The following is a 115,343-nucleotide window of genomic DNA, read 5'->3' as shown; positions in this document are numbered from 1 at the left end:
CGTAGGCCGCATCGTCGCCGCCGCACATGATCGCGAGCTGGCCGTTCTCGGCGCCGGCCTGGCCGCCTGAGACGGGCGCGTCGACGAACCCTTCGAGGCCGGCCGCGCTCGCCTGCTCGGCCAGCCGCCGCGCCAGATCGGCCGAGGCCGTCGTGTGATCGACCAGCACCGCGCCTTTGCGCATCGCCGCGATCGCCGGGCCTGCGACGGCCTCCACGTCTGGATCGTCGCCCAGGCACATCAGCACGATGTCGCGGTCGGCGACGGCGTCCTCTACCGTGTCGCAGGCCGTCCCGCCGTGCTCGTCGGCCCATTCGCGCGCCTTGCGCGCGGTGCGGTTCCAGACCTTCACGTCATGGCCGGCGGAGACGAGATGGCCCGCCATCGGGTAGCCCATCACGCCGAGCCCGAGAAACACCGCCTTGGTCATCGCAGTCCTTTCCGGCGTCAGTCCGCCTGTGAGTATTCCGATTTGTGGAAAACCAGCGCCGGCGCGTCGCGCGGCGCGTCGAAGCCGAGCACTTCGCCGACGATGATGTCGTGATCGCCCGCCTCATGCACGGCGATGGTCCGGCATTCGAACCGCGCCACGGCGTCGGCGGTGAGCGGCGTTCCGTGCGCGCCGGTCGACCAGGCCGCCCCGGTCTCGTCGAGATCGTCCAGCCGCGCGCCATCCGTCGCAAGCGATTCCTGGTCCGCGGCCAGCACGTTGACGGCGAATCGTTCGGCGTCGCGGAATGTGCGGTAGCGGTCGCTGTCATGGGCCAGCGACCACAGCACGAGCGGCGGTTCGAGCGAGACCGAGGCGAACGAATTCACCGTCATGACCCGGGCGCGGCCGGCCTCGGCGACCGTCACCAACGCGACGCCGGTGGGATAGCGAGCCAGAGCGTCGCGATAGGCGCGAGTCTGCTTCAAAGCGGAAACCTCCTGATCGGCCGCGCAAACGCGGGCTTAACCCGGATGTCGTCTAATCACCGTCCAACACTGCGAAGAGTGGGCGGGTATGGCGTCGGATCAACCGATCATCATCAAGAAAGTCAAGAAAAGCGGCGGGCACGGCCACCATGGCGGCGCGTGGAAGGTCGCCTACGCCGACTTCGTGACCGCGATGATGGCCTTCTTCCTGCTCATGTGGCTGATCAACGCCGTGGACGAGCAGACCAAGCGGGGCATCGCCGACTATTTTGCGCCCGCCAGCGTCAGCCCGTCGAACTCCGGCTCCGGCGGCCTCCTCGCCGGTACGGTCTTCGGCGACGAGGGCGTGCGCTCCTCCGGCTCCTCGTCGGTCGTGGAGCAGCTCGCCCCGCAAACCCCCGAGGTCAACGCCGACCGCCAGCGCTCGTCGGGGCCGGAAGCCTCCGAGCAGCCCGAGCTTTCGCGCGACGCGCTCGCCAACGCGCTCGCTCGCCGGGAGGCCGCCGAGTTCGAGAGCGCAGAGGTCAGCCTGCGCCAGGCGCTGCGGGAGATGCCCGAGCTCGCCGAGCTGTCCCGCCACGTCCTGATCGAGGAGACGCCCGAAGGCCTGCGCATCCAGCTCGTCGACGAGGAAGGCCGGCCGATGTTCGACCCCGGCTCCGTGCAGCCGAACGAACGCGCCGTCCTGCTGCTGCGCGCCGTCGCCGACGTCGCCGAGAACCTGCCCAACCGCATCGCGATCGCGGGCCACACGGACGCGTCGACGCCGCCGGCCGGCGCGCCGTCGAACTGGCAGCTTTCAGCCGACCGCGCCAGCGCCGCGCTCACCACCCTGCGCGAGAACGGGGTGCCCGATCATCGCATCGCCGAGGTGCGCGGCAAGGGCGGCTCGGAGCCGCTGTTCCCGGACGATCCCTACATGGCGGGCAATCGCAGGCTCTCCATCACCTTGCTGCGCGAGGCGCCGGTCGTCCCGCCGGATCACCGCCTCTAGAACGCCGCCCGCCTCAAATCAGGCCTTCCACCGCGGGGCGAAGCCCGTCTAGGTTTGGCGCTTCCTGCGCGAGCCCCTCGCGCGCCGGGATGTTCACGCATGACCGAACTGGAAGCTGTCGGCGACTGGCGGATGTGGGCGGTGCTGGCGTTCGTCGCCGGCGCCATCGTCTTCTATGCGTGGGAGCGCTTCGCCCTCGAGCTTGTCTCCGGCGCGATCGTCGCCGCGCTGCTGCTTTTCTTCGAGGTGTTCGGCGGTCCGGACGCCCCCGGCGCGGCCGCGCTCCTGTCGGGATTCGCCAATCCGGCGCTGATCACGATCCTGGCGCTGCTCATCGTGGGACAGGGAATATTCCAGACCGGGGCGCTCGAAGGCCCGACCCGGAACATGCTGGCGCTGTTCGACGTGCGCCCGATGCTGACGATCGCGCTGCTGTTCGCGTTCGTCTTCGTGGTCTCGGCCTTCATCAACAACACGCCCGTCGTGGTGATGTTCGTGCCGATCCTCGCCGCAATCGCCGCACGAACGAAGGACTCGCCGTCCAAGTACATGATGCCGCTGAGCTTCGCGTGCATCCTGGCCGGCATGACGACGCTGATCGGCTCGTCCACCAACCTGCTCGTCGCAGACTCGCTTCGTACGACGGCGGATATCGAAATCGGGTTCTTCACGCCCACCGTGCCGGGCCTCGTCCTGGCCGCGGCCGGGCTCGTCTATGTCGCCTTCATTCTGCCTCGGACATTGCCCGAACGCGGCACGATGGAGACCGAGCTCGCCGGCGCCAGCGGCAAGCAGTACATCGCCCAGATCGAGGTCGCGCCGGGCCACCCGCTCGTCGGGTCGAAGCCGGTTGCCGGCATGTTCCCGGACCTGCCCGACATCACCGTGCGCATGATCCAGCGCGGCGAGACCGCCCTGCTTCCGCCGTTCGACGATATCGAACTGCAGCCGGGGGACGTCATCATCATCGCCGCGACGCGCAAGAAGCTCACCGAGCTGCTGTCGCGGCGGGCCGATTTCCTCAAGGGCATGCTGCGCGCGGCCGGTCCCGGCGAGGCGCCCACGCCCGGCGAACGCCTGACCGTAACCGAGGCGGTGGTCTCGCCCGGTTCACGGCTGATCGGGCGGACCATCCGCCAGATCGGCTTCCGTCACGCCATGGGCGCGATCGTGCTCGGCGTGCAGCGGCGCTCGCGGATGTTCCGCGCCGGCATGGGCGAAATCCGGCTCGAGGCGGGCGACGTGCTTCTCCTGTTCGGCAGCGGCGACGCCATGCGCCGCCTGCGCGCCGACCGCGACCTGCTGCTCATGGAGTGGGCGACGAGCGACCTGCCCGACCCGCGGCGCGCCAGCGCCGCGCGCCTGATCTTCCTGTTCGTGGTGGCGACGGCGGCGACCAACCTGTTGCCGATCGTCGTCGCGTCCATGCTGGGCGCGGTTGGCATGCTCGCGGCGGGCTGCCTCAACGTGCGCCAGGCCGCGCGCGCCGTCGACATGAAGGTCTACATGCTCATCGGCTCGGCCTTCGCGCTGGGAACAGCCCTGCAGGCGACCGGCGGAGCGGACGTCCTCGCCTTCTCGGTGGTCGCCCTGTTCCAGCCCTACGGCACGGTCGTGCTCCTGTCGGCGATGTTCTTCCTGGTGATGCTGCTCACCAACGTGCTGTCGAACAACGCCACGGCCATCCTGTTCACGCCGATCGCGGTGGGCGCCGCCCAGCAGACCGGGGCGGATCCGCTCGTGTTCGCGCTGACCGTGCTCTACGCGGCCAACACCTGCTTCGCCACCCCGATCGGATACCAGACGAACCTGCTCGTCATGGGCCCGGGCAAGTACCGCTTCATGGATTTCGTACGCGCCGGGGTCCCGCTCTCGATCGTGATCTGGATCGTCTTCACCATTTACATCACGGTGAGTTTCGGGATCTCCGACAGCGCGCTAGGATGACGAAAACACACCGAATCCCGGCGCAGGCTCGAGCCATACGACCGTGACGCATCCGTTCGCGACCAAGCAACTGCCCTTCTTCCTGACGGCGCCTTCGCCGTGCCCCTACCTGCCCGGGCGGCTCGAGCGGAAGGTCTTCACCAAGCTCGAACCCGGCGAAGGGCCTCAGCTCAACGACGCGCTCACCCACGCCGGCTTCCGGCGCTCCCAGTCCATCCTCTACCGGCCCGCCTGCGAGCAGTGCGCGGCGTGCAAGTCGGCGCGCATCCCGGTCGAACGGTTTGAGTGGACGCGCTCGATGCGGCGCACCTTGCGCAGGGCGAACGACCTCGTCCGCAGCGTCCGCCCGGCCGAGGCCACGCCCGAGCAGTACAGCCTGCTCTCGCGCTATCTCGATACGCGCCACGCCGAAGGCGACATGGCGGGCATGGATTTCTTCGAGTTCGCCGGCATGATCGAGGACGGCGCTCAGCGCACCGATCTGGTCGAGTACCGCGACGCCGACGGCGCGCTGGTCGCCGCCGCCCTCGTCGACGAGCTTTCGGACGGCTACTCGCTTGTCTACAGCTTCTTCGAGCCGGAGCGGGAGCGCGACAGCCTCGGCTCCTTCATCATTCTCGATCATGTCCTCCGCGCCGCCGAGGCCGGACACGCCCACGTCTATCTCGGCTATTGGGTGCAGGGCAGCCCGAAGATGGAGTACAAGGCGCGCTACAAGCCGCTGGAGATTCTCGAGCCGACCGGCTGGCGGCCGCTCACCGCGGAGGAACGGGAGACGTCCGGCTAGCCCGCCCGAGACGCCGACGAAACGGCCGGGGCCATAAACCTGTTTGGGGGAGGAATTCATGGATCGCAGGAGATTCCTGAGCGGAGCCGCCGTGGCGGCCGCCGGCGCGGCCGCGGCCTGCTCGCCCGAGGGCGCGGGCGCCGGCAGCGAGACCGCGGCGTCGGGCGCGCCGTCGGTCAATCGCAACCGGACGCGCCGCCTGCGCATGGTGACGACCTGGCCGCCCGGCTTTCCCGGGCTGGGCACCGCCGCCGAACGCACGGCCGAACTGATCAACGCCATGTCGGGCGGAAGCCTCGAAGTGGAGGTTTTCGGCGCGGGCGAGATCGTCGGCGCGTTCGAGGTGTTCGACGCCGTCTCCAACGGCGTCGCCGACATGTATCACGCCGCCGACTATTACTGGCAGGGCCGCTCGCCGGCCTACAACTTCTTCTGCGCCGTGCCGATGGGCATGACCGCCTACGAGATCATGGCCTGGGTCGAGTATGGCGGCGGTCAGGAGCTCTGGGAGGACCTCTCGCACCAGTTCAACATCCAGCCTTTCCAGGCCGGCAATACCGGCCACCAGATGGGCGGCTGGTTCAAGCAGGAGATCAACTCGCTCGAGGATTTCCGCGGGCTCAGGATGCGCATTCCCGGCCTGGGCGGCACGGTGATCCGAGAGCTCGGCGGCGCGGCCGTCGCGCTGTCGGGCGGGGAGATCTACCAGTCGCTGCAGTCCGGCGCGATCGACGCCACCGAATGGGTCGGACCCTGGAACGATCTGGCCTTCGGTTTCTACCGCGAGGCGCCCTTCTATTACGGTCCCGGCTTCCACGAGCCCGGATCGGCGCTCGCCGTCGGGATCAATCTCGAGGTCTGGGAATCGCTGTCGTCGGAGCACCAGGCCATCGTGCGCTCGGCCTGCCGGGCGGCGAACAATCAGAGCCTCGCCGAGTTCACCCATCAGAACGGGCTCGCCCTGCGCACGCTCACCGAAGAGCACGGCGTGCAGCTGCGCTCCTTCTCCGACGAGATCTGGCGCGAGGTCGGCCGGATCGCCGAGCAGGTCGTCGCCGACACGGCGAACGCCGATCCGCTCTCGCGGCGCGTCTATGACAGCTACGTCCAGGCCCGCCGCCTCGGCCGCGACTGGGCCAACATCTCCGAGGCGCCCTATTACGAGAAGCGCGAACTCGTGCTCGGTCGTTAGGCGATGCGCGCGGGCGACCGTCTCCTGATCGGCCTGATCGCGGCGTCGCTGGCCGGCGTCGTCGCCGACGGCGCCACGGGCGGCGCGGTCCAGTCCTGGATCCAGGCCAATCTGGCGAGCTATGGCGGAACCGCCGGAGAGGCGCTCGGCTGGCTGGGGCTCGCGCTGTCTCCGTTCGCCCTGATCCCGCTCGCCGCCGCCCTCTGGGGCCGCATTGCGGGATTGCCCGACGGCGCGGCGAGGCTGCTGACCCGCGCCGCCCGGGCCATCGACAAGATTTCCGTGACCATCGCCGACCTGGCCCGCTGGTTCGCGCTCGGCCTGGTTCTCGTAACCGTGTTCGTCGTCGTTCAGCGTTATGTTTTCGGAGCTTCCTCGACGAAGCTCCAGGAAAGCGTGATCTACATGCACGCTGGACTCTTCCTGCTGTCGAGCGGCGCGGCGCTGCTCTCGGGCGCGCATGTCCGCGTCGACATCCTGTTCACGAAACTCGGCGAGCGCGGACGCGCCTGGACCGACCTTCTTGGGACCTATCTCGCGCTGCTGCCGATGTGCTGGCTCATCCTGCAGACTTCACAGTCCTATGTCGGCGGCGCGTGGCGGATCCTCGAGCGCTCGCGCGAGAGCGACGGCCTGCCGCTGGTCTTCCTGTTGAAGACGGCGATACCCGTCTTCGCCGTCCTGATGATCCTGCAGGGCCTGGCCATGGCTGCGCGCGCGGCGCTCGTCCTGTCCGATCGTCCCGCGCCGCCCGCAGGCGCGACGACCGAGCACGAGCTTTAGGGGGCGGGATTGGCGCTGTTTCTCGAGATCCTGCCTTTCCTGATGTTCCTCGGCGCGTTCGTCGCGCTGCTGCGCGGCTATCCCGTCGCCTTCACGCTGGCGGGCGTCGCCATCGCCTTCGCCGTCCTCGGCGTGGCGATGGGGATTTTCGACCCGATCCATCTGCGCGCCTTCCCGCAGCGCATCTACGGCAACATCATGGAGATGGACAAATTCATCCTGGTGGCCGTGCCGCTCTTCGTCTTCATGGGCGTCATGCTCGAAAAGTCGAAGGTAGCCGAGGAGCTGCTCGACGCGATGGGCGCGCTGTTCGGATCGCTGCGCGGCGGACTCGGAATCTCGGTGGTCGTGGTCGGCGCGCTTCTGGCCGCCTCGACGGGCATCGTCGGCGCGACGGTGGTGACGATGGGCCTGCTCTCGCTGCCGACCATGCTCAAGCGCGGCTACGACCCCGGCCTCGCCTCCGGTTCGATCGCGGCGGCGGGCACGCTCGGCCAGATCATCCCGCCCTCGATCGTGCTCGTGCTGCTCGGCGACCAGCTCTCCTCGGCCTACGCCGAGGCGCAGCGCGCCCAGGGCGTGTTCTCGCCCGACGTCGTTTCGGTCGGCGACCTCTTCGCCGGCGCGCTCGTGCCCGGATTGCTGCTCGTCGGCGTCTACATCGCCTACCAGGTCTTCGTCGCCATCACGCGGCCGACGAGCTCGCCGGCGATCCCGCCCGGCGAGGTGAAGGTCGATCTGCGCACGGTCTTCAACGCCCTGCTGCCGCCGCTCGCGCTGATCATCGCGGTCTTGGGCTCGATCCTGTCAGGCCTCGCCACGCCGACCGAGGCCGCCGGCGTCGGCGCGCTCGGGGCGACGCTGCTGGCGGGTTTTCGCAACGCCGGCGGCGAGACCAATCCGCGGCTGGGCCGTAATTTCGTGGCGCTCGGCGCGCTGGCGCTGATCGCATTGATCGCCTCGACGTTCTTCGTCGACCTCCGGTCCGGCGCGTCCGGGCCGGCGCTCAACATCGCCTACGGCCTGGCGGGCCTCGCCGGGCTCGGTTCGCTCGCCGCGCTGGTGCGGCTGAAGCGCTCCGGCGTGCTCGACGACGTCATGACCTCGACGGCGCAGATCTCGGCGATGGTGTTCGTGATCCTGATCGGCGCCTCGCTGTTCTCGCTGGTCTTCCGCGAGCTCGGCGGCGACGAGAGCGTGCGCGACGCCTTGAACGCCGTGCCCGGGGGCGTGTTCGGCGCGCTCGCGGTGATCATGATCGTGATGTTCCTGCTCGGCTTCTTCCTCGACTTCATCGAGATCACCTTCGTCGTGGTGCCGATCGTCGCGCCGGTGCTGTTCATGATGGGCGTCGACCCGGTCTGGCTCGGCGTGCTGATGGCGATGAACCTGCAGACGAGCTTCCTCACGCCGCCCTTCGGCTTCGCGCTGTTCTACCTGCGCGGGGTGGCGCCGCCGGAGGTGAAGACGTCGGCCATCTATCGCGGCGCCGCGCCCTTCGTCATCATACAGCTCGTCGCCATCGCGGCGGTGATCGCCGCGCCCTGGCTCGCGACCGCCCTGCCCGGCCTGCTCTATGACTGACGGACCGAACCCGCACGACGCCAACCACGCCCAGCGCCAGGCGCTGCAGCGCAGCTTCATCCTCATCCTCGCGCTCGTCGTCTCGGCGGTCTTCCTGTGGATGATCCGCAGCTTTCTCGGCGCGCTCTTCCTCGCCGCGGTTCTCACCATCTTCCTGATGCCGCTGCAGGACCGGCTGGCGCGCCTGTTCCGCGGCGGACGCAAGGCCGCCGCCGCGGTCGTGCTGCTGATCGCGGTGCTGATCGCGGGTCTGCCGCTGCTGGCGGTGTTCGCGCTCGTGGTCGACCAGGCCGTCGAGGTGAGCCAGATCCTCATCCCGTGGATACAGGACCAGGTCGCCGCCGTCCGCGCCGAAGGCCTCGAGGGCCTGCCCGACTGGCTGCCCTTCCGCGAGGCGCTCGCGCCCTACCAGGCCGAGCTGACCTCCCAGATCGGCCAGTTCGCCTCCAATCTCGGCGGGCTGCTGGTGAGCGGGCTCAGGCGCGCGACCGGCGGCACGCTCGGCTTCGTGCTCAACACCGTTGTCGTGCTGTTCGCGCTGTTTCTCTTCCTCACCCGCGGCGAGCAGATGAGTCGGCGCGCGATCAACCTGCTGCCCATGACCGCGGACGACCGCGAGATGCTGGCCGAGCGCACGCTGTCGACCATCCGCGCCACGGTGAAGGGCACGTTCGTGATCGCGCTTATCCAGGGCGTGCTTACCGGCGCTGCGCTGGCGATCGCCGGCGTGCCGGGTTCGGCCTTCTGGGGCACGCTGGCGGGCCTGCTCGCCATCATCCCCGGCGTCGGACCGCCGCTGGTCTGGGCGCCGGCCGGGATCTGGCTGATCGCCGAGGGCCAGACCGTCGCCGGCGTCGCCGTACTGGTCTGGGGCGCGGCGGTCGTCGGCGTGCTCGACAACATCCTGCGCCCCGTCCTCGTCGGCAAGGACGCCAAGATGTCCGACCTGATGGTCCTGCTCTCGACGCTGGGCGGGCTGATGCTGTTCGGCGCGATCGGCATCGTCATCGGCCCGGTGATCGCCGCGCTGTTCACCTCGGTCTGGTACATCTACGCCCAGTCCTACGCCCCGCTCTTGGCGGAGCCCGGGAAACGCGCGGACGAGGACGGCGACTCCTAGACGGCGGGGACCGCGCCGGCCGGCGGCTCGCCGCGGCCGCCGCCATACTCGATCAGCGCGGCGATGCGCTTCTCGATCGGGGGATGGGTGGCGAACATGCCGGTGAAGCCCGCCTCGGCGGGCCGGTCGTGCAGGAACATCTGCCTGAGCTCCGGCGTCGCCTTCTCTACTCGCGGACCGGCGGCGACCTTCCTCAGCGCTGAGATCATCGCATCCGGATTCTTGGTGAGTTCGACCGAACCCGCGTCGGCCATGAACTCGCGCTTGCGCGAGACCGCGAAGCGGATGGCGACGGCGAGCACCCACGCCACGGCGACGATGATCGCGGCGATCGCGATGACGGCGATCATGTTGCCGCCGCGGCCGCGGCGCGCGCCGCCCGCGCGGAAAAGCACGCCGCGGAACAGGCCCCGCGCGATAAGCTCGCCGACGAAGGAGATGATGCCCACGAAGATGATCCCGATCACCAGGAGCCGCACGTCGTGATGGCGGATATGGCTGAGCTCGTGGGCGAGCACGGCCTCCAGCTCGTCGGTGTCGAGTTCGTCCATCAGCCCGCGCGTGACGGTGACGGAATACTGGCCCTCATGGAGCCCCGAGGCGTAGGCGTTCAGCGCATCAGTCTCGATCACGCGCAGGCGCGGCATCGTCAGCCCGCGCGAGATGCAGAGATTTTCCAGCAGGTTGTAGAGTTCAGGCTCGTCGGCCCGAGAGACCGGCCGCGCGCCGGTGGCCAGGTCGATGATGCGCTGATGGGCGAACCAGGCGATCGTGAACCAGACCGCGACCGCGATCGCCACCCAGGGGATGACGCCGGGCAGGACCCTGAGCGCCTCGCGCGCCTGCGCGCCGAGCGTCTGCGCCTCGCCGCCGGCGAAGACCTGCGTCTCGTCGAACCCCCAGGCGGCGACGAAAACCAGCGTGCCCGCATAGGCGAGCATCAGGAGCAGCAGCGGAAACCCGGCCAGCAACACGGCCGACTTCAGGTCGTTGTTCCAGATATAGCTGCGCAGGCCGGTCGCCGGGGTCATGGATCAAAGCTCCATCCGGCGCTCGCCCTTCAGAGAGGGCGGGCTGAATTCCCGGACGCGCCGAAGGCGCGATCCGGGACCTCTTCGCAAGCGGTCGCCGGGAGGCCCCGGCGCTCCCTGCGGTCGGCCGGGGTTTCAGGCGCAGCATCCCCGCCCCGGCCGTCCCTCGCGAGGGGGAGGGAGGGCGCGGCGGCGGCTGCGAACATCAGAACTTCACCTCGGGCGCGGTCTCGACGCGGGCGCGCTCGCTGGCGGCGACCTCGAAGAACTCCCGCTTCTCGAAGCCGAACGGGTTGGCGAGGATCACCGCGGGGAACTGCTCGATGGCGGTGTTGTACTCGGCCACGGCGTTGTTGAAGAAGCGCCGGGCCGCGGCGATCTTGTTCTCAAGATCGGCGAGTTCGGTCTGAAGCGACAGGAAGTTCTGGTTCGCCTTGAGATCGGGATAGCTCTCGGCGACGGCGAAGAGCTGGCGCAGCGCGCCGGTGAGCATGTTCTCCGCCTCGGCGAGGCCTTTCAGCGAGTCGGCGTCGATCGCCTGCTGGCGCGCCTTGGTGACGTTCTCCAGCGTTTCCTTCTCGTGGGTGGCGTAGCCCTTCACCGTCTCCACGAGATTGGGCACGAGATCGTGGCGCTGCTTGAGCTGGACATCGATATCGCCCCAGGCCTGGTGCGTGGTCTGCCGGAGCGCCACCAGCCGGTTGTAAACGAGCACGACCGCCAAGCCGATGACGCCGAGAATGATCAGGATGACGAGAAATTCCATGACCGGTCCGTCCTTCGCCGGGGCGCAGGGTTGCGCCGCTTGCGTCTAACTAACCCGGTTCGCCGCGCCGCGCCAAGAAATCCCGGGCTCAGCGCGCCCCGAAACTCTTCGCCGAGAAGCCTTTCGGCGCGAGGCGCCCGGCCTGGGCGCGCTTGGCCTCGAACAGCTTCCAGTTCTCGATCTCGTGGCGCCGGCCGGCGCTGTCGATGCGCGCCAGGCCGTCGGAGGCGGCGAACACGGTGAGATCGGCGATCTTGCCCTTCTTGCCGCCGAAGAGCTTCACCCCCTTGCCGCGCTGCATCTCGGGGATCTCGTCGAGCCGGAAGATCAGGAGCTTCTTGTTCTCGCCGATGATCGCCACCCGGTCGCCGGCGGCGGGGATGGCGGCCATCGCCTCCTCGCCTTCCATGACGTTGAGCACCTGGCGGCCGCCGCGCTTGGCCGACAGCACCTCGGCCTCGCTCACGACGAAGCCGTGGCCCGACGTCGAGGCGATCAGGAGCTTGCGCTCCGGGTCGTGGCGATAGAGCGCGACCGGGGCGGCGTCCTCGTCGAGATCGATCATCAATCGCACCGGCTCGCCGAAGCCCCGCCCGCCGGGCAGTTTCGCCGCATCCAGCGTGAAGAAGCGCCCGTCGCTGGTGAACAGGATCAGCTTGTCGGTGGTCTCGGCCTTCACGGAGAACGCCGTGTCGTCGCCCTCCTTGTGCTTGAGCGTCGAGAGATCGTCGACATGGCCCTTGAGCGCGCGGATCCAGCCCTTCTCCGAAAGCACGACCGTGATCGGCTCCTTCGGCGTGAGCGCCTCCTCGACGGCCTCGGCGATGTCCTCGGCGGGCGCGTCGGCGAACCGGGTGCGCCGGCGGCCGATCTCGGTGTCGGGACCGAAGCGCTTCTTCACCTCGGCGATCTCGCCGTCGACCGTCTTCCACTGCAGGTCTTCGCTGGCGAGCAGCGCCTTGAATTCGTCGCGCTCCTCCTGCAGCCGGCCCTCCTCGGCGCGGATCTCGATCTCCTCGAGCTTGCGCAGGCTGCGAAGGCGCATGTTGAGGATGGCCTCGGCCTGGCGCTCGGAGAGCTTGAACGCCTTCATCAGCTCGGGCCTGGGCTCGTCGGTCTCGCGGATGATGCGGATCACCTCGTCGAGATTGAGGAAGGCGACGAGATAGCCCGCCAGAACCTCGAGCCGGTCCTCGACCTGCTCCAGCCGCCGCGTCGATCGGCGCACCACCACCTCGCGGCGATGGTCGAGCCAGATCTGCAGCGCCTCCTTGAGGCCCATCACGCGCGGCGCGCCCTTGGGATCGAGCACGTTGAGGTTCAGCGCGAAGCGCACCTCCAGGTCGGTCGTGCGGTAGAGCGACTCCATCAGCAGCGCGGGATCGACCGTCCGGCTCTTCGGCTCGAGCACGAGGCGGACGTCCTCGGCGCTCTCGTCCATGACGTCGCCGAGCAGCGGCAGTTTCTTGCTCTCCATGAGCACGGCGATGCGCTCGACCAGCTTGGCCTTCTGGACGAGATAGGGAATCTCGGTGATCACGATGCGCCACTGGCCGCGGCCGAGATCCTCGGTCTCCCACTTCGCGCGCAGGCGGAAGCCGCCGCGGCCGGTCTCGTAGGCTTCGAGCATGGATTCGCGCGATTCCACGCACACCCCGCCGGTGGGGAAGTCCGGGCCCTGGACGTAGTTCATCAGGGTCTCGGTGCGCGCGTTCGGCGTCTTGATCAGATGGCGGGCCGCGTCGCACAGCTCGGCGGCGTTGTGGGGCGGGATGTTGGTGGCCATGCCCACCGCGATGCCCGACGCGCCGTTGGCCAGCAGGTTGGGAAACGCCGCGGGCAGCACGACCGGCTCGTCGTCCTCGCCGTCATAGGTTTCGCGGAAATCGACCGTGCCCTCGGTGATGTCCCGCAGCATGAGCTGCGCGGCTTCCGTCAGGCGCGCCTCGGTGTAGCGCATCGCCGCGGCGGTATCGCCGTCGATATTGCCGAAATTGCCCTGCCCCTCGACGAGCGGATAGCGCGCGGCGAAGTCCTGGGCGAGCCGGACCAGCGCCTCGTAGACGGCCTGGTCGCCATGGGGGTGGAAGCGGCCGATGACGTCGCCGACGACGCGGGCGCTCTTCTTGAACGCCGTGTCGGGATCGAGCTTCAGGAGCCGCATGGCGTGCATCAGCCGGCGATGGACCGGCTTCAGCCCGTCGCGCGCGTCCGGCAGCGCGCGCTGCGTGATCGTCGACAGCGCATAGGCCAGGTAGCGCGAGGACAGCGCCTCGTCGAACGGCTCGTCGAAGATGCGGCCGGCGTCGTCCGGCGAGACATGTTCGCCCATGGGGCTGCTCCGCGATTCGCTTTGGGGAGAGTATAGGAAGGCTGAGGTTGGAACGCTTGGATGCGACGCACTCGTTGCTTCCGACGCGGTGTCATCCCGGGCGACCCTCGACTTGATCGAGGGGAGACCCGGGACCTACCGACAGCGCCTCCCGACGTCGGTTCGCGATTCCGGTAGGTCCCGGATAGCCCTGCAGGCTTCCGGGATGACACTCCCTACAACCGCCCCGCCGTCTCCAGCCGCTCGATCATGCGGGCGCGGGAGTCCGGCAGGACGCGATCGGCGGGCCAGAGCACGCGGCGCTCGATGAAATGGGCGGTGAGCCTCAGCCCCGCCGCGACGTCGCCCGGCCGGAGATCCCCCGCCCCGGTCATGAAGCCCGGCAGGGCGAGCATCTTCTGCTGGTAGGGCTCGCCGGCCTCGGCGCTGACGGCCCGGCCGGTGCGCGGGCTGACATAGACGAGGTTATCGGTCTCGCCGGTGGCGGCGCATTTCCTCAGGTCCAGCCCGTATCCCAGGTCGGCGAGCACGCCGGCCTCCCACTGCACGTAGATCGCCGGCCAGACCTCGTCCGCGCCGAGCGCGCCCACGAGCACCTCGAAGGCGTCGGCGACCCGGGGATGGGCCTCGCGTTCGGGCAGGCAGGCCGTCGCCATGGCGCAGGCCGCGTTGAGGCCCGACAGCGCGAGCGGGTCCTCCATCAGCGCGCCGGCGTCGAGCTGGTCGGGCTCGATCTGGAAATTGCCGAGATGGTCCTCCAGGCGCGCCCGCCACGTCGCAATGACCGCATTGCCCGGCTGCAGGACGGGCCGCATGGAGCGCGAGCGCCCGCCCCGGACCAGCCCGGCGTGGCGGCCGTGCGAGGCGGTGAGGATCTCGACGATCGCGCTGGTCTCGCCGTGAGGGCGGACGGCGACGATCCGGCCGCGTTCGGTCCATTCCATGGGGATGTTCGTATCGCCTCGCCGGCCCGCTGGCCATGACGGGGCGCGGCGCCATATTTCTTCATCGTCATCCCCGAGGCCGAAGGCCGTCGGGGACCCAGGAAGCGTCGGTCGCGACGCGGCCTCTCTGGGTTCCCGCTTTCGCGGGAATGACGCCGCGGCGTGTTCGAAAGCTCGCGGCGCGCCGCTAGTGACCCTCACACGTCGAAGTCCAGGCCCATCGCGGCGTAGCGCGCCCGCTCCTCGCCCCAGCCCGGACGGACCTTCACGTGCAGGAAGAGATGGACCTTGCGGCCGAGATCGGCCTCGAGCTCCTTGCGCGCCGCCGAGCCCACATCCTTGATCGTGCGCCCGTTCTTGCCGAGCACGATTGGCTTGTGGCCCTCGCGCTCGACATAGACGGTCTGCTCGATGCGCACAGAGCCGTCCTTGCGCTCCTGCCAGCTTTCGGTCTCGACGGTGAGCGAATACGGAAGCTCCTCGTGGACGCGCAGATAGAGCTTCTCGCGCGTGACCTCGGCGGCGAGCAGACGCTCGGGCAGGTCGGCGATCTGGTCTTCCGGATAGAGATACGGGCTTTCGGGCATCGCCGCGGCGAGCGCCTTGGCGAGGTCGTCGACGCCGTCGCCCTTTTCCGCCGAGATCATCAAAACCTCATCGTAGGCGCCCGATTCGTGGAGGGTTTGCGCGATCGCCAGCAGCTCCTCGCGGCGAATCTCGTCGATCTTGTTGAGCGCCAGGATGGCTTTCCGCCCGGCCTGCTTCAGCCCTTCGACGACGCGCGCGACGTCTTCGTGGGCGCGGACGTCCTGACCCTTCGCCTGATCGCGGGCGCAGCGCGCCTCGGCGGCGGCGTCGACGACATGGACGATCGCGTCGGCGTCCTCGGCCCCGGCCCACGCCGCGGCCACCATGGCGCGGTCGAGCCGGCGGCGCGGCGCGAACACGCCCGGCGTGTCGACGAGCACGACCTGCGCCTTGTCGCGCATCATCACCCCGCGCACGGGAAAGCGCGTGGTCTGGACCTTGTGGGTGACGATCGAGACCTTGCGGCCCACGAGCCGGTTGACCAGCGTCGACTTGCCGGCGTTCGGCGCGCCGATGATCGCGGCGAAGCCGGCCCGTGTTTTCGCCTCAGCGTTCATCGACGTGTTCCTTCTCCAGCAGGGCCGCGGCGGCGGCGCGCTGGGCGTCCTGCTTGGAGGCCCCCTCGCCCGTCGCCTCGCCGGCGCCTGGCAGGCTCACCGAGACGGTGAAGACCGGGCGGTGGTCCGGCCCCTTGCGCCCGACGGTCTCGTAGGCCGGCGTCCCAAGCCCGCGCTGCGCGGCCCATTCCTGCAGGCGCGACTTGGGATCCTTCGGCCGGCGGAGGAGCCCGTCGAGGTCCTCGCCCCAGTAGCGCTCGAAGAAGTCCCGCGCCGCCTCCAGGCCCCCGTCGAGATAGAGCGCGCCGATGACCGCCTCGCAGGCGTCGGCGAGGATGGACGGCTTTTCGCGGCCGCCCAGCCGCTCCTCGGCCGGCGACAGGCGCAGCGCAGCGCCGAGATTGCAGCGCTCGGCGGCCCGCGCGCAGGCGTCCTTGTTGACGATCGCGTTCAGGCGATGGGCGAGCCCGCCCTCGTCCATCTCGCCGAACGCTTCGTAGAGGCGCTCGGCGGCGAGCAGGCCGAGCACGCGGTCGCCGAGAAACTCCAGCCGCTCGTTGGACTGGCTGCGCGCCCGCCCGTCGCCGTGGCTGGCGTGCGTCAGCGCGAGTTCGAGCAGGCCGGCGCCGCCGAACCGGTATCCGATCTCGTCCTGGAAGAGATCCAGCGTGTCCGCCATGGATGAGCCGTCCCGAGTTTCGATCCGCGCCGCGAGTCGCTCCGCGCGCGCCTTCATAGCCCGTCCGCGGCGCCGGGTTCGAGCGCCTGGATGATGACGAAGGCCTGCGCCCAGGGGTGATCGTCGGTGAGCGTCAGCTGGATGTGCGGCGCGAGGCCCGTCGGGGTGAGCAATTGCATCCGTTCGAGCGCCGCGCCGGAAAGCTTCAGGCTCGGCTGGCCGCCCGGCCGGTTGATCACCTCCATGTGCCGCCAGGCCACGCCGCGATAGATGCCCGTGCCGAGCGCCTTGGCGCAGGCTTCCTTGGCGGCGAAACGCTTGGCGTAGGTCTCGGCGCGGCGGCGCCGCGCATCGGCCTTGGCGCGTTCGCCCTCGGTGAAGACGCGGTTGGTGAAACGCTCGCCGAAGCGGTCGATGGAGCGCTCGATGCGGCGGATGTCGATGATGTCCGTGCCGACGCCGATAATCACGCCGCGGCTCCTTCGCGCGCTTCGGCGATCAGCCCGCGCATCGTGGACACCGCATCCTTCAACCCGCGGAATATCGCCTCGCCGATCAGGAAATGACCGATATTGAGCTCGACGACCTGCGGGATCGCCGCGACGGGCTTCACCGTGTCGTAGGTCAGGCCGTGGCCGGCGTGGATCTCGAGCCCGCGCGCGGCGCCCTCGGCGGCGGCGCTGCGCAGCCGGTCGAGCTCGCGCTCGGCCGCCTCGGTCTCGCCGGCGAAGACATGCTCGACATAGCGTCCGGTGTGAAGCTCGACGACGGCGGCGCCGAGCGCCTCGGCGACGGCGACCTGGACCGGGTCGGGCTCGATGAACAGCGATACCCGCACGCCGGCGTCGGCGAGTTTCGCAACATACGGCTTGAGATGCGCATGGCCGGCGGCGACGTCGAGCCCGCCTTCGGTGGTGCGCTCCTCGCGCTTCTCCGGAACGATGCAGCAGGCGCGCGGCGCGTGTCTCAGCGCGATCGCCAGCATCTCCTCGGTCGCGGCCATCTCGAGATTGAGCGGCAGGCGCAGCTCCTCGACGAGCCGGTTGATGTCGTTATCGCCGATATGGCGGCGATCCTCGCGCAGGTGCGCGGTGATCCCGTCGGCGCCGGCCTCCTCGGCCATGTGCGCCGCCCGCACCGGGTCGGGATGGAGACCGCCGCGCGCGTTCCGGATGGTCGCGACGTGGTCGATGTTCACGCCGAGGCGGACCGGACCGGGAGCCTTGGACGCGTCAGGCATCGGCGCGGCGCTCCTCTGCGCCCTCGCCGGCGGCGTGGTCCTGGTCGGCGCGGGCCCGCTCGGCGGTGACGACGCGGTCGCAGGTCTTCAGCGCCGCGAGGATGTTCGACAGGTGGCGCGCGTCGAACACCTCGATGTCGAAGGCCATGTCGAAGAAGTCGCGGGTGCGGTGCAGCGTCTTGACGTTGGCGATGTTGCCGCGCGCCTCGCCCACCGCGCTGGCGATCTCGGCGAGCGCGCCGGGTTCGTTCCGCACTGTCGCGATGATCCGGCCGATGGAGACCGATTCGGCCTCGGCCTCCGGCGTCCAGCGCAGGTCGATCCAGTTCACGAGCTCGGCGTCGTCGTCGAGACCGCCGAGCTGCTCGCAGTCGATGACATGGATGTCGACGCCGCGGCCCGGCCGCAGCACGCCGACGATACGGTCGCCCGGCAGCGGCGAACAGCAGCGCGCGAAATGCAGCGTCACGCCGGGCGTCAGGCCGCGGCCGTGCACGTAGAGCCGCGCCTTCTCGTCATTGATCAGCTCGCGATCGCTGGGCGTGTCGCCGCGCTGGTCGCGCTGGCCGGGATAGACCGCGTCGAACAGCTCCGTCGAACTGATACGGCCCTTGCCGAGCGCGAGATAGAGATTATCGGCGTCGTCCACCTCGAGGCGCTTGAGCGCGTCGGCGAGCGCCTTCTCCTTGAACACCTTGCCCTCGCGCATGAAGGCGTGCTCGGCGATCACCTTGCCGATGCGGATGAACTCCTCCTGCTCGGAGGCGCGCACCTGGCGACGAATGGCGGCGCGCGCCCGGCCGGTGACGACCATGTCCTCCCAGCCCGGCTGGAGATGGCGCGTGCCGCCCTTGATGATGTCGACCACGTCGCCGTTGCGCACGCGGCTGCGCAGCGGCCGCTCGCGGCTGTTGATGCGCGCGCTGACCGCGTGCGCCCCGAGCTCGGTGTGGACGGCGAAGGCGAAATCGAGCGCCGTCGCGCCCTGCGGCAGGGCGATCAGCTCGCCCTTCGGCGTGAAGGCGTAGACCTGGTCGGAGAACATCTCGAGCTTGGCGTGCTCGAGGAATTCGTCCGGGTCGCCGCCCTGCTCCAGGATCTCCACGAACGGGCGCAGCCGGTCGAGTGGATCGCCGCCGGCGGCCTCGGCGGCCTGGGGGTCGTAGGCGTAGCCGCCGGACTTGTAGCGCCAGTGGGCGGCCACGCCCGTCTCCGCGACCGCCTCCATCTCCTCGGTGCGGATCTGCAGCTCGAGGCGCGTGTTGCGCGGCCCGATGATGGTGGTGTGCAGGGAGCGGTAATTGTTCGGCTTGGGCGTAGAGATGTAGTCGCGGAAGCGCTCCGGTACGCACCGCCAAGTCTGGTGGACGACGCCAAGCGCTCGATAGCAGTCTTCGACAGAGTCAACGAGCACGCGGAAGGCGTAGATATCGGCGATCTCGTCAAAGGAGACGCCCTTGCGTTCGAGCTTGCGCCAGATCGAGTAGGGCCGCTTCTTGCGGCCGAACACCCGGCACTCGACCCCGGATTCGTTCAGCTTCTCGGTGATGGCTTCCGACGCCGCCGAGACCGAGTCGACCCGGCTTTCGCTCAGTTCGGCGAGCCGTCGGGTGATCGATTCGTAGCCCGACGGGTTCAGGTACTGGAACGCCAGGTCCTCGAGCTGGACGCAGATCCGGTTGACGCCGATGCGCCGGGCGAGCGGCGCATAGATCTCGAGCGTCTCGCGGGCGGTCTGGCGTCGCTTCTCCGGCTTCGGCACCGCGTCCAGCGTGCGCATGTTGTGAAGCCGGTCGCACAGCTTCACCAGCAGAACGCGGACGTCGCGGGTGATGGCGACGACGAGCTTCTGGAGGTTTTCGGCCTGCTTGGTGCGCTTCGAGCCGAGCTCCATCTGGGTGAGCTTGGTGACGCCGTCGACGAGGCCGGCGATGTCATCGCCGAACAGCTCGGAGAGCTCTTCCAGCGTCGCGTCGGTGTCCTCGACCGTATCGTGAAGCAGCCCGGTGCAGACGGTCGCCACGTCGAGGCGAAGATCCGCCAGCAGCATCGCCACGGCGACGGTGTGCCCGTAATAGGGGTCGCCGGAATAGCGCGTCTGGCCGGCGTGCTTGTCGCGCGCATACTCGTAGGCCCGCCGGATCAGACCGGCGTCGGCGTTCTTGTGATAGGCCTGAACGCGCGCGACCAGATCGTCGGCGCTCGGGATGGCGTCGGCGGTGGAGAGGGCGTCCGGGCTCGCCAGCGCGCTCAAGGCCTAAAGACGGCCGTCTGGCGGCCCGTCCCGATCGCTCTGCAGGGCGCGCAGCATCGCCTGCTCGTCCATCTCCGGCTGCGGCAGCGCGGCCGGCTCGGGCTTGGCGGCCTCCTCGGCGGCGGCCTCCTCGTCCTCTTCCGGCGGGAGCACGCGCTCGAGACCGGTCACGAGGCTCTCGGCGAGGCTGTCGAGATCGAGCTTGTCCTCGGCGATCTCGCGCAGCGACACGACCGGGTTCTTGTCGTTGTCGCGATCGAGCTGCAGCGGCGCGCCCGCCGCGATGTTGCGCGAACGATGCGCGGACAGCAGAACCAGCCGGAACCGGTTCGGGACCTTTTCGATGCAGTCTTCGACGGTGACGCGAGCCATGCGAGGGGCGCTCCTTCAGTCTTACGCCGTAAACGGCGTCACATAGACTAGCACGATCAAGCCTTCAAGCGAGACGGTGCAGCGCACAACGTCCCGCCGTGAGGCCGCGCCGCGCGCCGGTCGGCCGCGGGCAGGCGTCCGATGAGCTGATCGAGCGACCGGCCGGTGGCGGGATGGCGCCAGTGCGGGGCGATGTCGCGCAGCGGCAGCAGGACGAAGGCCCGCTCGGCCATGCGCGGATGCGGCAGGATCGGCGAGCCCGCCTCGGCGACCTTCCCGCGATAATCGATAAGGTCGAGATCGATCGGCCGGGGCGCGTTGCGCTCTCGCCGCGTCCGGCCGAATTCGGCCTCCACGGCGTGCAGCGCCTCCATCAACGCCGGGGCCGGCAGGTCGGTTGAAACCTCGACCACGCCGTTGACGTAGGGCGGATCGGAGGGGTCGGGCCAGGCCGGCGTCCGCCACGGACGCGAGCACGCAGCGATCTCGATCCCCTGCGATTGCAGCCGGTTCAGCGCCCGCCGGAGGTTTTCAAGCGGGGTGCGACGCCTGTAGGCTTGGTTCGCGCCGAGCGCGACATAGATGCGATTCCCGGCTCGATTTTCAGATTCCGTTCTGCAGGAAGGCATTTCCGATGACATTCTACCCCAATGAGCGCCTCGGCATGTTCATCGACGGCGCCAATCTCTACTCGGCTGCGAAATCCCTAGATTTCGACATAGATTACCGGAAACTCCTCGAGGAGTTTCGCAAGCGCGGCCGGCTGATCCGCGCCAACTACTACACCGCCCTGCTGGAGAACGACGAATACACGCCGATCCGGCCGCTGATCGACTGGCTGGACTATAACGGCTTCAAGGTCGTGACCAAGCCGGCCAAGGAATACAGCGACGACACCGGCCGGCGCCGCATCAAGGGCGACATGGACGTCGAGATCACCGTCGACATCATGGAGGCGGCCAACTATCTCGATCATGTCATCCTGTTTTCCGGCGACGGCGATTTCCGCCGCGTCGTCGAGGCGGTCCAGCGCCGCGGCGTCCGCGTCTCCGTGGTTTCCACGCTGAAATCCTCCCCGCCGATGGCGTCCGACGATCTGCGCCGCCAGGCCGACGCCTTCATCGAGCTGGTCGAGCTCGGCAAGCTCGTCGGCCGCGAGCGTCGCCAGCGCGAGAGCTACGACAACAACGACGAAGACGAATAGTGCGCGACGGGGTCGAATTTCCGCCCGAACCGCCGCTCGACTGCGCGCTCTGCCCGCGGCTCGTCGCCTATCGCGAGGCCAACGCAGCGGCTGAACCCGACTGGCACAACGCGCCGGTGGTAAGCTTCGGCGACGCGGCCGCGCGCCTTCTGGTGGTCGGGCTGGCGCCCGGCCGAACCGGCGCCAACCGCACCGCCCGGCCCTTCACCGGCGACTGGGCGGGCGACCTGCTCTACCCGACGCTTGAAAAATTCGGGTTTGCGCGAGGCCGCTATGACAAGGACGGCGACGACGATCTGCGCCTCGTCGGCGCGATGATCACCAACGCGGTGCGCTGCGTCCCGCCGGAGAACAAGCCCGTCGGGGCCGAATGCAATAGATGCCGGCCCTACCTGGCGTCCCGGATCGACGCCCTGCCGCGTCTGCGCGTGCTGCTCACCCTCGGCAAGATCGCCCACGACAACACGGTGCGCGCGCTCGGACTGAAGTTGAAGGACCATCCCTTCGGCCACGCCGCGAGCTACGCCGTCGCCGGTCCGGCCGGGCCGCTGACCCTTCTCAGCAGCTATCATTGCTCGCGCTACAACACGAACACCGGCCGGCTCACCGAGGCCATGTTCCACGACGTGTTCGCCGAGGCGAAGGCGCGGGTGGGTTAGGCCCCTCTCCGTCCCGCCGGCTTGTCCCCGCAATGGCGGGAAGGGCCGACGCACGGAGATCATAAAGCGCCCTCCCTCCGACCCTTCGAGGCCCGGCTGGCGCCGGGCGCCTCAGGGTGAGGCTGCAGTATCGGATTTCGCAAAGAGCCGTGAACACTCCCCTCATCCTGAGGTGCGAGCCAAAGGCGAGCCTCGAAGGATGGGGAAACAGCACCCCCCTACCCGTAATTCTTCATCAGGCGCTGCTTCTGGCGCTGCCAGTCGCGCTCCTTCTTGGTCTCGCGCTTGTCGATCGTCTTCTTGCCCTTGGCGAGCCCGATCTGGAGCTTCGCGATCCCGCGATTGTTGAAGTAGAGCCGCAGCGGCACGATCGTACGGCCCTGGCGCGTCACCGCGCCGGCGAGCTTTTCGATCTCGCGTTTGTGCATAAGCAGCTTCCGGTGCCGGCGCGGCTCGTGATTGAAGCGGTTGCCGGCCTCGTAAAGCGGGATGTCGGAATTGATGAGGTACAGCGCGCCCTTCTCGGGACTCACATAAGCCTCGGCGATATTGGCCTTGCCCTGGCGCAGCGACTTCACCTCGGTGCCCACCAGCTGCAGGCCCGCCTCGAACGTCTCCTCGATCTCGTAGTCGAAGCGCGCGCGGCGATTGACCGCGACGAGCCCGTCCCCGCCTTTCTTGTCGGCCTTGCTCATAGCAGCCCGCAGCCTTCCATCGCCTCGCGGACGCGAGTCTTCACGTCCTCGGGACATTCGACCAGCGGCAGGCGCACCTCGGCTTCGCACAGCCCCAGCAAGGAGAGCGCATATTTCGTCGGCGCCGGGCTGGGCGCGGCGAACAGCGCATCGTGCAGCGGCGTGAGCATGTCGTTGAACGCGCGCGCCTCGTCCCAACGCCCCTCGAGCGTAGCTTCCTGGAACTTCGCGCACAGCTCCGGGGCGACGTTCGAGGTCACCGAGATCGCCCCGACCCCGCCATGGGCGTTGAAACCGAGCGCGCTGGCGTCCTCGCCCGACATCTGGATGAAGGCCTCGCCGACGAGATTGCGCTGGCGCGTCACGCGCTCGACCTCGCCGGTGGCGTCCTTCACGCCGATCACGTTGGGATGCTCGGCGATGCGCGCCATCGTCTCGGGCTGAATATCGACGATCGAGCGGCCGGGAATGTTGTAGACGAAGATCGGCATCTCGACGGCGTCGGCGACCGCGCAAAAATGAGCCGCCAGCCCGTCCTGGGACGGTTTGTTGTAATATGGCGAGACGACGAGCCCCGCATCGGCGCCGATCGTCTTGGCGAAGGCCTGCCATTCGATCGTCGAGGCCGTCGCGTTCGTCCCCGTGCCCGCGATCACCGGCACGCGGCCGGCGGCGATCTCGACGGCGCGTTCGAGCACGGTCCGGCGCTCCTCGGCGGTGAGCGTCGGCGTCTCGCCGGTGGTCCCGCCGGGCACGAGGCCGTGCGTTCCGGCCGCGATCTGGCGCTCGATCAGATCGGCGAAGGCGGACTCGTCGACGGCGCCGTTCTTGAATGGCGTGACGAGCGCGGTGAAGGATCCCCGGAACATGGCGTTTGCGTCTTTCGTCCGATCAGCAATTCAAGCGCTTCGCCGCCGGCGACCGCCGGCGGAGGGTAAAGCCTGCTTTAGCCCTATGGACACCTCCCCGTCCATGCCTCAACCTTCCTCGTCAGGCTCCTTCGGAGGCTCCGTCCGCGACATGCTGCACCGCGCCGCCGCCCTCCTGGCCGCCTTCGCCGCACTGACATCGGCGGCGCTCGCCCAGGCGCCCACGCCGCGCATCAAGCCGCCGGTTCCCAACCATTCCGAGATCCTCGACGACGCCGATTTCCGTGTGTTCCGTCACGGCATGCGCGCGGCCGAGGACGGCGAGTGGAGCACCGTGCGCGGCGCCATGGATTCGCTCACCCACCCCGTCGCGCGCAAGGTGCTGCAATGGCGGATGGCGACGTCGGATCCGCGCGCGACCTTTTCGGAGCTGGACCGCGCCGTCGCCGCGCTCGAGGGCTGGCCGCGCGCCTCCGCCGTCCAGCGCGAAGCGGAGTGGAAGATCGACGAATCCGGAATGGGTCCCGCGATGATCGTGGCCTGGTTCGAGGACCGCGAGCCCGTCACCGGCGAAGGCCGCGTCGAGCTCGGCGAGGCCCTGATCGCGCTCGATCGCGTCGAGGAGGGCCACGCCGAGATCCGCGAAGCCTGGCGCAGCCAGTCCATGCGTCTGAGCGTGCAGCGCGACGTGTTGCGCCGCCACGGCGACCTTTTCAGCCGCGCCGACCACGCCGAGCGGGTCGATTTCCTGATCTGGTCGGGACAGCGCGCCGCGGCGAGCCGCCTATTGCCGCAACTCGACCGGGGTGACCGCGACCTGGCCGAGGCACGCATCCAGCTCGCCGCGCGCGGGCCGGGGGTCGACCGGGCCGTCAACCAGGTGCCCGACCACCTGGCCGCCCATCCCGGCCTCGTCTACGAGCGCGCCCGCTGGCGCCGCCGAGCGGGACTCGACACCGCCCTGCCCTTGCTGCTCGAGCTGCCGTCCGGGCACCAGAGCGAAGGCGTGCTCGAGGCGATGTGGACCGAGCGCAAGCTGATGATCCTCGATCTGCTGCGCGACCGCGACTACCAGACCGCCTACGAACTCGCCGCGGCCAACGGCATGTCGTCGGGCGTCGATTTCGCCGATGCGGAGTTTCTCGCCGGCTGGCTCGCGCTGACCCATCTCGGCCTGCCCGAGGAGGCGCTCGATCATTTCGCCCGGCTCGAGGCCGGGGTGAGCACGCCGGTTTCGCTGGCGCGCGCCAAGTACTGGCAAGGCCGCGCCGCCGAGGCGATGGGCGATCTCGACCACGCCCGCGACCGCTTCGCCGCCGCGGCTCAGCACGCCACCGCCTATTACGGCCAGCTCGCCATGCTCGCCCTCGGCCCCGACTCCGCGGAACTCGAGCTGCCGCCGGAACCCGAAATCTCCGACGAGCAGCGCGCCGCGTTCAACGCGCGCGAGCGCATCCAGGCGCTGCGCCTTATCGGCGAGCTCGACGAGGACTATTACTTCCGCGTCTTCATCTATCACCTCGACGACGAGATGGAGACCGAGACCGACCAGGCCATGCTCGCCGACATCGCGACGGAATACCTGCGCACGCGCCAGGCCGTCCGCGCGGCGAAGACCGCCCGCATGCAGGGCGTCACGCTGGCCGAGCGCGCCTATCCCGTGATCGAGCTTCCCGACAATGCGCCGGTCTTCCCCGAAGCCGCGCTCACGCACTCGGTGATCCGCCAGGAGACCGAATTCGATCCCCAGGCGGTGAGCCCGGCGGGCGCGCGCGGACTGATGCAGATGATGCCGTGGACGGCCCGCGACACGGCTCGCGACATCGGCGCGCCGTACAATTTCCGCTGGCTGACCGACGATCCCGACTACAATCTCACGCTCGGCATGGCCCATCTCGACGAGGTGGTCGAGGAGTATGACGGCGCGCTGGTGATCGCGCTGGCCGCCTACAACGCCGGCCCGACCAGGGCGCGCCGCTGGATCCGCGTCTACGGCGACCCGCGCACCGGCGAGGTCGACCCGATCGATTGGGTGGAGAGCATCCCGTTCAGCGAGACGCGCAACTATGTACAGCGCGTCATCGAAAACCTTCAGGTCTATCGCGCGCGCATGAATGACGGCGCCAGCCCGGGCCCGCTGCAGATGGATCGCGACATGGCCGGCGCCTCGCCGTTCGCCCGCGACCTGCCGGGCCTGCCCGAGGACTTCCTCGCCGCCGTGCGCGAGGCCGAGGCCGCCGCCCGCGCCGGCGAAGCCGGCGACGGGATGAACGGGATGGGCGGGCCCCTCGAGGCGCCGGCGGCCGGAGGCGATGGCGCGTCCGAGGCCGAGCCCAACGCCACCGAAGGCGCCCCGCTGCTCAGCGCTCCGCTGGATGACGAGGCCGCATCGGCGTCGCGCCCGGAAGGCGCGCAGCAGGCCGCCGCCGACGACGCCGCCCGGGACTAACCGGCGATCACCCGTCCGAACAGGGCCGGATCGACATTGGCGCCGGTGGCGACGACGACCGTCGTGCGATCCCGCGCCTCGATCTTGCCGCTCAGCACGGCGGCGAGCGCCGCCGCCCCGCCGGGCTCGATAACGAGCTTCAGGCGGGCAAACGCGAACGCCACCGCGTCGAGCGCCTCGGCGTCGCTGACCACGCCGACTCCGCTGAGCCGGCGGCGGTTGAGTTCGAAGGTCAGCCGCCCCGGGGCTTCGGAAAGCAGCGCGTCGCAGATCGAGCCGCCGCGGCGTTCATTGGTCTCGATGCGTCCGCTCTCCAGCGAGCGGCGATGATCGTCGAACCCCTCCGGTTCGGCGCCGTAGAGCTGCGTGTCGGCGGACAGCTCGGCCGCGGCGATCCCGATGCCCGCGATCAGCCCGCCGCCGCCGACGCAGCAGACAAGCTGGTCGGCGGTCTCGCCGAGACCGGTCAGCGTCTCGAAGATCTCGAGCCCGCACGTCCCCTGCCCCGCGATGACGTCGCGATGGTCGAAAGACGGAATCACCGTCGCGCCGGATTCGTCGGCGAATTTCGCGGCGATCGCCTCGCGGCTATCGCGCTCCCGGTCATAGGTGATGAGCTCGGCGCCGCGGCGACGCACGCCGTCGGCCTTCACGGCGGGCGCGTCCGAGGGCATCACGATCGTCGCCTTCACGCCGAGCAGCCGGGCCGCCTCGGCCACGCCCTGGGCGTGATTGCCCGACGAGAAGGCCACGACGCCGCGCTCCCGCGCGTCGGGCGGCAGCTGCGCGATGGCGTTGTAGGCGCCGCGGAACTTGAATGAGCCGGTCCGCTGCAGCGTCTCGGCCTTCAGGAATACGCGGCCGCCGATAGCGGCGTCGAGCTCGGGGTGATGGATGAGCGGCGTGCGGACCGCCAGCCCCTCGAGGCGGGCTGCGGCGGAGGCGACGTCGTCGAAGGTCGGCGGCGAATCCGTATCGGTCATGAATCGATCTCTAGCGCGAATTCCATATGAAGGCGCGGTTTTCTGACGTTGAAGGATTGCGCCGCCGCGCGGAGACGACTTTGATGTCGGTGAACAGCAATCACGCGACGCGGCCGCGCCGAAAGACGGCCGCGCGCGACAAGGGGAGGCTTCCAATATGCTGCGTGGCCAGATGATGAACCGTCAGCTGATGATCGCTGACATTCTCAAGCACGCCGCCCAGAACCACGGAAAGCGCGAGATCGTCTCGCGCCTGCCGGATTCGGGCGAGATCCACCGCTATGGCTGGAAGGATTGTCACGATCGCGCGATGCAGCTCGCAAACGCGCTCGAGGACATGAAGACCAAGCCGGGCGACCGGGTGGCGACGATCGCCTGGAACACGCACCGGCATCTCGAACTCTACTACGCCGTTTCGGGCATGGGCGCGGTGATCCACACGGTCAATCCGAGGCTCGGGCCCGAGCAGATCGCGTGGATCCTCAATCACGCCAAGGCCAAGCACGTCTTCTTCGACGTCACCTTCGCGCCGATCGTCGACGCCGTCGCCAAGAGCTGCAAGACCGTCAAGCGCTGGGTCGCGATGACCGACGAGGGCCACAAGCCCCAGATGAAGACGAAGTCCGAGGCCTACGAGACGCTGCTCGCCAACGCCGAGGACGACTATGACTGGCCGGAGTTCGACGAGAACGCCGCCGCCGGGCTCTGCTACACCTCGGGCACGACGGGAGAGCCCAAGGGCGCGCTCTATTCGCACCGCTCAACGGTGCTGCACGCGCTGATGAGCCTGTCCACCGACACGATCGGCGTCGGCGCGGAAGGCGTCATCATGCCGGTGGTGCCGATGTTCCACGTCAACGCCTGGGGCGTGCCCTACGCCGCGGCGATGGCCGGGGCCAAGCTCGTCATGCCGGGCGCCCAGCTCGACGGCGAGAGCTTGCACAGCCTGATCGATCGCGAACAGGTCAACCAGGTGCTCGGCGTCCCCACCGTCTGGCTCGGCCTGCTGCAGTATCTGCGCGACAGCGGAAACCGCATCGACAGCGTCGACAAGGTGCTGATGGGCGGCTCGGCGATGCCCGAAGCGCTCCTTCGCGCCTATCAGGACGAGTACGGCGTCGACATGCAGCAGGGCTGGGGCATGACCGAGATGAGCCCGCTCGGTACGGTCGGCAATCTGCTGCCCAAGCACGCCGATCTCTCCGAGGACGAGAAGATCAAGATCAAGCTCAAGCAGGGCCGGCTCGTGTTCGGCGTCGAGATGCGCACCGTCGACGACGAGGGCAATGTGCTCCCCCGCGACGGCCAGTCGGCCGGCCATGTCCAGGTCCGCGGGCCCTGGATCATCGAGAGCTACTATCGCGGCGCCGGACCGGAGGCCTTCACCGAGGACGGCTGGTTCCGCACCGGCGATGTCGGCCATATCGACGAAGACGGCTACATGACGATCACCGATCGCTCGAAGGACGTCATCAAGTCGGGCGGCGAGTGGATCAGCTCGATCGATCTCGAGAACGTCGCGATGGGTCATCCCGACGTCGCGATCGCCGCGGCGATCGGCATGCCGCACCCGAAATGGCAGGAACGCCCCCTGCTCGTCGTGCAGGCCAAGCCGAACACGAGCCCGACGGCCGACGACATCCGCGGCTATCTCGCCGAGCGCGTGCCGAAATGGTGGATCCCCGACGGCATCGAGTTCATCGAGGAGATGCCGCTGGGCGCGACCGGCAAGGTGCTCAAGACCAAGCTCCGCGAGATATTCGCCGACTACGAGTTCCCGGACGCGGACGGCGGAAGTTAGGCGAACCGGCCAGGTCTTGCGTCGGGCCGCGACCTCCGCTACGTTTATCGAAATTCGATAAGAACGGAGGTTGGTCCCGATGGAAGTCCTGGTTCTCCTCGCCCTGCTGCATTTCCTGCCGACGGTGATCGCGCTGGCGCGCGGCCATCACAACGCGTTCGCGATCTTCCTGACCAATCTGCTTCTGGGCTGGACGGTCATCGGCTGGTTCGTCGCGCTCATCTGGTCGACGACGGCGAGCGAACGCCGCGCGCGCGTCGCCAGCAGCTAGTCGAGCGGCGTTCCGTCGCCAGCGGGCCCGTCGATGAACTCGGCGACCTGGTGGAAGGACTTGCGCGGCGTGAGTGCGGCGGGCTGGCGCGTCGCCCGGGCCGGATAGCCCGCGAGCACCAGCAGAAACAGGCGATCCGCCTCGTCCGCGCCGCAGACTTCCGCGAGATAGTCTTCGGCCACCGGCGCGTGGACGAGGCTCGAGACGCCCGCGACATGCAGCGCCGTCACCAGCATTCCCGTCGCGATCCCCAGCGACTCGCGGGTAAAGAACGGATCGACGGCCTGCGGGTCCTTCAACGCCCCGAAAACCGCGATCAGCCACGGCGCGTCGCTGAAGCAGGCCTTGTCGGGATCCGGGGAGACCGGCGCGACATTGCGGGCGAATGCGGCGCGCGCGGCCTCCCCGCCGTCCTCGGCTTCCTGCTCGCAGGCGAGCTCGCGCACCATCGATCGCGCCTGGGCGTCGCCGATGGCGTAAAAGCGCCACGGTTGCCGGTTGACGCCGCTCGGCGCCTGGGCGGCCGTCTCGATGGCGCAGCGGATCAGTTCCCGATCGACCGCCTCGCCGCTGAAATCCCGAACCGAGCGTCGCCGCGCCATGGTCGCGCGAAAGTCGTTCGCCCGCTCCAGGTCCGTGTCCGTCGCCGCGCCGCTCCAGGCCGTCTGCATGGTTCACCCCCACCAGTTGTGACATTTATCAGCGTGGCGGGAGCGGGGTTTATTTTTCGTCAGCAGGCCGGGCCCGGCTGCAGCGGGATTCAGTCGAGGAAGTCGGCGATCTGGTCCAACGGCTTCTTCTTCAGCGCGTGAACCGGCACGGTCGCACCCTCGGCGGGGTAGCCCGCGACGATCAGCATGTAGGGTTTCTCGCTCGCCGGCCGACCACAGATATCGGAGAGAAACCCCATCGGGTTGGGCGTGTGGGTCAGCGTCGCCAGTCCGGCGTGGTGGAGCGCGGCGAGCAGAAGTCCGCAGGCGATGCCCACGGACTCGTTGACGTAATAGTTCTTCCGGTCATCGCCGGGCTCCGGACCGCCGCGACGCTGGGCGAACACCGCGATGAGCCAGGGCGCGATCTCGAGAAACGGCTTGCTTTCGTCGGTGCCGAGAGGTTCGAGCGCCTCCAGCCACTCCGCGCTCGCCTTCGATTGATAGAAGGCGCGCTCCTCCGCCTCGGCGGCTTCGCGCAGCCTGGCGCGGATCGGGCCCTTGCCGATGACGCTGAAATGCCAAGGCTGGTGATTGGCGCCGGACGGCGCGGTTCCGGCCGCAAGGATCGCGTGCTCGATGAGCTCGCGCGGAACCGGACGATCGGAGAAATCGCGCACGGTCCGGCGGGTCCGCATCTCCTCGTAGAAGGCCTTGGCCCGCGCGCGCATCTCGGATTCGGGGCGCGTCTCGAATTCAAGCGGAACCCGCGGTTCGTCGCCCATGCTTGATCCCTTCGGCGTTCGCGCGGGGCTTACGTCTCGATCAGGCCCGCATAGTCGCTGTCGAGCAACGCTTCCCTCACCTCGTCGAGATTGGCCACCGCCTCGGCGAGATCGTCGGGCGTGTTCTTCCGCGGACGAAAGTCGTCGCGTTCGGCGATCTCGACCCCCAGGAAATCCGCGACCCGGTCCAGCGCAGCGTGCCGGTCCCGGAGCAGGGTCTCGTAGGTCAGCGTCAGCCGCGGACTGCTGGCCAGGCCGGCGACCAGTTTCGCGTCGTTGCGCGCGGTGTCGTCCCGGCGCAGCTGGCGCAGCAGCTCGGCGGGGTTGATCGTGCTCGGCGGCGGCCGGTCGAGCCCGTCCACGAGATTCTGGACCGCCTTGCCGGTCGCGTTCTTCGCCTGCTCGGCCAGCTCGCCGCGGCGGATCTGCGAAATGGACGTTTTCAGCAAGTCGTCGCGCGTGATCTCGATCACCCTCAGGCCCAGTCGGGAGACCTGCTCGACGAAGGCCGGCTTGTCGATGATCTGGTGAGGTCCCGCCTTGAAGCCGACGGCCTCGATCCCGTTCTTGCGCGGCTTCGTGTAGAACGCGTCCATGAAGGCGCGCTGGCGATCCGCCGATTGCTTGTCGGCCAGCAGTTCGGCGCCCGCCTCGAGATTGGCGTTCGCCGCGAGCATCGAGCGCAGCCAGCTGCTGCCGCATCGGGGATGAAACACGATGAGGAAGCGCACGTAATCGTCGCGCTCGCCGCCGGACCCGCCGTTCATCACACCTCGCTCCAATCCAGCACGACCTTGCCCGACTTGCCCGAACGCATGGCGTCGAACCCGGTCTGGAACTCCCGGGCCGGCAGGCGGTGGGTGATCAGCTTCGACAGATCGAGACCCGACTGCAGCATGGCGATCATCTTGTACCAGGTCTCGAACATCTCGCGGCCGTAGACGCCCTTGAAGGTGATCGCCTTCATGATGAGCGCGTCCATCGACAGCGTGAACGGCTTCGACGGCAGGCCGAGCATGGCGATGCGACCGCCCATGATCATGTGGTCGACCATCTGGTTGAAGGCGGGCTCGGCGCCGGACATCTCCATGCCGACATCGAAGCCCTCGGTCATCTTCAACTCGGCGCGCACGTCGTGGAGGTCCTCCTTGGTCGTGTCGACGCCGCGCGCGCTCGGGCAGACCTGGGCGAGCAGCTTCAGCCGGTCGGGATTGATGTCGGTGACGACGATGTGCCGGGCGCCGCAATGGCGCGCCACGGCGGCGGCCATGATGCCGATCGGGCCGGCCCCGGTGATCAGCACGTCCTCGCCGACGAGATCGTAGGCGGTCGCGGTGTGCACCGCATTGCCCAGCGGATCGAGGATGGCGGCGATCTCCATCGGAATCTCGTCGGGCAAAGGCACGACGTTGAAGGCGGGGATCTTGAGATACTCCGCGAACGCGCCGGGCATGTTCACCCCGACGCCCTTCGTCTCGGGATCGAGATGGAAGCGGCCGGCCCGCACCGCACGCGATTTGACGCCCACGACATGGCCTTCGCCGGAGACCCGCTGGCCCGGCTTCACGCGGGTGACGTCGTCGCCGACCTTCTCGATGACGCCGCCGAACTCATGGCCGACGACCATCGGCACCGGCACGTTGGCCCGCGCCCAGTCATCGTAATTGTAGATATGCACGTCGGTGCCGCAGATCGCGGTCTTCTCGACGCGGATGAGCACGTCGTCCGGCCCGATCTCGGGAACCGGCGCGTCCTGCATCCAGATGCCCTCTTCGGGCTTGGCTTTGACGAGGGCTTTCATGGGTTCGGGCTTCCGGCGGCGAATGGCGCTGATCTAGCGCGACCCGCCCCTTCAAGACAATCGACGCCGGTGCGATCGCGCCCGCGACTATCCTTCGGCGCCCGCGCGCGCCGGCGGAAACAGCCGCGCCAGAGGGCCCGTGTCGGGAAACGGCGCTAGCAGGACGCGCCGCACCGGATTCCATGCCGCGCCGAGGAGCACGACGACGCCCCCGAGCGCGAGCAAGGTGATCGCCACGACCGCGCCGACGCCGAGCCCGACCTGGCTGACAAGCACCCCGATCGACACGCCCGCCGTCAGCAGCCCGGCGACGATCAGGGCGCGCCGGTTGATCAGGAGCGAAACCAGCGCGAAGCCCGCGATGACGGCAAGCGTGACGGCCGCCGCCTCCACGGCCTGGCTGGCGTCGCCGGTCGCTGCGGCCGTCACGGGATCGCGCGCGGCCACCAGCTCGAAATCGCTCTCGTCGAGAGTCCAGCCCGTGTAGGTGGCGTTGACCGCCGCGCCGAGCAGCGTCGGCGCCGCGAAGAAATGCAGCCAGAACCCCGTGCCCGACAGACGCGTCGCGCGCTCCGGGTCGCGCATGTCGAAGACCAGGCCGGCGACGAACAGCGCCAGCCCGGCGATCACGTTGATGAGCGGCGAATAGACGATGAACTCGTAAGGCTTCGCGACGAGATACGCGCTGATCGCCAGCCCCACCAGACCGGCGCCGACCAGACCGCCGGCGAACGGAAGCCGGAAGCTGCGATAATAGGCCAGCACCGGCGCCAGGAAGGCGAGCGCGATCACGATCGGGAACGCCCGCACCTGCAGGGGCAGGTTGGCCGCGACGGAATCGACCTGCTCGCGCAACGCCTCCATGCCCGTCGCGGCGTCGAACGCGGTCGAGAAGGCTTCCTCGTCGACCCCGGCGAGCTGGATCGAGACCAGCACGTAGAGCCAGATCAACGCGGCGGCGGCCGCGCCGGCGAATCCGAGACTGAGAACGATGCCCGGCAGGATGCGGCGCTGGGACCCGACCAGGATTGTGGACAGCCCCCACAGCACGATGGCGGTCGCGGCGATCAGGGTGATCGCGCACACCTGCCACGCCACTGTCCCGGCGGCGAAGCCGATCACGCCCAGCAACTGCCCCACGCCCAGGCCGAGGCCGCCTAGAAGGATCAGGATGCCAATGGTCGTGAAGATGTCGTGGAAGTTGTTCAGGAACGGCAGCATCTCATCGGACGGCCGCGCGCTCGAACGCGGCGCGACGCCTTCTTCATGCGTCGCGTCGGCATCGCCCGCTGACATCTCGTCGCCGGTCGGAGTCGTGGTGTCTGTCATGGTTATTCCCCCTCCGGGGGAACGCTAGCCGCCCAGCTCGCGCAGGCCAAGCCCCGCACCCTGGATGCGCGGCTCTCACACCACGCCCAGCTCCTTGCCCACCTTCGTGAAGGCGGCCACCGCGCGGTCGATCATGTCCGGGGTGTGGGCGGCGCTCATCTGCGTGCGGATGCGCGCCTTTCCCTTGGGCACGACCGGATAGAAGAAGCCGATCACGTAGACGCCCTCCTCCATCAGCCGGTCGGCCATCTTCTGAGACAGCGCCGCGTCGCCCAGCATGACCGGGATGATCGGATGCTCGCCGGGCAGAAGCTCGAAACCCGCCTCGGTCATGCCCGCCCGGAAGCGCTTCGCGTTGTCGAACAGCCGCGCGCGCAGATCGTCGCCGGCCTCGACCATGTCGAGGGCGGTAAGGCTCGCGCCCACGATCGCCGGCGCCAAAGAGTTCGAGAACAGGTAGGGCCGCGAGCGCTGGCGCAGCATGTCGATGACGGGCTGCTTCGCCGCGGTGAAGCCGCCCATCGCGCCGCCGAGCGCCTTGCCGAGCGTGCCGGTGATGATGTCGATGCGGTCCATGACGCCGCAATGCTCCGGCGTGCCGCGGCCCTTGGCGCCCATGAAGCCGTGGGCGTGGCAGTCGTCGACCATGGTCAGCGCATCATACTTATCGGCCAGATCGCAGATTTCATTGAGCTTCGCGATATAGCCGTCCATCGAGAACACGCCGTCGGTGGCGATCAGGATGTTGCGCGAGCCGTCGGCGCGGGCCTCTTTCAGCTTCGCCTCCAGATCGTCCATGTCGGAATTGGCGTAGCGATAGCGCTTCGCCTTGCACAGCCGGATCCCGTCGATGATCGAGGCGTGGTTGAGCGCGTCCGAGATGATGGCGTCGTCGGGGCCCAGCAGCGGCTCGAACAGCCCGCCGTTTGCGTCGAAGGCGGCGGCGTAGAGGATCGCATCCTCCTGGCCCGTCCATTGCGCCAGCCGCTGCTCGAGTTCGCGATGAACATCCTGGGCGCCGCAGATGAAGCGCACCGAGGCCACGCCGTAGCCGTAGCGGTCGAGCGCGGTCTTCGCCGCCTCGATCAGCTCGGGCCGGTTGGCCAGGCCCAGATAGTTGTTGGCGCAGAAATTCAGCACGTGCTTCGAGCCGCCGTTCGAGCGCACGTCGATCTCGGAGAATTGCTGCGAGGTGATGATGCGCTCGCGCTTGTAGAGGCCCTCGGCCTCGATCTCCTTCAGCGTCTCGCGGAGCTGATCGTAGAAGGACTCGGACATGGAGGGCTTCCCGGTGCGGCGGAACGATGTGCGCCCGGAGATAGCCGAGACGCCGGGCGCGGGCAAACGGTGATGGGGGCGGGTGTCGTCCAGGATGTTGAAATCCCGGACGCGCCGCAGGCGCGATTCGGGACCTCCCAGCGATTGCTCTCCCAGAGGCCCCGGCTCTCCCTCCGGTCGGCCGGGGTTTCAGGCACATGCGCCCCACTACTCGGGCCACTGCGCGCCCCTCCCTCCCCCCTCGTGGGGAGGGTGGGCCGGCCGGTGCGCCGTCCGATCCCCGTCCTTCGAGACGCCCTGTTCCCTCATGCTGAGGGCGACCCCGGACTTGATCCGGGGGAGCGTCTCGAAGCACGAGGGAACAGGCCTCCTCAGGATGAGGGGATCGGACAGTTATCGCAGGCGGCGACCGCCCTACCCCCGGCCCATCTCGCTCAGGCGCCGGCCCGGCGCGATGGCCTCGCTGTCGCCCCTGATGACGATGACGGCGGGCCGGCGCGCGCGCTTCGCCTTGGCGAACGCTTCGGGAAACTCGTCCTCGTGCTCGACGGAAAGCCCGAGCGCGCCGAAGCTCTTCGCGTACTGGACGAAGTCGGGATTGCTGAGATCCGTGCCCGAGACGCGGCCGGGATAGTCGCGCTCCTGGTGCATGCGGATCGTGCCGTAGACGCCGTTGTCAACGATCAGGAAGATGACGCGGGCGTCGTAGCGCGCCGCCGTCGCCAGCTCCTGGCCGCACATCAGGAAGCAGCCGTCGCCATTGACCGAGACCACGGTCCGGCGGGGCGCGGCGAGCTTGGCCGCGATCGCGGCGGGCACTCCGTAACCCATCGCGCCCGAGGTGGGCGCGAGCTGGGTGCGCCAGGCCTTGTGCTTGTAGAAGCGGTGCAGCCAGGCGGCGTAATTGCCCGCCCCGTTGGTGACGATCGCGTCTTTTGGCAGATTCTCCGAAAGCCAGGCGAAGACCTTGGAAAGATTGGCGCCTGCCGGAGCGTCGACCGGAGTCGTGAAGCGCTCGAACTCGGCGTGGGCGGCTTCCGCCTCGCCCGCCCAGGCGGTCGCGTCGACCTTCACCGACTTGAGCGCGCGGGCGGCTTCCGGGATCGAGGCGTTGATCGCCAGCGCGGGCTGATAGACCCGGCCGAGCTCCTCGGCGCCGGGATGGATATGGACAAGCGCCTGCTTCGGGACGGGCGGCTCGAACAGCGTGTAGCCGCTGGTGGTCATCTCGCCGAGACGCGGCCCAAGCGCGATCACCAGGTCGGCGTCACGAATGCGCTCCGCCAGTTTCGGGTTGGGCGCGATGCCCACATCGCCGGCGTAGTTCGGCCGGGTGTTGTCGTAATAGTCCTTCGCCCGAAACGAGCAGCCCACGGGCAGGTCGTTGGCCTCGACGAAGGCTTGGGCGTCCCTCACCGCCTGCGCCGTCCAGCCTCCGCCGCCGAGCAGGACGAAGGGGCGCTTCGCGGACGAGAGAAGGGTCTTGAGCTGCGCGATGTCGCGCCGCGCCGGGGCGGCGCGAGCCGGCTCCGCCCCGCCAATCGCGGCGGCCTCGGCGGCCTCGACCAGCATGTCCTCGGGCAGCGCCAGCACGACCGGGCCCGGCCGGCCGTTCATCGCGGTGGCGTAGGCGCGCGCCATGTATTCGGGGACGCGGGCGGGGTCGTCGATCTCGGCGACCCACTTGCACTGGTCGGCGAAGAAGCGCCGGTAGTCGACTTCCTGGAAGGCCTCGCGGTCGCGCATCGAGCGGGCGACCTGGCCCACCAGCAGGATCATCGGCGTCGAATCCTGCATCGCGGTGTGGACGCCCACCGAAGCGTGCGTCGCGCCGGGTCCGCGCGTGACCATGCACACGCCCGGCCGGCCGGTGAGCTTGCCGTGCGCCTCGGCCATGTTCGCCGCGCCCGCCTCGTGCCGGCAGGTGATGAAGCGGACCTGCGGCGCGTCGACGAGCGCGTCGAGGACGGCGAGATAGCTCTCGCCGGGCACGCCGAAAACGAGATCGGTCTGGTTGGCGGCGAGCGCGTCGACGAGATGCTGGGCTCCGGTGCGTTTGGGCATGACAAGGCCTCTGTGGCGGAAGAGGCCGCAGCTAGCCCGGGCGCGGCGCGGCTGGCAAGCCCGCCTACTCCTCCACCGCCGCCATCAGGCGCTCGATGAAGCCGTTGCGCTCGCCGGAATCGATCCAGCGGACGACGGCGACAATGTCGTGCTCGGGATCGATGAAGACCACGTTCGATCCCGCGCCGAGATAGGCGAAGGCGCTGTCCGGCGCCGAGGGCGCGGCGATCGCGGCGCGCTCGTCGTCCGCCCGGTTGAGGAAGAAATTCATGTAGCCGTAGCTCGGAAACACCTCGGTCGGCGTCAGCGAGGCGTCGTACCAGGCGTCGCTCAGCAGCCGTTCGCCGTCCCATTCGCCGCGATTGAGTCCCAGCAGGCCGAAGCGCGCCTGGTCGTAGGCGGTGAGCCACATGCCCCCGCCCCAGTGGCCGCCGCCGGAGACCGACTGAATCTCCTCGCCGTCGATCGTGACGTAGGAGTTTTCATAGCCGTGCCAGACCCAGTCTTCCGACGCGCCGATCGGATCCATGATCCGTTCGCGTAGCACCTCGGGCAGCGGCCGCCGCCAGACATGAAGCGCGGCCAGCGCCAGCGCGTTGACGCGCACGTCGTTGTATTCCCACTCCGCGCCCGGCTCCGGCGGTCCGGCGACGAGATCCGAGGCCGGATCGTCGCGCGAGGGCCGGTCGGCCCAGGCGGGCTTGTCGAACAGGGTTCCCCACCAGCCGCTCGTCTGGCGCAGCATCTGGTCCCAGGTGATCGGCGCGTTGTGGTCGGTATGGAAGCGGTCGTCGTCGACATAGCCCGCGACCGGGTCGGCGACGCTGTCGATCAGACCGTCGTCGACGGCGAGCCCGACGACATGGCTGAGAAAGCTCTTGGAGACCGAGAACGTCATGTCGACGCGTTCGGGCTCGCCCCACTCGGCGACGATATAGCCGTCGCGGAGGATGATCCCCGTCGGCGCGCCGCGTTCCTTGAGCGGGCCTACGGGGCTGGAGAACGGTTCGAACGACCAGGTCAGGGGCACGGTGACGGGCAGATTGCTGGCCGGCGAGACCGCCTCGAGCGCGGGATCGTCGTGGCGCGTCTCGTTGGCGACGGCGAAGTCGATCGCCGCCTGCAGCGCCTCGGGGTCGAACCCGGCGTCTTCCGGCGCGCGCCGTTCCCAGGCCGCGTCGTCGGCCGGCGGGAAATAGTCCTGCGCGGCGGCGGTCGCCGTCAGCGCCAGCGCGCCGCAGATCGAAATGGTGAGCTTGTCCAGCATCCTGTCTCTCCTTTTCGCGACGGCGCGTCAGCCCGTCAGGCGCACGCCGATCGACACGCTGCGCGGCTCGCCGGGGAAGTAGCGATAGCCGCCGAAGGCGAAGTCGGCGCGTTCGGCGTAGCGCACGTCGCCGGCGTTGCGGATCGCGGCGAACACCTCGAGCCCGTCGCGCAGCGCGTAGCGGCCGCGCACATTGATGACGTCATGCCCCTCATAGCTCGCCGAATTCGCCGCATCGAGAAAGTACTCGCCGACATGGACCCACTCCAGTTCGGCCGTCGCCGTCTCGACCGGCGTCCAGATCAGCCGCGCATTCCAGAGCCATTCCGGCGCGGTGTCGACCTGAGCGCCGTCGGAGATGCTTTCCGAGCTTCGCCCCACCGGTCGGTCGAAAGCGTATTCGTGATCGGCCCAGGTCAATGACCCCCGCACGGCGAGCGTGTCGGTGATCGGCGCATGCAGGTCGACCTCCACGCCGACATGATCGGTCGCGCCGTCGGTGACGTTGAAGCCGTCGGCGTCGCGGAAGAAGACGTTCTCCTTCTCCATCACGAAGCCGGTGACCTCGATGCGGCCGTCGCGGGGCAGGCCGACGCGGACGCCGGCCTCGAGGCTGTCGAGGGTTTCGGGGTCGATGCCCTCGATGACCTGTCCGGGCTGGAGCCGGTAGAGTTCGGCGGTCTGCGGCGCGCGCACGCCGCGGGCGGCGCGGCCGAAGAGCTGAATGTTTTCGGAAGCATCGTAGGTGAAGCCGAGATGCGGGGCGACGGTCGTGTAGTCATCCGACCGGTCGGCCGGGCGCAGATACCGTCCGACCGCGCCGTCTGCCGTCAGGTTGTCGTAGTCGTAGGCTGTCGTCTCCAGCCGCGCCCCGCCCTCGATCGCGAGGCTGTCGCCGACGTCGAGACGCCCCTGCACGAAGCCCGCGACGACGAGCGCATCGATCTCGTAGTCGTAGTGGACGCCCTGGATGAACGGGCCCAGCGTCGGCCGCGTCTGGTCCTCGAAGAGGTAGCCGCGCGTCCAGTCGAGATCGACGCCGGCCATGAGCCGGCCCCGATCCGTCTCGCGCACGAGCGCCGACTGGAGGCCGAGGCTGTCGTGGCCCGACAGTTCGAGCGCCTCCGACGGCAGAAAGTGGAGGCGGAAGGCGAGATCGTTCGACCGGCCGTAGACGACGCCCGTCGCGCGCCAGTCCTCGGAAAGCCGCCGGCCGAGATGTAGCGACAGCCGCGCCGAGCGGGCATTTCGGAACGCCTCGGGATCGGCGTTCGCCCGCGACAGCGCCTCGTCCTCGTAGGCCTTGAACCCGCCGACATAGGTCGCCGTCTCCTGGTCGATGTCGAGAAAGGTTCCGCGCAGGCTGAGCTCGGTCGCGCCCAGCTCGGTGTCGGCGCGGAACTGGAGCGTTCCCCGATCGAGCGAGGCGTCGTCGCGCCAGCCGTCCTCGTGACGCACGCTCGCGCCAATGAAGCCGGCGCCGAAGCGGGTCTCGCCGCCGGCGAAGGCGCGCGCACGGAGGCGTCCGAACGAGCCGGCCTCAATCTCGGCGAGCCGGCCGGCCTCGCGCGGATCCTGCGTGATCACGTTGACCAGGCCGTGGAGCGCGTTGGAGCCGTAGACCGCCGCGCCCGGGCCCCGGATCACCTCGACGCGCGCGGCCAGCGCGTCGGCGGCCTCGAACAGTCCGTTGACGTTGGCGAAGCCCGGCGCGCGCAGCGCCACGCCGTCCTCGAGAAAGAGGAAGGAGCCCGCGCCGGCCCCGCCGGTGAGCACCGGCGAGCGGATCGCCGTGAGGTGCTCGACCCCGTTGCCCCGATTGATGAACACGCCCGGCGCGCGGTTGAGCGCCTCGGCGATGTGGTGGCTTCCGAGGCGCGTCAGCTCCGCCTCGCCCAGCACCGCGACCGGCGTCGCGCCGGCGTCGCGCGCTTCGGCGATCCGCGCCGCGGTCACGACGATGACGTCGCCGTCCTCCTGGGCGGCGGCCCCGGCCGTCGCCGTCAGCGCCGCCGCCAGGGTGATGCAGAGATGTCGTTTCAAGTCGGTCTCCTTCGCCGCGCAGCGAAGCGGAACTCGCCGGCGCTGTCCAACGCCGCGCGCCGCGCTTGACCCCCTCGACCGGCGCAATACCGTGCGTTCCCGAACCGTTCGAGGGGAAGATCAAAGATGCCGCGCATTCTCGCCGCCCTGCTCGCCTGTCTCGCCGTTTCGTTCGCGGCGCATGCTTACGAGCCGAAACCGATCACGGAACTGCTCGATCAGGACGTCGGCTACGACGAGACGATCCCGACCCCGGAAGATGTGCTGGGACGGCGCTCGGGCGAGATAATTTTCACGCCCGAGATGCTTCACGAATACGTCAGGGCCGTCGCGGCGGCCTCCGACCGGGTGAGCGTCGAGACCATAGGGCGGTCGCATTTCGGCCGGCCGATCCTGCGCGTGACGACGACTTCGCCGGAGAATCAGGCCCGCCTCGAGGAGATCCGCGCCGCGCACCTGGCCGCCCTCGATCCGGACGCCGGACCGCGCGACGCCGACGCGCCGACGATCGTGCAGATCACGCACGGCGTCCACGGCGCGGAGGCGTCCGGCTACGACGCCTCGGCGCCCCTGCTCTACTTCCTCGCCGCCGCGCAGGGAGAGGAGATCGACGCCCTGCTCGACCGCGTCGTGGTGCACCAGGTCGTGCTGATAAACCCGGACGGCGCCAATCGTTTCGCCGAATGGACCAACATGCACCGCGCGCAGGTCCCGGTCGCCGATCCCCAGCATCGCGAGCATTTCTTCGAGTGGCCCTGGGGCCGGACCAATCACTACTGGTTCGACCTCAACCGGCAATGGCTCCCCGTCACCCAGCCCGAGGCCGAGGCGCTGGTGAACTCGACCCATCACTGGGCGCCGAACGTGGCGCTCGACATGCACGAGATGGGCTCGAACTCGACCTTCTTCTTCTCGCCCGGCCCGGTGGACGGGCTGCACCCGCTGCTCAGCCAGGCGGGGCTCGAACTCAATCTCGAAATGAACGAATTCCTCGCCGATCAGCTCGATTCCGAGGGCGCGCTCTATGTCAGCGAGGAGTTCTTCGACGATTTCTATCTCGGCTACGGCTCCAGCTATCCGGGCCTGCTCGGCTCGGTGCCCTACCTGTTCGAGCAGAGCTCGGTGCGCGGCATCATCCAGGAGACCGAGCGCGGCGTGCTTCGCTATGACGACAAGGTCGGCCAGCAGGCCCGCGTCGCCATCGCGCTCATCCGCGCCGCCGACGCCAATCGCGAAGCGCTGCTCGACCACCAGCAGACATTCTTCGCCGAGAGCCTGAGACTGGCGGACGCCGACCCCGTGCGGGCCTACGTGTTCACGTCGAACGATCGCGGGCGGCTCGCCGACTTCCTCGAGCTGATGGCGGTCCACCGCATCGAGGTGCGCGAACTGTCCCAGCAGATCCGGCTCGACGGGATCACGTTCGAGCCGGGCGAGGCCTTCGTCGTCCCGACGCGGCAGCGCAACTACCGGGTTCTGAAGGGAATCTTCGAGACTCGCGTGATCACGGACGAGACCGAGTTCTACGACGTCTCCGGCTGGACCCAGCCGCTGGCCTACGACCTCGACTACGCCGAGGTGCGCGCCGGCCTGTTCGCGCCGAACATCACCGGCGAGCCGGTCACGGGCTTCGAGGCGGCCGCGGCCGCGCCGGCGCAATCGGATCTGGCCTACGTGATGGAGTGGGACCATTTCCACGCCCCGCGCGCGCTCTACCGGGCGCTTGACGCCGGCCTCCACGCCCGCGTGATCCCCGACGCGATCACGCTCGACACGCCGGCCGGCCAGGTCAGCCCGGGCCGCGGCGCGGTCGTCATTCCCGTGATCGGCCAGGAGATCGACGCCGGGGAGATCCACGCGCTGATGACCCGGGCCGCCGAGGACGGCGTCACCGTCCACGCCGCGACGAGCGCCCTCACCCCGGCCGGCTCCGATCTCGGCGGATTCGACCTCTCGAATGTCGAAAAGCCCGAAATCCTCCTGGTCACCGGCCGCGTCACCAGCTCATACGACGCCGGCGAGATGTGGCACCTGCTCGATTTCGAGATGCGCATGCCGGTGTCCATGATCGACGCCCGCGAACTCGGCGGCGCCGATCTCGACCGCTACACCCACATCATCCTGCCGAACGGGCGTTACGACTCCGCGCTCGGCGAATCCGGCGCCGAACGCCTGGGCGAGTGGGCGAGCGATGGCGGCGTGCTGATCGCGATGCGCGGCGGCGCGCGCTTCGTCGTCGAGCACGAGCTGGCCGACGTGCGCTTCACATCGGATGCATCCGACGAAGAGGCCGAGGCCGTGACCGCCGAGCCCCGCCCCTACGACGACTTCGCGCTCTGGGAGACCGAGCACGGCGTCTCCGGCGCGATCCTCGAGACCGAGATCGACGTCACCCACCCGCTGGGCTTCGGCTATCGCGATCCGGTCCTGCCCGTTCACAAGATCGGAACCGACGCCTTCGCCGCCGGGGACAACCCCTTCGCGCTGCCGGCGCGCTACGCAGACGAGCCGCTGCTCTCGGGCTACGCTTCCCAGCGCAATCGCGAGGCGCTCGCCGGCGCGGGCTCGGTGTTCGCCGAGCGCCGGGGCGAAGGCTCGGTGATCCTGTTCGCCGACGACCCCTATTTCCGCGCCTATTTCCGCGGTACGGCGAAGATGGTCATGAACGCGATCTTCTTCGGGAACGACTTCCGCAACCCGTCGCGGCGCGGCGACTAGGAGTCCCGATGACGCGCGCGGAGCCGCTCGGCGACGACGTCGAGCGACAGCCCGCGCGCCTTCAGCAGCACCATCAGGTGGAAGACGAGATCGGCGCTCTCGTCGATCAGCGCGTCGTCGTCCTCCGCTGCGCCGGCGAGCGCGGTCTCGACGCCTTCCTCGCCCACCTTCTGCGCGGCCTTGAGCGCGCCGCGCTCAAGGAGTCGCGCCGTGTAGCTATCGTCGGGATCGGCGCCGGCGCGCGCCTCGACGATGCGGGCCAGTTCGCCGAGAAAGGCGAGCGTCGGCCCCTGCGTCTCGCCGAAGCAGGACCGCGTCCCGAGATGGCAGACCGGTCCGGCGGGGCGCGCGCGCACCAGCAGCGCGTCGCGATCGCAATCGGCCTCGATCGAAACCAGAGCCAGCGTGTTCCCGGACGTTTCGCCCTTGCGCCAGAGGCGCTGTTTCGAGCGGCTGAAGAAGGTGACCAGGCCGCTCTCGCGCGTCTCCGCGAGCGCTTCGGCGTTCATGTAGCCGAGCATCAGCACTTCGCCGGTGTCGGCGTCCTGGACGATGGCGGGCAGAAGCCCGCCGGCCTTGTCCCAGTCGAGCGTCTCGTCGGTCATGTCCGCATCTCCACGCCGCGATCGGCGAGCCAGGCCTTCAGCTCGGGAATGGCGATCAGCCCCTTGTGGAAGACGCTGGCCGCCAGCGCGCCGTCGACGTCGGCCTGCGCGAAGACGTCGGCGAAGTGTTCGCGCGCGCCGGCGCCGCCCGAGGCGATCAGCGGAACCGGACAGGCCGCCCGCGCCGCGGCGAGCTGCTCGATGTCATAGCCCTCGCGCACGCCGTCCTGGTCCATGCAGTTGAGCACGATCTCGCCGACGCCGCGATCGGTCGCCTCGGCGATCCAGTCTAGCGTGCGCCGGTGCGAGGTCTCGGTCTTGTCCGGATCGCCGGTGTTCTGGTGGACCCGCCATTCGCCGTCGATCACGCGGGAATCGATCCCGCAGACGACGCACTGGGTTCCGAACTCGCCAGCGAGCCGGTCGATCAGGCCGGGATCGCGCAGCGCCGGCGTGTTCACCGAGATCTTGTCGGCGCCGGCGAACAGGCGCGCGCGGGCGTCATCGACGCTGCGGATGCCCCCGGCCACGCAGAAGGGAATGTCGATCGCGCGCGCAACCCGGGAGACCCATTCGGGCTCGACGGTGCGGTCGGCCGGACTCGCGGCGATATCGTAGAAGACGAGCTCGTCGGCGTTCTCCGCGGCGTAACGCGTCGCCAGCTCGACGATGTCGCCGACATCGACATGGTCGCGAAAGCGCACGCCCTTGACCACGCGGCCGTCGCGCACGTCGAGGCAGGGGATGATGCGCTTGGCTAGCACTTGAGCGCCTCCTCGAGCGTGAACCGGCCCTCGAACAGCGCCTTGCCCACGACCGCCCCGGCGGCGCCGGATTGCTTCAGCGCCGCCAGATCCTCGAGGCTCGAGACCCCGCCGGAGGCCTGCCAGGCGATGTCCGGGCGGGCGCGAACGAGATCGGCGTAGAGGTCGGTGTTCGGCCCCTCGAGCAAGCCGTCGCGACCCGTGTCGGTGACGAGCGCGTGGACGAGCCCCGCCTGCTCGTAATCGCCCAGCAGGTCGGTGAGCGGGCGCTCGGCCCGTTCACGCCAGCCCTTGAGCGTCGGCCAGGCCGCGCCGCCGGCGATCTGCACGTCGAAGGCCGTCGCGATCACCTCCGGCCCGAACTCGCCGAGCCAGGCGGCGACGGTTTCGGGATCGCTCACGGCGAGGCTGCCGATCACGACGCGGCGCGCGCCAGCTTCGAGCAGGGCCTCGACGTCGGCGCGGCGACGCACCCCGCCTCCGGTCTGGACCTTCAGACCCGAGCGCGCGACGGCTCCGACGATCTCCGGCTGGCGCCGGGTCTCGTCCCGCGCGCCGGACAGGTCGACGAGATGGATCCACTCCGCGCCGGCCGCAGCGTAGCCTTCGGCCACCGCGCCGGGGTCGTCGCCGTATTCGGTGACGGCGGCGAAATCGCCCTTCGCGAGCCGGACGACACGTCCGTCGAGCACGTCGATCGCTGGATAAAGAATCATGCGGAAGCCTCGATGAAATTTCGGAGAATGCGCGCACCGACCGCGCCTGACCGCTCCGGGTGGAACTGGCAGCCGGCGACATTGTCCTTGCGCGCGACAGCAGTGATCGCCGCGCCATATTCGGTCGTCGCCCGTGCGTACGGCCCCGCCGGGACGTGAAAGCCGTGGACGAAATAGACGCGATCGCCCGTCGCGACGCCGGCCAGCAGCGGCTCGTCCGGCTCGATGTCCGCTAGGCTGTTCCAGCCCATGTGCGGCCACGGCCCCGCCGCGCCCGGGTCGAGCCTCATCACCCGGCCCGGGATCAGCCCCAGCAGATCGCAATGGCTCTCCTCCGACTGCGCGAACAGCAGCTGCATGCCCAGGCACAGGCCGAGCACCGGCCGCGCCTCGCCTTGCAGCGCCTCCGCCCAGCCGCGCGCGGCGAGCGTGCGCATCGCCGGGCCGGCCGCGCCGACGCCGGGGAGGATCAGCCGGTCGCAATCCGCCGCCTCATCGGGATCGCGCGCCAGCGCGTAATCGGCGTCGAGCCGTTCGAGCGCGAAGCGCACCGAGGCGATGTTCGCCGTGGCGGTGTCGATGATGGCGACGGTCATTGCGCGCGGCTTTCCAACTCCGGGGGACACGCGCGCAATCGGCCTCCCTCCCCCTCGGGGGAGGGTCGGGGTGGGGGGAAGCGATGGTCGACGCCAATGCGGCCACCCCACCCTGGCCCTCCCCTCAAGGGGAGGGAAAAAACCGCCATGCCAGCGCAGAAAGCCATCACAGCACCCCCTTGGTCGTGGGCAGCGCGTCGCCCTCGACCCGCACGGCCTGGCGCAGCGCCCGGCCGAACGCCTTGAAACAGCTCTCGATCATGTGGTGGGCGTTCTCGCCGTCGACCTCGACATGGATGGCCACCTGCAGCGACTCCGAAAGCGAGCGGAAGGCGTGCGGCGCCATCTCGACGGGAAAGTCGCCCACGCGCTCGCCGGGGATCGTTCCGTCGAAGCGGCAGTAGGGCCGGCCGGAGAGATCGATCCAGACCCCGGCGCGAGTCTCGTCCATCGGCAGCGCGAAGCCGAACCGGCCGAGCCCGCGCTTGTCGCCGAGCGCCTCTTTCAGCGCCGCGCCGAGCGCAAGACACACATCCTCGATGGTGTGGTGGGCGTCGACCTCGACATCGCCCTCGCAGCTCACATCGAGGGCGATCCCGGCGTGGCGGGCGATCTGCTCGAGCATATGGTCGAAGAAGTTCACGCCCGTGGCGATGCGCGCGCCCTCGCCGTCAAGATCGACGCGCACCGCGATATCGGTCTCCTTCGTCGAGCGCCGGATCAGCGCCGTCCGGCTCGCGTTCAGTCCGAGCCAGCCGGCGAGCGCGCGCGCGGTCACCAGGTCGGGAACGGACGCGACGAAGCGATCGCCCTTTCGCGCCAGGCTCAGGCCCAGCCGGTCGAGCACGGCTTCCATCTCGGCCGGGTCGCCGGCCGGCTCCAGGACGAGGCCCTCGGCGTCGGCGCGCGCGGCGGCGACAGAGTCGTCCGCGGCCAGCCAGGCGCTGGCGGCGTCGAGCAGCGCCTGGCGCTCCGCCGCCTCGGCGGCGGCCTGATCGCGCGCGGCGGGCGCGAGCGCGCCGAGGCCCGCCTTGATGAGCGCCCCGGCGGGCTCGAACAAGCGTTCGGAGAGACGGTTCGCTTCCTCCTCATCGCGACACAGGACGACGGTCAGCGGCGCGGCGTCCGGTCCCAGCCGGATCAGCGCCGGGGCGGCGTCAGGCGCATCGACGAGCGCGGCGGGCCCGAGAGCCGTGAGATCGACAATGCGATCCGCGCCGGCCGAGGCGAGGACGGCGCGAGCTTCCGCCGGCGAGGCGGCGAGCGCGAGCCGCTCGGCGTCGCAATCGAGAAACGCCGCCGCCCGCGCGCGCAGCGCTTCGGCGTCCGCACGCCGACGGTCCGCGGGCGAACGGGAGAGATCAAGCCGCGCCGTCATTCCTCAGCCTCCGATTTCCGGCGGCGCAGCGCCATGGCGCGCCCATGCGCGTCGAGCCCCTCCAGCGCGGCCAGCCGCTCCACCGTCGGTCCCATGGCACGCGCGCCCTCCGGCGACATCTCGAGCACGGTGGTGGTCTTCTGGAACATCTCCACGGTGACCCCGCCATGGACGCGCGCCGCCCCCGCCGTCGGCAGGGCGTGATTGGGGCCGGCGGCGTAATCACCGGCCGCCTCCGGAGTCCACGGACCGAGGAAGATCGAGCCCGCATTGCGCACCTTGTCCGAGAGCGCGCGGGGATCGCCGGTCTGTATGATCAGGTGCTCGGGCGCATACGCGTCGGCGACTTCGGCGGCCTCTGCGTCACCAGACACGAGGATCGCGCAAGACGTCGCCAGCGCGGCGCGCGCGACCTGCGCCCGCGGCAAACCGGCGAGTCCGCGTTCGACGGCGTCGCGGACCAGTGAGACGAACGGCTTCGACCAGGCGACCAGCACGACCTGGGCGAGGACGTCGTGTTCGGCCTGGCTCAGGAGATCGGCCGCCACCAGCTCCGGGTCGGCGCCGTCATCGGCGATAACCATCACCTCGCTCGGCCCGGCGGGCAGGTCCACCGCAGGCCCGCCCGGCTCGCGGGCGAGCGCGGCCTTGGCCGCGGCGACCCAGGCGTTGCCCGGACCGAAGATCTTGTCGGCCTTCGGCAAACCGGCGATCCCGTAACCCAGCGCAGCGATCCCGTGGGCCCCGCCGATCGCGTAGACCTCGTCGAGTCCGAGGAGGCGCGCCGCAGCGAGCACGGTGGGCTCGACGCCGGCGCCCTTGCGCGGCGGCGCGATCGCGGCGATGCGCGGCACGCCGGCCAGCTGCGCGGGGACGGCGAGCATGATCACCGTCGAGACCAGCGGCGCCGTGCCGGCGGGAATGTAAAGCCCCGCCGTTTCGATCGGCGTCACCCGGCGCTCCGCCGTGGTCCCCGGCCATGTCTGGGACGAATATGCCCGATACCCCTGCTCGGCGTGGAAACGCCTGACGGCGTCGGCGGCGTCCAGGATCGCCCGCCGGTCAGTGTCGGAAAGCGCGCGTTCGGCCGCATCCATCTCCTCGACCGGCACACGGAATCCGTCCGCCGGCGCCCAGCCGTCGAAGCGTTCGGCGTACTCGCGCACCGCCGCCTCTCCGCGTTCGCGAACAGCGGCGAGGATGCGCGCGACGGTCGCCTCGGCGTCCTCGCGCGCGCTCGGCCGGGCGAGCGCGTCGGCGCGCCGCCGGGCGTCCGCGGTTTTCCAGACCACTGAGTGCAGCATCGTTTCAGGCCATCATCTTTTCGATCGGCATGACGAGGATCGAGCGCGCCCCGACCGCCTTGAGCTTTTCCAGCGTCGACCAGAACACCTCCTCGGTGCACACGGCGTGGACGGCGACGACGTCGTCGCGGCCGACCACCGGCGCGACCGTCGGCGCGTCCGAGCCGGGCAGCACGGCGCGCACGTCCTCCAGCCGGTCCTTCGGCGCGTTCAGGAGGATGTATTTCGTCTGCCGCGAGGCGATCACGCCCTTGAACCGCTCGACGAGCAATTCGGCGGTGGACTCGATCTCGGCGGATTTCGACCGCGGCGCGCGGATCAGCACCGCCTCGCTCTCGAGCACGGTCTCGAACGCGGCGAGGCCGTTGGCCTCCAGCGTCGCGCCGCTCGAGACGAGATCGCAGATCGCGTCGGCGATGCCCATCCGCGGCGCGATCTCGACCGAGCCGCTCATCTCGACGATCTCGGCGTCGACGCCGCGTTCGTTCAGGAAGCGCTCCGTCAGACTGGGATAGCTGGTGGCCACAGTGCGCCCGGCGAGATCGTCCACGGCGCGGACCTCGCCGTCCTTCGGCGAGGCGAGCTTCAACCGGCAACGGGCGTAGCCGAGCTTCATGACTGTCTCGAGCCCGGCTATGCGCGGCGATCGCGCCTGGGCCTCGTACAGCACGTTCTCGCCGACAATCCCGTAATCGCACGCCCCGCTGGCGACGAAGTTCGGGATGTCGTCGTCGCGGATAAGCATGAGATCCAGCGGCAGGTTCTCCGCCCGGCGCATCAGTTCGTCACGCCCCCAGGCGAGCTTCACCCCGGCGCGGCGGACAAGCTCCATGCCGCCTTCGGCGAGGCGGCCCTTCTTCTGCACACCGAGCGTCAGTCGCGAACCGGTCATTACGCCGTCTCCCTCAGCCGGTCGAGCACGAGGCGATAGCCCTGGTGGGGCTCCTGGGAGAGAAACCGCGCCACGCGCGTCACAGTCGTCGTGCTGACCCCGGTCTCGGCGCTGATCTCGCGATAGGACTTCTCGCCGGCGTCGAGCATCAGCGCCACCCGCCAGCGCTCGGCGAGCGCGGCGAGTTCGCCCGGCGTGGCGAGGTCCATCAGGAAACGCTTCGCCTCGTCGGCCGTGCGCAGCACGAGCAGCGCCTCGCAAAGCGCGTCGATATCGGCCGGACCGCCGGCCGGCCCCCTGGGGGTGTTCTGTCGCGCATTCATCGGCGCCTCCTCATTCGAGAAGGCCGATATAGCGTGTTATCGCACTGATACAAGCGGACGCTGCAGATAGCCGCAAACTCTTTCTGTCGTAGCCATGAATTCGCGTATTACCCGGCATTAACCGCTGATAAACCGAGACCCTCCCTGAAATAGAAAATTCGCGCTCGAGGCCTCCGACGATTCCTCGTCGGCGACGCGGGCGCTCTTAGGATCGAATCTGGAAGGCCATCTTTATGTTGAATCGATTCACGCTTCGCACATTGCTGTTCGCCGTCATCACCGCGCTGACGGTGATGCTCGTCGGGGTCACGCTTAGCCTCAGCTTCTCTGCGCTGCAGGACCGGTCGCGGGCGCAACTCACCAGCGACGCCAACGCCACCGCCGACCTGCTGCTCGTCGCCGCCGGCAACTGGGCGGTCGAACGCGGCCTCACCAACACCGCGCTCAACAACGACGCGCCCGCCGGCGACACGCAGCGGAGCAGCATCGATCAACGCCGGCGCGACGGCGACGCGGCCCTCGCGCGCGCCTTGGAGCGGCTCCGCACGAGCGGCGGCGCCGAGCTGGCCGAGTTCCGCGACGTCGTCGAGGCGCGCGACTCGCTGGCGGCCGTCCGTCGGCGCGTCGATGATGGCCTTGAGCGCTTCGGCAGCCAGCGCGACCCGTCGCTCGGCGGTGAAGCCGTCGCCGCGCTCACCGGGCTCATCGAAGCCAGCCAGGATCTTCGGGTCGCCGCCCAATACCGGATCGAGGACGAACAGGCCCAGATCGCGGAGCTGCAGTCGATCAAGCATTTCGTCTGGGTCATGAGCGAATTCGCCGGACGCGAACGGGCCGCCCTCGGCGCCCGGATCGCATCGGGGGAGCCGCTGGACGCCGACGCGCTTCAGCAGCTGGCAGAGTACCGGGGACGCGTCGAGCTGGCGTGGGCCGTGGTCGAGGCCTACGGCGCCCAGGACAACACGCCCGAAGAGGTCCAGCAGGCCATTCGCGGCGTGCGGCAGGGTTTCATGCAGGAGTTCCAGTCGGTTCGCGAGCGAGTCTACGCGGCGGGCGCGGCTGGTGACTCCTATCCTCTCACAGGCTCGGAATGGATCGAGGAAGCGACAGGCGCCATCGACACGATCCTCGCCCTTAGCGATGCCGTCGGCGATGCGACCGCCGATCTGGCCGACCGGACCAGCGCCACGGCGACGCGGACGCTGATCGGCCAGTTCGCCCTGCTGCTGGTCGGCGTCGCGATCGCCGGATTCTCGTTCTGGATCGCCGGCGCCCGCATCGCCGGTCCGCTGCGCCGGATGGCCGACACCACCGGGCGGTTGGCGGAAGGCGATACGGACCTCACCGTCCCGGCGCTCGATCGGACCGACGAGGTCGGCGCCCTGGCCCGCGCCGTCGAGGTGTTCCGCCAGAACCTGATCGAGAACCGCCGCATGGCCGCCGAGCAGGAGGCCGAGAACGAAGCCAAGATGCAACGGGCGCAGAAGATCAACGATCTGACCACGAAATTCGAAGACGCCGTGGGCGCGCTCGTGCGCAATCTCTCGACGGCGGCCGAAGAGCTCGAGACAAGCGCGACATCGATGACCGAAACCGCCGACGAGACGAATCAGAACTCGGCGTCGGTGGCGAGCGCGGCGGGCCAGACTTCGTCTAACGTTCAGACGGTAGCCACCGCGACGGAGGAACTCGCCGCCTCGATCCGGGAAATCTCGACGCAGGCCGCACAGTCGTCCGACATCGCCGGGCGCGCCGTCACGAGCGCCCAGAAAACCGACGAAGTCGTCCAGGGGCTTGCCACGGACGCCAAGCGGATCGGCGAAATCGTCACCCTGATCGAGCAGGTGGCCGAACAGACCAACCTGCTCGCGCTCAACGCCACCATCGAGGCCGCCCGCGCCGGCGAAGCCGGCAAGGGCTTCGCCGTCGTCGCCAGCGAGGTGAAGTCGCTGGCCGAGCAGACCACCAAGGCGACCGAAGAGATCGCCTCCCAGATCAACGGGATCCAGGATTCGACCACCGAAGCCGTCTCGGCGATCGACGAAATCTCGAAGGTCATCGAGGAGATGGCCGGCATCGCCAGCGCCATCGCCGGCGCCATGGAGGAGCAGGACGCGACGACCAACGAAATCTCTCGGAATGTCCACGAGGCCGCCCAGGGCACCGAACAGGTGACCGGCAGCATCGTCGATGTCGAAAAAGGCGCGGGCAAGACAGGCGCGGCGGCCGAACAGGTCCTCGCCGCCGCCAAGGGCCTCGCGCAGCATTCGAACGAGCTGAGCGAGGAAGTCGAGAAGTTCACCAAGGGCGTGAAAGCGGCCTGAGCCGACGCCCGGCCTATTCAGCCTGGGGCGGCTCCGGCGGCTCGTCGCGGCCGTCCCAGCTGGTCTCCTCGGCGGGCTCCATGGGCTGGTCGGTGAAGCCGCTGATCGAGGAGAGCTCCTCCTTGTCGCGCGGGATTTCGACGTCGGAATGGGCGTAGGCGTGGATGAGCCGCGCCACCGAATGCAGCGCATGCATGTGGATGCGCTCATAGCCATGCGAGGCGTCGATGCCGAAGGTCAGCAGCGCGGTTCGGACATCCTCGCCGGACTCGATGGCGCTCGCCGAATCCGAGCGGTAGTAGCGGAAGATGTCGCGCTGGTGGTCGATATTCTCGTCCTCGCACAGGCGCAGCAGCTTCTGGGTCAGGTGATAGTCGAACGGGCCGGTCTGGTCGGCCATGGCGATCGTGGCGCCGAACTCGCGGCTGTTCTGCCCCGGCGCCTGGGTGCCGTTGTCGATGGTCACCATCGCGGTGATGTCCTTGGTGAGGATGCCGCTCGCGCCGTGGCCGATCTCCTCGGAGATCGTCAGCAGGAAATAGGTGTCGACCGGGACCTTGCCATCGCCTTCGACGAGCGCCTTGAGCGCGGCGAACATCGCCGCCACGCCGCCCTTGTCGTCCAGGTGGCGGGAGACGACGAACCCGTTGTCGAGCATCTCCGGCTGCGGATCGATCGCGACGAAGTCGCCGATGTGAAACCCGAGCGCCTCCAGGTCGGCCTTGCTTTCCGCCACCACGTCGGGCCGCACCTCGAGATTGGTCCAGGCGACCGGCTGGGTGTCGATTTCCTCGTTGAAGGTGTGTCCCGACGCCTTCAGCGGCAGGATCGTCCCGCGAAACGCGCCGTGATCGATGCTGAACACCGTGCAGCGCGCGCCCTCGGCGAAGCGCGCCGACCAGTGCCCGATCGGAACGACCTCGAGTCGCCCGTTCTCCTTGAGCGCCTTCACCTGCGCGCCAAGCGTGTCGACATGGGCGATGACCGCGCGCGCGGGCATCTGCTCCTCGCCGGGGATGCGCGCCCGGATGGCGCCCCGGCGGGTCAATTCGTACTCGACGCCGAGATCGGCCAGCTCCTTGCAGCACAGGCGTACGATTTCGTCGGTATACCCGGTCGGGCTCGGCGTCTCGAGCAAGCGCTGGAGAATGTCCTTGAGATATCGGTCGTCGATCACGGTCAAGCAGTGGCCTCTGAAGCGTCGTGGCGAATGGCGGAAAGCGGAAACAGAAGGTCGATGAAGCGCTCGGCGGTCGGCTGCGGCTCGTGATTGGCCAGCCCCGGCCGCTCGTTCGCCTCGATGAAGACATGGTCGGGACGATCGGGCGCGTCGACGATGAAATCCACCCCGACGACGGGAATGTCGATCGCGCGCGCGACGGCCACCGCGCTTGTCGCGATCTCGGGGTGCAGCGTGTCGGTGACGTCGTGGAGCGCGCCGCCCGTGTGGAGATTGGCGGTCTTGCGCACGCGGATGCGCTCGCCCTTCTTCGGCACGTCCTCCCAGCTCCAGCCGGCCGCGGTGAGGCAGCGCTCGGTCTCGGCGTCGAGCGGGATGACGGACTCGCCCTGGGTCGCAGCCGCTCGGCGCCGGCTCAGGCTTTCGACCAGCTCCTTCAGCGAGCGCCGGCCGTCGCCGGTGACCACCGGCGGCTTTCGCAGCGCCGCGGCGACGACCTCGTTGTTGATCACCACGACGCGCAGGTCCTCGCCTTCGACGAACTCCTCGACGATCACCTGGGAGTCGAGCTCGAAAGCCGCCTCGATGGCTTCTCGCAGTTCGTCCTCGGTCTCGACGCCGACCACGACGCCGCGGCCCTGCTCGCCTCGGGCCGGCTTGACCACGACCGTCCCGCACGCCTCGAGAAATTCGACCGGCGCAGCGTCGCCCTGCGTCAGCGAGGTCTGCCGCGGCGCGGCCACGCCGGCGTTCTCGATCAGGCGGCGCGTGGCGGCCTTGTCGTCGCACCAGCTCATCGCCACCGCGCTCGTCAGTTCGCTCAGCGACTCCCGGCACACGATCGAGCGCCCCCCGTAGGTGAGCTTGAAGAAGCCGCCCTCGGCGTCGATCACCTGGCAGCCGATCCCGCGACGGCGCGCCTCGTCGACGATGATCCGGGCGTAGGCATTGAGCTGCTCCTCCGGCGGCGGGCCGATGAAGAGCGGTTCATTGATGACGTTCTTCCGCTTGAGCGTGAAGAAGGGCAGCCGCTTGAAACCCAGCTTCTCGTAGAGCGCGATGGCGGACTCGTTGTCGTGCAGCACCGACAGGTCCATGAACGAGCAACCGCGCGCCTTGAACAACTCGATCAGGCGGCGCACCAGCGCTTCGCCGATGCCCGGATGGGCCGCCGTCGGCGAAACGGCGAGACACCAGAGCGAGGAGCCGTGCTGGGGATCGCCGAAGGCGCGCTCGTGATCGACCCCGGTGACCGAGCCCAGAATCTCCCCGGTCTGCTCGTCCTCGCAGACGAGAAAGGTCAGCGTGCGATTGTCGCGCTGCCGCCAGAAGAAGGAGGGATCGACCTGAACCATGCCGCGCGCGGCGTAGATCGCATTGACCGCGACCGCGTCAGCCTCGGAGCAGAGACGGCGGACGAAATAGCCGGTCTGGCGCTGCCGCGACGCCCGGTAGGTCGCCAGGTCGATGCGATAGGTGTGCGACGGGTCGAGAAAGACTTCCTGCGGTCCTGCGGCGAGGACGACGTGCGGGTCGCGGACATAGAAGGCGATGTCGCGCTTTTCGGACTCCTCGTTCTGCAAAACCTCGACGAGATCGTCCGCGTTCTCGAACGTCTGGGCGAAGATCAGCCGGCCCCAGCCGACATCGATCCAGGCGTTCTTCCTGGGCGCGTCCCCGCCGTCCCGATCGTCGATCGGGTCCTTGAGGCCCTCGTCGCGCAGTCGCTTCAGCCGGTGGCGGAGCGCCTTGCGCGGTTGGTCGCTGCTCTTCAATCCGTTCGCCTTCTCAAACGCCGTGAGCTTCCATCCACATCGCCAGCAATCCGATCTGGTAGAGCTTCGAGCCGCGCAGCGGCGTGATGTGCGCCCCGGGATCCTCGAACAGCCGCTCAAGATAGTCCGGCTGGACGATCCCCTTCTCGGAGAACCGCTTCGAGGTAACCGCGTCGCGCACCCGCTCGAGATACGGCCCGCGAAGATATTTCAGCGCCGGCACCGGGAAGTATCCCTTCGGCCGGTCGATCACCTCGTGCGGGATCACATCGCGGGCCACCTGCTTGAGTATGCCCTTTCCGCCCTCGGCGGTCTTCAGCTCGGCGGGCACGCGCGCCGCCGTCTCGACGACCTCATGGTCGAGGAAGGGCACCCGCGCCTCAAGCCCCCAGGCCATGGTCATGTTGTCGACGCGCTTGACCGGATCATCGACGAGCATGACCTCGGTGTCGAGGCGGAGCGCCTTGTCGATGGGCCGCTCGGCCCCGGGCCGGCCGAAATGCTCGGCGACGAACTCGCGCGGCAGGTCGCCGTCCAGCCAGCGTTCCTGGAGAAGCTCGCCCATCTCGGCGCGATCGCGATCGAAGAAGGCCTGAGCGTACGCCGCCAGCGGATCGTTGGCGTCCAGCATCGGCGGATACCAGTGATACCCCGCGAAGATCTCGTCGGCGCCCTGGCCGGACTGGACGACCTTCACCTGCTTCGAGACCTCCGCCGACAGCAGGTAGAAGCCGACGCAGTCATGGCTCGTCATCGGCTCGGACATCGCCGCGACGGCGTCCTCGAGCGCGGGCAGCGCGCGGGCGGTGTCGATCTCGATCTTGTGGTGATCCGTGGCGAAGCGTTCGGCGACGATGTCGGAGTACTGGAACTCGTCGCCGCGCTCCTCGCCGACGCTCTCGAAACCGATCGAGAAGGTCTTGAGCCCCGTCTGTCCCGCCTCGGCGAGCAGGCCCACGATCAGCGAGGAATCCAGCCCGCCCGACAGCAGGACGCCCACCGGCACGTCCGCGACGAGGCGGCGCTTGACCGCCAGGCGCAGGCTGTCGGCGACGCGCTCTTTCCAGTCGTCGGCCGACAGGCCCTGCTCGTCGTCACGCGGGCCGAACGCGACGTCCCAGTAGCGCCGCGCCTGCGTCCGCCCGTCGGGCTCGATGCGCATCAGCGTGGCCGGCGGCAGCTTTCGCACGCCCTTCACCAGCGTCCAGGGCGGCGGGACGACCGCATGGAAGGTGAAGTAGAATGCGAGCGCGTCCGCGTCGAGGCTGCGATCGACGTCGGAAAAGGCCAGCAGCGCCGGCAGGGTCGACGCGAAGCGGAAGGCGTTCCCGTCGGCGGCGTAATAGAAGGGCTTGATGCCCAGCCGGTCGCGGCCGATCAGCACCCGGCCGCTGTCGCGCTCGACGATGGCGAAGACGAACATGCCGTTGAGGCGCTGGACGAAATCCTCGCCCCAGCAGTGATAGGCCTTGAGGATCACCTCGCTGTCGCCGTGCGAGAAGAAGCGGTATCCCTTCGCCTCCAGCTCGGCGCGCAGCTCCTTGTGATTATAGATGCAGCCGTTGAACACCAGCGACAGGCCGAGCTCGGCGTCGACCATCGGCTGCTGGGCGGCGTCGGAAAGATCGATGATCTTCAGACGCCGATGGGCGAGCGCGGCCGCGCCCTGCGCGTGCAGCCCGGCCGCATCCGGCCCGCGGCGCACCATCGTTCCGGCGACGGCGTCGAGCGCGCCGAGGTCCGGCGATCGGCCGTCAAAGCGGATTTCACCCGCTATGCCGCACATGCGATTGTCCTTTCTGGCGAAGGCCTTGCGATCCTGGGAAATTCGCCCGCAGGGCGCCGGCGAACCATTCGGGAAAGTCGGTCGCACAGCGCCAAAAATCAAGTTCAACCGATGGATTCGTCCAATGGATTCGGCGCGTTTTGCTGCGAAAAAACTTGGGAACGGTTGACTGGACAGCGCGGTTTCCTAGGTTGTTGCGCATCGCAACAAACGTCAATTTCAGCCGCCCGGCCGGGCGAATGGAGGAGCAGTGGCCGTACAGAACCGACACCCCCGACAGAAGCGCATCGATCTCGAACAGGTCGGCGAGTCCGGCGAGATCGCCGCGCTGGTCGCCGAAGGATTCGATGTCGACCATTTCAATCTCGTCGCCCACGCCGCCGAGCGCGGCGGCTTCCGCACCATGATCGTGAGCCCGCAGCGTTCGCTGGTTTCCGGCCGCTCCGGTCAGCGCGAGGAGATGAATTTCGTCGTCGACAAGCATCCCGGGGATGTCGGACCGAGCACCTATGACGGCCTGCTCGTGCCCGGCGGCGTGACCAGCGTGAAAGCGCTGATGAAGGACCAGGACGCCCGCCTCCTCGTGCTCGACTACATCAAGGCCAACAAGCCGGTCTTCGCGCTCGGCGACGCCGTCGAGCTGCTCGCCGAGGTCTCCGAGAAGGAAGGCGTCGCCGGCGTCGCCGCGCTCGCGCTCAACGGCGAGATCTTCGCCGGCGACGGCGAGACCGCCCAGGAAGACGCCGCGAGCGCCTTCGTCGACGCCCTGACGGTCAAGGCCGACGACGCGGCCTAATCGGCGGCGATCTCAACCTGGAAACTGAATTCAGCGAGCGCGTCGGAAACGGCGCGCTCGTTTTCTTTGTCCGGAAGGCGGGCCGTGACCACCAGCCCCCTCGCCTTTTCGGTATGCGCCGACAGCTCGACGTCGCGGATCCCTGCGTTCTCCAGCACGGCGCGGGCGGCGCGGATCGCGGCGTCCTCGCGCAGGGCCGGCTTGAAGATCTTTCCCACGGCGGTGACCGGCATGGTCTCGATCACGCGCACCGCCTTCGGCGCGGCCGGGCGCTCGGCGACATGGGCGCGCGCATGCTCCAGCAGCGCCGCCTCGTCGACCGTCGCGCCGTCGCGCAGCACGACATAGGCGACGGGGACTTCGCCGGCATAGGCGTCGGGCTGGCCGATCGCCGCGGCGAGCTCCACGTCGGGATGGGCGTGGAGCGCGTCCTCGATCATGCCGGGATCGATATTGTGGCCGCCCCGGATGATGAGGTCCTTCGCCCGGCCAGTGAGCCAGAAATAGCCGTCCGCGTCCTGGCGCGCGAGATCGCCGGAATTGAGCCAGCCGTCGGGCAGGAAAAGCCCCGCGTTCCGCTCGGCCTGCTTGTAGCCGGAGATGACCGTGACGCCCTTCAGCGCCAGCACGCCGGTTTCGCCGGGCTCCGCATCCCGTTCGAACGCGCCCGCCTCGTCGACGACGGCGACCTTCACATCGTGATACGGCATCCTGAGCCCGATCGAACCCACGCGGCGCTCGCCGTCGCGCGGGTTGCAGGTCGACACGCAGGTCGATTCCGTCATGCCGTAGAGTTCGAGAATGGTGATCCCCGTGCGTTCCTCGAACGCCTTGAACACGCTCACCGGCATGGGCGCGGCGCCGACAACGCCGTAGCGCAGCGACGAGACGTCCGCCTCGCCGACGGGATGATCGAGCAAGCTCGCATAGATCGTCGGCACGCCGGAGAACATCGTCACGCCGTAGCGCTCGACGATCCGCCAGAAATTCGCCAGCAGCGCCTTGTTCCGGAACCCGTCCGGTCCCGCGAGCAGGAGCGTCGATCCGGCGGTCAGCGGCGCCAGACCGGTGAGATGGGCGGCGTTGGCGTGGAAGAGCGGCAGACCCGTCAGCGCGACGTCGTCGGCCCCCAGGTCCAGCGCGAACCGCAGCATCCAGCTCATGGCCGCCTGGTTCATCTGCGTCTGGCAGGCCAGCTTCGGCGCGCCCGTCGTGCCGCCGGTGTGGAAATAGGCCGCCGGCCGGTCGGGATCGGCGCCGGGGTCGAACTGCAGCGCCTCGCCCGGCGCGGAGGCCGCCAGCGCGTCGAGGGCGTCGTCATCACCCGACAGCGGAATGATCGCCATCGGCGACGAGAGATGGCGGCGGACCGCCTGGGCCTTGTCGTAGAGCTCGGTCCCCGGCGCGGTCGTGACCAGCGCGCCGGCCCCGGCGGCCTCGACGATTTCGGCGACCACCTCGGCCGAAAGCATCGGATTGACAGGCGCCGCGCCGGCGCCGGCGGCCGCGCCCCATAGCGTGAAATGCGTCTCGGCCAGGTTGGGGAGCATGTAGGCGACGGGCCGGCCGCCGCCGATCGCCCACAGCGCATTGGCCGTCCGCATGATCGCCTCGAAGGCCTCGGCGTAGGTCCAGCACCGCGCCGCCTCGGGATCGGCCGGATCGGCCAAGTCGATGATCGCCGTGCGATCGCCATGCCGCGCGGCCGCGGTCTTCAGGCATCCGTGGACGTCCGGCGCATCGAGACGGTCGGCGAGCGGCGTCTGCTCGATCGCCTCGAGATCGGCGAGGCGCCGGAACGGATCGAAGCCGCCGCCCATCGACGTCCTTCCTATCTCTCCCAGTCGCGATCGATCGTGCGGGACGCGAGCAGGAACAGCAGCCCCGCGACCAGGTACAGGCCGGCGCCGATCACGATCGAATAGCGCAGGGCCTCGTTGCCGAAGGCCGGCGTCAGCAGGGTCGACATCTCGCCCAGCACGTAGATCCCCACGCCGATGCCCAGCAGATTGTTGATCAGCAGGAACACCGACGACGCCATGGCGCGCATGTTCGGCGGGGCCAGGTGCTGGAAGGCCGACAGCGTCGGCCCAAGCCACGCCAGGCCGAGACCCGTCGGGATCAGGAAGATGATGGACGCTATGAGCGGCGTGGGCGCGAGCGTGCCCGCGACGTACATGGGGAAGGCGAGCAGGAACGCGGCCGCGGGCACGATCGCATACATGCGTTTCGAGGCCTTGCCCATCAGGTCGCCGAGCACGCCGCCCATGATGATGCCGAGGCTGCCGCCGACGAAGACCACGCCGCCGAAGAGCCAGCCGGTCTCGATGATCCCCATCTCATAGCTGCGCCGGAAGAAGGTCGGGAGCCAGGCGAACGTGCCGTAGCCCATCATCGACGAACACGACGCGCCCAGCACCAGCAGCCAGAAGCTCGGCTTCTTCGCGAGCACCTTCAGGACCTCGCCGAATCCCGGCTTGGCCGGCGCCTCGGTCGGCTCGCCGCCGGTCGCTTCGGCTTCCGCGGCGACGCCGTCGCCGGGATCGGCCGCGAGCGCGTCCAGCCCGCCGCGCTTGGGTTCGCGCAGCGTCAGCTTGAAGATGGGCGCGATGATCACGCCCGCGAGCCCGACGATGATGAAGGCCGCGCGCCAGTCGAGATTCTCGTTGAGATTACCCCCGGCGATCTGCGAGCCGGCGATGACGCCGAAGGCCGACCCGACCGGAATTCCCAGCGAGTAGATCGCGAGCGCGCGGGCGCGGCTGTTGGGCGGGAAATAATCCGAGATGAGCGAATAGGACGGCGCGACGCCCCCCGCCTCGCCGATGCCGACCCCGACCCGGGCGAGCGCGAGCTGCCAGAAATTCTGCGCCACGCCGCACACCGCGGTGAAGCCCGACCAGAGCGTCAGCGAAACGGTGATGATCCAGGTCCGGTTCGTCCGGTCCGCCAGCCAGGCGATCGGCACGCCGAGCGTCGAGTAGAGCACGGCGAACGCCATGCCCATCAGCAGGCCGAGCTGGCGATCGGAAAGGCCGAGCTCTTCCTGGATCGGCACGGCGAGGATCGAGATGATCTGCCGGTCCAGGAAGTTGAACGCATAGACGATGAAGAGCATCGCCAGCGCCCAGACCCGGTAGCCCGCGCTGGGCGGTTTGGCGGCGTGCGCGGCCGTCTGCGAAGCGCTCACGGTCATGGGTCCTCCCCCGGATTCTTGTTCTTGTCATGCGCCGGCGATCGCAGCGCCTCGCCGGCATCTTGGAGGCGAGACGCCTGCAATGGCAAAGAAAAACGCCGCCGGCCCGGGGAGACGGAGCCGGCGGCGCATGTCTCGCGACGATCAGTAACGGTAGGAGATCGTCGCCGTCACCGTACGGGGGTCGCCGTAGAATCCCGTCAAAGTGCCTTCAAGGCCGAGAGTCGGCGTGAAGGTTCCGCCGGGTCCTTCATCGACAAAGTCGTAGCCCGCGACGCGGTAGCGCTCGTCGGTGAGGTTGCGGCCATGCACGCCGACCTGCCAGCGGCCGTCGTCGTTCGTCCAGACCGCGCTCAGGTTCCAGAGCGTGTAGGCTTCCTGATCGATCGGGCTGGGCAGCTCGAACTGCTGCGTGTCGCCGCGATAGATCACCGTGTTGATGATCGACAGGTCGCCGCCGCGAACCGGCACGGTGTAGTTCAGCGTCGCGCTGCCGGTGATGTCCGGCGTGTTCTGGATGCCCACCTCGTCGGAGATGTCATCGCCGAAGGCGTCGATGAACTCTTTGTATTCGCCGTCCAGGAAGCCGAGCGACCAGTTCGCCGTGAAGGTGTCTCCGCGCCTGAGGGCGTCCTCGCCGATCAGGGCGTAGCCTTCATATTCGATGCCGGAGATCTCGGCTTCGCCCGCGTTGGTGGTCACGCCGGTGAAGGTGTCGGCGACGCCGTCGTCATCGGTGTCCACGCCCACCGAGCCGGGCACCTGAACGTCGGTGTAGTCGGTGTAGAAATAGGCCAGCGAGTGACGGTAGCGGCCGACATCGACCTTCCAGCCGATCTCGTAGCTGTCGACCTCTTCGGGATCGAACCGCATGAACTCGAAGATCTCGTCCTCGCTGACCGTGCCGTCGCCGTCAAAATCCGGCGCAGCGCTGGTCTGGCCCCGCGGGTCGAAGCTGCCGCCTTTGAAGCCCTGCGAGTAGGTGAAGTAGAAATTGTGCGTGTCGTTCGGCGCCCACGAGATCGACGCGCGCGGCGAGAAGTCGGTCCAGCTTTCGCTGCCCTCGAAGTCCGACGTGATCGCGATCGGGATCGCGCCGCCCCCGAAGAAGTCGCTGGGCCCGTTGATGAAGGTCGTGCGCAGCACGCGCGAAGAGCGCTCGTCCTCGGTGTAGCGGCCGCCGAGCGAGACCTCGATCTCGGGCGTCAGCGAGTAGGTGAAGTCGCCGAAGATCGACCAGGTCTCGGTCGCGACGTCGCCGAAGGTCTGCGCGGTGAGGCCCGGCAGGCTGATGATGTCGCCGGTCGTGTCGAGGATGACGTCGAAGGCCGTCGAGGCGTTGGCGTCGAGGTAGTAGAAGCCGACCACGCCGCTGGTGCGCTCGCCGTTGTAGAGCAGCTGAAGCTCCTCGGAGAACTGGTCGTTCTCGTAGATGGCGGGCACGTCGAGATCCGCTTCGGGCAGGCTGTCGAAGTCGATCGGCGTCGTGCTCTCATCCTCGCGATAGGCGACGATGTTCTTGAGCGTGACGTTCTCGTTGATCGTCCACTCGGCCGTCATCTGGCCGCCGTAGGCCTCGACCTCCTGCTCGGGGAAGTTCAGCCCGGCGAGCGTGTGGTAGACGTCGTCGAGGACCGGATACTCGAACGGCGGGAACTGGTCGGGGATGAGCCGGTGGCCCTGCCGGGCGTTCGAGTTGTCCTGCGTGTAGTCGCCCGAGACCCGGATCTGGAAATCCGGCGTCACGTCGAGTTCCGCCGAGAGGCGGCCCGCCCAGACATCCTTGTTGTAGTTCTCGCGCCCGAGCGTGAAGTTCTGGCCGAAGCCGTCGCGCGAGAAGCGCGCAATGGCGCCGCCGACGCGGAACCGGTCGTCGAGCGGGATGGAGCCGTGCACGATCGCGTCGAACTGGTTGTAGGTGCCGAAATTGAGCCGGGTGGTCAGCTCGGGCTCGTCGGACAGCCCGGCGGTGACGTATTTCACCGCGCCGCCGACCGTATTGCGTCCGTACAGCGTGCCCTGCGGTCCGCGCAGCACCTCGACCCGCTCGACGTCGTAGATGTCGAGCACGGCGGCCTGGGGCCGGTTGAGATAGACGTCGTCGAGATAGATGCCGACTCCGGCCTCGAAACCGGCGACGGGGTCCTGCTGGCCGATGCCGCGGATGAAGGCGGTGAGCGTCGTGTTCGTGCCGCGCGACACCTCGAGCGTCACGTTCGGCGACACATTGCCGACATAGGTGATGTCCTGGGCGCCGAGCTCGAGCAGGTCCTCGCCGGAGAAGGCCGACACGGACAGCGGAACGTCCTGCAGGCTTTCCTCGCGGCGACGGGCGGTGACGAGAATCACCTCGCCCTGGGACGAATCGGAAGCCTCGGCCTCCTGGGCGATCGCCGGCGCGGCGAGCGGAGCGGCGGACAGACCGGCGAGAATCGCGGTCGCCCCGAGCAGGCGTTTACGGAATGACATGGGTACCCCCTCCCTGAGATACGGACGCATCGTTCGCGTTTTACGTGAGGCAAAGTTTTTTCAACGTTGAATGAAATGTCAATGAAAATTAGGCTCGCATGATCCGATGCGGCCGCGCGGATGCTAGACCGGCGCGACGCCTCGTCGACCAGGGAGAGAAAATGGCAGACGCACCCGCCAGCCGGCGCGGCGAGAAGACCCGCGAACGCCTCCTCGACGCGGCCGAAAGGCTGTTCGCGGAGAAGGGCTTCCACGGCGTCACCGTGCGGGCCATCGCCCGCGCCGCCGACGCCGATCCGGCGCTGGTCGCCTACTATTTCGGCGGCAAGCGCGAACTGTTCGACGCGGTGCTGCTGCGCCGCGCCGTGGAGCTCAACGAGATACGGGTCGCCGAGCTCGAATCGGTCGAACGCCGAGCCGCGCCGGACCATCCGTCCATCGAGGACATCATCTCCGCCTTCACCCATCCCCTGCTCGACCGTTCGGCGAAGGGCGGGCCGGGATGGAAGAGCTATTTCGGCCTCGTCGCGCAGATCACGAACTCGCCGGAGTGGGGCGGCGCGGTGATGACCAAGTTCTTCGACCCGATCGCGACGCAATTCCTGGGAGCGCTGAAGCGGCACTTCCCCGACTGGAACGACGAGGACCTGTACTGGAGCTACCACTTCCTGTCGGGGGCGCTGGTGCTGACCTTCGCCGAGACGGGCCGGATCGACAACCTGTCGGGCGGCCTGTGCCGGTCGAGCGACATCGCCAGCGTCCACGAGCGCCTGCCGGTCTTCATCGCGGCGGGCTTCCGGCGCCTCCAGGAGCGCGCCGGCGCGACATCCCACCTCGACGCATCCGACGCCATGGAGCCGCAGGCTTGAACGACTTCACCGAGCACTTCTTCACCGCCGGGGACGGCGTGCGCACCTACTACCGCCGCTACGAGCCGGACGCCGCGTCCGGCAAGGCGCCGGTCGTCTGCCTCCACGGGCTGACGCGCAATTCCCGCGATTTCGAGGAGATCGCGCCGCGGATCGCGGCGAAGGGCCGGCGGGTCATCGCCGTCGACGTGCGCGGCCGCGGCCGGTCCGACCGGGCGCCCGATCCGTCGACCTACTATCCGGGCGTCTACGTGAAGGACGTCCTTGGCCTGCTCGACGCCGAGGGGATCGACCGCGTCGTCTCCATCGGAACCTCGATGGGCGGGCTGATGACGATGATCCTCGCCGCCGAGCGTCCGGGCTTTCTCCGCGGCGTCGCGCTCAACGACATCGGCCCGGAGCTCGCCCCGGAGGGCATGGCGCGCATCCAGGGCTATGTCGGCGGCGCGAGTTCCTTCTCGAGCTGGTCGGAGGCCGCCGAGGCGGTCCGCGCGATCAACGGGGTGGCCTTCCCGAATGAGACCGGCGAGGCCTTCTGGATCGCCTTCGCCAAGCGGATCTGCCGCGAAACCGAAACCGGCGAGATCGTGCTCGACTACGATCCCGCCATCGCCAAGCCGGTCCAGGAAGGCGACGCCGCGCCGCCGGATCTCTGGCCGCTGTTCGACGCCATGGCCGACGCGCCGCTGCTGCTGATCCGCGGCGCGATCACCGACCTCCTGTCCGAGGATACGGTCGCCGAGATGCAGCGCCGCCGGCCGGACATGGAGCGCGTCGACGTGCCCGAAGTCGGACACGCGCCGCTGCTCACCGAGCCCGAGGCCTGGTCGGCCATCGCGGCCTTTCTCGAAAGGGTGGACTAGATGTGGCTCCGCATTCTCGGCGCGCTCCTCCTGCTCGCCGTCATCGTCGTCGCCGTCCTCGTCTGGCTGTCGCGGCCGGTCGACGACGCGACGCTCGAGGCCCGCTACTTCACTGACGAGGACCGCTATGTCGAGGCCGCCGGCTTCGAATGGCGCGTGCGCGAGAGCGGGCCCGCCGACGCGCCCGCGCTGGTCCTGATCCACGGCTTCAGCCACTCGCTCGAAGCGTTCGAGCCCTGGGCCGAGCGGCTTGATAACGACTACCGCGTCATCCGCTTCGAGCTGCCCGGCCACGGGCTCACCGATCCCGCGCCCGACGAGGCCTATTCAAACGAGGCCACGGTCGATCAGGTTTCCGCGTTGCTCGAGGAAATCGCTCCAGAGCAGTTCTTTCTTGGAGGAAACTCACTTGGCGGATTGGTCGCCTGGCGCTACGCGGCGGCGCATCCGGAGCGCGTCTCCGGGCTCGTCTTGGTCAGCCCCGGCGGCTATTCGATCAACGGCGTGACCGAGGAGCCGGTCGCCGTGCCGCCGCCGGTGGCGATGCTGCTGCGCACCGCTCCGGAGCCCGGCGTGCGCGCCATGACCGAGCAGCTCTACGCGGATCCGTCCCGGCTCGGCGACGCCGATGTCGAGCGTATCCGCGCAATGATGCGGGGCGAAGGAGCCGCCGAGGCGCTGATTGCGCGCCTGGAGGTCTTCACGCTGCCCGATCCCGAGCCGGTCCTCAGCGAGATCGAGACGCCGACTCTGATCCTCTGGGGCGAACAGGACGCCATGGTCCCCGTCGAGCATGGCGCGCGCTTCGAAGCCGCCATGCCGAACGCCGAGCTGGTCGTGTTCGACGACGCCGGCCATGTCGCGATGGAGGAGCGGCCCGACGCCACGGCGGCGCGGGTCCGCGAATTCCTCGAGGCGGCGTCGGCGGGAGACTAGTCGGCCATCACCCGGCCGCTGGCCGGATCGATCCGCACCGTCTTCAGCCCGGCGGCCTTCCAGGCCTTGAGACCGCCCTCGAGATGCGTGTTCACCGGCATGCCCGCGGCATGACAAAGCTGCGCGGCCATGAAGGAGCGTCGGCCGGCGCAGCACGAAAGGACGACGCGGCGCCCGTCGCCGGCCGGCATCGCGGCCGGCTCGAAGGTCGACAGCGGATAGAGGAAGGCGCCCGGGATGCGCTCGCAGGCGAACTCGTAGGGCTCGCGCACGTCGATCAGCAGGATCTCGCCGGCGGCCAGGCCCTCGGCCACCTCCTCGGGCGTCAATTCGATCAGGCTCGTCATTCTCTAGTCCTCGAACACGATTTCGGGCGCGGGGCGGTCGGCCTCGCGCGCGGCGTCGACCATCGCCTCGGCGGCGCGGCGGAAAGCCGACGCGACCGGCCCCTCCCCGAGCGCGATCAGCCGGCCCGCGTCGGAGGCCTCGCGCAGCTCGGGATGAAGCGGGATCTCGCCCAGGAACGGCGCGCCCAGCGTCTCGGCTTCGGCGCGGGCGCCGCCGCGCCCGAAGATCTCGGTTCCCTCCCCGCAATGCGGGCACAGGAAATAGCTCATATTTTCAACAACGCCCAGCACGGGAATGGCGGTGCGGTCGAACAGCGCGATCGCCTTCTTGGCGTCGTCGAGGGCGAGGCTCTGCGGCGTCGAGACGATCACCACGCCCGTGATCGGCGCGCCCTGGGCGATGGCGAGCTGGGGATCGCCCGTGCCCGGGGGCATGTCGATGATCAGCACGTCGAGATCGCCCCAGTTCACCTCCTGCATGAACTGCCGGATGGCACCGGTGACCATCGGCCCGCGCCAGACGACGGGATCGCGCTCGCCGACGAGGAACCCCATCGAGACCAGCTTCACCCCGTGCGCCTCCAAGGGCTCGATGCCAGCGTCGGATTTCTGCAGGCCCGGCGCGTCGGACAGGCCGAAAAGGCGCGGCGCCGACGGCCCGTAGACATCGGCGTCCATGAGCCCGGTCTTCAGCCCCGCCCGCGCGCAGGCGCCGGCGAGATTGGCCGCCACGGTCGACTTGCCGACGCCGCCCTTGCCCGAGGCCACGGCGATGACGAGCTTCGCCGGCGGTTCGGGCTGCGCCTCCTGCGCCGGGCGCGTCTTGGCTTGCTGCGGCTTCGCCTCGCGGGGCGCCTCGAAGATGACGCGGACCCGCTCGACGTCGGACCGGGCGGTGAGCGCGGCCTCGATCGCGGCGCGGAGTCCGGCGGCGTCCTCGTCCTTGTCGCCGGGGGCGAGAATCACGGTGGCGATTCCGTCGCGCAGATCGACGCCCGAGACGCGGCCGCTGGCGTGCAGCGGGCGACCGGAGGCGGGGTCGGCGACGCCGTTCAGGGTCTCGTTCAGGTCTGTGCTCATACCCGCCCGTCTACCCCGTCGGCGCGCTCAACAGAAGAGGCCGGGCGCCGAGAACTGCGCGCTCATCGGGCGGGGTGGCGCTGCGCGTCCCTCGTCGAGCCTGAATGAAATCTATTCTCCGACGCCCGCGCCCCCTTTGACGCCGCGACGATTGTCGGTAGGTATGAATAAGGCCTTTTTTCAATCATATGCGGGGGAAATCCAATCATGTCCGATATCCGAACGCGTCCCGGCGCCGCCGTCGTCGCGAAGCAAAGCCTCGCCGCCGCGCTGGCGCTGTCCTGCGCGGCGCTGCCGTTCAACGCGGCGGCGCAGTCGGGTCCGACGCCGGTTCCGTGCGTGGGGACCTGGCGGACGGTCTCGGACTATGTCGACGGGCGTTCGGGCGGACAATACCGGCGCATGCGCGGCGGCCGCGACGAGGGGAACGTCACCGTGGAGGTCGACGATTGCGGCCGCGTCATCCGCGTCACGCAGGGCCGCACGATGGAGCTGGAGCGCACCTCGGTCGACCCGGTGACCTACGAGGCCGAGCTCGACGCCGGCGGCGTGCACCGGACCTTCCGCTTCGTCCTCAACGATCCCCAGTCCATGAGCGGCGAGGTCGTCGCCCAGGATCCGCGCCTGCGCGTCGACCGGCCGACCCATCTCGAATTCGTCGGCGGCGCCCAGCCCGAGGACATCGGCTGCGGCGAGGCGCCCGAGCGCGTGGAGATCGATTCCGAGCTGCGCGACGAGGTGCTCACGATCGTGGCGCGCCTCGTGGGCGTCCCGCGCGAAGAAGCCTCGCGCTACATTCATATCCCCACCCACATCGCCCGCACGCGGATGAATGACGGCGGGCCCGACGCGACGTGGCGGTCGGTCGAGGCGAACATGTTGCTCGACGCCTCCGGGCGGCTCCTGCCGGTGACGTCGGAGGGCTCCCGCTCGGGACGCATCCGCGTCGATCAGCCCGGATCGTCGGTCTGCTCCACCGCCGAGGACGAGCTGCCCGAGGCGGTCCGCATGCTGCGCCTGACCTTCCGCAGCCCGCCCGGCGCGGGCCGCAACATCGTCCAGGCCCACGTGCTCGACGCCGAAACCCGCATCATCGAGACCTCGTATCACGCCGAGGAGGACCGGGCCGGATTCGACGCCCGCGCCGCGGCCGCCATCGAGGCCTATGACGGCGTCGACGAACCGGTGACCGGGGTGCATCCGGACTCCCAGTGATCCGGTCGGCGGGGGCGCGCGTGCAGACGGCGCGCCTTACGCCTTGATCGGGCGAACCGTTCGCGGCTAAACCCCTCCGCGGAGAGGTGGCCGAGTGGTCGAAGGCGCTCCCCTGCTAAGGGAGTATACGGCAAAACCGTATCGGGGGTTCGAATCCCCTCCTCTCCGCCATTCGGCCCGGCTTTCGTCGAGCTATGCCGAGGGCTCGGCCGACGCCGACGCACCCGCGAACGATTACCCCCTCCGTCCGGCGATCCTCATTCCTGACTCGCTCCCAGAACCAGAGTCAGGGCCGCCAGTGCGACTCCGACGATGAGCACGAGACCAAGAAGAATGGTCGAAGCCGCCATGCGCGCCTCCCTCGCTAATCGGGCCGCCCGGAGTTGTACCCGCCAAGAGGTCAACCCCGTGACGCGAATGCGGCGATTTGAGGCGGTCGGCCTGTGGCCCGAAGCTCCATCGCGGCTGACGGCATCAGTTGTCGCATCGCGCTGCACGGCGTCGGACGGCGATGCGGCGCTCCCCCGGACCGACGAATACGGATTCCCTGGCGAGCCGCGTCAACCTCCCTTCCTTTCCCGGCTCCGGAAGGAGCGGCCTCCCCTCGCTTGCATGGTCAAGCGCGGTCTGCTCGCATGTCAGGCGGGCAGGTGAAGCAACCCGGGGACGCCGAAATGATCACGATAGCCATACTGGCCGCGGCTCAGTCGCTCGCGGCCGCGCCGCCGCAATTGCAGCTTCCGGACATGAGGATCCCTCGGCCGACCGTCGACCGGGAGCTCGCCGCGGACCATACCATCGTCATCGAGGGCACGGGGCCGCGCGCCGAATACGTGATCCAGACGGACGGCCGGCTCGAGAAGGTCGACGGCCGGCTCGACGGCGTGCGCGTCACGATCAACGACAACGACCGGATCGACGGCGGCGAAGCCTCCGGCCTGGTCAGCAACGGGGCGGACGGCTACCGCGTCTACGGGTCGATCGAGTCGATCGAGATCGTCGACGGCTCCGGCGCCCGGATCCGGGTGGACGGCGAGGCCTATGCGAGCGACGCGTATCTCGCTGAAGTCTCGGGCGCGATCGCGCGCCCCGTGGACCCGTCCGTCGTGGAGGCGCTTCCGCAGACGCCGAGACTTCCCGGCGTGGAGGGCGTGCTGGCGACGCCCGGCGCATCGGACGACGGCGCGGAGCATTACGTGGCGGCCAGTCTCCGCGGAGGCGGCGCGACGGGCTGGGCGGTCGCCCACGGCGCGACGAGCTGGGCGGCCGGCATCTCCGACGAGATGGTCGACAAGCTGGCGAATTTCACCGCCGACGGCACCGCCGTCGACGTGATCGCCTTCACGCCGACCGGCGGCTGGACTCTCGTCGCCGGCCGCAAGAACTGGACCCGCAATGTCGGCGGCGGCTATTTCGATGCGTTGACCCGGCTCATGGAGGCCGGTCACGAAATCCAGGCCGTCGCGTTCAACCCCGTCGACTGGGCGGACCGGCGCGGCTTCGTGATCGTCCACGACGGCGGCGTCGTCGCGGAGAACGTCCCCGACGAACTCGTGACCCGTCTGCGAAATTTCCACGGCCGGGGCGACGACGTGTACGACGTGGCCTTCACCGCCGACGGCGGCTGGAGCTTCGTCACGAGCCGCGGCCACTGGACCCGCAATGTCGGCGGCGACTATTACGGCGTGCTCACAGAGCTCCATGACGGGGACCACGACCCCCAGGCCATCGCCTTCTTCGACGAAGGCTCGCGCTGGCTGATCGTCGGGCGGGACCGCTTCCGCGGCGCCGGCGTTCCCGCGGGGCTCGCGTCCCGGCTGCGCGACGATTTCGGGCTCGACGGCGACATCGCCATCCGACAAGCGGAAATTTACTCGCCGGATCGCCAGGGCGAGCTCAGGACCGTCGACCTGGTTCTGCCGGGGGACTCTGCGCCGACCGAGGTCTTCTACGAGGTCGTCGACGGCCTGGCCGTTGTCGAGGGCGACATCATCCTGGGCCGGGCCGACCAGCTGGACGAATGGAGCTGGTCAGAGCAGGCGTCGACCACGCGCCGGGAGGGCGATGTCGTCACGCGCGGCCAGCCGCTGACCGTGGTGTCCAACCTCGACAAGCTCTGGCCCGACGGGGTCATTCCGTATGAGTTCCATCGAAACCTTTCAGCGACCATGCGCAACAGGGCCGACACCGCCGCCCAAAATCTGACGAGCCAGACGAACCTCACGGTCCGCCGCCGACAGAACGGCGACGACGACTTCGTGCGGATACGGCCCGCAGGGGGCTGCTCGTCGCGGATCGGCATGGGCGGCGGACGCCAGCTCCTCCGCGTGTCCAACTCCTGCAGCGTCGGCAATATCATGCATGAATTCCTTCATGCGGCCGGCGTGTTTCACGAACAGAGCCGGAGCGACCGGGACGAATATGTCGACGTGAACCTCGGCAATGTCGAAAGCGGCAAGCGCAGCAATTTCCGGATCGCGAGGGACAGCCAGGCGCTCGGCCCGTATGACTACGGTTCCATCATGCACTATGGCTCCCAATTCTTCTCAAAAGACGGCTGCAGCGGAGACGAGTGCGTCACAATCGACGCGCCCGCGGGAGTCAGCATCGGCCAGCGCAGCGGCCTAAGCGCCCAGGACATCGAAGGCATCAACCTGCTCTACCCGATTCAGCCGGGCCCGGAATTCGGCGCCCAGTGGGGCGATCAGAACTACGCCACGGCCGTAGCCTTCGGCGATGTCGACGGCGACGGCCGCGACGAGCTCGGCGTCGGTCGCCGCGCCGGGACGAACAATCGATTCTGGGTCCTGGATTCGCCGACCCGGCAGAATTTCGACGCCCTGTTCTCGGGCGGCGATTCGTGGGGCTCCGGCGGCTATGTCACGGATCTCGACTTCGGCGATATCGACGGAGACGGACGCGACGAGCTGGTCGTCACCCGACACTCGAGCGTGAACGCCCGCTACTTTGTCTATGACGACGCGAACGCGGGCTTCACCCTGCTGCACCAGGGCGGCGATCAGTGGGGATCGGGCAATTACGCGACGTCCGCCGCGCTCGGCGACATCGACGGCGACGGCCGCGACGAAATCGCGATCGGCCGCCGCGCCGGCTCCAATGACCGCTTCTTCGTGTTCGACGACGCCGCCGCATCCCGCCCCTTCCGCAAGATCGCCGGAGGCGGCGACCAGTGGGGCGGCGGCAATTACGCCACCGACGTCGCGTTCGGCGACGTCGACGGCGACGGCGACGCCGAGCTGGGCGTCGCGCGCCGCGCCGGCTCCAACGGGCGCTATTACGTCCTCGACTACAACGGGGGCTCGCTCAACCGGATCAATCAGGGCGGCGAGCGCTGGGGCGACTCGTACTACGCGACCTCGATCGCGTTCGGCGACATCGACGGGGACCCGGCCGAGGAGATGATCGTCGGCCGGCGGGCGAGCGAAAACGCGCGCTATTTCGTGTTCGACGACCGGTCGACGGGTTTCGAGCCGTTGAGCCGGGGCGGCGACGCGTGGGGCTCCGGCTACCACACGGTCGGCGTGGCGATCGCCGATTTCGACGGCGACGGCGTCGGCGAGCTGGCCATCGCCCGCAACGCCGGCGAGCACGGCCGGTATTTCCTTCGCGACGGCGCCGACGCCGATTTCGCGCCCATAACGCCCAGCGGCAAGATCTGGCCCCAGGGCGTCGGCGCGACCGACATCGCCTTGGGCGACGGCGACGGCGACGGCGACGCCGATCTCGCCGTGACGCGCCGCGAGGAGATCCAGGGCCGGACGCGCTTCGAGGTGATTATCTCGAACTGACACCGAAGGATCGGCGCACAAGAAAAGGGGACCGCGCCATACGACGCGGTCCCCTTCCCCGGTCGGTCGCGGTCGGGGCCGAAGCCCCGCCCCGCTAGAGGTCGAAGCGGTCGGCCCGCATCACCTTGACCCAGGCGTCGACGAAGTCCTCGACGAAGCGGGCTTCGCCGTCGCCGAAGGCGTAGACCTCGGCGACCGCGCGCAGCTCGGCGTTCGAGCCGAACACCAGGTCGGCCTCGGTGGCGGTCCAGTTCAGCTCGCCGGTCTCCCGGTCGCGGCCCTCGAAGACGTACTCCTCGTCGGCCGGCTCCCACGTCGTCGACATGTCGAGCAGGTTGACGAAGAAGTCGTTCGTCAGCTGGCCGGGCGTGTCGGTGAACACGCCGTGGGCCGCGCCGTCGGCATTGGCGTCGAGCGCGCGCATGCCGCCGACGAGCACGGTCATCTCGGGAACCGTGAGCGACAGCGTGTCGGCCTTGTCGACCATCATCTCGGCCGGCGAGCGCTCGCTGTCCGCCGCGTAGTAGTTGCGGAAGGCGTCGGCCGTCGGCTCGAGATGGTCGAAGGACTCGACGTCGGTCATCTCCGCCGTGGCGTCCGTGCGGCCCGGCGCGAAAGGCACCTCCACGTCGTGGCCGGCGTCGGCGGCGGCCTGCTCGATCGCGGCCGCGCCGCCGAGCACGATCAGGTCGGCCAGCGAGACGCGCACATCGTCGGACTGGGCCTCATTGAACTCGGCCTGGATCGCCTCCAGCGTCGAGACGACTTCACCGATCTCGGCGCCGTCGTTGACGTCCCATCCGTTCTGCGGGGCGAGCCGGACGCGCGCGCCGTTGGCGCCGCCGCGCATGTCGGTGTCGCGATAGGACGAGGCCGACGCCCAGGCCGTGCGCACCAGCTGCTGGACGGTCAGACCGGACTCGAGTATCTCCGCCTTGAGCGCGTCGATGTCGCCGGCGTCGATCATCGCGTGATCGACCTCGGGCACCGGGTCCTGCCAGCTGAAGGACTCTTCGGGCACATCCGGGCCGAGATAGCGGGCGCGCGGGCCCATGTCGCGATGGATCAGCTTGAACCAGGCCCGCGCGAAGGCGTCCTCGAACTCTTCCGGATTGTCGCGGAAGCGCATCGAGATCTCGCGGAAGCCGGGATCCTCGCGAAGCGCCAGGTCCGTGGTCAGCATGATCGGCTGATGGAAGACGTCCTCGCGATGGGCGTCGGGCACGAAGCGCGACGCCTCCTCGTCGGCCGGAACCCACTGGATCGCCCCGCCCGGGCTCTCGGTCTGCACCCACTCGAAGCGGAACAGATTGTCGAAGAACTGATGGCTCCACTGGTCGGGGGTGGCCGTCCAGGCGCCCTCGAGCCCGCTGGTCACGGTGTCCGCGCCGGAGCCGGTCCCGCAGCTGTTGTCCCAGCCCAGGCCCTGCTCCTCGACGCCGGCCGCGGCCGGCTCCGGACCGAGACACTCGGAGGCGGCGTGCGCGCCGTGGACCTTGCCGAAGGTGTGGCCGCCGGCGATCAGCGCGACGATCTCCTCGTCGTTCATCGCCATCGAGTTGAAGGTCTCGCGGATGCGATGGGCCGCGGCCTGCGGATCGGGCACGCCGTTGGGCCCTTCCGGATTGACGTAGATGAGGCCCATCTGGCTCGCGCCGAACGGTTCGGCGAGTTCGTCATCGCCGTGGAAGCGCTGCGAGCCGAGCATCTCGGCCTCGGGACCCCAGTAGACCAGCTCGGCCTGCCAGTCGTCCTCGCGGCCGCCGGCGAAGCCCAGCGTCTCGAAGCCCATGTCCTCCATGGCGACATTGCCCGCCAGGATCAGAAGATCCGCCCAGGAGATGGCGTCGCCGTACTCCTGCTTGATGGGCCAGAGCAGGCGGCGCGCCTTGTCCAGATTGGCGTTGTCGGGCCAGGAGTTGAGCGGCTCGAAGCGCTGCTGGCCGCCGCCGGCGCCGCCGCGGCCGTCATGCGTGCGGTAGGTGCCCGCGCTGTGCCAGGCCATGCGGATGAAGAGCGGGCCGTAATGGCCGTAATCGGCCGGCCACCAGTCCTGCGACGTCGTCATCAGCTCGCGCAGATCCGCCTTGACCGCATCGAGATCGAGGCTCTCGAACGCCTCGGCGTAGTCGAAGTCCTCGCCGAGCGGATTGGACCGGGTGGTCTCGTTGTGGCGGAGCTGGGTGAGATCGAGCTGCTCGGGCCACCAGAACCGGTTGGAGCGGGGCTCGCCCATGCCGACCTCGGACGGCGTCGACTCGGGCGCCGCGGCGGTCTCGGTGACCTCCTGCAGCTCGGCGCCGGAGGCGGTCGCCGTCTCGGCGGCGGCGTTCTCGTTCTCGGCCTCGCTTCCGCCGCCGCATCCTGCGACGCTGAGCGCGAGCGCGGCGGCCGACGCCAGCAGCAGGGTTTTCGTACCGACTTTCATTTCTGGACTCCTTCGCCCGGTTGGGGGTCACGCTTTCGGAGACAAGGGCTCGTCGCGCGCAAGGGCCGGCGGCCCGATGCGGTGCGGGGCCGTGAATTCCGGAACGTTCGCGTTGTGCTCACGTCTCAGCCCGCCTGCGACTCCACAGCATCGTCACCGATGCCGAGTCATTGGTCCAAGCAATTGCTTCTATAGAAGCAATAAGCGATCTCTATGGTGGAGCGAAGAAAATTCGCGCGCCTGCGACGCCCCGCCGCAAGCGGCCGCGCATGATCGCCGCCGGCCGGGTCGGGCCGGCGGCGCCATCAATCGGTCAAGGCTCGTCGCCCGGGCGGTCGTCGCCCCGGCGCGGCGTCAGGCGTCGCCGAGCACCTCGAGCCGGACCTCGGCCTCGCCGGCCTCGATCATGCCGAGCGCTTCGGCGGCGGCGCGGCTGACGTCTATGATCCGGCCTTCGGTGTGCGGGCCGCGATCATTGATGCGGACCACGACGCTGTCGCCGGTATCAAGACGCGTCACCCGCACCTCGGTCCCGAACGGCAACGTGCGATGCGCCGCCGTCATCTGCGACGGGTCGAAGATCTCGCCGCTGGCGGTCTCTTCGCCTTCCAGGCCCGGACCGTACCAGGCCGCCAGTCCCTCGGCGCCGTCGACGGAGGCGGCGTCCTCCGCGCCGGCCGCGTCGGAGGCCTCGGTCCCGCCGATCGCCTCGTCGGGCGCGGCATCGTCAGCCGCCGTCGCCTCGGACTCCGCACTCGCGGCGTCGGGCGGCGCGCCGCCCTCCCCGGCGGGCGTCGCTGCCTCGGAGCCTTCCTCGGTTCCGTCCGCGCCGTCGCCGGCGACGTCCTGGATGAAGGCCGCGGCCTGCCGCATCAGGCGGATCGGCTCGACCGGCTCGCCGTCCTCGTGCTTGGCGAACACGTAGCCGCCCGCCGCCGACCCGAAGGCCACGACCAGAAGCAGGATGAATCCACGCATGATGTCTCGCCCCTCTCCGGGCGCTGTCGGCCCTCCGGCCGGCCCCTCGCCGCCCGGAACGCCTGCGGCGAACCCCCTGTACGCCGCTTGTCCCCCTGCCTGGAACATTACCGCATACGGCGATGAACGCGACCCGATATTAACCTTTTGGAAACAGGCGAGGCGCGCGTGCAACGCCTCGGACGCGTCGCCCGCCGGCAGGAGGCGCGGCGTCTCCGGCTGCGGCGCGGGAGACCGACCCGCCCCTGCGCCCGCGTCAATGACGCGCGGCGCCGGCTGTTCGGCGCCTCCCGGGGCCTCGCCGTCGCGTCCGGGCCCGCAGGCCGTGAACGCACCCGGGCGATGACTCGCGGCCGCCTTCAGTTCTCGATGAAGCGGCTTTCCGGGCTGCGGAAATGGAGGGCCTCGAGACCTTCCACCGCCTCGAAGCTGGCTTCAATCGGCAGCGCGTCGACGACCTCGCCGGTATCCGTGCGCAGCGCGCGGACATCGGCGTCGATCCGCCCCGAAACGCGATCGTCCGCGCCGGATTCGATCGTCACGCCGCCGTCGACGAAGCCCATCACGACATACGTGACGCCGTCCCGTTCGACGACGCCGAACGCCTGGAACCGCTCCGCGCGCTCGGCGAGCGCCTGCGCGTCCATCGCCTCCAGCTCCGCCGAGTCGCGCACCGCCGGCGCGACATCGTAGTCGCCCGGCTCGGGCGCGCCATTGACCGGACGCATGACGACGACAAGGCCGTGATCCTCGCCGGGGCCGCCGCCGGCGATCGCTGCGGCGAAATCGCCGGCGCCGGTGGTCTTGTAGCCCGCGCGGCCGGCGTCGAATTCGATGTCGGCCGGCGCGCCGAAACCGAGACTCGCGCCGCCTTCGTCCGAAATGGCGTCGTCATCGGAGAGCATTTCGGCGATGAAGAGGGGACCGGCGACCGCGTTGAACAGCGGCTCCGGCACGACCGGCGCGTCGTCCAGCGACTCCAGGGCGAACGGCTCGGTCTCCTGAAGATCGGAAAGCTCTATCACGACCGGGTCGGGCGGATCGCCGAAGCCGTCAGGCGCGGGCTGTTCGGTGCGCACCACCGCGCCGAGTTCGCCCATGCGCGGCTCGAGCTCGGCGATCACGGCGCGATCGATCAGGCTCTTGCCGCTGCCCGACAGGGCGTAGCCGAACGGCAGGCCGGGATAGAGCTGCAGCGGCGAGTACGGCAGTTCATCGGAGAACCAGACGTCCTGCGCGTGCTCGACGGTCCGCGATCCGGTCTCCGCGCCGTCGGCGTCGAACGTGGTCAGCGTATACTGCGCTTCGACGACATAGTGATCGGCCTCGAGGCCGGCCACGGTCATGTCGCGATCGCCGCGCGTGATCTCGGCTGAGATGTCGCTCGCCGCCCAGCTTTCCTGCCCGCCATGGTCGGCCGGGTCGTAGCGTTCGGCGGCGGGATAATCGTCGACATAGCGGGCGCCGCGCTCGAGCGGGTCCGGCGTCATCACCTCAAGCATGTCCAGATTATGCTTCGACAGGCGTCCCTGCGTGCGCGGACCGGCGAACCGGTATCTCTGAACGCTGATGCTGAGCCGCGCGTCCGAATCCGGCGCCAGAGGCGACTCCTCGCTCGCATCGTGCTGATGGGCCGCCGACAGACCCTCGGCGTTGTGACGCACCGTCACGGCCAGGTTCCGGAACGGCGTGTCGAAGCGATAGGCGACCGACTGCGCCATCGCAGGTTCGGCGGTGGAGGTCGGCGCTTCGGCGTCGGCGCTCTGCGATGAGGCCGAGGTTGAGGCCGAGGCCGAGGCCGGGGCCGGGGCGGAGGTCGAGGCGGATCCGGCGCCGCCTTGTGCGGCCGCACTCTCCGTCGCCTCGCCGGCGTCGTCCCCGGCTTCCGGCTGGGCGCAGGCGACGCTGGCGCCGCCGAGCAGGGCGGACGTAATCATGAAGATCGACGCGCGCATACAGGACCTCCGATACAGAAACGATGAAAAAGGACGAGAATCGCCGGCACCCTAGCGCGAGCCTCACCATCAGTGTCAATGTTTCGGGCTGGGGTTCTCTTGCGTTTTTCTATGGATGCATGAGCAGGGACTGCCCACGTGTTTGGCCGCCTCTGCTGTATACTTTATGTCATTCGTTCAGACCCGGCTTTTCTTCGCGGGACCCGGGCGCGTCGCGCAAGGCCTCGCAGACCGCGTCGAGCGTGCGTTCCCAGTTGGCCGGCGCGCCCGCTTCGCCGAGATAGCCCGACGCCCCGGCGTGACGGACGCCGTCGAAGACGATCCGCCGGAGCCGGCCCGACCGGCGCGCCTCGTTCCAGGCCGAGCCGACCGCGCTCGGCCAGCGCCCCGGACAGCCGGCGGCGGCCATGCGCGGCAGGCCGTCGCGCGCGCCAACGATGTGATCGATGCGCCGGAGCCGGGCGAGCCCGTCGGGCGAGGCCATCACCCCGCCGAGCGCGATGAGGTCGATCGGTCCGTCGAGCTGCGCGTCGAGATAGTCCGCCGCCCCGGCGGCCATCTGGGCCCCGCCGCTATAGCCGATCAGGGTCACCGCCGCGCCGGAGCCGGGCTCCCATCCCGCGCCGTGCAGCGCGTCGAGGATCACCTCGGCGACGGCCGTGTTGAAGACCGGGCCGTAGCGGCGGTCGGCCGAGACCAGCATCTGGAAGAAATTGCGCGCATTGACGAGATGATCGAGCAGGAGCGGCCGGGCGGCCTCCGGCGCGGCGCGGAGCGCGCGCCACATCCAGCGGAAGACGCCCGGATTGTGCAGCAGCGGCTCGCCGGTCACCGCGTAGGGAAAGAGATCGCGCACAAGCACCGCCTCGCCGCAGGTCTCGCCGAGCGCGTCGAGGAAGCGCCGCTCGCGATCGGTGTGGCTGTCGCCGTCGAGCGTGTTCACCCCGCCGAGATAGACGATGAAGCGCGGCGCGCCCGGCCGCGTCGGCGCCGGCGGCTCGCCCCTCTTGTGGACAGGCCGCACCCGCCAGGGCCGGTCGTCCTCGGGCCGGCCCGCCCACCAGGCCAGCGTCGCCAGCGGCGCGGTCACGCTCGCGATCAGGAAGGCCGCGAGCCCCGCAACGAGGATCCAGCCGAGCGCGCCGTCAAACATGGGGCCGCCTCCGCGCCGTGATCACGCCGAGGCGGCGCGCCGCCGGCCCCAGCACCAGCCCCGCGACGCGACGCGTCGACAGGCTCACGGCCCAGCCGGCCGCCGCACAGGCGAGCACCGCCCAGAGCGCGCCGTCGACGACGACCCACAGCCCGAGCGCCACGCACGTCATCATCCAGGCGTCGAGCGCGCGGTTCACGAATTCCCCGTAATAGGGCGCGATGGTGAGCAGGCTCAGCACGCGCGGGGCGTAGCTAACCGCCACCACGCCGAGGATCGCCGCGTCCGGCGGCGGGCCGGGCCGGGCCGCAGCCAGCAGCGCATAGGTCGCCGCGCCCCAAACCACCGCGCCGGCCACATAGACGAGCCCGGTCGTGACGAGACTGGCGGCGGCCTGGGCCCGGCTCACCCGGCGGGCGGCGAGCACATAGGCCTGGCCGAGCAGTTCGGAGGCGCCGGCCAGGAAGGGCAGCGCCAGCACGGTGAGCGCCGCGGCCCGGTTCGCCGAGGCGCGCTCGAACGCCGCCGGGTCGAGCGCGGCGGCGGCCAGCGCCAGGTCGATCAGCTCGACGGGATATCGCAGCCAGTCCGGCATGGGCGGCTCGAGACTCGGAGCGGATTTCGAGCCTCAAGCTGACCACAGGCGCGTCGCGATTCCGAGGCCTCGGCGCGGCGACGATCAGCCGTCGAAGTCGACGCCCATTTCGCGGGCGCGGTCGCGCAGCTGCTCGTGAAATTCCTCGCGGATGCGATCCCGCTCCTGCTCCGTCGCTGCGTCCCGCATGCGCTGGTGGAAGGCGAGCCGATCCTGCTCGGTCGTGAGCTGCATAAGCATGTAGCGGGTGCGCGCCTGCTGGGAATCGCCGTCCGGGCCGAACGCGCCGCCGACGCCGAAGTCGCGGGTGCGCTGCAGGATCAGCGCCTGATGCTCCGCCCGGACCTGCGCGCGATCCTCGGCCGATCCGGCCTGGTTCATCTGCTGGCGGAAAGCCTGGCGCTCCTGCGCGGTGAGAAGCCCGAGACCGCTGAGCTGCTGCTGGACGGACTCCACATGAATGCGATCGCGGTCGCGATCCCGCTCCTGGTCTCCAGCCTGATCGCGGTCGCGATCCCGATCCATGTCCCGGTCGCGATCCATGTCGGGATCGACATCACGATCCTGCGTGCGGTCGCGGTCGGGGACGGAGGCGGGGGGCTGGGGCGTGGTCTGCGTCGGCGGGCGCTGCCCGCTGCCGCCGCCGCGCTGCGCGAGCGCGTCCGACGCGCCGACGCCGACCATCAGCGCGGCCAGGGCCGCGCCGGCGAGTATCCTGAACCCGACAAGCTGTCGCATCTCTTCTCTCCAGTGCTGCTCGCATCGCCGCGCTTCCGAGCGTCGTTGCGGCTTGCAAGAGATCACCCTTGGGAAGAGATCCGCATTGATCCGCCTCAACCCGGCGGCGCGAAGCGCAGTCCGGAATGTCGCAGCCAGGTTTTGATCGAGATCAAAAACCGCTCTCCGTGCTGTCGTTACCGTCCGCCTCAACGGAGCGTCATGAAGATTCGCGATGCAGTCCGCGCTCCCGAGGGGTCAATCGGAATGATGAAAAGCAGGACAACGCTCGGCTTCGCGTTGGTTCTCGGCTTGTCGAGCGCGGCCGAGGCGCAGCAGGCCGCAGACGAAACGAGCGAATCCGACCGCGCCGCGCCGTGGCGCTTCGACGCCGCCCTCGCCGTCAGCGAGACCTACACGGATAACGTTTTCATCACGACGAACCAGCGCATCGACGACCTGGTGACCGTGGTCGAACCCTCCGCAGAGCTCCGCTTTCGGGGCGCGCGCCACGAGGCGTCGCTGACCGCCGGCGCCGACATCGCCCGGTATCGCGATAATCCCGACGAGGATTACGACGACTACCGCCTGGCCCTCGACGGGCGTTTCGCCGCCAGCGACCGGCTGATCGCGTTCGGCGGGGCCGAGCATGTCTGGAGCCACGAGAACCGCCAGTCGCCCGAGGACGTCAATGGCGAGACGCCCACAGAGTACACGCGCGCGAACCTGTTCGGCGGCGTGCTGGCGCGCATCGACGGTTACGCGGCGCGCGCCGGCGTGAACTACATCGAGACCGACTTCGACGACGTCGCCGCGGCGGGCGGCGGCCTGATCAACAATGACGACCGAGACGGATCCCGGCTTGAGGTCGGTCTGCGCGTCGGCCGCAGCGGTTCGGGCGAGATCCGGCCGTTCGTGCAGGCGACCTATGACGAGCGCGCCTACGACTCGCCGGTCGACGACTTCGGGTTCCATCGCGACTCCGCGGGGTTTCACGCCGCTGCAGGCGTCGAGGCGCAGCTCGCTCAGGCGCTGACCGCCGAGGTCTTTGTCGGGATGATCGCCCAGAACTACGACGACCCGGCCTTCGACGACGTCGAGGCGCTCGATTTCGGCGTCGACATCGACTGGCGCTACGCCCCCAACGGCCTCATCTCCGCCTCGGCCGGCCGTAGCCTGCAAGAGACCACCCTGCCCGGCGCCCCCGGATATCTCAGCACCCATGTCGGCGCGAGTTTCAGCCGGCGCGTGGTCGACCGGCTGACGCTGACAGCTCATCTCCGGCACACCGAGAACGACTACCAGCAGAGCGCGCGCACCGACCGGCTGCTCAACTCGGGCGTCGGGGCGCGTTATTTCGCCACGCCGCGCGTCTTCGTCGGCGCCGGCTACAGCTTCGTTCAGCGCAACTCGAACACGGCCGGCGCGGACTTCACCGAGAACCGGATCCTGGCGCGGATCGGCGCCCAGACCGGCCCCGCCTTCGATCGCGCCGAGGCGCCCGCCGGGGGCGTCGCAGAACCCGCGGGCGCCTATCTCGGCCTGCAAGCGGGAAGCGGCGATCTGGTCACCAACCTCACCGGTCCGCGGGGCACAGGCACGAACACCGCCGATTTCGGCGCCGAAGGCGCGGTCTACGGCGCCTTCGCCGGCTACGGGGCACGCATCGGCGAAGCGCTCTATGCGGGCGTGGAGGTCGACGTCGAGGACGGCGATATCGCCTGGGACCATCTGGGCGGACGGACGTTCGGGGTGCGCATGGACGACGCGGTCGCCGCGTCGGTCCGGCTCGGCCACGCCGCCGGGAATGGAGCGCTGGCCTATGGCCGCTTCGGCGTGATCAACGCCAGCATCCGCACGCCCTACAACCGCAACGACACGACGGTCCTCAGGGAAGAGCGCGACACGGGCCTGGTCTATGGCGGCGGCCTGGAATTCCCCGTCTCCGGCCGGATGTTCGGTCGGCTCGACTACAGCTACGCGACCTTCGAGGACTACTCGATCGTCTTCGACGACACCGACGACAATTTCGCCAACACGCGCACGCTGGCCCGGGTGGGGCTCGGCTACCGTTTCGGCGCGCCGCACGCCAGCGACGCCGAGCCGGTGGAATTCGGCGGCCCGTATCTCGGCCTCTACGCCGGCCACGGAACGGTGATCAGCGACAACGAGGGTCCGCGCCGAACCTTCGATCTCAGCGTCGAGCGCGCCGGCCACGGGGCGTCGGCCGGCGCCTATGCGGGATACGGGCGCACGTTCGGGCCGGTTTACCTGGGCGCCGAGATCGAGGCCGGCGCGGCGTCGGCCAGCTGGAATATCGAGCGCGATCCCCAAGGAAGGATCTACTCGGTCCAGGCCGGCGAGACTCTCGCCGCAGGCGTTCGGGCCGGCGCGGTCATCCATCCCGGCGTGCTCGCCTATCTCCGCGCCGACGCCGTCGAGACGCAATTCCGGACCGACTTCGAAACCGACGCCGCCACCGTCGCCCAGGATGACCGCGAGACCGGCCTCAGGCTCGGCGCCGGCGTGGAGACCTCGCTCGGCGGCGCCTGGCGGCTGCGCGCGGAATACACGCGCACCGATTACGGAACCTATGTCGTCACGCCGGGAGAGAAGTCCGACAGCTTCGAGAACCGCGCGAACCTGTTCCGGTTCGGGCTCGGCTACCGTTTCTAATCAGGGCGCAGGCAGCGGCGTTATGTCGCCCGCGCCAAGCTGCAACCGGTTGCAGGAAATTGATCCTGCTCAATTCGCATCTCCCTTCTCCGTGTCAGGAGTTTCATGAACGTGGCGTCCCCTTCGCGTGCGCATAGGCGCCGGCAGGGAACGGACTCCACGCCCTTCGGGTCTGTTTTGGAGGATACCATCATGACCTCACTTCGTTCCGTCTTGCTTAGCGGCGGCGCAGCCATCGGCCTCGCCTTCGGGGCGTTCAGCCTCGCCGCCCCCGCCGCCTCGGCCTTCCAAGGCCACGAGGGCGGCCAGTCCGGCGGCCATGAAACCGATCATACCGACCACGCCGACGGCGACGATCATCAGTCCGGCGGTCAGGGTCAGCAAGGCGGCCGGGACGAGCGGCCCGGCGCAGGCGGCCCGCAAGGCGGACAGGGCGGACGTTCGCTCGAATCGATCTTCCGCGACGTCACCGGCGCCGACGAGGATTCCGACCGGCCGGACTGGGCCGGTCAGCCCGGCGGGCAGTCCGGCTCGGGCGGCGGACAGCCGGAAGGCCGCGGCGGGCAGCCGGAGAACCCCGGCGGCGGACAGCCCGGCGGCGCCGGATCGTCGGGCCAGGGCGACCTGTTCGGCGATCTCTGGATCATCCTGCGCGACGAGAACGGCGTGCCGATCCTGACCGACGAGGGCTGGGTTCAGCCGATCGACTCCGAAGGCGAGCTCATCGCGCTCGACGAGGAAGGCCATCCCGTCGACGAGACCCTGACGCAGGAAGTCGAGATGGGCCGGCTCAATGTCGGCCGGGCGCCGAACTCGGTGCTCGACCGCCGGGCCGAGGAGGTCATCAACCTTCTTCAGGATGCGACCGAGCTCAGCACCGACGCCGCCGGAAGGCTGGTGATCACCGATAGCGACGGTGAAGCGCACACCATCGATTCGCCGCTGGAGAACCTGGCGATCTATGTCGCCCTGCTCACCCAGGGCTCGATCACCGGCGTCGGCGACCTTCCCGGCGACGCGTTCGACTATCTCACGGACGGCGTCCTCACCGCGGAAGACCTCGCCGCAAGCGCGTCCTTCCTCGCCGCCGCGACGGACAAGACGGGCGCGTTCACCAGCGACGAAGTCGCCTACATCAACGCCTTCCTCGACATCAACACGGTGACCGAAGGCGACAACGTCACCTACTCGGTGATCGACTACTCGAACTTCACGTACGACCGCTCCGACGCCTATGAGGGCGTCGAGGTCAACGTCCTCGTCCAGCAGGACGACGGCACGTGGACGGTCGAGAGCGTCGACATCTACGAGACGGTGTTCGGCGACGTGGACGCTGAAGCCGCGGGCACGCTCGACGCCTACACGCAGGCGGCCGACGACGCGCGCGCCGTCATCAACTTCCTGCACGAGTACGAGGTGCCGGTCAGCACGCTCGGCGAGGCCACGAACTAGCCGATCGAGATGGGGCGCCGCCGGCGACGGCGGCGTCCCGGACCGGCCGGCGGTCCGCCCAAGGGAGGTCCGCAATGAGACTGAAGAGCCTGACGATCCTCGGGACGGCCGCCGCGGCGCTCGTTCTGGTGAGCGCGTGCAATCACTATGGCTACGGGCCCGGCCCCGCCGGGCATGCGAGCGTGGTCTACATTGACCGGGAGCCGCCGCCGCCGCGGAGCTATACGCGCCCGTCCCGACCCTCCACCACGGCTATCTGGATCGACGGATACTGGAACTGGACGGGCGTGCGCTTCATCTGGGTCGACGGCTACTGGGAACGCAATCCGCCGCCGGGCCGCGTCTGGGCCCCCGGCGGTTGGGTCCACACCCATCGCGGCTGGTACCGTCAGCACGGACGCTGGGTCGAGCGGCGCGGGCGTTAGGCGCTTCGGGGCCGCAATCTCTCCCCTTCACGGCTCCGCCCGGGCCGGCGTCCGCAAGGTCGCCGGCCCGATTGTGCTGCGCCGCGCCCGGCCCTAGGCTCCGCTCCGGGGACCGCCATCACGACCCGGGAGGGGAATTCCATATGTCGCGCCTGTTCGCCGCTCTGAGCCTGACCACCTGCCTGACCGCAGCGCCCGCCTTCGCGCTGCAGGAGGGGGACGCCGCCGAATCCGAACCCGTTCGCGAGGCCGCGCCGATCACCGGCGAAGGCGCTCATGACGAGGCCGCCTCCGAGGAGACCGACGGCTGGGACGTCAGCGATCCCCCGGTCGAGCGCCGCGAGATCACCATCGACGTCGACGAAGGCACCTGGATGAGCCTGGACGTCAGCCCGGACGGCGAGACCATCGCCTTCGACCTGCTCGGCGACATCTACACCATGCCGATCGAGGGCGGCGCGGCGACGCCGATTGCCTCGGGCATGGCCTGGGAGATCCAGCCGCGCTTCTCGCCCGACGGCTCGCAGATCGCCTTCACCAGCGATCGCGGCGGCGGCGACAATGTCTGGGTGATGGATGTCGACGGCGAGAACGCCCGGCAGGTCACGGACGAAAGCTTCCGCCTGCTCAACAACCCGACCTGGAGCCCGGACGGAAACTACATCGCCGCGCGCAAGCACTTCACCACCTCGCGCTCGGCGGGCACCGGCGAGATCTGGCTCTATCACGTCGACGGCGGAAACGGCGTCGCGCTCGTCGAACGGCCCAACGAGAACTATCAGAAGGAACAGGGCGAGCCGATCTTCTCCCCCGACGGCGAGCGCATCTACTACACGCGCTCGGTGAGCCCCGGGAACACCTTCATCTACGCCGAGGACTCCAACACCGACCTGTTCAATATCCGCAGCTACGAGCTCGCCACCGGCGAGGTCGAGACGGTGGTCTCCGGCGAAGGCGGCGCGGTGCGCCCCGCCCCCTCCCCCGACGGGCGGTATCTCGCCTTCGTGCGGCGCGAACGCACGCAGACGACGCTCTATCTCAAGGACGTGCGCACCGGCGAGGAGCGCCGGATCTACGACGACCTCGACCGCGACAACCAGGAAACCTGGGGCGTCATGGGCATGTACCCGAACATGGACTGGACGCCCGACAGCGCCTCCATCGTGTTCTGGGCCGATGGCGGCGTCCGCCGCATCGACGTCGCCAGCGGCGAGGTCGAGACCATCCCCTTCCGCGTGACGGACACCCGCGAGATCGTCGACCCGATCCGCCCGCAGGTCGACGTCGCGCCGGAGACCGTGGAGACGCGCATCCCGCGCTTCGCCAGCGTCTCGCCCGACGGCGACGAGGTCGTGTTCGAGGCCTTCGGCCGGCTGTGGATCAAGTCGCTGCCCGACGGCGAGGCGCGTCCGCTGACGCGGAACGGCGAGGATCGCCGCGAGCTGTTCCCGAGCTGGTCCCCCGACGGGCGGACCCTCGCCTTCGTGACCTGGACCGATGACGATCTGGGCGCGATCCGCACCATCCGCGCCAATGGCCGCGGCGAGCGGACGATCACGGGCGAACCGGGCCACTATCGCCGGCCGCGCTTCTCGCCCGACGGCGAGACGATCGTCTTCGAGAAGGGCTCGGGCGGATTCCTCACCGCGCCTGAGTGGTCGCAGGACACCGGGATCTTCGTCGTCGACGCCGACGGCGGAGAGATGCGCGAGGTGATCGACGGCGGAGGCCGGCCGCACTTCGCCGACGCGAACGACCGCGTCTACTTCACCCGCGGCGGCTCCGCGCGCCAGCTCGTCAGCGTCAATCTCGACGGCCTCGACGAGCGCGTCCACGCCAGCTCCGAGCTCGTGCGCTATTACGAGGTTTCTCCGAGCGGCGACCACGTCGCCTTCCACGAGAACTACGACACCTACGTGATGCCGCTCCTGCCCGGTCCGCAGGCGCTGGCCGCGGGCAAGAGCGCGAACGCCGTGCCGGTGACCGAGGCGTCAGGAAACGGCTCGCACTATGTCCACTGGTCGCATGACGGCGCGCAGGTGAACTGGTCGCTCGGCCCGACGCTCTACTCGGCCCGGCTCGACGAGCTCATGACCGACCCGACGCTCGGCGAAGACGCCGAGGGCTTCACCCCGCCCGAGGCCGGCGTCTCGCTTGCGGTCTCGACCGAGGCCGACGTCCCAAGCGGCGTCACCGTGCTGTCCGGCGGCCGCATCCTCACCATGGCGGGCGACGGCGACGGGATCATCGACGACGGCGTCATCGTCATCGAGAACAACCGCATCGTCGAGGTCGCCGAACGCGAGGGCTTCGAGGCGCCCGAGGGCGCGCGCGTCGTCGACGTGTCCGGCCACACCATCACGCCGGGCTTCATCGACGCCCACGCCCACGGCGCCCAGGGCGTCGACGACCTGATCCCCGAGCAGAACTGGTCGGCGATCGCCCATCTCGCGCTCGGCGTGACGACGATCTTCGATCCGTCCAACGACGCCAGCCAGATCTTCGCCGCCGCCGAGTATCAGCGCGCCGGTCTCCTGCTCGGCCCGCGCATGTTCTCCACCGGCGAGGTCGTCTACGGCGCGCAGGCGCCCGGCTTCTTCGCCGACATCCAGAGCTATGACGACGCCGCCGAGCACGTCTTCCGGCTGGCGAACCAGGGCGCGCACGCGATCAAGAACTACAACCAGCCGCGCCGGAACCAGCGCCAGCAGGTCGTCGCCGCCTCGCAGGAGGCCGGCGTCATGGTCGTCGCCGAAGGCGGGGCGAACTACCACATGGACATGTCGATGGTCGCCGACGGCAACACCACCATCGAGCACAACCTGCCCACCGGCATGATCTACGAGGACGTGCTGTCGATGTTCGAGCAGTCGGACGTGGGCTACACGCCGACGATCACGGTGACCTATGGCGGGCTGGCCGGCGATCCCTACTGGCGCCAGGCCACCGACGTGTGGCTGCACCCGATCCTGTCGCGGCACGTGCCGCCGCGCCAGCTGCAGGCCCGCTCGGTGCGCCGGACCACCGCGCCGGAGGAGGACTTCGTCGACGACGACAACGCCCGCACCGCGCGCATGCTCGCCGAGCGCGGCGTGCCGGTCTCCATCGGCGCGCACGGCCAGGAGGAGGGCCTCGCCTCGCACTGGGAGATCTGGTCCTTCGTCCGCGGCGGCATGAGCGAGATGGCCGCGCTGCGCACGGCGACCGCCGAGCCGGCCCGCAGCCTCGGCTTCGACGAGAGCCTCGGAACGCTCGAGCCGGGCAAGCTCGCCGACCTGGTGGTGATGCGCGAGGATCCGCTCGAAGACATCCGCAACACCGAGACGATCGAATACGTCATGCTCAACGGACGGCTCTACGATCCCGCGACCATGAACGAGGTCGTCACCGGCGACGCCGAACGCGCGCCCTATTTCTGGGAGGATTGAGGCGGACGCCTCCCCTCGCCCCGCCCCTCTCTCCTCCCGCGGGGAGAGGGGCGGCGGCGCGGCCGTGTGCGAGCAATCGCCCGGTCTCTCAACGCACGCGACCGGATTCCTCTCCCCCTTGAAGGGGGAGAGGCGAAGGTGAGAGGGTGCGTGTTCGCCGATCAGACGGCCCGCCCCCTCCCCTCATCTCACTTCTCCCCTCAAGGAGGGGAGAAGGGACGCTGACGGCGCGCCTCGTTCTTCAACGTCGGCGCCAGGCGCGGATCCCGGAAGCCTGTATTCCCCATCGCCCCAGCGCCCCCTCTCCCCCGACTCGGGGGAGAGGGTCGGGGTGAGGGGGCGAGCGAAGGCGGGAGCCCCGGAGGCCCGCGCATGGGCGGGAGGTCCCGATCAATCCACCCGCCACGCTTCCAGGAGCGCAAGCGCCTCGGCCCGGTGGGTGCGCCACTGATCAAGCTGGTCATGCGGGAATGACAGCGCCGTCCGAACATGCGGCTCCGCCATGAAGCTCAATGTGCAGAGACCATAATGACGAGACTCGCCGTCAGGCTCGGTACGATCGGCGCGGCGCGCCGGACAACCGATCATGATGGCTTCGCCGTCGCCTGTGTAGCCAACCCAGCGCTGGTCGTTGGCGTCGAACCGACTCTCCGCCTCGAGCAGAGTGAGGCCGATCGCACGCTCGCCTGAGATTTCGTATCCGTCATCGTCGCTGGTCAACAGCCGGTCGATCTGAGTCCGGAGGCTATCGAGCGTGTGCTCGCCGGTGATCCCGATCTGGTGCACCGACTGGACGACCTCGTTCACTGCTTGAACCTGGCTCTGATAGCGGCCGTCCTGGAATGTCACGAAGAAGCTCGTGCGGAACGTGCGAATCTCGCCATCCGCGATCTCCGCCATCAGGGGCGGGTTCCCTGGGTCGAAATATTCCGAGGGCACGATGTAGCGCGCCACGACCGTTTCCGAGGGGTCCCAGTCCGGATTGGTGAACAGCGTCACCTCCACGGGAAAGCTCTGTCTGGCGAGATGGCGGAGCGCTCGGATCTCGTTGTCGAACGGCGGCGTATCGAGCGCTTCGGTGGTTTCGGTGCAGGGCACGCGCCGGCGGATCACCCGCACACGACCGCTCTCGCCGGGCTGTACGCCCGGCGTGTAAACGCGATCGATCTCGATGCAGGCGTCATCCGGGTCGCCAGACCGCGCCAGACCGGCCTCGCCGCACCCCGCGAGCATCACCGCCAGACAGGCGGCTCTCCAAACGCGCATCTCGCCCCTCCCCGTTTGCATAGGCGAGCATGCGTTTTGGATGAGACATGCGCAACTTCTGCGTATGTCTCGGCGGCGCGCTCACCCACCGGGCTTGCCGCGAAGGCGGGAGGCCTGAGTCCCTGAGATGTCGTCTTCGGCGGCGGCAACCGGAATGTCATCGCCGGGCTCGTCCCGGCGATCCAGTCTCGACGCCGCATGCGGATGCGTCTGGATGGCCGGAACAAGTCCGGCCATGACAGCCGGGAGAGACTCGCTGCAACCAATTGGATCAGACTGGGCGCCCCGGCGGCGGAGCGATGAATTGACGCTGCGCGCCCGCCCGGAAACACTCCGGGCCATGAAGGTTTTCGGCTCCGCCCTCGCCCTGATCGTCGTCATCGCGCTCGGCGCGTGGCTGGCGTTCCGCTTCCAGCCCTGGGCGCCCGAGCCGCGCGAGACGGACATCGCCGACCTCACGGTCGTCGGCGAGGCGTCCGCGCGCAGCCTGATCGGGGTGCAGCCCTGGCTCGAGGAGACCGACTATCGCAGCGCCGAGGCGCTGGGCGACCGGCTCGGCGACTATCTGGAACGCGCCGCGGCCGAGAGCCTCATCGCCGAAGACACCGTCGTCGTCTTCCCCGAGCATGTCGGGACATGGCTGGTCGCCGCCGACGGCCCGCGCGCGGTCTACGCCGCCGAGACGGTGACGGGCGCGATGACGGCGTTGATCGCCGCGCGCCCCCTCGCCTTCACCTCGAACTGGATCGGATCCGGGGAGGAAGACCGCGCCGCGGCCGGCGTCTTCCGCATGAACGCGGCGCGCATGGCGCGCGACTATCAGGCGGTCTTCTCGGCGCTTGCCCAGGAATACGGCGTCACCATCGTGGCGGGTTCGGTCGTTCTGCCCGAGCCTTATGTCGAGGACGGCGTGCTGCGCGTGAACCGGAATGGCGATCTCTATAATACCGCCGCCGTGTTCGATCCCGACGGCGCGATCCGGCCGGACCTCGTCCGCAAGGCCTATCCGATCCCCAGCGAACGCCCCTTCACGGCGAGCGCATCAGCGGCCGACATGCCCGTCTTCGACACGCCGCTCGGCCGGCTCGGCGTGCTGGTGTGCGCGGATTCCTGGCATCCCGACGTCTACGCCGCGCTGGAGGACGGCGGCGCGGAGGTGCTCGCCGTACCAGCCTTCCTGCAGGGCGACGATGTCTGGGACGAGCCCTGGGGCGGCTACACCACGCCGTGGCCGGGCGACGCTCCCCGCTCCGACGCAGGCCGGCTCACCGAGGGCGAGGCCTGGACGACGCATGCGCTGGCCGGGCGCATCGCGGATACTTCGGCCGCGGCGGGGCTCACGACCTTCCTGCGCGGCGGGCTGTGGGATCTCGGCTCGGACGGCCGGGCGATCGTGTCGGCGAATGGCGAAACGCGCCTGGGCGGCGACGTCGAAGGCGGCGCGATCACCGCGCTTTTCCTGCCCGACGAAACCTAGCTGGTCGCCAGAGCGGCCTTCACCTCGCGCGCGGCGCGCTCGGCGGCCTCGAGCGCGCCCTCGAAATAGCCGTAGCCTTCGCGCGCCGTCTCCGTGCCGGCGACGTGGATCGGACCCATGGGCTGTCTGAGCTCCGGCCCGAGCGTCGTCCACACGCCCGGCCCCATGAAGGCGGCGTAGCAGCCGCGGGTGAACTCCTCGGCCGTCCAGTCCCGGTCGGCGTAGTCGATCGGCTCGCGCGCCTGGTCGCCGAAAAAGACCGCGAAACTGTCGAGCACGGCCGCGCGGCGGTCGTCCGGGTCCCGGTTCGACCAGACGCGCGCCTGGTCGCCCTCGATGAAGCCGAGCAGCAGGCCCGCCTCGCGGCCGGCCTCGGAGTTGTCGAAGGCGACATGGACCGGCCCGGCGCCGCCGACAGCCTGGCCCGACAGGCCCTCGTCGCGCCAGAAGGGCCGCTCGTATTGCGCCACGCACTTGATGCAGGCGCCGGCGGGCATGCGCCGCCACAGCGCGTCGCGGCTCGACGGCAGCGCCGGGTCGAACCGGATGCCCAACGCCTGGTTCGGCGGCAGGGCGAGGACCAGCCGCTTCGCGGTATAGGCGCCGTCGTCGGTCTCCACCCGGACCCCGTCGCCACTCCAGCGGATGACGCGCGCCGGCGCGCCGAGGCGGACGCGATCGCCCAGCTCTCCGGTCATGGCCTCGGCGAGGCCGGCCATGTCGCCGTGGACGCGGTCCTGCTGGGCGCCGTCCTCGACCGAGAGCAGCGCATCCAGCGACCCGCCGGCCTTCGCGTAGAACAGCGCATGAAGCAGCGACAGCTCGTGCGGCTCGGCGCAGAACACCGCGCCGATCCCGATGGCGAACATCTGCTTCGCCGCCGCGGTGAAGCCGGTCTTGTCCATGAAATCGGCGACCGTCCGCCGGTCCCATTCCTTCGCCCGGGCGTGCGCCCACGGCTCGGCGACGTCGATTTCGGCGGCCATCTTCTCGAACTTGGACAGCATGCGGTTGAGATCGAGCAGGACATGAACCGGCAGGCTCGGGATCGTGCCGGTGTAGCGCTTGAGCCGTCCGCCCGCGGCGACGAGGTGCTCGCCCTCGTTCCACAGCGGATAGGTCGTCGCGCCCAACTCCTCGATCAGGCCCACGAGCCGGCGCTGGCCGGGCCCGACCCACTGTCCGCCCAGATCGACGGTGTCGCCGTTTGCGAAGCGATGGGCGAATGCGCGGCCGCCGACGCGCTCGCGCGCCTCGAGAACCACGACGTCGTGACGGTCGGCGAGCCGGCGCGCGGCCTGCAGCCCCGACAGCCCGGCGCCGATGATCATCACCTCGCAATCCGGTACTGCCATCGCGTCCTCCGCCCGCTGCTTGCGTCAGCCTCTCGCGCTGCGCCCCGGCGCCGCAAGAGTCCTTCCTGACTGATCTTTCATTTCCGGCGCAGGCTCCGTCCGTCTAGTGTTCCGCGGTTTGCACATCACATGAAGGGGGAACGGCCCATGCGCCGCACGCTTCTCGCCACCGCCGGACTCGCCGCCATTCTGACGGCCGCGCCGGCGACCATCGCCGCCGCCCAGGAGGAAGGCGCGACCGCCGAATCGATGACCGAGGCCGAACAGACCAATCCGCTGCTCGCCGAATGGACAGGCCCCTACGGAGGCGTGCCGGACTTCGACGCGATGGATCTTCAGCATCTGCGCCCCGCGCTGGAGACGGGCATGGCCCGCCAGCTCGAGGAGATCGAGGCGATCGCGAACAATCCCGAGCCGCCGACCTTCGAGAACACGATCGTCGCGCTTGAGCGCACGGGCGACGAGCTCAATCGCGTCTTCACCTTCTACGGGCTGTGGTCGTCGAACCTCTCCTCGCCGGAATTCCGCGAGATCCAGCGCGAGATGGCGCCGCGGCTGTCGGCGTTCTTCTCCGAGATCACGCAGAACCGCGCGCTGTTCGAGCGCGTGCAGGCGGTCTACGAGAGCGATGAGGTCGACACGCTGCGTCCCGACCAGCAGCGCCTGGTCCAGCTCACCTACGACCAGTTCGCGCGCAACGGCGCGACACTCGAGGGCGAAGACGCCGAGCGCTACGCGGCGATCCAGCAGCGCCTGGCCGAGCTGCACACGGAATTCTCCAACAACGTGCTCGCCGACGAGGAGGGCTATGTCCTCTATCTCAGCGAGGACCAGCTGTCGGGCCTGCCCGAGAGCTTCGTCGACGCCGCCGCCTCGGCCGCGGCCGAGCGCGACCACGAGGGCGAGTACGCCGTGCTGAACACGCGTTCCTCGATGGATCCCTTCCTGACCTATTCCGACGAGCGCGACCTGCGCGAACAGGTCTGGCGGACCTATTACAATCGCGGCGACAACGGCGACGAGCACGACAACAACGCCATCATCGCCGAGATCCTGCAGCTGCGCGACGAGCGGGTCGAACTGCTGGGCTATGACAACTACGCCCAGTGGCGCCTCGAGAACCGCATGGCGCAGAACCCCGAGAACGCGCTCGAGCTGATGGAGGCCGTCTGGCCGGCCGCGACCGCGCGCGTCGAGGAGGAAGTCGCCGAGATGCAGGCGCTCGCCGACGAGCTCGGCCACGACATCACGATCGAGCCCTGGGACTATCGCTATTACATGGAGAAGGTGCGCCAGCGGCGCTACGCCTTCGATTCCGACGAGGTGAAGCAATACCTCCAGCTCGGCAATCTGCGCGAGGCGATGTTCTACGTCGCCGGCGAGCTGTTCGGCTTCGAATTCTCCGAGATCACCGACGGCTCGGTGCCGGTCTTCCACGAGGACGTCACCGTCTTCGAGGTCACCGATCGCGAGACCGGCGATCATGTCGGGCTCTGGTATCTCGATCCCTATGCGCGCACCGGCAAGCGCTCGGGCGCCTGGGCGACGACCTACCGCAGCCACACGACGTTCGACGGGCTCGAAACCGTGCTCGCCTCGAACAACTCGAACTTCATCGAGGGCGCGGAAGGCGAACCGGTCCTGATCTCCTTCGACGACGCCGAGACCCTGTTCCACGAGTTCGGACACGCCCTGCACTTCCTGTCCTCGAACGTCGCCTATCCGACGCTCAATGGCGGGGTGCGCGACTTCACCGAGTTCCAGTCGCAGCTTCTCGAGCGCTGGCTGCTCACCGAGCCGGTGATCGAGAACTATCTCGTCCATGTCGACACCGGCGAGCCGATCCCCGACGAGCTCGTCGAGAAGCTCGAGGCCTCGCGGACCTTCAACCAGGGCTTCGCGACGACCGAGTATCTCGCCTCGGCGCTGGTCGACATGCGCTACCACACGACCGATCCCGACGGCATCGACCCGGACGCTTTCGAGCGCGCCACGCTCGAGGAGCTGGGCATGCCCGACGAGATCCCGATGCGCCATCGCAGCCCGCATTTCGGGCACATCTTCTCGGGTGAAGGTTATTCGGCGGGCTATTACGGCTATATCTGGGCCGAGGTCCTGACCGCCGACGCCGCCGAGGCTTTCCGGGAGGCCCCGGGCGGATTCTACGACGCCGAGATGGCCGAGCGCATGGTCACCCACCTGTTCGCGCCGAGAAACTCGGTGGATCCGGCGGAGGCCTATCGCGCCTTCCGCGGCCGCGACGCCGAGGTCGACGCGCTGATGCGTGATCGCGGCTTCCCGGTTCCCGGCGAGACGGACGGCGGCGACGAGGGCGGTTCCGCCGAGACCGGCTCGGAGGAGTAGACCGGCCCGTCATCGCACGAACGAGGAAGGGGCGGCCGGTCGGCCGCCCCTTTTTCACAGTCGGCGGTCTTCGGCGACCGGCGGGACTTTCGAGCCGGCGACGCGAACCATCACATCACGACGCGGGCTTGAGCGCTGCGACGATCGTTGTGCGGGCCGCAGGAACAAATCGCGGCGCACCGCCGATGAGCTGAACATCGCCTGGCTTGACGGTCAGCTCGTTGATCAGATCCGCGCGGCACGCCGCTGCGGCCCGGCGTTCGGTCAATCCCGCCGCGACCTGGTTGAGGTCGCAGAAGCGGGTCACCCGCTGATGGAGCCGCGCCAGCGTCGCCCCACGCGCATCCATCACTTCGACTTCCACTTCGGCCGCCTTGCCGACGATGTCTTCTGCTTGCACCGCGGAAAACGTCAGGCTCACCACTGCAACCGGACATGCAAGCAGGAACTTTTTCCAGAACATCTCACTCTCCATCGGCTCCGTCATGGTCCCGGTCGGAGCGTCGGGTCGAGCCCGCGATCTTGCGCATTCCCGCCGGCGCGTCCTGAGGAAGAGATGCGGTTTCAGTGCGTTTTACATCGCCATCCAGAAAATTGATTTGAAACGGGTTTTAATCGGGCGCGGAAACTGGCGAAGGTTTTCGTCGGCTTTCCCGACCGAATCCGCCACCGCGCCTGAAAGACCGCCGCCAGAGCGCTCCAGCGTGCGAAACACGCAGGCGCGGCGGGTTTCGCCCGGTCGTCGGCTTTGCGACCAGGCCCCGAACGCGCGCTGCTCATCCAATCGTGGATGAATAATTGATTTTGCAGTGACCGCCCGCGCCCTGCGGGAACGGCGAGCCTCCGGAAATCACACCTGTAACCGCCGACGCGCCACCCCCGGCGAGCGCCTTGCCAGCGGTTTCACGCATAGGCGCCCTTTCAGGATGCTGTGCTAATGTCGTCAGCTTCCGCCGACCGCCATGAACCCTTCCGGATGCGTCGACGGCTCGGGAATTGAAGCCCTCTCGGATCGATGAGACATCACCTGAAAATCGGCTGCGTGCTCGTTCATCCCGACCGCAACGTCCTGCAGTGCGGTTCGAACCAGATGCACCTGGAACCGAAGGTGATGGAGGTCCTTTGCGTCCTCGCCGACGCGCCGAACGAGGTCATTTCCAGGGACTCCCTGCTCAACCTGGTCTGGCGCGACGCTTATGCGTCGGACGAGTGTCTGACGCGGACGGTCTCGATGCTCAGGCGCGCATTCCGGCAGCTCGGATGCGACGGCTACATCGAAACCGTTCCCAAACGCGGCTACCTGCTCACCGCGGCGGTCGCGACAGTGGCGACCCCCGAGGAAGGCCCGCTCGGCCCTCCGTCCGGATGGCGCGCTTATCTGCCCTGGGGAAACAGCCGACGGACCGCCGCGATCTTTGCGCTTTCCATATCCCTGGTCGCGATAACAAGCGTCCTGACCGTGAAGCTGATCGGCGGATTTTGAGCCTTGTGGCCGCTTGCCCTCCATTGCAGGCCTGCGCATGCGCGCCCGCGACGCGAAAAGGCCCGCCCCGGGGATCGCTGACGCGATCCTCACGGGACGGGCGGCGCGCAGGCTCCGGCGGGGGCGGAGCCAGGGGGGGAGGCGCGCCTCAGCGCTCGGCCTGGTCGGCTTCGGCGAGCCGGATGCCGCGCTCGTCGAACTGCGCGGTCAGGCGCACGTCGCCGATCCGGTTCACGACGTCGGTCATGATCGACTCGTGGCACTCGACGGCGGCCCGGAGCTCCCAGAGCGGGCGCTTGGCCGGGACGTAGTCGCAGTGCCGCGCCGCCTCGCGTTCGAGGCGCTCCAGGACGACCTGGCGTCCATCCTCGCTCTCGAGTTCGTAGGCGCGGTAGGAGAAGCTGAGGTCCTCGGCGTGCGCCGGCGCAGCGACAGCGAACGCCAGGGCGGCGAACGGGAGGACGGGGAGGATTCTGCGGGTCATGGCTCTGCTCCTTCTTCGTTCGTTGACGACGAGCAGAGCATCGCGCCTTCGCGAAGCGGGGTCCTGACGCCGGGATCCTCGTTTCCGGACTTTTCGCGAATCCACTCAACGCACGAGCAAATCGCGTGAAACGCCGGCAATCGGCGATGACGGAGCGCTTGAGGGGAGCTTTTCATCAGCCCGCCGGGAGGCGTTCGTCACAAGTCCGCGTGCGCGTCGCGGCCGCCGATGGCGACGAAGCCCGCATTGGGCTAGGATCAACCTAAGCGCGACGCTGTCGACGACGGCCGCGACAGGTCCGCAAGGCAGGCTGAGCGATGACCGCGCCCCCCGAGATACCCCGGACTCGCTTCAGGATCGGCGATGTCGACGTGCTGCCGGACCGCGACCTCCTTAAGCGCGGCCGCGACGGGGTGCACGTTCAGCCGCGCGTGATGGACGTCCTCTGCCTTCTCGCCTCCCGTCCCGGCGAGGTCTGGAGCCGCGAGGCGCTCGTCGACGCGATCTGGAAGGTCGAGCACGGCGGCGACGAGAGCCTGACCCGCTCGGTGTCCCGCCTGCGCGCCGCCCTGCGCGTTCTAGGCGAAGCGAGCTGCATCGAGACGGTTCCGAAGCGGGGTTATCGGCTCAAGGCGCCGGTCGAGAGTCTGAACGCCCCGGAGCGACCGCCGGCGGCCCCCGCCCCGCCACCGGCGATGCAAGCTCCGGCCCGCTTCGCGCGCCGCGCGGCCATGGCCGCAATCGCGGCGACCGCAGGCGTCGCGATTGCAGTCGCAGCGCTGCGGCTCGATCTGGAAGCTCCGGGCTCCGAGGATGCCGTCGACGCGCGCGTCACGATCATCGACAGGATCGAGCTCGGCGCAGTCCGCACCCCTGGCCGGGACGAGACCCTGGTGAACACGGCCGACCGCCTCGAAGCGATGATCGCCGACAGTTTCGCCGAAGCGGCGCTGGATTTCGTCCGCGCCGGACACGAAGCGTCGAACAGGCCGACGCCGGAATTCGCGCTGCAGCCGGTCCTGGAATCCGAATCCGAGGGCATGGCGGCGCGGGTGGAGCTGGTCGAGCAAGCCAGCGGCGCCGTGCTGTGGACTCTCGCCAGCGATCTCGCGCGTGACGCCGACCGAGACACCCTCGCCCCGCTCGCGACGAAGATCGCGGAGGTGATCGCCTGCGGTCTGGAATTTCGACGCGCCCATGGAGCGCCGCCTCTCGAGACCTTGCGGTGGTATCTGCAGCTTTGCGAGGCCGGGTTCAATCAGGATGCGTTCGTCGCGATCCACGCCTTCACGCGCCGCATACTGGAAAGCGATCCGGACAATACTCACGCCCGCGCGCTGCACGCGGTCGTGCTCGCCTATTACGCCCGCTACGAGATTCACTCGCCCGCCGACCGCACAACCAGCCTGCGTGCGGCTCGCGAGCTCGCGCACAGCGCGCTGGAGGTCGATCCCGACAACGGAATGGCGCGGCTGGCGATTGCGTATGCTCAAACAACCGACCGATACCGCATCGAGGTCGACCGGGTTCTCAGCGAGGTTTTCTCGCGCGGCTGGCCGCCGCCGATCTACGTCACCGCATACGCAGCGCTGCTTCGGGAAGTGGGACGCCTGGCCGAAGCGCGGCGATTGCTGGCCCAAGCGTCCGCTATCCACCCCTCCCGAAGCGTCTCGCGCGCCACGCTGGCGCTGATGCTGGCGATGAACGGCGACATGTCTGCGGCGCGCGCCGAGTTCGCGAGGGCGGCGTCAGCGAACCCGACCCCTAGCGCGACCGTGTGGTATCAGGTGATTTCAGAACTCTTCTATGGCGACGCGGACCGCGCGCTGGCCGCCCTTCGCGCAGGCGCGCCCGGAGACGGGACCACGCCCCCGACCAGCGAGATCAATTGTTTTATTGCGGCCGGACGCCTGCGCGAAGAGGCCCGATCGGACGTCGACGCCATCGTCGAGGCCTGCGCTGACACGCAACCCGACTATCGCGCCCGCATACTCGCCTCGGTCGGCGCGATCGACGAGGCGTACGCCGTGGTTGAAGAGATGGCCGAACGGGGCCTTCCCCACACCGCGCTCATGTTCTTCTATCCCGAGATGCGCGAATTCCGCCGCGATCCGCGCTTCTGGCCGCTCGCGCGCCGGTTCGGCCTGGTCGAGTACTGGCTCGAAACCGACGAGTGGCCGGACTTCTGCGACGAGCCCGACCTGCCCTATGACTGCGAAACCGAGGCGCGCGCGGTCGCCGACGGCGCGCCGGGTCGCGACGCCGGTCTCTGATAGCGGGCCGGCCAGCCGGCTGCGGAAGCAAGCGGAACGCCGCCCTTCAACGCCCGTTCTTGGACCATGCCCCTGCTCGAGCTTGCCCAATGGCCCGTCGCCGCGCTGGCGTTCGGCCTGTTCGTCTCGGCGCTCATCATCGCCGGAGCGGGCACGCTGCTCACCGGCCGCGCCGACGAGATCGCCGACCGGACCGGCTGGGGCGAGGCCGCCGTCGGCGCGGTGCTGCTCGGCGGGGCGACCTCGCTGCCCGGCATCGTCACCTCGGTCGCCGCGGCCGCGCAGGACCATCCCTCCTTGGCGATCTCCAACGCCATCGGCGGCATCGCGGTGCAGACCGCGTTTCTCGCCGTCGCCGACATCACCTATCGCCGCGCCAATCTCGAGCACGCCGCCGCCTCGCCGGCGAACCTCACCCAGGGCGCGCTGCTGGTCACGCTGCTCGCGATCCCGCTGCTGGCGATGTCCGCCCCGGAGTGGTCGGTGCTGGGCGTGCATCCCGCCACGCCGCTGCTCATCGGCGGCTATCTCTACGGCGTGCACCTCATCAACGCCGCGAAAGTCGCCCCGATGTGGCGGCCGCGCCTGACGCGGGAGACGCAGACCGACGAGACGGCGTCGAAGCCGCCCGAACCGGCCCGGCGCGGCGAAAAGAACGGGACGCGGCTGCAGCTCGAATTCGCGATATTCGCCACAATCACGGCCGTCGCGGGCTATGCGGTGAGCCAGTTCGGCATCACGCTCGCCGATCGAACGGCGCTCACCGAGACCGCCGTCGGCGGGCTGTTCACCGCGGTCGCCACCTCCCTGCCCGAGCTTGTCATGGCGCTGGCCGCGGTGCGGCGCGGCGCGCTGACGCTTGCGGTGAGCGGCATAATCGGCGGCAACGCCTTCGACACGCTTTTCCTAGCGTTTTCCGACATCGCCTGGCGGGACGGCTCGCTCTATCACCGCTTCAACGATCAGAACGTCTTCGTGGTCGCGCTGACCATCCTGATGACGGGCGCGCTGCTGCTGGGCCTGCTGCGACGCGAGAAGCTCGGCTTCGCGGGCATCGGCTTCGAGAGCACGCTGATCATCGCGCTCTATCTGGGTTCGATCGCGCTGCTGTTCGGCTGAGGCGAAGGCGGCGGCTCGAGATTGGCCTCGAGCAGCGCCTGGTAGCGCCGGATCCGGCGCACATAGCGCACCGGCTCGTGACCGCGCGCATAGCCGTAGCGGGTCGTCGAGTAATGTTCCTCCTGCGTGAGCAGGGGCAGAACCTCGCGCATGTCGTCCCATTCGTTCTTGTCGCGGCCGAGGCGTTCGGCGAGCGCGCGGGCGTCGTAGAGATGACCCATGCCGATATTGTAGGCCGCCAACGCCATGTAGAGCCGGTCCTCCCCGGTCACCGCTTCAGGCAGCCGATCGTACAGCTCGGCGAGATAGTCCGCCCCGCCGCGGATCGACTGGCGCGGATCCGTCCGATCGGACACGCCCACCCGGTTCGCCGTGGGCAGGGTGAGCATCATCACCCCGCGCACGCCCGTCGGACTTTCGGCGGCCGGGTTCCAGTGGGATTCCTGGTAGGCCTGCGCGGCGAGCAAGGGCCATTCGAAGCGCTCGCCGTCAGCGGCGGCGACGAAATGCGGCCTCAAGGGCGGAAGACGCTCCTCCAGTCGGCGGATGAAGCGCGCCGCATCGACATAGTCGAATTCCCGGACATGGCCGTACCAGCGCTGGTCGAGCTCCTCGAGCAAACCCGACTCGTGCGCGTCGGCGAACCAGTCGTCGAGCCAGGCGTCCAGCCCGTCGACGCCGGGCGCGAGCGCCCAGGCAAGCGTCTGCTCGCCGGTCAGGTTCAGCGGCGTGATGAGCTCGGGATACTGCAGCCGGGCGAAGGCGACGAGGTTGGAGTCGGCGACAGTGCAGTCGAGGCGCTCGTCCTGGACGGCCGCGAGAAGCGGCATCGCCGACGGCGCGTCGCGCACCTCCCAGGCGAGCGCGGGCCGGTCTTCCGACAGGAACTCGAGCGTCTCGACATAGCTCGATCGCGCGACGACGGCGATCTCGACTTCGGGCATCTCGTCGACCGAACGCGGCGCGGGCCCGCCGCGGCGGCAGGCCAGCTGCTGGCGAACCGCCTTGTAGGCCGGCGAGAAGTCGAGCGTCTCCCGCCGCTCGGCGGTGTCGGTGATGCCGGCCGCGGCGATATGGGCCTCGCCGTTGCGGATCGCCTCCAGCACGCCGGCGAGATCGGCGCGGACCTCGTAGCGCACGTCGACGCCGAGATCGGCGGCCATCGCCTCGACGAGATCGACCTCGTATCCGACGGGCTCGCCCTCGACCATCGACCACGTGGTGGGACTCGGCGCGGTCAGCACCACGAGCTCGCCGCGTTCGCGGATCGCCTCGAGGCTTCCGGCTATTTCGTTCTCGCCGCCGCAGGCCGCCAGGAGCGCCCCGGCGGCGGCGATCCATACTTTGCGCGCAAAGATCATGGTCCTAAGACTAGGGCGTTCGTCCGCGCCGTCCAAAAACGCCGGGACGCCGCCGCCCGCCCGCTCCCGTCGGATCGATTCCTGTCATGTCCCACGCCGAGCCGGAACGCCGCGAGTTCGCCCTGCCCGACGGCGCGATGGCCGCCCTTGTCTGGCCGCGGCCCGACGCGCCGCGCGTGCTGTTCGCCCACGCCAACGGCTTCAATGCGGGAACCTATCGCCAGGCGCTGGCGCCGCTGGCCGAGCGATTCGAGATCGTGGCGGTCGATCTGCGCGGCCACGGGCGATCGACGCTCCCCGCCGATCCGGGCGGCCACCGCGACTGGCGCATCCACGCGCGCGATCTCGTTGGCGTGGCGGAACAGCTCGCCGACCGTCCCCTTGCGTTTTCGGGCCACTCGCTGGGCGGAACGAGTCTGCTGCTGGCGGCGGCGCGCATGGACCGGAAGCCCGCCGTGCTGGCGCTCGTCGAGCCGGTCATCGTGATGCCGCCGCTGATGCGCCTGCTGGCGCGTACGCCGGTCTGGCCGCTGATCGCCAACCGGATGGGGCTCGTCCGGGGCGCGCTGACGCGCACGGACGGTTGGCCCGACCGCGGAGCGGTGCTGGAGCGTTATCGAAGCAAGGCGCTGTTCGCCGCCTGGGCGCCGGGCGTGCTGGAGGACTATCTCGCCGACGGGCTCGTCGAGACCGAAGACGGCGGCGTCCGGCTCGCCTGCGCGCCCGCCTGGGAGGCGGCCAATTTCGCCGCACAGGGCCACGATCCGGTCCGGGCCGCCCGCAATGCCGGCGCGCCGCTTCATGTTCTCAAGGCCGAACACGGCTCGACCGTGCGCCGCGCCGCTGCGCTCGCACGCGCCGGCGCTTGGATCGACGCTGCGCCCGGCGCCGGCCATCTCATGGCGATGGAGCGGCCGCAGGAGACCGCCGCCTGGCTCGAACACAGGCTGGCGCAGGCGTTCTCCGCAGCTTGAAGCCGGTCCCGCGATCGGCTCCGATGCGCCGATCAGCCAGGGAGGCCGGCATGAGCGTCACCCGCGAAGCCCTCGACGACGTCACCGTGATCACGATCGACCGGCCGGAGCGGCGCAACGCCGTCGACGGCGCGACGGCGGCCGCGCTCGCCGCCGCCTTCCGCGATTTCGACGCCGACGAGACCGCCAGCGTCGCGGTGCTCGCCGGCGCCGGCGGGAATTTCTGCGCCGGCGCGGATCTCAAGGCGCTCGGCGAAGGCGGCGGCAACACGGTCGCCGAGACCGGCGACGGGCCGATGGGTCCAACCCGGATGCGTCTCACAAAGCCCGTGATCGCCGCGATCGAGGGCTACGCGGTCGCCGGCGGGCTGGAGCTGGCGCTGTGGTGTGATCTCAGGGTAGCGGCGCGCTCGGCCGTGTTCGGCGTCTTTTGCCGCCGCTTCGGCGTCCCGCTGGTCGACGGCGGGACCGTGCGCCTGCCCCGTCTGATCGGCCAGTCCCACGCCATGGACATGATCGTCACCGGCCGGCCGGTCGAAGCCGATGAGGCCCATCGCATCGGCCTGGCCAACCGGGTCTGCGAGCCCGGCGAGGCGCTCGAAGCCGCCGTGGAACTCGCCGAGCGAGTCGCCGCCTTCCCCCAGGCCTGCCTGCGCAATGACCGCCGCTCGGCGCTCGAGCAATGGTCGATGCCCGAATCCGGCGCGCTGCTCAACGAAACCCGGCGCGGCCTCGACACCCTGTCCAGCGGCGAGACCGCCGAGGGCGCGGCGCGGTTTTCCGGCGGCGAAGGCCGCCACGGCGCGTTCTGAACTCAGAACGGCAGGTTCGGCCAGACCAGCGCGTCGATGCTGAGCGGCCCCGGCCCGTAGACGGCCACCAGCCCGATGAAAACGAGGATCATCACCTCGTTGTTGTAGAGCAGCCCCGAGAGCACGAAGAGCGGGCCGCCCGGCTCGATCTTCTTCCGCCCGACAGTGACGAAGGCGACCAGCGTGATCGCCGCCAGGATCGCCCCCGAGGCCAGCGTCGCCGCGCCGAGCATGAACAGAAACCCGAAGACGAACTCGTTGGCCGAGACGAACCAGGTGTTCAGACGCGGCAGCGGGATGCGCGCCTCGACCAGCGTCTGGTGCATGATCTCCCGACGCTCCGGCCGGAACAGCTTCGTGTAGCCCGACCAGAAGAACATGAAGCCGACGACGAAGCGCGCGCCCAGACCGAGCAGCGATTCCGGCGCGCCGAGGCCGAGCGCGTGCGGGGCGTAAGCGCGCAGCGCCTCGTGGATCGCGATCGAGATGTCGCCCGGCAGGGCGCTGAGAACGGCGTTGATCATCGGCGGGCTCCGTCTGGTCGAGGGGACGCGGCGACGCCCGGGAGCGCCGCCGCCTCTCCGTCCAGACATGCCCGGAGCCGGGATCACATGCGATCAGCGATCCGATGAGCCGGGATCACGTTCGGGTGACGCCGGCGCGTCACGCGCCGGCGTCCCGTCGCCTCACTCCTCGTAGTCGCCGTAGGGCCGGTCGATGAGCTGGGAGAGGAAGATCGCGTTCATGAGCAGCCTTTCCGTACCCGGGAAGGTGCCCCGGAACACCGGGTTGTCCGCCATCATCACGACCGATCCGCGACCCAGACGCTGGGCGATAACCGCCGGCGTGCCGCCGATCTCCTCCTGACGACGCTCGGACGCATAGCCCGCCAGCAGCGGATCGTCGGCGTACTCGACGACGACGGCGAACGGATCGCCCTCCGGCCGCTCGAGCGTCAGCGTCGTGTTGCGATGGAGCGGCAGCACGCGGTCGGCGTAGCCGAAGGCCAGCGGATGGGTGGTGTCGACATCGCCTTCGAAGATGGCGCCGCCGATGATGTGCTCGGCGTCGCGGATCTGCATGTCGGCGAAGTCGAGCCGCTCGGGGGCGTCGCCCTCCTCGCCCTCGGCGTCGGCCTCGCCGGCGCCGTCCTCGTCATCGCCGAAGAAGGTCGACTGCGCCCAGGCCGCGCTCTGGCGCATGGCGACCAGCGTTCCGCCCTCCTCGGTGAGCCACTGGCGAATGCGCCCGACCGTGTCTTCGGGCATCTCCGCGTCGCCGCCGACGACAACGAGATGGGTGTACTCGCTCCAGTCCAGATCGCCCGCATCGTCCTTCTGGATCAGCGTGACCGGCATGCGCATGCGGTAGTCGAGCGTCCACCACACCTCGCCGGCGTCGTAACGGGCCAGCCCGTCGTCGAACAGCACGACGACCTTCGGCTGGCGCACTGCGGAGAACACGTTCCAGGCGCCGAGATCGCGTCCCGTCGTCGGGGTCAGACCGGAGGTGACGGCGTGCACGCGCACGCCGTCTTCTTCGGCGACCGCCGTCATGACGTCATGCAGCGCGCTGCGATCGACCTCCTGGCGGGCCAGCGGCACGAAAACCGCGCCGCGGCCGAACTCCGCCTCGCCCTCGGTGGTGAGCACCGAGAACGGTTCGCGGCCGATGCGCACAAGCGCGCCGGCGTCGAGCACGCGATGCAGCGCCCGCGGAGCGTAGGTCTCGCTCCACGAGAAGACGTAGCCGTAGGACGCTTCCGGCGGCGCCGGCGGGTTCGCCGAGTCCCCCTCGGCCTCGTCGCCGAGGAGATTGGACGTGAACAGCCCGCCGGGCAGCGCGGCGAAGTTCAGGTCGTAGGCCAGCGGCAGCGTCCAGCCCGAGACGTCGTAGAAGATGTTCTCCTCGAACTCGGTGGGCTGATCGAACACGCCGCGGATCATCCGGTACTGGTCCTGCTCCAGCGGCACCACGAACGCCTCGCCGGCGCGAAACCGTTCGCCCCCGGCGCTGACGTCTCGAGCGAGCTCGTAGACATCGATGTCGTGGCTGTGCAGAAGCCGGATGAAGCGCGCGGCGCGTTCATCGTCGCCGGTTGCGGAGAAGACGAAGTAGCGCCGGTCGTCCCGTCCCGCGAGGCCGGGCGCGTCGGCGAAGAAGTCGCGCTGATACGCCGTGATCTCGTCGCGCAGGTCGAGCGAGCCCCGGATCGTGGTCAGCGTCGTGCGGAAATGCGTGCGCACATTGTCGGCGTGGGTGACGAGGCCGCGCTCGGTCTCGATCGCGCCGCCGCGGGCCGCGCCGATCTCGAACAGGATGCCCAGCGAGCCGTTGACCTGGGGATAGGTCGAGCCCTTGCCGATGTAGAAATTGTCGAAATTCTCCTGGGTCGTGAACAGGCGGGCCTCGCGATCCAGGAACTCGACATGGCGCCGGCCGATCTCGAAGGTCAGCTCGCGCGCACGCTCGGGGATCAGCGGGTTCCGGCGGTTCTCCTCGCCGGGATGGAAGTAGAACGGCGAGTCCGAGCCCATCTCGTGGTAGTCGGTGGTCACCATCGGCTTCCACTCGTGCCACTTGGCGATCCAGGCCTGCGGCTCGGGCTGGGTGAGCAGCAGCCACTGCCGGTTGAGATCGAACCAGTAGTGATTGGTCCGCGCGGCGGTCCACAGGTCGTGCTGGGCGTGGGCGGGATCGGTCACGTCGGTGTAGGACCAGAAGGTGTTGACGTGGTCGATCCGGCGGGTGTGGCCGTCGGGGTTGAAGATCGCCGTGATCAGCAGCACCGACTCGTCGAGCGTCTGCTCGACTTCCGCGCCCTGCGCGGCGGCGAAGTGGTAGAGGACCGGCACGGCCGCATCCATGCCCGCGCTCTCCGCGCCGTGGACGCCGTAATTGATCCACAGCGGCATCGGCGCGGCGTCGGCGGGGGCTTCGCCGAGACGACGCTGCAGGTGCGCCTCGCGGATGGAATCGAGGTCGGCGTGGTTCTCCGGCGAGGTCACCGTGAAGAACAGGATCGGGCGATGCTCGTGCGTGTAGCCGATCGTCTCCACCGCGATGCGGTCGGAGCGCGCGGCGAGATCGCGCAGATAGGCCACCATGAGATCGTGTCGGATCGGGCGTTCGCCGATCTCGTAGCCGAAGGACTCTTCCGGCGTCGGCACGGTCTCGTCATAGGAGACGCCCTCGACCTGGAAGAATTCGATGGGCTCGGCGTTCGCCGGCGCGCCGGTCGCCGCAAGAGCGGCCGCGGCGGCCAGACCGCAGAATATGCGCAGCATGTGTTTCCCCGATTGGCGTGTTGGAATGGTTGACGGCGACTCTAGTGAAGCCGGACGCTGATCGCCAGAGCTAGCCACCGCCGCGGAGCGGCTGTATAGCGCGCCGGACTTCTCCCCCGCGTCTCGAGGCTCCCGATGACCGCCCCGGTCGATAACCTGCGCAATATCGCCATCGTCGCCCACGTCGATCACGGCAAGACGACGCTCGTCGACAAGCTCCTCAAGCAGTCCGGCACGCTCGGCGAACGCGCCGACGAGCCCGAGCGCGTGATGGACTCCAACGACCTGGAGAAGGAGCGCGGGATCACGATCCTGGCCAAGAACACCGCGGTCGACTGGAACGACTATCACATCAACATCGTCGACACGCCCGGCCACGCCGATTTCGGCGGCGAGGTCGAGCGCGTGCTGTCGATGGTCGACTCCGTTCTACTGCTGGTCGACGCCGTCGACGGGCCGATGCCCCAGACCGCCTTCGTCACCAAGAAGGCGCTGGCGCTGGGGCTCAAGCCGATCGTCGTGGTCAACAAGGTCGACCGCCCCGGCGCACGGCCCGACTGGGTCGTCGACCAGACCTTCGACCTGTTCGACCGGCTCGGCGCCGACGACGACCAGCTCGACTTCCCCGTCGTCTACGCCTCCGCGCTTGAGGGCTGGGCGAGCCGCGATGTCGACGATCGTCCCGCCGACATGACCGCGCTGTTCCAGGCGATCGTCGACCACGTCTCGCCGCCGAGCGTCGATCCCGACGCGCCGCTCCAGCTGCAGGTCTCCGCGCTCGACTATTCGAGCTATACCGGCGTGATCGGCCTGGGACGCGTGCGGCGCGGCGAGATCCGGCGCGGCCAGCCCGTGACCGTCGTCGCCGCCGACGGCTCGACGCGGAAGGGCAAGGTCCAGCAGGTCTTCGGCTTTCGCGGCCTGGACAAGGTCGAACGCGAGAGCGCCTCGGCGGGCGACATCGTCACCTTTTCCGGCCTCGAGCCGCTCAACATCTCCGACACGCTGTGCGCGCCCGAGCATGTCGAGGCGATGCCGGCGCTCACCGTCGACGAGCCGACGGTCTCGATGACCTTCCAGGTCAACGACTCCCCCTTCGCCGGCCGGGACGGCCAGTACGTCACCTCGCGCCAGATCAAGGAGCGCCTCGAGCGCGAGCTGCTGTCGAACGTGGCGCTGCGCGTGGAGCAGCTCGACGACGCCGACAAGTTCAAGGTCTCCGGCCGCGGCGAGCTGCATCTGTCCATCCTGATCGAGACGATGCGCCGCGAGGGCTACGAGATCGCCGTCGGCCGGCCTCAGGTCGTGCTCAAGGAAATCGACGGAACCGTCTGCGAACCCTTCGAAACGCTGACGGTCGACGTCGAAGAGGATCACCAGGGCGCGGTGATGGAGCGCCTCGGCGCGCGCAAGGCCGAGATGACCGACATGGTCCCCGACGGCGCGGGCCGGGTGCGCGTCGACTACATGATCCCGACCCGCGGCCTGATCGGCTTCCGCTCGGAATTCCTGACCCTGACCCAGGGCTCGGGCCTGTTGTTCCACACCTTCGATCACTACGCCCCGCGCGCGACCGGCGAAATCGGCCAGCGCCGCAAGGGCGCGATCATCTCCATGGAGACCGGCAAGGCCCTGGCCTTCGCGCTGTGGAACATCCAGGAGCGCGGCCAGCTCTTCATCGAGCCGGGCGCGGAGGTCTACGAGGGCATGATCATCGGCGTGAACGCGCGCGCCGAGGACATGATCGTCAATCCGCTCAAGGGCAAGAAGCTCACCAATATCCGCGCGGCGGGCTCCGACGAGAACGTCATCCTCACCCCGCCGATCCGGCTGACGCTGGAATACGCGCTCGAATTCATCAATGACGACGAGCTCGTCGAGGTCACGCCCGCCGCCATCCGCATCCGCAAGAAGCTGCTGCTCGAGCACGAGCGCAAGAAGGCCCAGCGCACGGCGGCGGCGGGCTAACCGCCCTCCCCGGCGAGCCTCAGCCTCGAGCCCTCCAGCACGAACACGGTCAGCGACAGCTCCGCGCCCTTGACCATGTTGTGCCCGTCGACGCGGCCGAGCGTGCGCACCCCCGCGCCCGCTTCGCGCAGCACGGCGAAGAAGGCGTCGGCCTCCTCGATATCCACCACGGCGATCCCGCACGCGGGATCGGCCAGCAGATGAGCCGCCGCGCCCGGCCCGTCTGTGAGCGCGGTCTCCGAGCCGAAATGGAAGACATTGCTCGGCTCGCGATAGCCTGCCGTCGCGACCGAAACCGTCTCGCAGCCTTCGAGCCGGTCGACGAGATCGGCGACGCGGTCGGACGGCCACATCGCGTCGATGCCCGGGATCGCGACGCCAAACAGCGCCGCATAGAACGCCGCCGTCGCGACGCCAGTCGCCAGCAGCTGATCGGGGGACGGACGCACGGCGAGCAGCCCCGCCGACACGGTCGCGGTGAGCCCCAGGATCGAGGCGATCCAGCTTGCAGCCCCGATGGGCTGGTCGAAATACCAGGCGCCCGCGACCGGCAGCGCCGACAGCACCAGGCCGACGAGCACGACCAGGGCGGCGATGACTCCGTGCAGGAGTTTCGCGCGAAGGCGCTCAAGCAGCGCCGGGGCCTCGACCATGGCCAATGCCGCCAGCATGGCGATCGCCGGGAAAGTCGGCAGCACGTAATGGGGCAGCTTGGTCTGGACCAGCTCGAAGACGAGCCAGGTCGGCAGGATCCAGGCGATCAGGAAGCGCGTCTCGTTCTCTCCGCGCCGGCTCCACGCATAGAGACCGGCGAGCCCCAGCAGAGCCGCGCCAGGCCACAGCGTCACCGGCGACAGCAGGGTGTGATAGCCGAACGGCCCGCCATGGGAGTCGTCGGCTTCGCCGACCTTGCCCAGCAGGGCGTGGCCAACGGACTCCTGCAGGAAGTCGCCGCCGGTCGCCGCGGTGATCGCGATCACCCAGGGCAGGAAGATAGCGAGCGCCAGCCCGACGCCGGGCAGCGGCCGCAGGCGGCCGAGCGCGCGCCAGTCCCGCGTCCAGGCCACGTAGCCGACGAGCGTGAGCACCGACACCATCAGGATGATCGGCCCCTTGATGAGAAGCGCCGCGCCGTGGGCGGCCCAGAACACGGCGGGCCAGCCGATGAAGGCGGGCCGGGCCTCCCTCACCCGCGTCATCAGCATCATCAGCGCGCCCTGGGCGAACACGCCCGCCGCCAGGAGGGCCGCATCGGTCTTCGCGGTCCGGGACTCGATCTGCATCGCGAAGCAGAGCGCGAGGATGAGGCCGGCCGCGAACCCGGCCGAGCTCCCGTAGAAGCGCGCCGTCAGCCAGGCCGTCGCGGCGACGGCGAGGAGCGCGCCGAACAGGCTGGGCAGGCGGTGGGCGCCGATCGGCGCGTCCGCGCCCCAGGGCGCGGTCGTGACCACCTGCATCCAGTAGATCCCGACCGGTTTGACGTAGCGCGGCTCGTCCTGGAAGCGGATGTCGATGAAGTCGCCGCTCTCCCACATTTGGCTGGTCGCCTGGGCGTAGCGGGCCTCGTCGCGATCCATCGGCGGAACGGAGAACACCCCCGGCGCCAATGCGACGAAGGCGAGCGCGATGAGCACCAGCCAGGCGCGCGGGCTGAGCCGGATCTCGTCCGGCGCGCCGGGCGCGGAAGGAAACGGCGGCGGCGTCATCTCACCCCTCGCGATCCCGACAGGCGAGCAGCTCGGTCGAGGGCACGTGCGTGCGACGCATCAGCCACATCACGCCCATCAGGTCGAAAAGGCCGGCGAACGCCCGGCCGATATTGGAATACTTGGACTCGCCGGCGGCCCGCGGCCGGTTCTCCACCGTGACGTTGCGCGTCTCGAAGCCGAGATGCCTGATCAGCGCGGGGAGATAGCGATGCAGCGCGTCGAAAAACGGCAGCGCGAGAAAGACGTCGCGCGGAAAGAGCTTGAGCCCGCAGGCCGTGTCGGGACAGTCGTCGTTCAGCGCGGCGCGCCTGAGCCCGTTGGCGAAGCGCGAGGCCAAGCGCCGGCTCTCCCCGTCGGTGCGGTTGCTCCGGATCCCCGCGACGAGGCCGACCGCGCCGGGCGCGTCGAAATCGACGGCCTCGGCCATGGCGAGCACCGATCGCGGATCGTCCTGACCGTCTCCGTCCATGGTCGCGACCCAGTCGGCGCGCGCGGCGAGCACGCCCGTGCGCAGCGCGGCGCTCTTGCCCGACCGCCGGGGATGGCGGATCACGCGCACGCGGTCGTCCGATCCCGCGAGGTCTGCGAGCGCCCCGGCGGTGTCGTCGGCGCTGCCGTCGTCGACGACGACGATCTCGAACGACTCGGCTCCGCCCGAAAGCACGTCGAGCGCCTCGCGCACCACGGTCTCGATGCTCTCGGCTTCATTAAAGGCGGGAATGACGACGGACAGTCGCGGCGCGGGCATCGAGGCGGGTTCCGTTGCGGCGGGCGGTCGGCGGACTTCCTAGCGCGAACCGGATCGCGACGCCACGGGATAACGCGCCTGAGAGGCGGGATCAGGCGGCCGCCGTCTCGCGATTGATCACGACGCCGAGCACCGGCGCGCCGCAGCGGTCCAGCCGGGCGGCGTGCGCCTCGGCGCGCAGGTCGGGATGATCCCGCGCATCCGCGACGACGATCACCCCGTCCATGTCGGGCGCGACCGACTTCACGCCGGCCGCGCCGAAGGGCGCGTCGACCAGCGCCAGGGCGCACGACTTGCGCACCCGGTCCCAGTACACCGGCGCGGATCGCATCGAGACGCGCTTGACCGCGCCGGGGCGGCGTTCGAAACGGCTCACGAAGACGGGCAGGTCCTCCATGCGTCGGAAGACGAGGCGGCCGCAGCCCTCGGGCTCGGCGGTCCAGAAGCGTGCATCGCCGAGCGCGGCCTCGAAACGCTGGTCGCGAAACCGGCCGACGCGGCTCTGCGGATTGCGGCGGAAGTCGAGGTCGAACAGCCAGACCGGTCGGCCGACCTCGGCGCAGACGAGACGTGCAAGGCTTCGCGCCACGGTCGAGGCGCCCGCCCCCGGAGAGGCCGGGACGACCATCACCGCGCGCGCCGGGCCGTCCGCGGCGACGAGGCCCGCGGCCAAGCCTCCCAGCTGCTCGGCGAATTCCATGGTCCGCTGCGCTCCCTGATTCCCGGAACGCTAGGCCGACCCGGTTAACAGCATGCTCACGCGGGCTGCTCGGGAAGGCGCGCCAGCACCGGCGCCGAAAGCTCCGGCTCGTCGCCGGGCGTCCGGCGAGAGCGCCCGCGCTGCGACGCCGCCGGCGGCCGCGGCGACGGCGACGGCGTTCGCGGCGGCTCGGGCGGCGGCTCGCGCCCGACCAGGCCAGCGACGACGAACGCGACGAGCCCGGACGCGAACAGGGCCGCGGCCGCGCCGGAGGCGACGCCGGCATAGGCCGACAGGTCCGGCTCGACCGGCCGGCCGCCGGAACCGCCAGCCCGGCCGGGGGCCGCTGCTTGCGCCGCGGCCAGCGCCGCGCGACGACGGGCCACGGCGCGCGCCAGGCGCTCGTGTTCGGCGCTCTTCGCGACGAAGCGGTCGACAGCCTCGCGCGCAGCCTCGACTTCCTGCTCCAGCCGGTTGATTTGGCTCTCCATACCGGCGAGCCGGGAGCGCGTGCGCGCGACCTCGGCGACGAGCTCCTGCCGGACCGGGTTCGGCCCCGTGCGGCGCCGGCCGGCGCGCTCGCCCGCCCCGGCCTCGATGAAGGCGCGCAAGGCCGCGATCTCGCGATCGACCACGCCGACGGGGGCCGCATCGTCCTCGTAGCGCGAGAGCAGCTCGGCGCGCCGGGCTTCAAGCGCTAGCAGGCGCTCGCCGAGCGCGTTCTCCGTCGACAGGGTGATCTCCTCGGGAAGCTCGGCGATCCGGGCGTCCAGCGCGTCGCGCAGCGCGTGCGCGGCGGCGCGATCGGACCGCGCCTCCGCGAGCCGCGTCTCGAGACGGGCGGCGTGTTCGAGCGCAAGGCGCCGCTCGGTCGTGAAATCCGCCACGCCTTCCTCGTCGAGGAACGTCCGGAGCGCCGCCTCGGCGTCGTCGAGCGCGGATTCGGCGGCCGCAAGGCGGCCCCTTCCCTCGCCGAAGGCGCGGCCGGGCTCCGCGACGACCGCGTCCGGCCCGGGCTTGAACAGGAACCAGGCGCCCGCGCACAGCGGGGCCGCCAGCACCAGGAACACGAGAACGAGCAGCGAGGCCTGCGACAGCGCGCCGTCGACGAACCGGCCGAGCGGACTGTCCGGGCGAGACCCGTCCCGCCCGGCTCCGACGCCGTACTCGCCGCCCTCGCCGTTCATGGCCCCATCTCGGCTGCGCATGCTTAATTTTTCATTAGGTTTGCGGCCGGATCGTCGCCGCATGATCAAGGTCTCGCGCGCGTTTCCCCGTCTCGCGCCGCTCGTGGTGCTCGCGGCGGCGCTCTCGGCGTGCGCGTCCCCGGCGCCCGTTCCGGAACCGGCGATCAGCTCGGCCCCCTCGCACGAACCGGCCCGGCGAACGGAGCTGCGCCTTGCGCCGGGCGACTCCGTCGAGATCGCGGTGCTGACCGCGCCCGAACTCACCCGCGTCGTGGAGATCGCCCCGGACGGATCGGTCCGTCCCCCGCTCGCCGGCCGCGTGGAGATCGCCGGGCTGACGCCCGACGCCGCCGCCGACGCGATCGCCGAAGCCTATGCGGGAACGCTGCGCGAGCCGCGGATCGAGGTCCGGCCCGCGCGCTTCGCTCCGCGCGACTGACGCCCCGCGATCAGTGCCGGGTCGACAGCCACTCGCGCGCGGCGCGCTGGGCGGCGGCGATCTGCTCGCCATCCATTTCGCCCGAAAGCTCGCGGCGATAGTGCTTGGCCGGCTCGGAGCCCATCAGGGCGGCGAGGTTGAACCACTTGTGGGCCTCGACATAGTCGACCACGCCGCACTGGCCGGTCGAGTACAGAAGGCCCAGCTTGCACAGATCCTCGCCGGTCGGATCGTTGCTGTCCGCGGCGGCGTGCGCCTCGGCGGTTTCGACGTCGGTGAACGCCATTTCGTCTTCCCCGTTTTCTCGGCGCTCCGGCCGGCTTGGCCGTGTCTCGGAGCGCCCTTCCCACCATGCACTCAAGCCCTTCCGGGAGCCGTCATGCAGGGAGGATGATCGGGGCGGACGGTATCCATACGGTTAAGGAGAATCAGGAATAATCGATTTTAAGCCTTTATTTTCGTTAGGAATTCCTACCAACGCATTTACCCTGCCGCAGCTCAGCCGCTGCGCCGCGCCTTCTGGCCGAACAGCACGTCGCGGGCCCTCTTCGCCTCCTCGCTGTCCTCGGCGAGGGCCAGGCGCAGCTCCTTGCCGACATCGCGGCCCCGGATCACGGCGGGCCGTTCGCCGACGCGGGCGCGCCAGGCCTTGAGGTTGGGAAACGCGTCGAGATCCTGGCCCTGGTTCTTCGGGATGATCCACGGCCAGATCGCCATGTCGGCGATGGAGTATTCGCCGGCGACATAGTCGCGGCCCTCGAGCCGCGCATCCAGCACGCCGTAGAGCCGGTTCACCTCGTCGGCGTAGCGCCGCTGGCCGTATTCGAGCCGGCTCGCGTCGGTCTCGATCTTCGGCGCGTAGTTCAGGAAATGGTGCGCCTGGCCGGCCATGGGACCCAGCCCGGCCATCTGCCAGAACAGCCACTCCTCGACCTGGATGCGCTCGCGCGCGTCCGCTCCGTAGAACTTGCCGGTCTTGCGCGCGAGATATTGCAGGATCGCCCCGCTCTCGAAGACCGACACGCGCTCGCCGTCGGGACCTTGCGGATCGACGATCGCGGGCATGCGGTTGTTGGGGCTGATGGCCAGGAATTCCGGCTCGAACTGCTCGCCCGCCCCGATATTCACCGGATGGATCTCGTAGGGCAGCCCCATCTCCTCGAGCGCGATGGTGATCTTCCAGCCGTTCGGCGTGGGCCAGAAATGCACTTCGATGGGGGGCTGGGTCATGTCGGGCCTTTCCTTGCGCGGGTCTGCCATCGCCCTACCAATTCGTTCGGGTCGGGCGCGGGTTCAAGCAGACGATGCTTCACGGAATCGAGAGCCGGCGATAGACAGCCCTCATGACCGTCATCTCGCCGGACCGCATCGCGCCCGTCTCCTACCGCCTGGCAAACGAGGACGCCGACGCGTTCGCCGACGCGCTCGGACGCTCCTTCCGTGAATACGGCTTCGCCGTCATTTCCGATCACGGGATCGATCCCGCCGTCATCGACGCCGCGCTGGCCGACGCGCGCGCCTTCTTCGCCCTGCCCGAGACGACCAAGCGCGCCTATCACCAGGACGGCCTCGGCGGCGCGCGCGGCTACACCCCCTTCGCCACGGAGGTCGCCAAGGGCGCGACCGAGAAGGATCTCAAGGAATTCTGGCATCGCGGCCGCGACCTGCCGGCCGGCCACCGTCTCGAGCGCTTCATGCCGCCGAACCTCCCCGTCGCCGAGGTCCCGGGCTTCGACGCCTCCACGAAGGCGCTGTTCGAGGCGCTCGACGAGATGGGCCGGGTGCTGCTGCGCGCCATCGCGCGCGATCTCGGGCTCGCCGACGACTGGTTCGAGCCCTCGGTCGACGAGGGCAATTCGATCCTGCGTCTGCTCCACTACCCGCCCATCGAGGGCGAGCCGGCCGGCGTGCGCGCCGAGGCCCACGAGGACATCAATGTCATCACGCTTCTGCTCGGTGCCGAGGAGGCCGGCCTGCAGGTGAAGACGCGGTCGGGCGAGTGGCTGCCGATCCAGCCGCCGGCGGGCGCGCTCGTGGTCAATATCGGCGACATGCTGCAGCGGCTGACCAATCACGTCCTGCCCTCGACGACGCACCGCGTGGTCAATCCGCCGGCCGAGCGGATGGGGCGGTCGCGCTACTCGACGCCCTTCTTCCTGCACTTCAATCCGGATTTCGAGATCCGCACGCTCGAAGGCTGCGCGACGCCGGACAATCCCGACCGGTATCCGGAACCGATCACGGCCGACGCCTACCTGCAGCAGCGCCTACGCGAGATCGGGCTGAAATAGGCCCGACCGCAAGCGCCGAGGGGTTTCCTCCCCCGTTCACGGGGGAGGTGGTCCGAAGGACC

Annotated in this window: 95 protein-coding genes and 1 tRNA gene (1 of these 96 running past the window's edge); 35 read left to right on the top strand and 61 right to left on the bottom strand. The window is 69.2% G+C overall.

From position 1 onward, the window contains the following. On the bottom strand, positions 1–430 hold the 5' end (the start) of the coding sequence (locus DDZ18_RS05210) for an NAD(P)-dependent oxidoreductase (protein ID WP_109252328.1). Its footprint begins 440 nt before the window's first position; 430 of the gene's 870 nt are visible here — the first part of the coding sequence; its start codon is at positions 428–430; its stop codon lies off the left edge, out of view. Positions 431–447: 17 nt separating this feature from the next. Then, positions 448–918, bottom strand: a complete 471-nt coding sequence (locus DDZ18_RS05205) for a flavin reductase family protein (RefSeq protein ID WP_109252327.1) — start codon at positions 916–918, stop codon at positions 448–450. Positions 919–1,006: 88 nt separating this feature from the next. On the opposite strand from DDZ18_RS05205, the gene DDZ18_RS05200 reads away from it, so the two are divergent. The 7 genes from DDZ18_RS05200 (at position 1,007) to DDZ18_RS05170 (ending at position 9,325) form a co-directional block, all read left to right on the top strand. Then, positions 1,007–1,912, top strand: coding sequence for a flagellar motor protein MotB (locus DDZ18_RS05200; RefSeq protein ID WP_109252326.1), 906 nt, complete (start codon positions 1,007–1,009; stop codon positions 1,910–1,912). Positions 1,913–2,011: 99 nt separating this feature from the next. Continuing rightward, positions 2,012–3,859, top strand: a complete 1,848-nt coding sequence (locus tag DDZ18_RS05195) for an SLC13 family permease (RefSeq protein ID WP_109252325.1) — start codon at positions 2,012–2,014, stop codon at positions 3,857–3,859. A gap of 43 nt (positions 3,860–3,902) precedes the next feature. Continuing rightward, the gene (locus DDZ18_RS05190) at positions 3,903–4,646 is read left to right on the top strand and encodes an arginyltransferase (protein ID WP_109252324.1); all 744 of its coding nucleotides are present in this window, start codon (positions 3,903–3,905) and stop codon (positions 4,644–4,646) included. Positions 4,647–4,704: 58 nt separating this feature from the next. Beyond that, positions 4,705–5,838, top strand: coding sequence for a TRAP transporter substrate-binding protein (locus tag DDZ18_RS05185; protein WP_109252323.1), 1,134 nt, complete (start codon positions 4,705–4,707; stop codon positions 5,836–5,838). A gap of 3 nt (positions 5,839–5,841) precedes the next feature. Beyond that, entirely contained in the window at positions 5,842–6,621 is a 780-nt protein-coding gene (locus DDZ18_RS05180; RefSeq protein ID WP_109252322.1) for a TRAP transporter small permease subunit, read from the top strand. A gap of 42 nt (positions 6,622–6,663) precedes the next feature. Then, positions 6,664–8,205: a TRAP transporter large permease gene (locus DDZ18_RS05175; protein ID WP_199241133.1), complete on the top strand. Its 1,542-nt coding sequence runs from the start codon at positions 6,664–6,666 to the stop codon at positions 8,203–8,205. After that, positions 8,198–9,325 (top strand): AI-2E family transporter, encoded by a 1,128-nt coding sequence (locus tag DDZ18_RS05170; RefSeq protein WP_109252320.1) that lies wholly within the window; start codon positions 8,198–8,200, stop codon positions 9,323–9,325. The genes DDZ18_RS05175 and DDZ18_RS05170 overlap by 8 nt, the downstream gene beginning before the upstream one ends. On the opposite strand, the gene DDZ18_RS05165 is transcribed toward DDZ18_RS05170, so the two are convergent. From DDZ18_RS05165 to folK, 11 genes are all read right to left on the bottom strand, one after another. Further along, complete coding sequence (locus DDZ18_RS05165; protein ID WP_109252319.1) at positions 9,322–10,356, bottom strand: M48 family metallopeptidase; 1,035 nt, start codon at positions 10,354–10,356, stop codon at positions 9,322–9,324. The two genes, DDZ18_RS05170 and DDZ18_RS05165, sit on opposite strands and share 4 nt — an antisense overlap. A 205-nt stretch (positions 10,357–10,561) precedes the next feature. Continuing rightward, positions 10,562–11,122: a LemA family protein gene (locus DDZ18_RS05155; RefSeq protein ID WP_109252318.1), complete on the bottom strand. Its 561-nt coding sequence runs from the start codon at positions 11,120–11,122 to the stop codon at positions 10,562–10,564. Positions 11,123–11,210: 88 nt separating this feature from the next. Then, complete coding sequence (gene parC / locus DDZ18_RS05150) at positions 11,211–13,454, bottom strand: DNA topoisomerase IV subunit A (protein ID WP_109252317.1); 2,244 nt, start codon at positions 13,452–13,454, stop codon at positions 11,211–11,213. A 215-nt stretch (positions 13,455–13,669) separates the two neighbouring features. Next, the gene (gene recO, locus DDZ18_RS05145) at positions 13,670–14,398 is read right to left on the bottom strand and encodes a DNA repair protein RecO (protein ID WP_109252316.1); all 729 of its coding nucleotides are present in this window, start codon (positions 14,396–14,398) and stop codon (positions 13,670–13,672) included. A 197-nt stretch (positions 14,399–14,595) separates the two neighbouring features. Continuing rightward, a complete protein-coding gene (gene era, locus DDZ18_RS05140; RefSeq protein WP_109252315.1) occupies positions 14,596–15,543 on the bottom strand; it encodes a GTPase Era in 948 nt (315 codons plus the stop codon). Then, positions 15,533–16,222, bottom strand: a complete 690-nt coding sequence (gene rnc, locus DDZ18_RS05135; RefSeq protein ID WP_109252389.1) for a ribonuclease III — start codon at positions 16,220–16,222, stop codon at positions 15,533–15,535. The genes era and rnc overlap by 11 nt, the downstream gene beginning before the upstream one ends. 53 nt (positions 16,223–16,275) lie before the next feature. Next, the gene (gene acpS, locus DDZ18_RS05130; protein WP_109252314.1) at positions 16,276–16,692 is read right to left on the bottom strand and encodes a holo-ACP synthase; all 417 of its coding nucleotides are present in this window, start codon (positions 16,690–16,692) and stop codon (positions 16,276–16,278) included. Then, positions 16,689–17,462 (bottom strand): pyridoxine 5'-phosphate synthase, encoded by a 774-nt coding sequence (locus tag DDZ18_RS05125; protein WP_109252313.1) that lies wholly within the window; start codon positions 17,460–17,462, stop codon positions 16,689–16,691. The genes acpS and DDZ18_RS05125 overlap by 4 nt, the downstream gene beginning before the upstream one ends. Further along, complete coding sequence (locus DDZ18_RS05120; protein ID WP_109252312.1) at positions 17,455–19,716, bottom strand: RelA/SpoT family protein; 2,262 nt, start codon at positions 19,714–19,716, stop codon at positions 17,455–17,457. Before DDZ18_RS05120 ends, DDZ18_RS05125 begins: the two co-directional genes overlap by 8 nt. A gap of 3 nt (positions 19,717–19,719) precedes the next feature. Then, positions 19,720–20,088, bottom strand: a complete 369-nt coding sequence (gene rpoZ / locus DDZ18_RS05115) for a DNA-directed RNA polymerase subunit omega (protein ID WP_109252311.1) — start codon at positions 20,086–20,088, stop codon at positions 19,720–19,722. Positions 20,089–20,144: 56 nt separating this feature from the next. Next, positions 20,145–20,717, bottom strand: coding sequence for a 2-amino-4-hydroxy-6-hydroxymethyldihydropteridine diphosphokinase (folK, locus tag DDZ18_RS05110; RefSeq protein ID WP_109252310.1), 573 nt, complete (start codon positions 20,715–20,717; stop codon positions 20,145–20,147). A gap of 5 nt (positions 20,718–20,722) precedes the next feature. Here folK and DDZ18_RS05105 point away from each other — a divergent pair, with 5 nt between their 5' ends. Both DDZ18_RS05105 and DDZ18_RS05100 read left to right on the top strand, forming a co-directional pair. Continuing rightward, entirely contained in the window at positions 20,723–21,292 is a 570-nt protein-coding gene (locus DDZ18_RS05105) for a LabA-like NYN domain-containing protein (protein WP_109252309.1), read from the top strand. Further along, positions 21,292–21,951, top strand: a complete 660-nt coding sequence (locus DDZ18_RS05100; RefSeq protein WP_109252308.1) for a uracil-DNA glycosylase — start codon at positions 21,292–21,294, stop codon at positions 21,949–21,951. Before DDZ18_RS05105 ends, DDZ18_RS05100 begins: the two co-directional genes overlap by 1 nt. A gap of 218 nt (positions 21,952–22,169) precedes the next feature. On the opposite strand, the gene smpB is transcribed toward DDZ18_RS05100, so the two are convergent. Together smpB and dapA are read right to left on the bottom strand one after the other, a co-directional pair. Further along, positions 22,170–22,646 (bottom strand): SsrA-binding protein SmpB, encoded by a 477-nt coding sequence (gene smpB / locus DDZ18_RS05095; protein WP_109252307.1) that lies wholly within the window; start codon positions 22,644–22,646, stop codon positions 22,170–22,172. Further along, positions 22,643–23,515 carry a 4-hydroxy-tetrahydrodipicolinate synthase gene (dapA, locus tag DDZ18_RS05090; protein ID WP_109252306.1) on the bottom strand — a complete coding sequence of 291 codons (873 nt, stop codon included), beginning with the start codon at positions 23,513–23,515 and terminating at the stop codon, positions 22,643–22,645. The genes smpB and dapA overlap by 4 nt, the downstream gene beginning before the upstream one ends. Positions 23,516–23,666: 151 nt before the next feature. Here dapA and DDZ18_RS05085 point away from each other — a divergent pair, with 151 nt between their 5' ends. Next, positions 23,667–25,964 carry a lytic transglycosylase domain-containing protein gene (locus tag DDZ18_RS05085; protein WP_109252305.1) on the top strand — a complete coding sequence of 766 codons (2,298 nt, stop codon included), beginning with the start codon at positions 23,667–23,669 and terminating at the stop codon, positions 25,962–25,964. Here the strand turns inward: DDZ18_RS05085 and DDZ18_RS05080 are convergent. Further along, a complete protein-coding gene (locus DDZ18_RS05080; protein ID WP_109252304.1) occupies positions 25,961–26,947 on the bottom strand; it encodes a threonine ammonia-lyase in 987 nt (328 codons plus the stop codon). The genes DDZ18_RS05085 and DDZ18_RS05080 overlap by 4 nt on opposite strands. A gap of 157 nt (positions 26,948–27,104) precedes the next feature. Between DDZ18_RS05080 and DDZ18_RS05075 the strand changes: the two genes are divergently transcribed. Together DDZ18_RS05075 and DDZ18_RS05070 are read left to right on the top strand one after the other, a co-directional pair. Beyond that, positions 27,105–28,748, top strand: coding sequence for a long-chain-fatty-acid--CoA ligase (locus DDZ18_RS05075; protein WP_109252303.1), 1,644 nt, complete (start codon positions 27,105–27,107; stop codon positions 28,746–28,748). 79 nt (positions 28,749–28,827) lie between these two features. Continuing rightward, entirely contained in the window at positions 28,828–29,019 is a 192-nt protein-coding gene (locus DDZ18_RS05070; RefSeq protein ID WP_109252302.1) for a superinfection immunity protein, read from the top strand. Here DDZ18_RS05070 and DDZ18_RS05065 read toward each other — a convergent pair. The 9 genes from DDZ18_RS05065 to DDZ18_RS05025 all read right to left on the bottom strand — a co-directional run bounded on the left by DDZ18_RS05065 (position 29,016) and on the right by DDZ18_RS05025 (position 40,236). Then, positions 29,016–29,690 (bottom strand): nitroreductase family protein, encoded by a 675-nt coding sequence (locus tag DDZ18_RS05065; protein ID WP_109252301.1) that lies wholly within the window; start codon positions 29,688–29,690, stop codon positions 29,016–29,018. The two genes, DDZ18_RS05070 and DDZ18_RS05065, sit on opposite strands and share 4 nt — an antisense overlap. A gap of 89 nt (positions 29,691–29,779) precedes the next feature. Beyond that, positions 29,780–30,454 carry a nitroreductase family protein gene (locus DDZ18_RS05060; protein ID WP_109252300.1) on the bottom strand — a complete coding sequence of 225 codons (675 nt, stop codon included), beginning with the start codon at positions 30,452–30,454 and terminating at the stop codon, positions 29,780–29,782. A 29-nt stretch (positions 30,455–30,483) separates the two neighbouring features. Then, a complete protein-coding gene (locus DDZ18_RS05055; RefSeq protein WP_109252299.1) occupies positions 30,484–31,221 on the bottom strand; it encodes a hypothetical protein in 738 nt (245 codons plus the stop codon). Then, positions 31,221–32,255, bottom strand: coding sequence for an L-threonine 3-dehydrogenase (gene tdh, locus DDZ18_RS05050; RefSeq protein ID WP_109252298.1), 1,035 nt, complete (start codon positions 32,253–32,255; stop codon positions 31,221–31,223). Before tdh ends, DDZ18_RS05055 begins: the two co-directional genes overlap by 1 nt. Before the next feature lie 87 nt (positions 32,256–32,342). Next, positions 32,343–33,584: a hypothetical protein gene (locus DDZ18_RS05045; RefSeq protein WP_109252297.1), complete on the bottom strand. Its 1,242-nt coding sequence runs from the start codon at positions 33,582–33,584 to the stop codon at positions 32,343–32,345. A gap of 75 nt (positions 33,585–33,659) precedes the next feature. Next, a complete protein-coding gene (locus DDZ18_RS05040) occupies positions 33,660–34,862 on the bottom strand; it encodes a glycine C-acetyltransferase (RefSeq protein WP_109252296.1) in 1,203 nt (400 codons plus the stop codon). Positions 34,863–35,276: 414 nt separating this feature from the next. Further along, positions 35,277–36,926, bottom strand: coding sequence for a thiamine pyrophosphate-binding protein (locus DDZ18_RS05035; protein ID WP_109252295.1), 1,650 nt, complete (start codon positions 36,924–36,926; stop codon positions 35,277–35,279). A 64-nt stretch (positions 36,927–36,990) separates the two neighbouring features. Then, positions 36,991–38,193, bottom strand: a complete 1,203-nt coding sequence (locus DDZ18_RS05030; protein WP_109252294.1) for a serine hydrolase domain-containing protein — start codon at positions 38,191–38,193, stop codon at positions 36,991–36,993. A gap of 27 nt (positions 38,194–38,220) precedes the next feature. Continuing rightward, entirely contained in the window at positions 38,221–40,236 is a 2,016-nt protein-coding gene (locus DDZ18_RS05025; protein WP_158272079.1) for a TonB-dependent receptor, read from the bottom strand. 126 nt (positions 40,237–40,362) lie between these two features. On the opposite strand from DDZ18_RS05025, the gene DDZ18_RS05020 reads away from it, so the two are divergent. Continuing rightward, positions 40,363–42,954, top strand: coding sequence for a M14 family zinc carboxypeptidase (locus DDZ18_RS05020; protein WP_109252292.1), 2,592 nt, complete (start codon positions 40,363–40,365; stop codon positions 42,952–42,954). On the opposite strand, the gene hisIE is transcribed toward DDZ18_RS05020, so the two are convergent. The 8 genes from hisIE to DDZ18_RS04980 form a co-directional block, all read right to left on the bottom strand. Further along, positions 42,951–43,559, bottom strand: a complete 609-nt coding sequence (gene hisIE, locus DDZ18_RS05015) for a bifunctional phosphoribosyl-AMP cyclohydrolase/phosphoribosyl-ATP diphosphatase HisIE (RefSeq protein WP_109252291.1) — start codon at positions 43,557–43,559, stop codon at positions 42,951–42,953. The genes DDZ18_RS05020 and hisIE overlap by 4 nt on opposite strands. Then, a complete protein-coding gene (gene hisF / locus DDZ18_RS05010; protein ID WP_109252290.1) occupies positions 43,556–44,323 on the bottom strand; it encodes an imidazole glycerol phosphate synthase subunit HisF in 768 nt (255 codons plus the stop codon). Before hisF ends, hisIE begins: the two co-directional genes overlap by 4 nt. Continuing rightward, the gene (locus DDZ18_RS05005; RefSeq protein WP_109252289.1) at positions 44,317–45,039 is read right to left on the bottom strand and encodes a 1-(5-phosphoribosyl)-5-[(5-phosphoribosylamino)methylideneamino] imidazole-4-carboxamide isomerase; all 723 of its coding nucleotides are present in this window, start codon (positions 45,037–45,039) and stop codon (positions 44,317–44,319) included. Before DDZ18_RS05005 ends, hisF begins: the two co-directional genes overlap by 7 nt. After that, the gene (hisH, locus tag DDZ18_RS05000) at positions 45,036–45,635 is read right to left on the bottom strand and encodes an imidazole glycerol phosphate synthase subunit HisH (protein WP_109252288.1); all 600 of its coding nucleotides are present in this window, start codon (positions 45,633–45,635) and stop codon (positions 45,036–45,038) included. The genes DDZ18_RS05005 and hisH overlap by 4 nt, the downstream gene beginning before the upstream one ends. Before the next feature lie 166 nt (positions 45,636–45,801). Then, the gene (gene hisB, locus DDZ18_RS13960; protein WP_199241130.1) at positions 45,802–47,013 is read right to left on the bottom strand and encodes an imidazoleglycerol-phosphate dehydratase HisB; all 1,212 of its coding nucleotides are present in this window, start codon (positions 47,011–47,013) and stop codon (positions 45,802–45,804) included. Then, positions 47,010–48,305 carry a histidinol dehydrogenase gene (hisD, locus tag DDZ18_RS04990; protein ID WP_233245716.1) on the bottom strand — a complete coding sequence of 432 codons (1,296 nt, stop codon included), beginning with the start codon at positions 48,303–48,305 and terminating at the stop codon, positions 47,010–47,012. The genes hisB and hisD overlap by 4 nt, the downstream gene beginning before the upstream one ends. Positions 48,306–48,321: 16 nt before the next feature. Further along, positions 48,322–49,209, bottom strand: coding sequence for an ATP phosphoribosyltransferase (gene hisG / locus DDZ18_RS04985; RefSeq protein ID WP_109252286.1), 888 nt, complete (start codon positions 49,207–49,209; stop codon positions 48,322–48,324). After that, positions 49,209–49,532: a YerC/YecD family TrpR-related protein gene (locus DDZ18_RS04980; RefSeq protein WP_109252285.1), complete on the bottom strand. Its 324-nt coding sequence runs from the start codon at positions 49,530–49,532 to the stop codon at positions 49,209–49,211. Before DDZ18_RS04980 ends, hisG begins: the two co-directional genes overlap by 1 nt. A 260-nt stretch (positions 49,533–49,792) precedes the next feature. Here DDZ18_RS04980 and DDZ18_RS04975 point away from each other — a divergent pair, with 260 nt between their 5' ends. Beyond that, positions 49,793–51,856, top strand: a complete 2,064-nt coding sequence (locus DDZ18_RS04975) for a methyl-accepting chemotaxis protein (protein WP_146190612.1) — start codon at positions 49,793–49,795, stop codon at positions 51,854–51,856. A 13-nt stretch (positions 51,857–51,869) separates the two neighbouring features. Here the strand turns inward: DDZ18_RS04975 and DDZ18_RS04970 are convergent, their stop codons facing one another. Genes DDZ18_RS04970 through DDZ18_RS04960 form a run of 3 tightly spaced genes read right to left on the bottom strand, consistent with a single transcriptional unit; the run spans position 51,870 to position 56,597 of the window. Further along, the gene (locus tag DDZ18_RS04970; protein WP_109252283.1) at positions 51,870–53,039 is read right to left on the bottom strand and encodes an osmoprotectant NAGGN system M42 family peptidase; all 1,170 of its coding nucleotides are present in this window, start codon (positions 53,037–53,039) and stop codon (positions 51,870–51,872) included. After that, complete coding sequence (gene ngg / locus DDZ18_RS04965; protein WP_109252282.1) at positions 53,036–54,811, bottom strand: N-acetylglutaminylglutamine synthetase; 1,776 nt, start codon at positions 54,809–54,811, stop codon at positions 53,036–53,038. Before ngg ends, DDZ18_RS04970 begins: the two co-directional genes overlap by 4 nt. A 13-nt stretch (positions 54,812–54,824) precedes the next feature. Further along, positions 54,825–56,597 carry an N-acetylglutaminylglutamine amidotransferase gene (locus tag DDZ18_RS04960; protein WP_109252281.1) on the bottom strand — a complete coding sequence of 591 codons (1,773 nt, stop codon included), beginning with the start codon at positions 56,595–56,597 and terminating at the stop codon, positions 54,825–54,827. Positions 56,598–56,847: 250 nt separating this feature from the next. Here DDZ18_RS04960 and DDZ18_RS04955 point away from each other — a divergent pair, with 250 nt between their 5' ends. Then, entirely contained in the window at positions 56,848–57,393 is a 546-nt protein-coding gene (locus DDZ18_RS04955; RefSeq protein WP_109252280.1) for a DJ-1/PfpI family protein, read from the top strand. Here DDZ18_RS04955 and DDZ18_RS04950 read toward each other — a convergent pair. The 3 genes from DDZ18_RS04950 to DDZ18_RS04940 all read right to left on the bottom strand — a co-directional run bounded on the left by DDZ18_RS04950 (position 57,390) and on the right by DDZ18_RS04940 (position 63,058). Further along, positions 57,390–59,213, bottom strand: coding sequence for an acyl-CoA synthetase (locus DDZ18_RS04950; protein WP_109252279.1), 1,824 nt, complete (start codon positions 59,211–59,213; stop codon positions 57,390–57,392). The two genes, DDZ18_RS04955 and DDZ18_RS04950, sit on opposite strands and share 4 nt — an antisense overlap. An 11-nt stretch (positions 59,214–59,224) precedes the next feature. After that, positions 59,225–60,589 (bottom strand): spinster family MFS transporter, encoded by a 1,365-nt coding sequence (locus DDZ18_RS04945; RefSeq protein ID WP_109252278.1) that lies wholly within the window; start codon positions 60,587–60,589, stop codon positions 59,225–59,227. 144 nt (positions 60,590–60,733) lie between these two features. Beyond that, the gene (locus tag DDZ18_RS04940; protein WP_233245715.1) at positions 60,734–63,058 is read right to left on the bottom strand and encodes a TonB-dependent receptor; all 2,325 of its coding nucleotides are present in this window, start codon (positions 63,056–63,058) and stop codon (positions 60,734–60,736) included. 161 nt (positions 63,059–63,219) lie between these two features. Between DDZ18_RS04940 and DDZ18_RS04935 the strand changes: the two genes are divergently transcribed. From DDZ18_RS04935 to DDZ18_RS04925, 3 genes are read left to right on the top strand one after another with little or no spacing between them, the layout of a single operon-like run. Next, positions 63,220–63,927 (top strand): TetR/AcrR family transcriptional regulator, encoded by a 708-nt coding sequence (locus tag DDZ18_RS04935; RefSeq protein WP_109252276.1) that lies wholly within the window; start codon positions 63,220–63,222, stop codon positions 63,925–63,927. Beyond that, positions 63,924–64,790: an alpha/beta fold hydrolase gene (locus DDZ18_RS04930; protein WP_109252275.1), complete on the top strand. Its 867-nt coding sequence runs from the start codon at positions 63,924–63,926 to the stop codon at positions 64,788–64,790. Before DDZ18_RS04935 ends, DDZ18_RS04930 begins: the two co-directional genes overlap by 4 nt. Then, a complete protein-coding gene (locus DDZ18_RS04925; protein ID WP_109252274.1) occupies positions 64,791–65,726 on the top strand; it encodes an alpha/beta fold hydrolase in 936 nt (311 codons plus the stop codon). Here the strand turns inward: DDZ18_RS04925 and DDZ18_RS04920 are convergent. Together DDZ18_RS04920 and DDZ18_RS04915 are read right to left on the bottom strand one after the other, a co-directional pair. Continuing rightward, on the bottom strand, positions 65,723–66,073 hold the full coding sequence (locus DDZ18_RS04920; RefSeq protein ID WP_109252273.1) for a rhodanese-like domain-containing protein: 351 nt from the start codon (positions 66,071–66,073) through the stop codon (positions 65,723–65,725). The genes DDZ18_RS04925 and DDZ18_RS04920 overlap by 4 nt on opposite strands. Positions 66,074–66,076: 3 nt before the next feature. Then, positions 66,077–67,153, bottom strand: coding sequence for an Mrp/NBP35 family ATP-binding protein (locus DDZ18_RS04915; protein ID WP_109252272.1), 1,077 nt, complete (start codon positions 67,151–67,153; stop codon positions 66,077–66,079). Between the two features lie 207 nt (positions 67,154–67,360). Here DDZ18_RS04915 and DDZ18_RS04910 point away from each other — a divergent pair, with 207 nt between their 5' ends. The 3 genes from DDZ18_RS04910 (at position 67,361) to DDZ18_RS04900 (ending at position 72,177) form a co-directional block, all read left to right on the top strand. Beyond that, positions 67,361–68,368: a hypothetical protein gene (locus DDZ18_RS04910; protein WP_109252271.1), complete on the top strand. Its 1,008-nt coding sequence runs from the start codon at positions 67,361–67,363 to the stop codon at positions 68,366–68,368. Between the two features lie 80 nt (positions 68,369–68,448). Beyond that, positions 68,449–68,539: transfer RNA gene (locus DDZ18_RS04905), tRNA-Ser, on the top strand. 503 nt (positions 68,540–69,042) lie between these two features. Beyond that, entirely contained in the window at positions 69,043–72,177 is a 3,135-nt protein-coding gene (locus DDZ18_RS04900; RefSeq protein WP_109252270.1) for a M12 family metallopeptidase, read from the top strand. A gap of 94 nt (positions 72,178–72,271) precedes the next feature. Here the strand turns inward: DDZ18_RS04900 and katG are convergent, their stop codons facing one another. The 6 genes from katG to DDZ18_RS04865 form a co-directional block, all read right to left on the bottom strand. Continuing rightward, positions 72,272–74,605, bottom strand: coding sequence for a catalase/peroxidase HPI (gene katG, locus DDZ18_RS04895; RefSeq protein WP_109252269.1), 2,334 nt, complete (start codon positions 74,603–74,605; stop codon positions 72,272–72,274). Between the two features lie 354 nt (positions 74,606–74,959). Next, positions 74,960–75,583 carry a septal ring lytic transglycosylase RlpA family protein gene (locus tag DDZ18_RS04890; RefSeq protein ID WP_233245714.1) on the bottom strand — a complete coding sequence of 208 codons (624 nt, stop codon included), beginning with the start codon at positions 75,581–75,583 and terminating at the stop codon, positions 74,960–74,962. Positions 75,584–75,942: 359 nt separating this feature from the next. Continuing rightward, positions 75,943–77,520, bottom strand: coding sequence for a hypothetical protein (locus DDZ18_RS04885; RefSeq protein WP_158272078.1), 1,578 nt, complete (start codon positions 77,518–77,520; stop codon positions 75,943–75,945). A 187-nt stretch (positions 77,521–77,707) separates the two neighbouring features. After that, positions 77,708–78,691 carry a hypothetical protein gene (locus tag DDZ18_RS04875; RefSeq protein WP_109252267.1) on the bottom strand — a complete coding sequence of 328 codons (984 nt, stop codon included), beginning with the start codon at positions 78,689–78,691 and terminating at the stop codon, positions 77,708–77,710. Then, entirely contained in the window at positions 78,684–79,286 is a 603-nt protein-coding gene (locus DDZ18_RS04870; protein WP_109252266.1) for a hypothetical protein, read from the bottom strand. The genes DDZ18_RS04875 and DDZ18_RS04870 overlap by 8 nt, the downstream gene beginning before the upstream one ends. 84 nt (positions 79,287–79,370) lie before the next feature. Beyond that, positions 79,371–80,024 carry a hypothetical protein gene (locus DDZ18_RS04865; protein WP_109252265.1) on the bottom strand — a complete coding sequence of 218 codons (654 nt, stop codon included), beginning with the start codon at positions 80,022–80,024 and terminating at the stop codon, positions 79,371–79,373. A 249-nt stretch (positions 80,025–80,273) separates the two neighbouring features. Between DDZ18_RS04865 and DDZ18_RS04860 the strand changes: the two genes are divergently transcribed. From DDZ18_RS04860 to DDZ18_RS04845, 4 genes are all read left to right on the top strand, one after another. Continuing rightward, positions 80,274–82,679 (top strand): outer membrane beta-barrel protein, encoded by a 2,406-nt coding sequence (locus DDZ18_RS04860; RefSeq protein WP_158272077.1) that lies wholly within the window; start codon positions 80,274–80,276, stop codon positions 82,677–82,679. A 192-nt stretch (positions 82,680–82,871) separates the two neighbouring features. Further along, entirely contained in the window at positions 82,872–84,131 is a 1,260-nt protein-coding gene (locus tag DDZ18_RS04855; protein WP_146190611.1) for a hypothetical protein, read from the top strand. Positions 84,132–84,205: 74 nt separating this feature from the next. Next, complete coding sequence (locus DDZ18_RS04850) at positions 84,206–84,556, top strand: hypothetical protein (RefSeq protein WP_109252262.1); 351 nt, start codon at positions 84,206–84,208, stop codon at positions 84,554–84,556. Between the two features lie 143 nt (positions 84,557–84,699). Then, entirely contained in the window at positions 84,700–87,984 is a 3,285-nt protein-coding gene (locus tag DDZ18_RS04845) for an amidohydrolase family protein (RefSeq protein ID WP_109252261.1), read from the top strand. A 390-nt stretch (positions 87,985–88,374) separates the two neighbouring features. Here DDZ18_RS04845 and DDZ18_RS04840 read toward each other — a convergent pair whose 3' ends face one another. Beyond that, entirely contained in the window at positions 88,375–89,250 is an 876-nt protein-coding gene (locus tag DDZ18_RS04840; RefSeq protein ID WP_109252260.1) for a hypothetical protein, read from the bottom strand. Positions 89,251–89,590: 340 nt separating this feature from the next. Here DDZ18_RS04840 and DDZ18_RS04835 point away from each other — a divergent pair, with 340 nt between their 5' ends. Beyond that, positions 89,591–90,727: a carbon-nitrogen hydrolase family protein gene (locus DDZ18_RS04835; RefSeq protein ID WP_158272076.1), complete on the top strand. Its 1,137-nt coding sequence runs from the start codon at positions 89,591–89,593 to the stop codon at positions 90,725–90,727. Here DDZ18_RS04835 and DDZ18_RS04830 read toward each other — a convergent pair. After that, positions 90,724–92,082 (bottom strand): flavin monoamine oxidase family protein, encoded by a 1,359-nt coding sequence (locus tag DDZ18_RS04830; protein WP_109252258.1) that lies wholly within the window; start codon positions 92,080–92,082, stop codon positions 90,724–90,726. The genes DDZ18_RS04835 and DDZ18_RS04830 overlap by 4 nt on opposite strands. Before the next feature lie 147 nt (positions 92,083–92,229). Here DDZ18_RS04830 and DDZ18_RS04825 point away from each other — a divergent pair, with 147 nt between their 5' ends. Beyond that, entirely contained in the window at positions 92,230–94,446 is a 2,217-nt protein-coding gene (locus DDZ18_RS04825; protein WP_109252257.1) for a M3 family metallopeptidase, read from the top strand. 115 nt (positions 94,447–94,561) lie between these two features. On the opposite strand, the gene DDZ18_RS04820 is transcribed toward DDZ18_RS04825, so the two are convergent. Further along, positions 94,562–94,909 carry a hypothetical protein gene (locus tag DDZ18_RS04820; protein WP_146190610.1) on the bottom strand — a complete coding sequence of 116 codons (348 nt, stop codon included), beginning with the start codon at positions 94,907–94,909 and terminating at the stop codon, positions 94,562–94,564. A gap of 111 nt (positions 94,910–95,020) precedes the next feature. Next, on the bottom strand, positions 95,021–95,230 hold the full coding sequence (locus tag DDZ18_RS13695; protein WP_146190609.1) for a hypothetical protein: 210 nt from the start codon (positions 95,228–95,230) through the stop codon (positions 95,021–95,023). A 231-nt stretch (positions 95,231–95,461) separates the two neighbouring features. On the opposite strand from DDZ18_RS13695, the gene DDZ18_RS04815 reads away from it, so the two are divergent. Further along, entirely contained in the window at positions 95,462–95,929 is a 468-nt protein-coding gene (locus DDZ18_RS04815; protein ID WP_109252255.1) for a winged helix-turn-helix domain-containing protein, read from the top strand. 148 nt (positions 95,930–96,077) lie between these two features. On the opposite strand, the gene DDZ18_RS04810 is transcribed toward DDZ18_RS04815, so the two are convergent. After that, positions 96,078–96,413, bottom strand: coding sequence for a UrcA family protein (locus DDZ18_RS04810; protein WP_109252254.1), 336 nt, complete (start codon positions 96,411–96,413; stop codon positions 96,078–96,080). 317 nt (positions 96,414–96,730) lie between these two features. Between DDZ18_RS04810 and DDZ18_RS04805 the strand changes: the two genes are divergently transcribed. Then, on the top strand, positions 96,731–98,686 hold the full coding sequence (locus DDZ18_RS04805) for a winged helix-turn-helix domain-containing protein (RefSeq protein WP_109252253.1): 1,956 nt from the start codon (positions 96,731–96,733) through the stop codon (positions 98,684–98,686). 66 nt (positions 98,687–98,752) lie between these two features. Then, complete coding sequence (locus DDZ18_RS04800; RefSeq protein ID WP_109252252.1) at positions 98,753–99,805, top strand: sodium:calcium antiporter; 1,053 nt, start codon at positions 98,753–98,755, stop codon at positions 99,803–99,805. On the opposite strand, the gene mltF is transcribed toward DDZ18_RS04800, so the two are convergent. After that, positions 99,772–101,166, bottom strand: coding sequence for a membrane-bound lytic murein transglycosylase MltF (gene mltF / locus DDZ18_RS04795; protein WP_109252251.1), 1,395 nt, complete (start codon positions 101,164–101,166; stop codon positions 99,772–99,774). The two genes, DDZ18_RS04800 and mltF, sit on opposite strands and share 34 nt — an antisense overlap. 86 nt (positions 101,167–101,252) lie before the next feature. On the opposite strand from mltF, the gene DDZ18_RS04790 reads away from it, so the two are divergent. Continuing rightward, positions 101,253–102,140 carry an alpha/beta fold hydrolase gene (locus tag DDZ18_RS04790; RefSeq protein ID WP_109252250.1) on the top strand — a complete coding sequence of 296 codons (888 nt, stop codon included), beginning with the start codon at positions 101,253–101,255 and terminating at the stop codon, positions 102,138–102,140. Between the two features lie 50 nt (positions 102,141–102,190). Then, on the top strand, positions 102,191–102,952 hold the full coding sequence (locus DDZ18_RS04785; RefSeq protein WP_109252249.1) for a crotonase/enoyl-CoA hydratase family protein: 762 nt from the start codon (positions 102,191–102,193) through the stop codon (positions 102,950–102,952). 2 nt (positions 102,953–102,954) lie between these two features. On the opposite strand, the gene DDZ18_RS04780 is transcribed toward DDZ18_RS04785, so the two are convergent. Next, positions 102,955–103,476 (bottom strand): DoxX family protein, encoded by a 522-nt coding sequence (locus DDZ18_RS04780; protein ID WP_158272075.1) that lies wholly within the window; start codon positions 103,474–103,476, stop codon positions 102,955–102,957. A gap of 162 nt (positions 103,477–103,638) precedes the next feature. Further along, complete coding sequence (locus DDZ18_RS04775) at positions 103,639–106,239, bottom strand: M14 family zinc carboxypeptidase (RefSeq protein ID WP_109252247.1); 2,601 nt, start codon at positions 106,237–106,239, stop codon at positions 103,639–103,641. A 135-nt stretch (positions 106,240–106,374) separates the two neighbouring features. Here DDZ18_RS04775 and typA point away from each other — a divergent pair, with 135 nt between their 5' ends. After that, positions 106,375–108,207 (top strand): translational GTPase TypA, encoded by a 1,833-nt coding sequence (typA, locus tag DDZ18_RS04770; RefSeq protein ID WP_109252246.1) that lies wholly within the window; start codon positions 106,375–106,377, stop codon positions 108,205–108,207. On the opposite strand, the gene DDZ18_RS04765 is transcribed toward typA, so the two are convergent. The 4 genes from DDZ18_RS04765 to DDZ18_RS04750 form a co-directional block, all read right to left on the bottom strand. Continuing rightward, positions 108,204–109,913 carry an ArnT family glycosyltransferase gene (locus DDZ18_RS04765; RefSeq protein ID WP_109252245.1) on the bottom strand — a complete coding sequence of 570 codons (1,710 nt, stop codon included), beginning with the start codon at positions 109,911–109,913 and terminating at the stop codon, positions 108,204–108,206. The genes typA and DDZ18_RS04765 overlap by 4 nt on opposite strands. Position 109,914: 1 nt before the next feature. Continuing rightward, a complete protein-coding gene (locus DDZ18_RS04760) occupies positions 109,915–110,664 on the bottom strand; it encodes a glycosyltransferase family 2 protein (protein WP_109252244.1) in 750 nt (249 codons plus the stop codon). Positions 110,665–110,755: 91 nt separating this feature from the next. Then, positions 110,756–111,364: a P-loop NTPase family protein gene (locus tag DDZ18_RS04755; RefSeq protein ID WP_109252243.1), complete on the bottom strand. Its 609-nt coding sequence runs from the start codon at positions 111,362–111,364 to the stop codon at positions 110,756–110,758. Between the two features lie 56 nt (positions 111,365–111,420). Next, the gene (locus tag DDZ18_RS04750; protein WP_109252242.1) at positions 111,421–112,551 is read right to left on the bottom strand and encodes a GumC domain-containing protein; all 1,131 of its coding nucleotides are present in this window, start codon (positions 112,549–112,551) and stop codon (positions 111,421–111,423) included. Positions 112,552–112,612: 61 nt separating this feature from the next. On the opposite strand from DDZ18_RS04750, the gene DDZ18_RS04745 reads away from it, so the two are divergent. Then, positions 112,613–112,990 (top strand): polysaccharide biosynthesis/export family protein, encoded by a 378-nt coding sequence (locus DDZ18_RS04745; RefSeq protein WP_158272074.1) that lies wholly within the window; start codon positions 112,613–112,615, stop codon positions 112,988–112,990. 10 nt (positions 112,991–113,000) lie between these two features. Here DDZ18_RS04745 and DDZ18_RS04740 read toward each other — a convergent pair whose 3' ends face one another. Then, the gene (locus DDZ18_RS04740) at positions 113,001–113,276 is read right to left on the bottom strand and encodes an SEL1-like repeat protein (protein ID WP_109252240.1); all 276 of its coding nucleotides are present in this window, start codon (positions 113,274–113,276) and stop codon (positions 113,001–113,003) included. 212 nt (positions 113,277–113,488) lie between these two features. Next, entirely contained in the window at positions 113,489–114,220 is a 732-nt protein-coding gene (locus DDZ18_RS04735) for a glutathione S-transferase family protein (protein ID WP_109252239.1), read from the bottom strand. Positions 114,221–114,333: 113 nt separating this feature from the next. Between DDZ18_RS04735 and DDZ18_RS04730 the strand changes: the two genes are divergently transcribed. Further along, complete coding sequence (locus tag DDZ18_RS04730; RefSeq protein ID WP_109252238.1) at positions 114,334–115,281, top strand: isopenicillin N synthase family dioxygenase; 948 nt, start codon at positions 114,334–114,336, stop codon at positions 115,279–115,281. Positions 115,282–115,343: the final 62 nt, after the last annotated feature.

The sequence above is a fragment of the Marinicauda salina genome, from assembly GCF_003122085.1.
In the GTDB taxonomy this organism is placed as follows: Bacteria; Pseudomonadota; Alphaproteobacteria; order Caulobacterales; family Maricaulaceae; genus Maricicauda_A; species Maricicauda_A salina.
Note: the sequence above shows the minus strand (reverse complement) of the source record. Positions and strands in the feature narration are given on the sequence as shown.

Coding starts and splice junctions, on each gene's coding strand:
- DDZ18_RS04845 (WP_109252261.1), top strand. CDS start 84,700: ATGTCGCGCCTGTTCGCCGCTCTGAGCCTGACCACCTGCCTGACCGCA.
- DDZ18_RS05185 (WP_109252323.1), top strand. CDS start 4,705: ATGGATCGCAGGAGATTCCTGAGCGGAGCCGCCGTGGCGGCCGCCGGC.
- DDZ18_RS05165 (WP_109252319.1), bottom strand. CDS start 10,356: ATGACCCCGGCGACCGGCCTGCGCAGCTATATCTGGAACAACGACCTG.
- DDZ18_RS04850 (WP_109252262.1), top strand. CDS start 84,206: ATGAGACTGAAGAGCCTGACGATCCTCGGGACGGCCGCCGCGGCGCTC.
- DDZ18_RS04805 (WP_109252253.1), top strand. CDS start 96,731: ATGACCGCGCCCCCCGAGATACCCCGGACTCGCTTCAGGATCGGCGAT.
- hisIE (WP_109252291.1), bottom strand. CDS start 43,559: ATGACCGACGAGACGCTCGACTGGGACAAGGCCGGCGGGCTTCTGCCC.
- DDZ18_RS04865 (WP_109252265.1), bottom strand. CDS start 80,024: ATGCGACAGCTTGTCGGGTTCAGGATACTCGCCGGCGCGGCCCTGGCC.
- hisH (WP_109252288.1), bottom strand. CDS start 45,635: ATGACCGTCGCCATCATCGACACCGCCACGGCGAACATCGCCTCGGTG.
- DDZ18_RS04855 (WP_146190611.1), top strand. CDS start 82,872: ATGACCTCACTTCGTTCCGTCTTGCTTAGCGGCGGCGCAGCCATCGGC.
- DDZ18_RS05180 (WP_109252322.1), top strand. CDS start 5,842: ATGCGCGCGGGCGACCGTCTCCTGATCGGCCTGATCGCGGCGTCGCTG.
- mltF (WP_109252251.1), bottom strand. CDS start 101,166: ATGATCTTTGCGCGCAAAGTATGGATCGCCGCCGCCGGGGCGCTCCTG.
- rnc (WP_109252389.1), bottom strand. CDS start 16,222: ATGGCGGACACGCTGGATCTCTTCCAGGACGAGATCGGATACCGGTTC.
- DDZ18_RS04925 (WP_109252274.1), top strand. CDS start 64,791: ATGTGGCTCCGCATTCTCGGCGCGCTCCTCCTGCTCGCCGTCATCGTC.
- DDZ18_RS05005 (WP_109252289.1), bottom strand. CDS start 45,039: ATGATTCTTTATCCAGCGATCGACGTGCTCGACGGACGTGTCGTCCGG.
- DDZ18_RS04935 (WP_109252276.1), top strand. CDS start 63,220: ATGGCAGACGCACCCGCCAGCCGGCGCGGCGAGAAGACCCGCGAACGC.
- era (WP_109252315.1), bottom strand. CDS start 15,543: ATGAACGCTGAGGCGAAAACACGGGCCGGCTTCGCCGCGATCATCGGC.
- DDZ18_RS05075 (WP_109252303.1), top strand. CDS start 27,105: ATGCTGCGTGGCCAGATGATGAACCGTCAGCTGATGATCGCTGACATT.
- DDZ18_RS04920 (WP_109252273.1), bottom strand. CDS start 66,073: ATGACGAGCCTGATCGAATTGACGCCCGAGGAGGTGGCCGAGGGCCTG.
- DDZ18_RS05020 (WP_109252292.1), top strand. CDS start 40,363: ATGCCGCGCATTCTCGCCGCCCTGCTCGCCTGTCTCGCCGTTTCGTTC.
- DDZ18_RS05105 (WP_109252309.1), top strand. CDS start 20,723: ATGACATTCTACCCCAATGAGCGCCTCGGCATGTTCATCGACGGCGCC.
- DDZ18_RS04780 (WP_158272075.1), bottom strand. CDS start 103,476: ATGATCAACGCCGTTCTCAGCGCCCTGCCGGGCGACATCTCGATCGCG.
- tdh (WP_109252298.1), bottom strand. CDS start 32,255: ATGAAAGCCCTCGTCAAAGCCAAGCCCGAAGAGGGCATCTGGATGCAG.
- DDZ18_RS04945 (WP_109252278.1), bottom strand. CDS start 60,589: ATGACCGTGAGCGCTTCGCAGACGGCCGCGCACGCCGCCAAACCGCCC.
- DDZ18_RS04940 (WP_233245715.1), bottom strand. CDS start 63,058: ATGTCATTCCGTAAACGCCTGCTCGGGGCGACCGCGATTCTCGCCGGT.
- DDZ18_RS04750 (WP_109252242.1), bottom strand. CDS start 112,551: ATGAACGGCGAGGGCGGCGAGTACGGCGTCGGAGCCGGGCGGGACGGG.
- DDZ18_RS05155 (WP_109252318.1), bottom strand. CDS start 11,122: ATGGAATTTCTCGTCATCCTGATCATTCTCGGCGTCATCGGCTTGGCG.
- DDZ18_RS05035 (WP_109252295.1), bottom strand. CDS start 36,926: ATGCCCAAACGCACCGGAGCCCAGCATCTCGTCGACGCGCTCGCCGCC.
- DDZ18_RS05040 (WP_109252296.1), bottom strand. CDS start 34,862: ATGTCCGAGTCCTTCTACGATCAGCTCCGCGAGACGCTGAAGGAGATC.
- DDZ18_RS04740 (WP_109252240.1), bottom strand. CDS start 113,276: ATGGCGTTCACCGACGTCGAAACCGCCGAGGCGCACGCCGCCGCGGAC.
- DDZ18_RS05030 (WP_109252294.1), bottom strand. CDS start 38,193: ATGCTGGACAAGCTCACCATTTCGATCTGCGGCGCGCTGGCGCTGACG.
- DDZ18_RS04790 (WP_109252250.1), top strand. CDS start 101,253: ATGTCCCACGCCGAGCCGGAACGCCGCGAGTTCGCCCTGCCCGACGGC.
- typA (WP_109252246.1), top strand. CDS start 106,375: ATGACCGCCCCGGTCGATAACCTGCGCAATATCGCCATCGTCGCCCAC.
- DDZ18_RS04820 (WP_146190610.1), bottom strand. CDS start 94,909: ATGTTCTGGAAAAAGTTCCTGCTTGCATGTCCGGTTGCAGTGGTGAGC.
- DDZ18_RS04810 (WP_109252254.1), bottom strand. CDS start 96,413: ATGACCCGCAGAATCCTCCCCGTCCTCCCGTTCGCCGCCCTGGCGTTC.
- DDZ18_RS05055 (WP_109252299.1), bottom strand. CDS start 31,221: ATGAACGGCGGGTCCGGCGGCGAGCGCGACGATTACGTGCGCTTCCTC.
- DDZ18_RS04765 (WP_109252245.1), bottom strand. CDS start 109,913: ATGACGCCGCCGCCGTTTCCTTCCGCGCCCGGCGCGCCGGACGAGATC.
- DDZ18_RS05085 (WP_109252305.1), top strand. CDS start 23,667: ATGCTGCACCGCGCCGCCGCCCTCCTGGCCGCCTTCGCCGCACTGACA.
- parC (WP_109252317.1), bottom strand. CDS start 13,454: ATGGGCGAACATGTCTCGCCGGACGACGCCGGCCGCATCTTCGACGAG.
- DDZ18_RS04830 (WP_109252258.1), bottom strand. CDS start 92,082: ATGGCAGTACCGGATTGCGAGGTGATGATCATCGGCGCCGGGCTGTCG.
- DDZ18_RS04950 (WP_109252279.1), bottom strand. CDS start 59,213: ATGGGCGGCGGCTTCGATCCGTTCCGGCGCCTCGCCGATCTCGAGGCG.
- DDZ18_RS05125 (WP_109252313.1), bottom strand. CDS start 17,462: ATGCCTGACGCGTCCAAGGCTCCCGGTCCGGTCCGCCTCGGCGTGAAC.
- DDZ18_RS04800 (WP_109252252.1), top strand. CDS start 98,753: ATGCCCCTGCTCGAGCTTGCCCAATGGCCCGTCGCCGCGCTGGCGTTC.
- DDZ18_RS04860 (WP_158272077.1), top strand. CDS start 80,274: ATGAAAAGCAGGACAACGCTCGGCTTCGCGTTGGTTCTCGGCTTGTCG.
- DDZ18_RS04870 (WP_109252266.1), bottom strand. CDS start 79,286: ATGCCGGACTGGCTGCGATATCCCGTCGAGCTGATCGACCTGGCGCTG.
- folK (WP_109252310.1), bottom strand. CDS start 20,717: ATGCCTTCCTGCAGAACGGAATCTGAAAATCGAGCCGGGAATCGCATC.
- DDZ18_RS05070 (WP_109252302.1), top strand. CDS start 28,828: ATGGAAGTCCTGGTTCTCCTCGCCCTGCTGCATTTCCTGCCGACGGTG.
- DDZ18_RS04730 (WP_109252238.1), top strand. CDS start 114,334: ATGACCGTCATCTCGCCGGACCGCATCGCGCCCGTCTCCTACCGCCTG.
- hisG (WP_109252286.1), bottom strand. CDS start 49,209: ATGACCGGTTCGCGACTGACGCTCGGTGTGCAGAAGAAGGGCCGCCTC.
- DDZ18_RS04900 (WP_109252270.1), top strand. CDS start 69,043: ATGATCACGATAGCCATACTGGCCGCGGCTCAGTCGCTCGCGGCCGCG.
- recO (WP_109252316.1), bottom strand. CDS start 14,398: ATGGAATGGACCGAACGCGGCCGGATCGTCGCCGTCCGCCCTCACGGC.
- DDZ18_RS04960 (WP_109252281.1), bottom strand. CDS start 56,597: ATGTGCGGCATAGCGGGTGAAATCCGCTTTGACGGCCGATCGCCGGAC.
- dapA (WP_109252306.1), bottom strand. CDS start 23,515: ATGTTCCGGGGATCCTTCACCGCGCTCGTCACGCCATTCAAGAACGGC.
- DDZ18_RS05065 (WP_109252301.1), bottom strand. CDS start 29,690: ATGCAGACGGCCTGGAGCGGCGCGGCGACGGACACGGACCTGGAGCGG.
- DDZ18_RS04915 (WP_109252272.1), bottom strand. CDS start 67,153: ATGAGCACAGACCTGAACGAGACCCTGAACGGCGTCGCCGACCCCGCC.
- DDZ18_RS05175 (WP_199241133.1), top strand. CDS start 6,664: ATGTTCCTCGGCGCGTTCGTCGCGCTGCTGCGCGGCTATCCCGTCGCC.
- DDZ18_RS04815 (WP_109252255.1), top strand. CDS start 95,462: ATGAGACATCACCTGAAAATCGGCTGCGTGCTCGTTCATCCCGACCGC.
- DDZ18_RS05200 (WP_109252326.1), top strand. CDS start 1,007: ATGGCGTCGGATCAACCGATCATCATCAAGAAAGTCAAGAAAAGCGGC.
- DDZ18_RS04825 (WP_109252257.1), top strand. CDS start 92,230: ATGCGCCGCACGCTTCTCGCCACCGCCGGACTCGCCGCCATTCTGACG.
- DDZ18_RS04785 (WP_109252249.1), top strand. CDS start 102,191: ATGAGCGTCACCCGCGAAGCCCTCGACGACGTCACCGTGATCACGATC.
- DDZ18_RS04755 (WP_109252243.1), bottom strand. CDS start 111,364: ATGGAATTCGCCGAGCAGCTGGGAGGCTTGGCCGCGGGCCTCGTCGCC.
- katG (WP_109252269.1), bottom strand. CDS start 74,605: ATGAAAGTCGGTACGAAAACCCTGCTGCTGGCGTCGGCCGCCGCGCTC.
- DDZ18_RS05170 (WP_109252320.1), top strand. CDS start 8,198: ATGACTGACGGACCGAACCCGCACGACGCCAACCACGCCCAGCGCCAG.
- DDZ18_RS04735 (WP_109252239.1), bottom strand. CDS start 114,220: ATGACCCAGCCCCCCATCGAAGTGCATTTCTGGCCCACGCCGAACGGC.
- DDZ18_RS04890 (WP_233245714.1), bottom strand. CDS start 75,583: ATGCGTGGATTCATCCTGCTTCTGGTCGTGGCCTTCGGGTCGGCGGCG.
- DDZ18_RS05045 (WP_109252297.1), bottom strand. CDS start 33,584: ATGACAGACACCACGACTCCGACCGGCGACGAGATGTCAGCGGGCGAT.
- hisB (WP_199241130.1), bottom strand. CDS start 47,013: ATGACGGCGCGGCTTGATCTCTCCCGTTCGCCCGCGGACCGTCGGCGT.
- DDZ18_RS04760 (WP_109252244.1), bottom strand. CDS start 110,664: ATGCCCGCGCCGCGACTGTCCGTCGTCATTCCCGCCTTTAATGAAGCC.
- DDZ18_RS04775 (WP_109252247.1), bottom strand. CDS start 106,239: ATGCTGCGCATATTCTGCGGTCTGGCCGCCGCGGCCGCTCTTGCGGCG.
- DDZ18_RS04885 (WP_158272078.1), bottom strand. CDS start 77,520: ATGATTACGTCCGCCCTGCTCGGCGGCGCCAGCGTCGCCTGCGCCCAG.
- DDZ18_RS04835 (WP_158272076.1), top strand. CDS start 89,591: ATGAAGGTTTTCGGCTCCGCCCTCGCCCTGATCGTCGTCATCGCGCTC.
- DDZ18_RS04745 (WP_158272074.1), top strand. CDS start 112,613: ATGATCAAGGTCTCGCGCGCGTTTCCCCGTCTCGCGCCGCTCGTGGTG.
- rpoZ (WP_109252311.1), bottom strand. CDS start 20,088: ATGGCTCGCGTCACCGTCGAAGACTGCATCGAAAAGGTCCCGAACCGG.
- DDZ18_RS05060 (WP_109252300.1), bottom strand. CDS start 30,454: ATGGGCGACGAACCGCGGGTTCCGCTTGAATTCGAGACGCGCCCCGAA.
- DDZ18_RS04910 (WP_109252271.1), top strand. CDS start 67,361: ATGTCCGATATCCGAACGCGTCCCGGCGCCGCCGTCGTCGCGAAGCAA.
- DDZ18_RS04980 (WP_109252285.1), bottom strand. CDS start 49,532: ATGAATGCGCGACAGAACACCCCCAGGGGGCCGGCCGGCGGTCCGGCC.
- DDZ18_RS05195 (WP_109252325.1), top strand. CDS start 2,012: ATGACCGAACTGGAAGCTGTCGGCGACTGGCGGATGTGGGCGGTGCTG.
- smpB (WP_109252307.1), bottom strand. CDS start 22,646: ATGAGCAAGGCCGACAAGAAAGGCGGGGACGGGCTCGTCGCGGTCAAT.
- DDZ18_RS04840 (WP_109252260.1), bottom strand. CDS start 89,250: ATGCGCGTTTGGAGAGCCGCCTGTCTGGCGGTGATGCTCGCGGGGTGC.
- DDZ18_RS05080 (WP_109252304.1), bottom strand. CDS start 26,947: ATGACCGATACGGATTCGCCGCCGACCTTCGACGACGTCGCCTCCGCC.
- DDZ18_RS04875 (WP_109252267.1), bottom strand. CDS start 78,691: ATGTTTGACGGCGCGCTCGGCTGGATCCTCGTTGCGGGGCTCGCGGCC.